We start from the raw sequence: 115,343 nt of genomic DNA, 5'->3' as shown, positions 1-115,343 counted from the left end.
CCGGCAGCGGCAGCAACGGATTGCACGTGGGAATTTATGATAAAGACGATCAGTTTATTCACGCATCCACCAGCCAGGGCGTTATTCGTTCATCGCTGGATAACGTTTACTGGAAACGAGCGTACTGGCAGGCTCGCCGTATCTGATTTCCTCCTTTCATGACATGGAGCCGCTTATGTCTTCTCTACGCTTATTACTCTCTGATTCCTTCGATCCCTGGTTTAATCTGGCGGTTGAAGAGTGCATTTTTCGTCAAATGCCGCCGACACAGCGCGTGCTGTTTCTCTGGCGTAACGCCGAAACGGTGGTTATAGGCCGTGCGCAGAATCCATGGAAAGAGTGTAATACGCGTCGGATGGAAGAAGACGGCATTAAGCTGGCACGGCGCAGCAGCGGCGGTGGCGCGGTGTTCCATGATTTGGGAAACACCTGTTTCACCTTTATGGCGGGCAAACCCGAATATGATAAAAGCGTTTCGACCCGCATTATTCTCAACGCGTTGTCAGCGCTTGGCGTAAAGGCCAGTGCTTCTGGTCGCAACGATCTGGTGGTGGAAACGACGGAAGGGAGTCGGAAAATCTCCGGTTCTGCCTACCGTGAAACCAAAGATCGCGGCTTTCATCATGGAACGTTACTGCTAAATGCAAATTTAAGTCGTCTGGCGGATTACTTAAATCCCGATATTAAAAAATTACAGGCTAAGGGAATTACATCCGTCCGTTCGCGGGTGGCGAATCTGGTTGAACTCTTGCCCGCTATCGATCACCACGGCGTGTGTCAGGCGATTATTCAGGCTTTTTTTGACTATTACGGCGAACGTTGTGCGCCTGAAATCATTTCCCCGGCGGCATTTCCCGATTTACCCGGTTTCAGTGAGCAGTTTGCCCGCCAAAGCAGTTGGGAATGGAATTTTGGGCAAGCGCCAGATTTCTCTCATTTATTAGATAACCGTTTTCCCTGGGGCGGTGTGGAATTACATTTTGACGTCGCGCGCGGTGTTATTAATCGGGCTCAGGTTTATACCGACAGTTTGAATCCGACGCCGCTTGAAACGCTGGCGGTTGAATTACCCGGCACGCTATACCGGCCAGAAAATATGGCTGAGATATGCCAGCAATTGATAAAAAAATTTCCTGAACAAGGTGAGGAATTGCAGCAACTGTCGGCGTGGATAGTAACAAGCATTCGCTAATCTCCCTTTTTCTCGTCTGGTTAAGCGGTTCAGAAACGGATAGGGGAAAGGTCAGGGTGGATAAGGTACTTTTTTTAATCTATAACTTAGTAATGATTTGTTTTAATATCGAGCTACTGGCCGGTTTTTTTATCACTGGCATGATGACTGAGCTTAAAAACGTTATTTATCGTTATCTACGGTTTCTATTTTCAGCTGATGGTCACAAGTCGTGATAGTTATCAATAAACTGGAACAACACCACTACTATTTTACTTTAAAAATACCTTATGCTTGTTCGGTTAGAAGTAGATTATGTCAGTGATTATGTTTTCTGGCCTATTTATAGCCTGGAAGGCAGGCTGGTTGCTGTCGAAATGATAAGTAGATTTAATAGTTCTTCAGGTAATCTGAGTATGCCGTCAGATATTCTGTTTACCCTATTAAATAGCATGCAACGCTATGATTTCATTAATGAACAAATTTCATTTATTCAGGGTAAAGCCAGTTGGTTTATTGATAATGATATCCTTTTAGTGCTTCGGGTTGATCACGCAGTCGTGGATCTATTTATGCAATCCGAGACGCTATGCCATTCTCTGCGGCGTTTTACCTTCATCCAGTTGGAAATTAATGAGTATTTCCCCGGTCTATCACAAGGGAAAGAAAACGCGGTGTTGGCCAAAATAAGCCAGGCGTTTTGTCTTTGGCTGGACAACTTCGGCGCCGGGAAAAGTAATCTGAAGCCTTTGCATGATGGGTTGCTGTGCGGGGTCAAATTGGATCAAAACTTTGTGGAGCATTTATTATCGCGTCCCCAAAATACGCTCATCATGGATCCCTTATTGAGAATAATTAAAAACTATTATCAAGATATCAACGTTATTGTTAAAGGTATCGGCACCGCCGAGTACTTTCATAAAGTTAAGAACTTAAATATTGATGCAGTACAAGGTGAGCTATGGCCTGCCGTTCATTTTGATGAACTAAGAAAAAAAATCGAACTCCCTTGAGGCTGCTTTTATCCGTTAATCTCTTCATTGTCACCAGGCGACAGCCCACAGGGTGACGGGCAGGATAGCCCGCCATAAAAAAACGCAGACGCGTTTTTCAAAACGAATATCCCTGTTTTCCCTCGGTGTTAATTCTCTTGCCGGCCATCTACACTTTCTTTTATAGGGGAGAAACTATGCCGAAAAGACCACAGTTCGTTAATCATTATTTTCAGCAGTTGCCGGGGTTTTACACTGCGCTTAAACCCACGCCGCTACAGGGGGCCCGTTTGCTCTATTACAGCGAGGGGCTGGCAAATGAACTGGGGCTCTCTCCTGAGTATTTTACTGCTGAGAAGAGCGCCATCTGGAGTGGCGAGATGCTGCTGCCGGGTATGGAGCCATTGGCTCAGGTTTATAGCGGACACCAGTTTGGTATGTGGGCCGGGCAGTTAGGTGATGGCCGCGGCATTCTGCTTGGTGAACAGCAACTGGCGGATGGGCGCACGCTGGACTGGCATCTTAAAGGGGCCGGCCTGACGCCTTATTCGCGTATGGGCGATGGCCGGGCGGTTTTACGCTCGGTCATCCGAGAGTTTCTGGCGTCTGAAGCGATGCACCATCTGGGTATTCCTACGACGCGCGCGCTAACCGTTGTCTCCAGTGAGCAGCTCGTACAGCGCGAACGGGAAGAACCGGGCGCGATGCTATTGCGCGTGGCGGAAAGCCATGTGCGCTTCGGCCATTTTGAGCATTTTTACTATCATCATGAACCAGATAAGGTCCGGCAGTTGGCGGATTACGTCATCGCGCGGCATTGGCCGCAGTGGCGGGATGACGCGCAACGTTACGCTTTATGGTTCGGTGACGTCGTCGAACGGACTGCGCGCCTGATGGCACAGTGGCAAGCGGTTGGTTTTGCCCATGGTGTAATGAATACGGACAATATGTCGATCCTTGGTTTGACGATAGACTACGGTCCATATGGTTTTCTGGATGACTATCAGCCCGATTATATCTGCAATCATTCCGACCATCAGGGCCGCTATGCCTTCGATAACCAGCCGGCTGTTGGACTATGGAATCTCCATCGTCTGGCTCAGGCGCTGTCAGGATTGATGAGTACCGAAGTGCTGGAGAAGGCGTTGGCGCGCTATGAGCCGGCGTTAATGCGGCAGTATGGTTCGCTGATGCGCGCCAAATTGGGACTGTTTACCGCCGACGCTCAGGATAATGACATTCTGGTAGGGTTACTGCGGTTGATGCAACAAGAGCGGCGCGATTATACCCGCACCTTCCGGCTATTGGCGGAGAGTGAGAAGCATGCGGCGCTTTCGCCTTTGCGGGATGAGTTTATCGATCGTCAGGCGTTTGACCAGTGGTTTAGCGCCTATCGCAAACGGCTGATGCAGGAAGAACAGAGTGATGCCGAGCGGCAACAAAGCATGAAATCGGCCAATCCAAAATATATTCTGCGCAACTATCTGGCTCAGAACGCCATTGACCGAGCGGAAAAAGAGGATATCAGCGTGCTGGCGCGTTTGCATCAGGCGCTGTGCCGTCCTTATGACGATATACCTGAGATGGACGATCTGGCGGCGTTACCGCCAGAGTGGGGCAAACATCTGGAAATATCCTGCTCCAGCTGAGGCTGAGTGCCGACGCCTACTGACGCAGGTAAACCTGCGGAATGGGATATTCAGGGTGTGGGCTGACGCTGAGATCGGCCTGATACCAATGGGTGAGCACATCGGCCCGCAGCACTTGCTCTGGTGTCCCTTGCGCAACCAGTTCACCTTCATGCAACAGCAGAATTCTGTCGGCATACAGCGCAGCCAGGTTAAGATCGTGCAGGACGCAGCACACGGCCAACGGCTGCTGGCGGGTCAGTTGTTTCAGCAACCGCAACAGATGCTGCTGATGATATAAATCCAATGCTGAAGTGGGTTCGTCCAAAAACAGCCAACCGGGCGTTGGCTGCGGGTGCCAGAGCTGCGCCAGCACGCGGGCCAACTGAACGCGCTGCTGTTCGCCGCCGGACAGATGGCGGTAATCCCGGGTTGCCAGCGTCAGACAGCCGGTTTGTTCCATCACCCGCCGGACCACCGTTTCGTTGTGCTGAGCACGTCCATGAGGCGCGCGTCCCATCGAGACAACATCCTGAACGCTGAAGGCAAATGCCATTCCACTGTGCTGCCGCATCACTGCGCGGGTTCTCGCCAGCGCATTGGGTTGCCATTGCGCAAAGTATTTTCCTGCCAACAGACACTCCCCCTGCTGAGGTGTCAAATAGCCGGTTAAGAGCCGCAGCAGCGTCGATTTTCCTGCCCCGTTGGGGCCGATAATCGCCACAATTTCACCACAGTTGACCTCAAGGGAAACATCCTTTGTCAGGTAGCGTTCACCGGTGTGAAAACTGAGGTGGCGCGCAATCATCGACGTTTCGGGAGTGGCGGGATTACTCATTTCCGCGTCCTTTATGCTGAACGATCAGCCATAAGAAGTAGGGGCCGCCAATCAGACTGCTTAACAAACCGACGGGCAATTCCGCCGGAGACAGTATCGTCCGGGCCAGCGTATCGGCGACCAGCAGCAGGCAGGCTCCGCCCAGCGCGGAACCCGGTATCAACCAGCGGTGATCGGCGCCCAAATGCATTCGGATCAGATGTGGAATAACCAATCCGATAAAGCTGATGACACCACTGACGGCAACGGCGACGCCGACCAACAGAGAGCTTAACAGCAGCAGCATGTGCTTGGTGCGCTTCACGTTGACGCCAAGATAATGCGCTTCCTCATCCCCCAGCTGTAACAGATTCAAAAGACGAGCCTGATACAACGTTATGATAATGGCTGGAATGACCAGCGTGCCGGCGACTAATAGCATCGGCCATTGCGCTTGCCCCAGGCTGCCCATCCCCCACAGAGAGAACTGGCGTAACTGCTGATCGGTACTGATGTAGGTCAGAACCCCGATGGATGCCATACATAACGCGTTAAGGGCGATACCTGCCAGTAACAGACGCGTGACGCCGCCCTGCCCGGAACGATTAAGGATGAAAATAATCGCGGTAATCGCCAGACTGCCGACAAAAGCGGCCAGCATGGGGCTATAAAGCGCCAGCAGCGGGGGCAAACCCAGCGGCAGCACGATGGTCAGCGCAACGCACAGCGCTGCGCCGCTGCTGATCCCCAGCAGGCCGGGATCGGCCAGTGGGTTACGAAACAGTCCCTGCATGATGGCCCCGGAACAGGCCAACGCACAGCCGACCAGCACGGCCAGCAACACGCGGGGAATACGGATATTCAGCCAGATATGCCAGAGCGGATCGTCAAATGGCGTCTGCCACAGTGTTTTAAATGACAGGGTCAGCGCGCCCAGATTCGACGCCCCGACCATCAGTATCAACAACAATAGCAGTAATGCAGTCAGCCAATAACGCGGATGAAACCGTTGTATCATTTGATTTTTTCTGCCGTCTGACGCAGCGTCGCCATCAGTGCCGGCGTTTCCAGCGTAAAGCCAAGCAGCGCCATGTCATCGACGACCAGCAGACGGTTGTTTTTACCCGCAGGAGTCAGGGCCAGTCCGGGTAATTTCCAGATCTGCGCTTCCCCGCCCAGACTTTTTAGTCCCTGGCTGGAGATCAGTATCAGGTCTGGCGCGCTGGCGATCACGCCTTCCTGCGAGAGCGGCTGATAGCGTTGTACGCCCTGCATGGCGTTTTTCAAGCCGACGCTACGGATGATGGTATCCGCAGGCGTATTCTGTCCGGCTGCCATGGCAGTCATACCGCCGTGGCTGAGAACAAACAGGACGTTAACCGGCAAGGGCGTTTTGGCGATGGCCGCCAGTTGTTGCTGGTACGCTTCTGCCAGCTTTTTGCCCTCGTCCTCTTTATGCAACGCTTGTGAAATGACACTGATTTTCTGCGGTACGGTTTCCAGTGCCGGCGTGGCCGGCACCTGAATAACCTGCGTGCCGCTTTCAGCAACCTGCTGTAACACCAGTGAAGGTTGGGATAGCTCGCTGGCAATCACCAGTGACGGTTTCATGGTCAGGATGCCTTCGGTATTGAGCTGGCGCATGTAGCCGACATCCGGTAATGCCGTAGCGGCATCGGGATGCAGGCTGGTGCTATCGCGGGCAACCAGATCTTTTTCCGCGCCCAGCGCATAAATAATCTCGGTGACATCACCGCCGATGGACACAAGACGTTCAGCGGCTGACGCACCCAGCGGCAGCGCGATTAGTAACGGGAATAGCCAGTTTTTCATGCGGCCAGCTCCTTGAGTGGTTTCAACGCGCTAATCTGGTCGCGCCACTGCTGTTGTTCCGGTGTTCCTTCGGTACGTTGTCCAAACAGTTGGGCAATCTGCGTGCCGTCAGCGGCATACAGTTCCAGACTGGTGACGATACCGTCAGCCGTCGGCTTGCGGGTGACCCAACTTTCGGCAATGGCGTTTTCAATCAGATGCAGGGTGAAATCCTGATTAAAGATATTAATCCATTCGGCGTGTTGTTCCATGCGTTCAACGCGTTCGATCTTGCCGGTAAAAATCTGCACACAGCCACGATTACCCACAAATACCATGATTTCGTTCTGATCTTCACGGGCGGTAAACAAAATTTGTGACAGCGCGTCGTTATCAACCCGGTAGGCCAAATCATCACTGACGGCGCGGAAAGCCTGCTGACGAGTGAGGTTATAGCGTTTCAACAGAATAAAGAATTGATGCACATCGGTCATTGCCCGCCAGTCCGCTTCAAACTGCGGATTCGCCTCTGCGGAGGCGCTGGCTGCCGGTTCGCCCGCCAGCGGACGAACCGGCAGTGCAGGGTTTTCTGCGTGGGCGAACTTATCGACAAACTGCTGCCAGGCTTGCATATCGGTGGTATCCGTGGTGTAGACCTTCAGGATGGCGTCACCCTGATGATCAAAGAACTGAATGCTTTGACGTTCACCGCGTGGCGTCGTTTCACGTAATGCGAAAGCGGAGGCCCATTGGTGCAGGAACAAACGCAAATCCAGTCCGCGTGGATTCAGAATCAGGCCGGCGTGACCATCCAGCGATTGATTCTGGTAATCACCAACATGCTCATGTACCGCATAATTGTTACGAGTGATCGACTTGGTATTACCAACCTGTTCCAGTGCGTTCAGCCAGCTTTTGGCATCACCTTGTAAGCGTTGGGCATCGTGTCCGACACGCGCGTGCGTCAGTTCTGCTTCACTGATGCCGAGCAGATCTGCCAGATCGCGGGCGTATTTACGTGGGTGGGCGATTTTAGCCTGGAGGTATTGCTGGTAAATTGAAGTCTGCATCTCGCTTCCTTATCCTTTATCTCGATACTGCTAGGGATTAATGAGAATCATTTTCATGTAACAAAAACGTTACATCAAGTGAAATTTTCTTAATACGCGTGCGCGGCGTGCAGCGATCGTGCGTTTTGCTACGACAATAATGCAGAAGAACGGCGGATGAGGGGGGCTACTGGAGCGTCGTCATGGAGCGGACGTATTTTTGCACAAGGACGTTCAGCATGAGAGTCATGCGCTGAACCGTTACGCCTGCGTACCGGGGGAAAAAGCGGTTCAAGCCCAACTGGTGAACACGCCCCATCAATGGCGTCTTGTCGGGCCTGCGGATGGGGCGCTGGGTTGCGCGGCGAGCGTTCGCTCAGACTGCGCGGAAGCGCGTATCGACGGCCTCTGCCAGCCGTTCGAGCATGGTCTCCGTATCCTGCCAACCCAGACAAGGATCGGTGATGGATTGCCCATAGGTCAGCGCTTGCGGCGTATTTATTGGCTGGTTGCCTTCGATCAGAAAGCTTTCTGCCATGATGCCGGCAATGGAGCGTGAACCGGAGCGGATTTGCTGACAAACATTGTCCGCAACCTCCATCTGGCGGCGATGCTGTTTCTGGCAGTTACCATGACTGAAATCGATGACCAAATGTTCAGGCAATGAAAACTCACGCAGGTGCGCACAGGCATCGGCAATATCGTCAGCGTGATAATTGGGCTTTTTGCCACCGCGCATAATCACGTGACCAAACGGATTGCCTTGCGTTTGGTAAACCGTCATCTGTCCCTGTTTGTCGGGCGAAAGGAACATATGCTGCGCCCGCGCCGCCCGAATGGCGTCAATCGCGATACGCGTATTGCCATCGGTGCCATTTTTAAAGCCGACGGGGCAGGACAGCGCGGAAGCCATTTCGCGGTGGATTTGGCTTTCCGTTGTTCGGGCGCCAATCGCTCCCCAGCTAATCAGATCGGAAATGTACTGGCCGGTCACCATATCCAGAAATTCGGTGGCCGTCGGCAGTTGCAGTGCGTTGACGTCCAGCAGCAAACGTCTGGCCCGTTCCAGTCCTTCATTCACCTGAAAGGAGCCATTTAGCGCCGGGTCTGCAATCATACCTTTCCAACCTACGACGGTTCGCGGTTTTTCAAAGTAAGTACGCATCACGATTTCCAGCCGATCCTGATAACGGACGCGCATTTCAGCCAGCCGATGGGCATAGTCCAGGGCGCTGGGAATGTCGTGAATAGAGCAGGGGCCAATAATAACCAGTAAACGGGGATCCTGGCCGGTAAGAATGTCTTCAATACTTTTTCGCGACAGCGTCACGGTTTCGGCAATGGCGGGCAAAAGGGGTAATTTGGTTATCAGCGCGAGTGGCGTAACCAAACTATCGATGCGCCTGCTTCGCAGTTCATCTGTTTGATACATATTGTGTCTCTAAGCATTTCAAGCCGAGAGCCTATCACCCGAGACGATGCCGTATGCCTGTGAACGCATTAGTTGTGTTCATAAAAGACAATAACGCGATAAAAATCATAACGTTATAAATGCAAAGCGAACGCTGCGAACAACGTTCAAAAACACATCAGGCGTTTTTGAACGCAGAAATAACCGGTGGCGCGGATGAAACGTTACGGTGACCGTTCGCCATTCGTCTCATCATGTATGCCTTCGTTGCTGTGTGTCGTCTTTGCCCAATGAGCATAAAGTCTATCGGGATAGGGATCTCGACTAAATTGGTTTCTTCTCAACGGCGAAATACCGGGAAGTGATGAGACTTACAATAAACTAAACGGCGTGCATTTCAACCGCGTGACGATAAAAAATCGCCTGGAGCGATTTTCAACGTCGCTTGCGACGGCCCGCAAGGGGGGCGGGCAGGGATAGCCAGCCATAAAAATATATTATGTACTAGTACATTCTTCGACTCATGCCCAGCGTGTCGATGATTTTGGCGGAGATTTCCTCAACAGAATAATTGGTCGTATTGATGTATTTAATCTGGTGTTTGCGATAAAGGGCTTCGACTTCGCTAAGCTCCATTCGACATTGACGTAAAGACGCATAGCGACTGTTTCCCCGGCGCTCTTCGCGGATCGCCGCCAGACGTTCGGCATCAATTGTCAGACCGAAAAGCTTGTGCTGGAAAGGTTTCAACGCGTCGGGTAAATGCAGGTTATCCATATCATCGGCGATAAACGGATAATTTGCGGCGCGAATACCGAATTGCATCGCCAGATAAAGGCTTGTCGGCGTTTTGCCACAGCGGGATACGCCGAGCAGAATAACCTGAGCCTGATCGAGATTGCGCAGTGAAATACCGTCATCATGGGCCAGCGTGTAGTCGATGGCGGCGATACGCGCTTCATATTTACCCAGATTGTTGGCGGTCAACCCATGGGTTCTGTTCGCCACATGCGTTGGCGAAATGTTTAACTCTTTTTGCAAAGGGGTAACCAGTGCTTGCACAATATCCTGACAAAATCCCTCGCTGCCGATAATAATGTCACGCACGGTGGGGGTGACAATGGAATAGAAAACCAGCGGGCGTAAGCCGCTCTGCCGGTAGGACAGATTGATCTGTTCACACACGGCTTTGGCGCGTGTTTCGTTTTCAACAAAGGGCAAAGTGTAGCTCACGGTATCCACCGGAAATTGTGATAGCACCGCATGACCAAGCACTTCCGCCGTGATCGCCGTACCGTCGGAGATATAAAACACGCTTCTTTCCACCTGAACTCCTTATTGCGTTTTCTTCAATAAAAACAAATCAACCTCGTCAAAAATTGCGTTTTCAGAATGCTTTTATTAAAACGCTATTTCATTATCCTTATGAAAAGGATACCAAACTTTTACGATATTGGATTTTTGCATCGTTAAGCAATACTTGGCGATGAAATCAGTTTTTTTTCGTAGGTTGATCGATTCACCTGTCCATGCTTTATAAAACGCTATGCTACCCTGATTAGGTTGAAACTCATTTTCAACCGAACTCTTTCATACCCTAACTGTATGCAGAAAGGATTATTTTCGATGTCCAATAACGGCCCTGATTTGCGTAATGTCCTCTGGTATAACCAGCTTGGTATGCACGACGTTGAGCGGGTGGGTGGCAAAAATGCCTCCCTGGGTGAGATGATCACCAACCTTTCAGAACTGGGCGTAGCCGTCCCGAATGGTTTTGCGACAACAGCACAGGCGTTTAATGATTTTCTTAATCAAAGCGGTATCAATCAGCGTATTTACGAATTGTTGGATCGCACGGATATTGACGATGTGAATCAACTGGCGAAAGCCGGTACGCAAATTCGTCAGTGGATTATTGATACGCCTTTCCAGCCGGCGCTTGAAGAGGCGATTCGTGATGCGTACCAGCAACTGGCCGACGGTGAGAAAGATGCGTCGTTTGCCGTGCGTTCTTCTGCAACCGCGGAGGATATGCCGGATGCGTCGTTTGCCGGGCAACAGGAAACTTTCCTGAACGTTCAGGGTATCGATGCGGTGATGATCGCGGTAAAGCATGTGTTTGCCTCTCTGTTTAACGATCGTGCCATTTCCTACCGTGTGCATCAGGGATATGACCATCGCGGCGTGGCGTTGTCGGCTGGCGTTCAGCGCATGGTGCGTTCCGATCTGGCGGCGGCCGGCGTCATGTTCACCATTGATACGGAGTCCGGTTTCGATCAGGTGGTATTCATTACCTCGGCCTATGGCTTGGGTGAGATGGTGGTGCAGGGCGCCGTTAACCCTGATGAGTTTTATGTGCATAAACCCACGCTACTCAATGACAAGCCCGCGATTGTCCGTCGCAACATGGGGTCGAAAAAAATTCGGATGGTGTACGCTGCCAGTCAGGAACATGGCAAGCAGGTGCGTATCGAAGATGTTCCCGATCAGCAACGTACACGCTTCAGTCTGACGGATGACGAAGTGCAGGCGTTGGCGCGTCAGGCGCTGTTGATCGAGAAGCACTACGGTCGTCCGATGGATATCGAATGGGCAAAGGATGGTCATACGGGCAAGCTGTACATTGTTCAGGCGCGTCCGGAAACCGTCCGCTCCAATGGTCAGGTGATGGAGCGTTATCATCTGCCAGCCAGTGGTGACGTGCTGGTAGAAGGACGCGCTATCGGCCACCGTATTGGCGCCGGTGAAGTTAAAGTGATTCAGAACATCAGCGAGATGCATCTGATCAATGCGGGCGATGTGCTGGTTACGGACATGACCGACCCGGACTGGGAGCCGATCATGAAAAAAGCGGCCGCCATTGTCACCAATCGTGGCGGGCGCACCTGTCATGCGGCCATTATTGCCCGTGAGCTGGGCATTCCTGCCGTTGTTGGGTGCGGCGATGCGACCGAACGGCTGCATAACGGACAGAAAGTGACCGTTTCCTGTGCCGAGGGCGATACCGGCTACGTTTATCATGACCTGCTGGATTTCACCGTGAAGAGTTCTCAGATCGATGAAATGCCGGATTTACCGCTGAAAATCATGATGAACGTCGGCAATCCCGATCGGGCGTTTGATTTCGCCTGTCTGCCGAACGATGGCGTCGGGCTGGCCCGACTGGAGTTCATCATCAACCGCATGATTGGCGTGCATCCGCGTGCGCTGTTGGAGTTCGATCAGCAAACGCCGGAGCTACAGCGTGAAATCAAGGCGCTGATGAATGGCTATGACGATCCGGTTGAGTTCTATGTCGGCCGTTTGACGGAAGGTATTGCAACGCTGGCCGCGGCGTTCTCGCCAAAACGGGTGATCGTGCGTTTATCCGATTTTAAATCGAACGAGTACGCCAACCTGCTGGGCGGCGAGCGTTATGAACCGGAAGAAGAAAACCCTATGCTGGGCTTCCGTGGCGCGGGTCGCTATGTATCCCCGGACTTCAAAGCGTGTTTTGCGCTGGAGTGTGCGGCGGTAAAACGCGTGCGTAATGATATGGGTTTGAAAAACGTGGAGATCATGATCCCGTTTGTTCGTACAGTCGCGCAGGCGGACGCGGTAATCGAAGAGCTGGCTCACCAGGGGTTACGCCGCGGCGAGGATGGCCTGAAAATTATCATGATGTGCGAGATCCCATCCAATGCGCTATTGGCGGAGGAATTCCTGCAACATTTCGATGGCTTCTCTATTGGCTCAAACGACATGACCCAGTTGGCGCTGGGGCTGGACCGGGACTCAGGCGTCGTCTCTGCGCTGTTTGATGAGCGCAATGATGCGGTTAAGGCACTGCTGTCAATGGCGATCACCGCGGCCAAAAAACAGGGGAAATACGTTGGCATCTGTGGTCAGGGGCCTTCGGATCATGAGGATTTCGCCATTTGGTTGATGGAGCAGGGGATTGATAGCCTGTCTCTGAACCCGGATACCGTGGTGCAAACCTGGCTGAATCTGGCTGAACATCAGTAATCATTCTCTCCCAACCTCCCTCTGGTAAGAGGGAGGACTCTTACTCCCTACTGGGTAATGAGAAAAGATTTGAACTGTGGCGTCATGATGGCGCTGAAGCCTTTATCTGTTCTGGTGATTAAATAAACCGCCAGTCCTTGTTGTTCCGCCAGTTTTAACGCTTTTTCCGTACCCAGAACCATCAACCCGGTATCCCAACCGTCAGCTTCCAGCGCCGTCGGCGCGATAACCGTGACGGAAACCAACTGGTGCGTAATGGGGCGACCCGTAGTAGGGTCGATAACATGGGAATAACGTTTGCCATCCTGCTCAAAGTAATTACGGTAGCTGCCGGAAGTACTGATAGAATAGCCCTGTAAATCCACGGCTGCCTGCATGGCGTTTTCCTGATCGGTCGGCTTCTGGATGGCCACTCGCCACGGTTTACCTTCCGAATTCACTCCGCGGCTGGAAATGGCGCCGCCCACTGAAACGAGATAGTTGGTAATACCTTTGCGCGCCATTAATTGCGCCAGCACATCCGCCCCGTAGCCCTCACCCAGCGTGGAGAGATCGACATATAAATCGGGCAGATCTTTTTGAATCCATTCCCCGCGTGAGTCGCTCAGTAACTTCAGGTGGCTCAATCCCACTTTTTGCTTCGCCAGATCAATTTGTTGCTGAGATGGGATTGTCACCGGTTGCTTTTGTGGACCGAATCCCCACAAATTTACCAGCGGACCAACGGTAATATTCATCGCTTCATCCGTTGCTCTGCCGATACGTTGCGCCGCCAAAATAATATCCGCCATGCCATTGCTGATGGGCTGGGGATCTGTGCCCCGATATTGATTGAACCGTGACAACGTTGAATGCTCACGGTAGGTAGAAATTTCATCATTGGCCTGCTCCAGCAGACGATCAATTTCCTGCTGCAATTGCGCTTTATCTTCTGTCAATTCTCCGCTGATTTTTACACTGTAGAAGGTGCCCATCGTTTTACCCTCAATGGTCAGCAGAGGACGTGGCGGGGTATGGGTTGCATTATCACAGGCGGTAAGCAGGCTGAACAGGCAGCCCAGAATTAATCCCTTAATGGCGAGCTTGGTCATGAAAAAACTCCCGGAAATGAAGCATGCGCGATAACCAATAGATTTCAATGTGCAGGAAAACGACGCCGCTGAAACTCGAATTATTCAGGGTATAACCAATAAAGCAAAGCGGCTGAAATGCAAATAGCAGATTAACAAAAACAGGATTAACCGCAATTTATGGTGAAAAATGTCCGGCGAAACGGTCATCAATAGTACACTTTGCGGGCATAGAGAAGAAAATGGATGTCTGTTCGCTGGATAAAAAAAAGCCCATCTCAGGGGATGGGCAAAGACTACACACAGCAATTCGTTACTAACTCTGACGAGGAGGAAACCTCATTGACAAACAGTAGGTTAAAAACTAGCTCCGATATTCATGCTAGGGATTATGCCCTATTTAGTCATTAAGAATCATCCTAATGGTTAATTATTTTTTAAGATTGCTCAATACACGGTGGGCTACAGTGAGTAAAATTGAAGTGATAATGGAGAAAATATCAATTTATTAGGAATAATCCCTAGTTTTGCGGGTAAAACATTAAATTTTTTTACTTATCAGCCTCGGCATGACATGGGTGGTTTGACCACCCATGTTGAGGCGAATTCCAGCGATCATCATCAATTTTTGTCAGGATCGATTGAAGGATCGGCGGTAATGATATTTTCGGGTTCGGGGATCTCATCCATCCAGGCAAACAGGAGTCGATAAGATACAGCCAGTACGACCGGACCAATGAACAAACCAATCATGCCAAAGGCCAGTAATCCGCCAATAACGCCGCACAGAATTAACAGCAGCGGAAGGTCGGCCCCTAAGCGAATTAACATCGGACGGATGAAGTTATCAATGGTACCGACTACGCAACTCACAATCAGCAGTACCGTCCCCCAGGTGGTATCCCCGCTCCAGTAAAGCCAGATAACCGCGGGGATCAATATGGGAAGCGGCCCCAACTGCACCAGACAGAACAGAAACATCAATACCGTCAGCAAGGTGGTATAGGGTATGCCGGAAATGAACAGACCGAAACCGCCCAGCAGCGACTGAACAATGGCGGTGACCACCACGCCCAGCGCCACGGCCCGGATGGACTGCGCCGCCAGAATGACCGCGGTATCCCCTCGTTCCTGTCCGAGACGGATAGCGAAGTGGCGCACCGCTTTGGCGACGGACTCTCCTTTGTAGTAAAGCAGCGCGCTGAATACCAGCATCAGGGCGCAGTGCATCAGAAAGCGGCCAACGTGCGCGGCCTGCGCCACCAGCCAGGTTGCGGTTTTGCCGGCATAAGGCTGAACTTTGGAAAAAAGGCCGCTGCCGCCGCTCTGCAACAGGGTTTGCCAGCTATTGAACAATTTGTCGCCAACCAGCGGAATGGACGTAAGCCACTCCAGTTTCGGCGGTGAGAAATTTTCCTGACTGGAGCCCCAGGCCATTAATGCCGAACTATTATCGATCGCGCTGCTGACCAGTAGGGCAATCGGCAATACGAACAACAGAATCAACAGTAACGTCATGGCGATAACGGCCAGAGAACGTCGGCCCCACAGTAGATGCTGAAGTTTAATTAACAGCGGCCAGGTGGCAATAACCACCATACAAGCCCAGGCAAGCCCCAGAATAAAAGGCTGTACAACCCAAAAGCAGGCAATGATCATAATGATGATAAACAGCAGGCTAAATAATGTCCTTGCCGCGTCGAAATGCTGTTGTCGATATTTTCTTATCAATGAATAGTACCTCTATAAATAGACGTAATGTCTGAAATCGACGCCGCTTTTGCAAGGCGATGAAAGCGACGACAATTTATCATGGGATATTTCCGGGCTTTTTGACAGCCTGTTGAACATTTTGTTGGTGAAACGGCGGAAACCCAACATGGTGTATGCTTTTACCGATCAAGCTGCGCATACTTCGTTGAAATGTGATATATCCTTCATCCTTCAAGTTGCAGGCACGTTGGCGACCTTCACTCGTTTTGCTCGTTTGTACCGTTGCCGCCATCCCATATCCTGGGAGCGATAAGGGTAAAAACGCGACAGGTCTGCCGAATGACGTTCGGTTAGCAGATTGAACGTCGACGCCTCGCAGACACTAATGACATAATTGGCAAACACTTTTTGTACAGACAGGGTCAAAAAATAATGATCCCACAGATCACTCAGTCACCCGGACTTGTTCAGTCGGTGCTTAATTTTTTGGAAGCGTTGAAACAAAATGGATTTACAGGCGATATGGCGACAGACTACGCCGATCGCCTGACGATGGCGACAGATAACAGTATCTATCAACTCTTACCCGATGCCGTTGTTTTCCCCCGTTCTACCGCTGATGTGGCCATTCTGGCCCGTTTGGCTGGCGAAACGCGTTTTCTCGGACTGACATTCACCCCTCGCGGTGGCGGGACCGGCACGAATGGTCAGGCGTTGAACCACGGCATTGTGGTGGATATGTCGCGCTACATGAACCGAATTCTGGAAATTAACCCTGAACAAGGGTGGGTTCGGGTCGAAGCGGGCGTGATCAAAGATCAGCTTAATCAATATCTCAAACCCTTCGGCTATTTCTTCGCGCCGGAGCTTTCTACCAGCAACCGCGCCACGCTGGGCGGCATGGTTAATACCGATGCATCGGGACAGGGATCGCTGGTTTACGGTAAAACCTCCGATCACGTTCTGGGGCTGCGTGCGTTGCTGTTGGGCGGCGATATACTGGATACCCAGGCGATGCCGGTGGAACTGGCCGAGCAGTTGGCTCAGGAAGCCTCACCTGTCGGGCGTATTTACCACACGGTGTTGCATCGCTGCCGTGAACAGCGACAGCTGATCCTCGATAAATTTCCTAAACTGAACCGTTTTCTGACCGGGTACGATTTGCGCCACGTCTTCAGTGATGATTTGAAAACGTTTGATCTGACGCGAATTCTGACCGGGGCTGAAGGCACGCTGGCATTTATTACCGAAGCGAAACTCGATATTACACCGATACCGAAGGTGCGGCGGCTGGTCAATATCAAATACGATTCCTTCAACTCAGCGTTGCGCAATGCGCCGTTCATGGTGGAGGCAAAAGCGCTGTCAGTCGAAACCGTCGATTCAAAAGTGTTGAATCTGGCGCGTGAAGATATTGTCTGGCACTCCGTCAGCGAACTGATCGCCGATGTTCCGGATCAGGAGATGCTGGGGCTGAATATTGTTGAATTTGCGGGTGATGATGAAGCGTTGATCAACGGACAGGTGGAAACGCTGTGTAAACGCCTTGATGAATTGCTGGCCGCGGGGGAAGCCGGGGTGATCGGCTATCAGACCTGTAACGATTTGGTGGGTATTGAGCGTATTTATGGTATGCGCAAGAAAGCGGTGGGGCTGCTGGGCAACAGCAAAGGGCTGGCGAAACCTATTCCCTTTGCCGAAGATACCTGCGTACCGCCGCAGCATCTGGCCGACTATATCGAAGAATTTCGTCAGCTTCTGGACAGCCATAACCTGACCTACGGTATGTTTGGCCATGTGGACGCCGGGGTCCTGCATGTCCGACCGGCGCTGGATATGTGCGATCCGCAGCAGGAAATGCTGATGAAGCAGCTTTCCGATCGAATTGTCGCCCTGACGGCCAAATACGGTGGTTTGCTGTGGGGGGAACACGGTAAAGGATTCCGCGCCGAATACAGCCCTGAATTTTTTGGTGCGGAATTGTATGCTGAATTGCGTCGTATCAAGTCTGCATTCGATCCTGATAATCGCCTCAATCCTGGAAAAATCTGTGCTCCGCTGGATGTTGATGCGCCGATGATGAAAGTCGATGCGGTCAAGCGCGGAACTTACGATCGGACCATCCCGCTGGCGGTGCGGACCTCATTCCGTGGCGCGATGGAGTGTAATGGCAACGGACTCTGCTTCAATTTTGATGCCCGAAGCCCGATGTGTCCTTCCATGAAGATTACGGGGAACCGTATTCATTCGCCGAAAGGGCGGGCGACGCTGGTGCGTGAATGGCTGCGATTGCTGGCCGATCAGGGGGTTGATCCGCTGGCGCTGGAAAAAACACTGCCTCAACAGAGGCTCAGCCTGCGAACATTCATTCAGAAAACCCGGAACACCTGGCAGGCGCGTCAGGGCGATTATGATTTCTCCCACGAGGTGAAAGAGGCCATGTCAGGCTGTCTGGCCTGTAAAGCCTGTTCGACACAGTGTCCGATTAAAATTGATGTTCCCAGCTTCCGTTCCCGTTTTCTGCAACTGTATCACACCCGCTATTTACGCCCGGTACGCGATTATCTGGTCGCCGGTGTTGAAAGTTATGCGCCCCTGATGGCGCGCAGTCCCAAAACATTCAATTTCTTTCTCAAAATGCCGTGGGTTAATACCTTAAGCCGTCGGCAGATTGGCATGGTGGATTTGCCGTTGCTTTCCTCGCCGTCGCTGCGTCAGCAATTTGCGGGCCACGGTGCGATACGAACCACGCTGGAGCAACTGGAGACCTTGTCCGATACAGAACGGCAGCAATATGTGCTGATCGTGCAGGACCCGTTCACCAGTTACTACGATGCGCAGGTGGTGGCCGATTTTGTGCGTCTGGTGGAAAAACTGAAATTGAAGCCAGTGCTGCTGCCGTTCTCGCCAAATGGTAAAGCGCAGCACATAAAGGGGTTCCTGCAACGCTTTGCGAAAACCGCGGCTAAAACGTCAGATTTCCTTAACCGGGCGGCAAAGCTTGGTATACCCATGGTGGGCGTCGATCCTGCGCTGGTACTCTGCTATCGCGATGAATATCGCGAAATCCTGGGTGATAAGCGCGGCGATTTCCAGGTAAAACTGGTGCATGAATGGTTGATCAGCGCGTTGACGGACAGCGCGCCGCAGACCGCGGCAGGTGAATCCTGGTATCTGTTTGGTCACTGTACGGAAACGACGGCGTTGCCTGCCAGTACCCAACAGTGGTCTGATATTTTCTCGCGGTTTGGCGCGAAACTGGAAAATGTCAGCGTAGGCTGCTGCGGTATGGCGGGCACCTATGGTCATGAAAGCAAAAATCTGGTGAACTCTCAGGGAATTTATTCGCTATCCTGGCAGCAGGCATTGCAGAAATTGCCGCAGAAACGCTGTCTGACGACGGGATATTCCTGCCGTAGTCAGGTCAAACGGATGGAGGGTAGCGGGTTACGCCACCCATTACAGGCCTTGCTGGAGATTATTTAATGCAGTGGAAGCGAAAGGTCACCCTTGAGCAACTGAATGAGCAGAGTCAGGGATGCATGATAGACTATCTGGGGATTCGCTATACCCGGATTGCCGACGATCATCTTGAAGCGGTTATGCCCGTCGATCCCCGAACCCGGCAGCCGTTGGGGTTATTGCACGGCGGGGCGTCTGTCGTTTTGGCTGAATCGCTGGGGTCTGTTGCCGGTTATCTCTGTACCGAAGGGACGCAGACCGTTGTCGGGATGGAAATCAATGCCAATCACCTGCGTTCGGTACGCGATGGCGAAGTGCGCGGCGTGTGCCGTGCGCTGCATATCGGACGACGCAATCAGGTATGGCAGATTGATATTTTTGATAGCCAGAACCGACTGTGCTGTACCTCTCGTCTGACTACGGCGGTTATCTAGCGATATAACGCCAGGCTGACGCCGTTTGTGCATACTACGACAGCGTCAGCAACGCGGGATTTTCGAATTCCGCGCGCTTTCAGGGCAGGAAAGGCACCCGCTTGACGAAATCGGTCTGGAAAGCCGTTGCTTTATCCCAGGAACCCTGCATGCTTAGTTGATGGCAAATCAACTTGAGCGTGTTACGCGCGAAATAGTAACTCTGTACCCGGAAGAGGTGGCAGCGCTTTTCGTTATTTATCTCTTTAATCAGCCGGTTATGCAATTTTACCAAGGCATGCAAATAGCTGTCGTCATCCCCATTCCGCAGACACAAATCGACCATATCCATACAGGCGTTGTGATAGCGCCGCAGATGATCAATATTGCTTTCCGGGCGATTCAGACGCGCCTCAGCCATATAGAAATCGACGGTGGCATCCCGGATTTGAAATTTATATTCGTCGATCTGATGCTGTAGCCAGGCATTCATCGAAAGCATGGTTATCAATCCTGAATATTAAATGATAATCATTATCATATTTATAAAAATAGTCGGGATCAATGGGGAAAATGTGCTTTTCCATTCAAAATGTACAAGCGGTGAGATGAAATCTTCATTTACTTTTCCTGTTTTATAAATAGGCATTCGCTATGAATGTTATACTAATGATAATGAATTGATGATTTTCTTGCGCGGCGAGAAGGGGCGTCAAGAAGATTTAATACTGATTTATCATGGTGTTAAACCTATGTGCGGGGTGTTTTTTTCGCCTTGTAATCATGATGAACGAGCCTCGTCGCCGTCATCAAAAAACAAATGTTACGAATAGCCCTGCGAAACAAGAGGTTGAAGCAAGTTTCATTATCACTAACATTAGAGGAAACCAGCCTGAAACTGGTACGACACGTCATGAGGTATTCGTTATGCAAACGGAAAGTGTAGGGACCTTTTCACTGGATGAAAACGTCTGGAAAGGATTGACACTGACAGATAGCGCCGTGGGACAAATCAAGCATTTGATACAGCAGGATGCTGCGGTGAAAGGTTTACGGCTTGGCGTTAAACAATCCGGCTGCGCTGGGTTTGGTTATGTGTTGGATCTGGTTCGTGAATCCGAAACGGATGACTTACTGTTCGAACGCGACGGCGCAAAGCTGTATGTGCCGCTAAAAGCGATGCCTTTTATTGATGGCACCGAACTCGATTTTGTCCGTGAGGGACTGAATCAGGTGTTTAAGTTTAATAATCCCAACGCTCAGCATGCCTGTGGATGTGGCGAGAGCTTCGGCATTTAAGTGATGACAAATTATGGCACGTAGCACAGTAGATGTACCTGATGATGTCCAGATCTGGATGGGTGATGGACGCTATAAAGAAGGCTTTTTTACCGAGCTGGCAACCGATCAATTGGCGCGCGGCATCAATGAGGATGTCGTGCGGGCCATTTCAGCAAAACGCAATGAACCTGAATGGATGCTGGAATTCCGCCTGAATGCCTACCGGGCGTGGTTGGAAATGGAAGAGCCGCATTGGCTGAAAGCGCATTACGATAAGCTCGACTACCAGGACTATAGCTATTATTCCGCACCGTCCTGCGGCAATTGCGATGACAATTGCGACTCGCAGCCGGGCGCGACCCAGCAATCCAGCATTGCGGAAGTGAATAACTACCTGACCAGTGAAGTCGAGAATGCTTTCAATCAGCTCGGCGTCCCGGTGCGTGAAGGAAAAGCGGTGGCGGTTGACGCCATTTTCGACTCCGTCTCCGTCGCCACCACCTACCGACATGAGCTGGCGGAGCAGGGCATTATTTTCTGTTCATTCAGCGAAGCCATTCAGGAGCACCCTGATTTGGTGCGCCAGTATCTCGGTACGGTCGTGCCCTCGAATGACAACTTCTTTGCTGCGCTGAATGCGGCGGTCGCGTCTGATGGTACGTTTGTCTATGTACCGAAAGGCGTGCGTTGTCCGATGGAGTTATCCACCTATTTCCGCATTAACGCGGCTAAAACCGGCCAGTTTGAGCGCACGATCCTGATTGCGGATGATGACAGCTACGTCAGTTATATTGAGGGTTGTTCCGCGCCGGTACGTGACACCTATCAGCTGCATGCGGCGGTAGTTGAAGTCATCATCAATAAAAACGCGGAAGTAAAATATTCCACGGTGCAGAACTGGTTCTCCGGTAAAGACGCCGAAGGCGGCATTCTGAACTTTGTCACCAAACGCGCGCTGTGCGCGGGCGAATATTCTAAAATGTCCTGGACGCAATCGGAAACCGGCTCGGCCATTACCTGGAAATACCCAAGCGTCGTGCTACGCGGCGACAACTCGGTCGGCGAATTTTTCTCTGTTGCACTGACCAATGGTCGTCAACAAGCCGATACCGGGACCAAAATGATTCATATCGGTAAAAACACCCGCTCAACCATTATCTCCAAAGGGATTTCCGCCGGACACAGTGAGAACACCTATCGCGGTCTGGTGAAGATCATGCCGAGCGCCACCAACGCGCGTAACTTTACGCAGTGTGACTCGATGTTGATTGGTAGCGACTGCGGCGCGCACACGTTCCCGTATGTGGAAGCGCGCAATAACACGGCGCAACTGGAGCATGAGGCGACAACCTCGAAGATTGGCGACGATCAACTGTTCTACTGCCTGCAACGCGGCATCAGTGAAGATGATGCGATCTCCATGATCGTTAACGGATTCTGTAAAGATGTCTTCTCTGAACTACCGCTGGAATTTGCGGTAGAGGCGCAGAAGTTACTGGCGATTAGTCTGGAACACAGCGTAGGTTGATTGGCGATTACCGGGATTTTTATTGATAGAAAATCATCGGTTACAAAAATGATGAGCGTCGCAAGATATCCGACGCCTGGAAGGATAGAGCATGTTAAGCATTGAAAATTTAAAAGTCAGCGTAGAAGGCAAAGAGATTATTAAGGGGCTGAATCTCACGGTTAAGCCGGGAGAAGTCCATGCGATCATGGGGCCGAATGGCTCAGGGAAAAGTACGCTCTCCGCTACGCTGGCCGGACGTGAAGAATATGAAGTCACCGACGGCGCCGTCAGCTTCAAAGGCAAGGATTTACTGGAACTGGATCCTGAAGACCGCGCGGGTGAGGGCATCTTTATGGCATTTCAGTATCCGGTGGAGATCCCCGGCGTCAGTAATCAGTTCTTTTTGCAAACGGCCGTGAATGCCGTGCGCAAATACCGTGAACAGGAACCGCTGGATCGCTTTGATTTTGCCGATTTTATCGAAGATAAAATCAAACTGTTGAAAATGCCGGAAGATTTGCTGACCCGTTCCGTCAACGTCGGCTTTTCCGGCGGCGAGAAAAAGCGGAATGATATTCTGCAAATGGCGGCGCTTGAGCCGGATTTGTGCATTCTTGATGAAACCGACTCCGGTCTGGACATCGATGCGTTGAAAATTGTCGCCAACGGGGTGAATGCCCTGCGTAACGAACAGCGTTCTTTTATTATCGTCACGCACTACCAGCGTATTCTTGATTACATCAAACCAGACCATGTACACGTTCTTTCTCAGGGACGCATTGTGAAATCTGGCGATTTTTCTCTGGTGAAACAGTTGGAGGAGCAAGGCTATGGCTGGCTTACCGACCAACAATAAAACGAGCGCCAAAGCAGGCATCGAGCAAAAGCAGGAAAAAGCCCTGCAACAGTGGCACAGCCTGTTTGACCGCGCGAATACTCAGCGTTCATCGGATGCGTACCAACATTGGCAGGAAGTGCTGCGTCTGGGATTGCCGCACCGTAAGCACGAGCATTGGAAATATACCCCGCTGGACGGACTGTTGGCGCACGAATTCGTTGCGCCGCAGGTATCGTCCGTCGCGCAGGATACGCTGGATGCGCTGGCGTTGCCCATTGATGCCTGGCGTCTGGTCTTTATTGATGGCGTATTCAATGCGTCGCTCAGCGACACGCAGTGGGGACCCTATCAGGTGGATATCAAGGTCGCTCGTGCGCACGGTGAATTTCCTCCGGCAGTTCAGCCGGAAGTGTTCCTGCATCTGACGGAAAGTCTGGCCGCGCAAAGCACATTGATTCGTCTGGCCGCTAATCAACAGGCTGAAAAACCCTTGTACTTACTGCATATCAGCAGCAGCCAGGGCGCGGCGTTGAATACCGTCCATCATCGCCATCACTTGCAGGTTGAACGCGGCGCCAGCGCGCAGATCATTGAGCATTACGTCAGTCTGGACCAGTACGCGCACTTTACTGGCGCCCGCCTGACGGTCAGTGCGGGAGAAAACAGCCGCGTCAGCCACTATAAACTGGCTTTCGAAGCCGCGGCCAGCTACCACTTTTCGCATAACGATCTGGTGCTGTCGCGTGACGCGCAGGTTCGTAGCCACAGTTTCCTGCTGGGCGCGGGGTTGACCCGTAATAACACCAGCGCGCAACTGAATGGCGAAGGAACCAATTTGGTCATCAACAGCCTTATTCTGCCTATCGGCAGCGAGGTGTGCGATACCCGGACTTATCTGGAACATAATCAGGGATTCGGTGAAAGTCGGCAGTTGCATAAAACCATCGTTAACGACCGCGCTAAAGCGGTGTTCAACGGTATGATCAAAGTGGCACCTCATGCTCTGAAAACCGATGGACAGATGACGAACAACAATCTGTTGTTGGGGCGATTGGCTGAAGTCGATACCAAACCGCAGCTCGAAATCTATGCGGATGATGTTAAGTGCAGCCACGGCGCGACGATAGGACGCATGGACGAAGAACAGCTGTTTTATCTGCGTTCACGCGGCATCACGCAGCAGGACGCGCAACAGATGATTATTTTTGCCTTTGCCGCAGAATTGACGGAAGCGATTGAAGATGAGTCGCTGCGAAGTGTGATATTGAAACGCATCGCACTGCGTTTGCCTAACGCATTGGCTGAGTCGGAAAAGGCGGCGTTATGAATTATCCCATCGAACAAGTTCGTGCTGACTTTCCTTTATTGACGAGAGAAGTCAACGGACAACAATTGGCCTATCTGGACAGCGCCGCGAGCGCGCAAAAGCCGCAGGCGGTCATTGCGCGGGAAATGGCCTTCTATCAGCATGAGTATGCCGCTGTACATCGCGGTATTCATACGTTGAGCGCGCAGGCCACCACGGCGATGGAAGCGGTGCGTGAGCAGGTTGCGACCTTTATCAATGCGGCCTCGGCAGAAGAGATCGTCTTTGTGCGGGGAACCACGGAAGCCATTAATCTGGTGGCCAACAGTTACGGGCATACGTTCCTGCAAGCGGGCGATAATCTGATCATTACGGAGATGGAACATCACGCCAATATTGTTCCCTGGCAAATGCTGGCTGAAGCGCGAGGTGTGGAAATTCGCGTTATTCCGTTGGCAGCGGATGGAACGCTGGATCTGTCGCATCTGCCCGAATTGCTTGATGAACGGACCCGCTTGTTGGCGGTAACGCACATCTCCAACGTACTTGGCACATTAAATCCGGTCAAAGAGATCATTGCTCAGGCGAAAGCCGCAGGGGCGGTCGTTCTGGTGGATGGCGCCCAGTCGATTATGCATCAGCCGATCGATGTACAGGATCTGGATTGTGATTTCTTTGTTTTTTCGGGACATAAGATTTACGGTCCTTCCGGTATCGGCGTGTTGTATGGCAAACAGGCGCTGTTGGCGTCAATGCCGCCGTGGGAAGGCGGAGGCGCGATGATCCGTCAGGTGAGCCTGCATACCGGAACCACCTATGCGGATGTGCCGTGGCGCTTTGAGGCCGGTTCTCCCAATACTGCCGGGATCATGGGGCTGGGCGCGGCGCTGAGCTATGTAACCGCGTTGGGGCGTGATGCCATTGCGCGCTATGAATCTTCCCTGATGCGCTATGCGTTGGAAGCGTTGGCTCAGGTACCGGATTTAACGCTGTACGGCCCGGCAGAACGGCATGGAGTCATTGCGTTCAATCTGGGGCAACACCATGCCTACGATGTGGGCAGTTTCCTCGATCAGTATGGAATTGCGATCCGCACCGGCCACCACTGCGCGATGCCATTGATGGAACACTATGCCGTTTCCAGTATGTGCCGCGCCTCGCTTGCCGTTTATACTACTCGCGAAGAAATCGACCGGCTGGTCGCCGGGTTGCAACGTATCCATCGATTGCTGGGCAACTGAGCCTCGCGCCACGTTGCCTGGGGAGGAAAAAATGGCAAGTCTGCCGGATCCGCAGAAATTAGTACGTAATTTTTCGCGCTGTCATAACTGGGAAGAGAAGTATCTTTATATTATTGAGCTGGGGGCGCGGCTTGAACCGCTGCCGGAAGTCTGGCGTCGGGCCGAAAATCTGATTTCCGGCTGCCAGAGTCAGGTCTGGATTGTGATGCAACGTGACGAGCAGGGCCGGATAACCCTGCACGGCGACAGTGATGCCGCCATCGTGAAGGGATTGATTGCCGTGGTGTTTAGTCTTTATCAAGGGTTGACCGCACAAGATATCGTTAAGCTGGATGTTCGCCCTTTCTTTGAGGAGCTGGCGCTGAATCAACATTTAACGCCATCTCGTTCGCAGGGGTTGGAAGCGATGCTGCGGGCGATTCGCGCGCGCGCCGCGCTGCATATTCAGTAAATTCAATATCCGGCAGCAAAAATGTACCGGCAGCGTGAAGAATAACAGGGATAAATAACATTATCCCAATCGGTTCATTTCGTAAGAAAGCGCCAGCGTATCAAGTCTGGCGCTTTTTGCTTTTCATCAAGGCGTTACGCGCTGATATTTCAGAATGAGTCCATAGATTTATCAGGACATGGATTTTATTCTACGACTGCTTTTTGTAAAGAATTGCATATCAATGCGTTGATTTTTAAATAAAATATAATTTTATTTCGATAATGCTACTATAACAGGATACTGGTTGCAGGAAATAGGACCAGGCATCGTTGATTAACCGACCACTTGGGCCTTGATGTAGGAATTTAGTATGAAACGCGCATTTACTTTACTTGGTATGGTCTTGGCGACATATCTGGCAGGCAGTAGCGTTGCCAGTGCGACGGAGTATCCATTACCACCGCCTGATAGCCGTCTTATCGGTGAGAATATCGCTTATACCGTTCCGGACGATGGGCGTCCGCTGGAAGCTATTGCTGCTGACTTCAAGATTGGACTGTTGGGGATGTTGGAGGCGAACCCGGGCACCGATCCCTATCTGCCGAAAGCGGGTTCCACGCTGACGATCCCTACCCAAATGTTGCTGCCTGATACGCCGCGCGAAGGGATTGTCGTCAACCTCGCAGAGCTGCGTCTGTACTATTATCCCAAAGGCAAAAACACCGTGATTGTTTATCCTATCGGCATCGGTCAACTGGGACGTAACACGCCATTGATGACCACCACCATCCGTGAGAAGCGAGAAAACCCGACCTGGACGCCGACAGCCAATATTCGTAAACACTATCTTGAAGAGCAGGGGATCACGCTGCCCGCAGTGGTACCGGCCGGGCCGGATAATCCGATGGGATTGCATGCCTTACGTCTGGCGGCGCATGGCGGCGTTTACCTGTTGCATGGCACCAATGCCAATTTCGGTATCGGCATGCGCGTCAGCTCAGGGTGTATCCGCTTGCGGCCTGAGGATATCCAGGCGTTGTTCGATGACGTGCCTGTCGGAACCCGCGTACAGATCGTTAACGACGCCATCAAGACCTCGGTTGAGCCAGACGGTAAACGTTATGTGGAAGTGCACCAGCCGTTGTCTAAAACCGATAAAGATGATCCGCAAACCATGCCGATCAACATTAATGCCAAAAACAAGAAATTTATTGATGCGGATGATACCGATGCCAGGGCCGTCGCTGATGCTATCGTGCGTCGTTCAGGGATGCCGATTCTGGTGAACGTGGGACAAGACATCAATACTTACGAGGAAGCGCCGGTGCAATTCGCCGCAGATGACGCTGAAACGCATCAGGCGGCCCCCATTACCGCAATCAGTGCATCGGCTCAATAATATGAGTCAACCGCGCTGGCTCTGCGTTCAGTCCATCTGCGCGGGGGAATGGCAGAATGTGACGGCGGCGTCCTGCTGACGAAAAGGGGAACGCGGAATACCGCGCTCCCCTGTGAAAAGAAGGCAAAAAAAATGGCGCACAATGTGCGCCATTTTCACTACTTAACCAGTTCGATTACTTTTTGTAAGTACGAACTTGGTTGTCAAGACGCTGGTTAGCACGAGCTGCATCGTCTTTAGCAGCCTGTACGTCAGAGCGGATTGCGTTCACGTCGTTGCTCAGTTGATCAACTTTAGCGTTCAGAGTCTGAACGTCAGAAGACAGTTGGTCAATTTTAGCATTGCTGGAGCAACCTGCCAGCAGAGTAGAACCCAGAATTACCGCGCCCAGTACCAGTTTAGTACGATTCATTATTAATACCCTCTAGATTGAGTTAATCTCCATGTAGCGTTACAAGTATTACACAAACTTTTTTCTAATGAGAATAAATTTTTGATGAGAACATGCTTAATTTTGATCGTTCGCTCAAAGAAGCAGCGGGTTTTACAGAATCATTAAAAAAGTAAGGAAAACAGCATTATTTTTATCGGACAAGTCTGAGGTTTTGGCAATTAGAATTATGTGTTAACCAGAGGCGTTAATTTGGTTGCCAATGCGTGTTTGATAACAACAAAATATAAAAAAGCGCCATTCAAGGCGCTTTTTTAATAAATGTGTAAGCCAGCCGGTTTTAGAGGCGGTGTACGGATGCCGTATTGGTGGTGCCGCTGGAAACCAGCGCGCCTGAAACCATCACAACAACATCACCTTCTTGCGCATAGCCGCTGTTTAACGCGGCTGCTTTACCGAGGCGATAGAAATCATCCGTAGAGGCGATTTCTTTGACCAGCAGCGTGTCGACGCCTTTGCTCAGCAACAGTTGACGAGCCGTGACTTCGTTGGTGGTCAGCGCCAGAATTCGTGCGTTCGGGAAGTACTTCCGGATAGATTTCGCGGATTTGCCGCCGCTGGTTGCTACAACGATCAACGGCGCATCCAGTTTCTCCGCGGTTTCTACCGCACCACGGCACACCGCTTCGGTAATACGCAGTTTGCCCGGGGACTTGATGGTATCCAGACGCGATTTCATCACGGTGTCGGTACGCTGGCAGATGGTTGCCATAATCGTCACCGATTCCAGCGGATATTTCCCTTTCGCGCTTTCACCAGACAGCATGACCGCGTCGGTGCCATCAATGATGGCGTTAGCGACGTCGCCCGCTTCGGCACGGGTTGGACGCGGGTTTTTGATCATGGAATCCAGCATTTGCGTCGCGGTGATAACGACTTTGCGCGCCAAATTGCATTTTTCGATCATCATTTTCTGCGCGAAAATGACTTCTTCAACCGGAATTTCGACGCCCAGATCGCCACGGGCGACCATGATGCCGTCAGAGGCTTCCAGAATTTCGTCGAAATTGTTCAGGCCTTCCTGGTTTTCGATTTTGGAAATGATCTGAATGTGCTCGCCGCCGTGCGCTTTCAGATGAGCCCGAATCTCTTCAACGTCAGAGCGTTTGCGGATGAAGGATGCCGCAACAAAATCGACGCCTTGTTCACAACCAAAAATCAGATCACGTTTGTCTTTTTCAGCCAAAGCGGGCAACTGGATGGAAACGCCTGGCAGGTTAACGCCTTTGTTTTCCCCCAGGTCGCCGTTGTTCAGGACTTTACAAACCACTTCATTGCCGCCGATCGCGGTAACTTGCATACCGATCAGACCATCATCAACCAGTACGGTGTTACCGACGCTCAGGTCTTCGGTGAAACCGGCATAAGTCACCGCAACGCGGTCTTTGTTACCAACGACGTTTTGATCGGTGGTGAACGTGAATGTCTGGCCGGCAGTCAGAGACACATCTGCGCCGTTTTCCAGCTTCATGGTACGGATTTCAGGGCCTTTGGTATCCAACAGGATCGCGGCTTGTTTACCGGTTTTCGCTATAACAGAACGCAGATTTTTGATGCGTTGACCGTGTTCGGCGTAATCCCCGTGAGAGAAGTTCAGGCGCATAACATTCATACCGGCAGTCAGCATGTTGGTCAGCATCTCTTCAGATTCTGTTTTTGGCCCGATGGTACAAACAATCTTTGTCTTTTTCATACGTTAGGTTCTACAAGTTGTGATGGATAAAAAAACGTGGGATCCGGCGGTGCGAGAGAAAACAACCTACGGAAAAAATGCGTTTGGGAACAATCTGGATGAAACCGGTTCTTAAAGGGATAAGTATAGATGATTACAGCGAACAGATGATAAAAGCGTAACCGATCGTCGCGTATTATTAGCGGGAAAAAGGTAGGCGATGCCATTGATAATAGTAGTGTTATTGATAGCGGCACGTTGGTTAGCTGAAACCATTCAATTGAAACGACGTTTCGTATTATAGTTATTAAGCCATGAGAAACAAGGTGGTAAAATGCAACAAAGTGAATATTTTGTCGTGTTCACGCAAAAAACCGAACGATTTGTTATTTTTACCTACCTTTGTTGCGCAACTGCACAGGAAAACGCTACGCAAACAGGAAACGCCGGTGGCAACATGCTGTCCAGGATGCGATTTTTCATGTTATTTATGAAATAAATAAAAAGAAGATGTAAATAAAATGTTTTTTCTATCGATCTGCATCACGTTTCTGCGTCATTGCTGTTGAGAAGATAACAGCAAGTGATAGTTTATTTGACATTATGGATTGTTACTGCACAAGCAGGCAAAACCAGACACTCGTTTATAATGAGCGAATGTCTGGTTTTTTTGTTTCCAGGGTTTGAATAATGAAGATTGCCAAGATACTCAACAACAACGTCGTGACCGTGATTGACGAAAACAATAATGAGTCGGTTGTCATGGGCCGGGGATTGGGGTTCAAAAAGCATACTGGCGATCGGCTGGATGAGTCGTTGATTGAACGTGTGTTTGTGATGAAAAGCGGTGAGTTGACGTCGCGGCTGCAAGAGCTGCTATCTGAAATCCCGCTGGAAGTGATAACAACGGCGGATAAAATCATCCTGCTGGCGAAAGCGCGTCTGCCGGGAAAACTGCAAAACAGCATCTACATCTCTTTGACCGACCACTGTCATTTTGCGATAGAACGTCACAAGCAAGGGGTAAATATTCGTAACGTGTTGCAGTGGGAGATTAAGCGGCTTTATCCGAAAGAATTTGCGGTTGGTATGGAAGCGCTGGATATTATTGAGCAGCGTCTGTTCGTTCGCTTGCCGGAAGATGAAGCGGGTTTCATTGCATTACATTTAGTCAATGCCCAGCTTGATAGTGAAATGCCAGAGGTTATTCAGATTACCAAGATCATGCAGGAGATACTGAATATTGTTAAATACCAGTTAAATCTGGATTATGACGAGCAGGCGCTAAGCTATCATCGGTTTGTCACTCATTTGAAATTCTTTGCGCAACGACTCATTGGGAAAAGCACCGTTTTTAGCGATGATGAATCGCTACACGATGTGGTTAAAGAAAAATATTCGTTGTCCTACCATTGCGCAGAAAAAATACAGACGCATATCTGTCAGCAATATTGTTATGCCTTGACCAAAGAAGAATTGATGTTTTTGACTATTCATATTGAACGTGTCAGGACGGAGAGTTGCCTGAAAAAAATGAATTAACATTAGTAAAAATAAATTTGCTTTGCATCACATAATTCTTATTTGTTTTCCATAAACTACTTGCAATGTTTTCGGGTTAGGTAATAGGATTTAATCAGGTTAATTAAAAAAAACAGGATTGTAACTGTCAGCAAGTGAAACTTGTTTTCAGGCAAAACCTAAATCATTTTGTTCCCCGGTTATTGACGGCGAGGAAAATGATTTGGGTTTTTTTTTATCTCAAAAATAGCATTGGATGAGCGTAACATCCTGATTTATATGTGTAGTTATCAGTGTTAAGGATAGGCAATGAAATATAAGACATTAGCCAGTGAGATACTTGAAGGCGTGGGTGGACGCGATAATGTAAATAGCGTAATACATTGTGCGACACGGTTACGTTTTAAATTAAAAAATAACAAGAAGGCGGATGCGGTTGCCCTTAAAAATAACCCCGGCGTTATTATGGTGGTTGAAAGTGGAGGTCAGTTTCAGGTTGTTGTGGGTAATCATGTCAGCGAGGTTTATCAGGATCTGCTCGATGTTTCCGGTATTGGCGAAGGGGAGGCAAATACGCCGGGAGACGGTGAGAAGGAGAATATTTTCTCGCGTCTCATCGATATTATTGCTGGTATATTCACGCCACTGATGGGCGTTATGGCCGCATCCGGGATCCTGAAAGGATTTTTGGCGTTGAGCCTGGCCTGTGGCTGGATGGTGGAAAGTAGCGGCACCTATAAGTTGTTATTTTCCACCAGTGATGCACTGTTTTATTTCTTCCCAATAATATTAGGTTATACCGCCGGTAAAAAATTTGGCGGCAATCCTTTTGTGACGATGGCGATTGGCGGCGCGCTGGTGCATCCGACCATGATTGCTGAATTTAATGCTATGTCGGCGGCGGATTATCAGCCATTACATTTTCTCGGCATTCCCATTACGTTTATCAATTATGCTTCATCGGTTATTCCGATTATTTTTGCCGCGTGGGTTTCCTGCAAACTGGAAAAACCACTGAACGCTTTCCTGCACGCCAATATCCGTAACTTCCTGACGCCGGCCCTGTGTTTGCTGATTACCGTACCGCTGACGTTTTTAGCCATCGGTCCGGTGACCACTTGGCTAAGCTATCAGCTGGCGCATGGCTATCAGTTGATCTATGGCGCAAATCAAACCATTGCCGGCGGCTTTATGGGCGGTCTGTGGCAGATCTTCGTCATGTTCGGTCTGCACTGGGGATTCGTGCCGCTGATGATCAACAACCTGAGCGCATTGGGGCATGACACGCTGATCGCCGTATTAACGCCGGCGGTATTGGCGCAGGCAGGCGCGGCGCTGGGCGTCTCTCTGCGCACCAAGGACGCAAAGTTGAAAGGCATTGCGGGTTCGGCATTTCCGGCCGGGATTTTCGGTATCACCGAACCGGCTATCTATGGCGTCAACCTTCCTTTGCGTCGTCCGTTTATCTTCGGCTGCATCGGCGGGGCGCTCGGCGGCGCGATTGCCGGCTATTTCGGCACCACACAGTACTCTTTCGGCCTGCCCAGTATCTTCGCCTTTACGCAAATCATCCCGCCGACTGGAATGGATATCACCGTGTGGGGGGGAATCATCGGCTCGGCTGTCTCCTTTGTATTCTCTGCGGTGGCCAGCTACCTGTTTGGGATAAAAAAAGAACCCGTAGCGGCTCCGTCGGTTGAAGCCGTACGGGAGGAACGCGCCGCGCCAGTACGTCAGCAATCCATCGGCAGTCCGATCGAAGGCGCAACCCATCCATTGGAACAGGTCAGCGATCAGACGTTTGCCAGCGGACTGATGGGAAAAGGCGTTGCTATCAAGCCGCAGAGCGGGCGAGTGGTTTCACCGGTCAATGGCGTTGTCGCATCGTTGTTTAAAACCAATCATGCGATTGGCCTGGAGTCCGATCAAGGCGCCGAAATATTGATTCACATCGGGATTGATACCGTAAAACTGAACGGACAGTATTTTACTGCCCACGTTAAAACCGGGGATGTGGTCAAGCAGGGCGATCTCCTGGTGGAGTTTGACTATCAGGCCATTGAAGCGGCGGGATATGACACGATCACGCCGGTCATTATTACCAACAGCGATGATTACATCGATGTATTACCTGTAGCGGGTGATTCCGTAGCGGAACAGTCCCCGTTGTTAACCTTGATTATTTGATTGTTAAACAGTTACTACCCGAATTGGGGAGGAGATTAAAAATGAGCCACCGTTTTCCTGACGATTTTTTATGGGGCGGCGCGATCGCGGCCAATCAGGTAGAAGGCGCTTACTTAACGGACGGTAAAGGGTTATCCACCTCCGATTTGCAACCGCAGGGTGTTTTTGGCGAGATTGTGGAGAGAACCGAGGGCGATAGCGGCATAAAGGACGTGGCGATCGATTTCTATCACCGCTATCCGGAAGATATCGCGTTATTTGCCGAAATGGGCTTCAAGTGTCTGCGTACCTCGATCGCCTGGACGCGCATTTTCCCGCAAGGCGATGAAGAGACGCCAAACGAAGCCGGACTGGCATTCTACGATCGCCTGTTTGACGAAATGGCCAAACATCATATTCAGCCATTAGTGACGTTGTCACATTACGAAATGCCCTATGGTCTGGTGAAAAACCATGGCGGCTGGGGCAATCGTCAGGTGATTGCATTCTTTGAACGCTATGCGCGCACGGTATTTCAGCGTTTTCAGCATAAGGTTAAATACTGGCTGACGTTTAACGAGATTAATATGTCGCTGCATGCGCCGTTCACCGGCGTTGGTCTGCCGGAAGGCAGCGATAAGGCGGCGATTTATCAGGCGATCCACCATCAACTGGTGGCCAGCGCGAAAGCGGTAAAAGCCTGTCATGAAATTATTCCCGACGCCAAAATCGGCAACATGTTGCTGGGCGGTCTGCTTTACCCGCTGACCTGTAAACCGGCTGATGTACTGGAAACGCTGCGGCAGAACCGCGAATGGATGTTCTTTGGCGATGTTCAGGCACGCGGCAGTTACCCCTCCTATATGAAGCGTTTCTTTAAACAAAATGCTATCGAGCTACAGATAACGGATGATGACCGGGATTCGCTCAAGGAAACCGTCGATTTCATCTCCTTTAGCTATTACATGAGCGGTTGCGTCACCACCGATGAAGAACTCAATCAAAAGGCACGCGCTAATATCCTGAATATGGTGCCCAATCCTCATCTGGAAAGTTCGGAATGGGGTTGGCAGATCGATCCTGAAGGGCTGCGCATCCTGTTGAATGTGTTGTATGACCGTTATCAGAAGCCGCTGTTTATTGTGGAGAACGGGTTAGGCGCCAAAGACCGGATTGAAAGCGATGGCAGCATCAATGATGACTACCGTATTCAGTACCTTAACGATCACCTGGTTCAGGTTGGCGAGGCGCTGGAAGATGGTGTCGAGGTGCTGGGGTACACCAGTTGGGGGCCTATCGATTTGGTCAGCGCGTCGAAAGCGGAAATGTCGAAACGCTACGGTTTTATTTATGTCGATCGTGACGACCAGGGTAATGGCACGCTGGAGCGTAAACGGAAGAAAAGTTTTTACTGGTATCGCGATGTGATTAACAGCCATGGTGACGCGCTGAAATAGGTTTAATGCCCCCTGAATCGTCGGCAGACCAGATCGCTTACCGTGCCGGCCGACGATTTATGGTTTTATCGCTGCGGATCGGATATTGACATGAATAGACGAGAATTATTGATAAAAGCTGCCGTGGTTGCTTCGTGCATCAAAGCATGGCCGGTGCAGAACGCACAGGCGAAAGCGGGTTCATCGGTACGGACGGGAACCGCTGCCGCGGCTACGACTCCGGCGCAGCGCTATCTGCAACTGGCTGACGCTTTGACGCCGGCGTTGCCGGAGGTTGCCTATCCGGCGCTATCGGTGGTGGAGCCGAAAGCGGATAAAAGCCACCTGCTGGGGTATGTCATGGAGAACACCGCCGGCGTGGAAACGTTGGCGCAACGCACGTTTAAAACCGGAGACAGCGTGATTGTCGATTTCGGCGATCATTACACGGGATTTCTGACCTTCCTGTTAGGCTGGAAAGGGGTTTCCTGTGATTCGCCGGCACGTTTACGCTTGACCTTTGGGGAAGTGGTCACTGATGTCGCGGAATCCCTTTATCCCTATAACGGCTGGATTAGCGCCGCCTGGCTGCCGGAAGAGATCATCAATGTCGATTTTCTTCCTGCGCCGGTAAGAATCGACCGCCGGCACGCTTTTCGCTATGTGAAAATTGATGTGATTGCGACCTCATCCAACTTCAGCGTCACATTCGATGATCTCCAGGTTCAGGCGGTGTCATCGGCAGGTGAGGACAAACAACGTCCCGAACGGTATGACAGTCCCCTGTGGCGGGATATCGATAAAGCCAGTATCAGGACGCTGCGTGAATGTATGCAAACGGTCTTTGAAGATGGCCCGAAACGAGATCGGCGGCTATGGTTGGGAGACCTGCGCCTACAGGCATTGGCTAACTATGTCAGCTTCAATAATACGGATTTAGTGCGCCGCTGCCTTTATCTCTTTGCGGGTCTGCAACGTGATGATGGTTATGTTACCGCATGCGTTTATGAAAAGCCGACGCCCAGAATAGGGGAAGTGGTGCTGCTTGATTATGCCGCGCTGTTTGGCTGTGTCCTGCTGGATTATTTTCGTGCCAGTCAGGATAAAGCGACCGCTGTTGAACTGTGGCCGATAGCGAAAAAACAAATTGAGTTGCTGCTGCAACATGTGAATCAGGACGGTCTCTTCATTATACCGGAAAAAGATTATGTTTTTATTGACTGGAACAGCGGGGAAGATCAGGACGCCGCAATACAAGGAATAGACAAACAGACGGCGATGCAGGGAGTATTGATTTATAGCTGTCAGCGCTTAATTGAATTAGGAAAAACTATTCTCCCCACAGAGAATATGGATGCGGTCGCCGAAAAAATGACGAAAATGACGGCCGCAGCCAGAGAAGCATTTTATGATCCGGCATTGCAATTATTTATTAGCGGGAAAAATCGGCAAATATCCTGGGCGTCGCAAATATGGATGGCATTAGCTAATGTATTACCCCAGAAAGAACGCGCTATTTCTTTACAGAAAGTGATGAAAACCTCTGAGGCAATTCGACCGCTGACCCCTTATTTATATCATCATATGGTTGACGCGCTGGTGCAGGGTGGATTAACAATGGAAGCCAAAAAACTGGTCGAAAATTATTGGGGAGGAATGATAAAAGCGGGAGCGGATACCTTTTGGGAAGCCTTTGATCCTGATAATCCTCAGGCTTCGCCGTATGGCAGCAAGCAAATTAATAGCTATTGTCATGCGTGGAGTTGTACGCCAGGCTATTTTATTCGTACCCAATTTAGGAAATAGAAAAATACTGATATTACATAAGTGAGCTAACGCTCAGCAAATTTTTATTAAAAATCACGAACAGATACTGACGATAGTATCGAGTATTCCTTTGTTTTTATTTTAACTATGTATTCTATCTGGAAAATATTATGCGTAAAAAACACTACTCTCTAAAACTCATTGTATTATTAATATCATCAGCTATTTTATCTAATAGTGCGATGGCGGCGGCGTTAACGATAGAAGAAAGGCTGGCATTGCTGGAAAAGGAATTAGCGGAAAATAAACAAGAATTACAATCAACGAAACAAGAATTACGTGAATACAAATCGATCGTTGAACACAAACAGCAGGTGGCAACCAGCAGTATTGAGAAACCAACCGGCCAGGAGCGTATTGTTACTGAAGTGGTAGCGCCCCAGCAGGCAGGCACGCAGCAAACGGCCGCCGCCACAGAGCAGAAATCACTGACGCTGCATGAGCTTAGCAAATTCATCAAGGATGATATTGGTTTCAGCTATCGTGGATACTTCCGGTCAGGGTGGGCCACCGGTACGCGCGGCGCGCCGAAGTCTTATGCTATCGGTTCCGTGGGGCGCTTCGGTAACGAAAACGGCGCCTGGTTCGATCTGGAACTGGCGCAGAAAGTGTACGACCAGGACGGCAAGGTAGCTAAAGCGGTGGTCATGCTGGATGGCAATGTGGGTTTGCAGTACAGCGGGGGCTGGTTTGACAAGGATTCGGAAAATGTGCTCGCATTTTCAGATATTTATTTAACTACCAAGGGATTCCTTCCCTTCGCGCCGGAAGCGGATTTCTGGGTGGGCAAACACAATATGCCGGTCTATGAAATTCAGATGCTGGACTGGAAGAGTCACCGCACCAACGCTGGCGCGGGCGTCGGTATTGAAAACTGGCAGCTCGGCCCCGGCAAGCTGAATGTGTCGCTGACCCGTCAGGATCTGGACGCGCACGCGGTGGATTATGAAACCTCGGGCAATACGCAGCAGGTAAATAGCAATTCCATTGACCTGCGCTATAAAGATCTTCCATTGTGGGATAAAGCCACGCTGGAAGTTTTCGGCCGGTATGCGATGGCGAACCGCAATGACACCAATAGAAGTAATGAAAATGACGGCAGTTACTATAGCGTGAAAGATTCCTGGCACGCCGGCGTTATTTTGCGACAGAATTTTACCGGCGGCGGCTTTAATGAGTTTACTCTGCAAGGGGCGGATAATTCTATCGCCAGCGGCTTTGCGCTTATTTCCGATGCCAACCCGTCCTATGGCTATAATGACGATTATTATGGCGAACACAGCTATGGCAAGGCGTTCCGTTTAATTTCACAAGGGGAAATGTATTTACATCCCAACGTGATTATGGCTAATGCTCTGGTCTATTCCCGCGGCAGTGATATATACAGCTATGATACCGGCGCGCATACCGATTTTGAAAGTGTTCGCGCGGTTATTCGTCCGGCTTATATCTGGGATAATAACAACCAGACTGGCGTGGAACTGGGATGGTTTGATCAGAAGAATAAAGCCGGAGGCGCGGAATATCATGAGTCGGGTTATAAAACCACGCTGTTCCATACCATTAAAGTGGACACCAGCATGCTGACATCCCGTCCTGAAATACGTTTCTACGGTACCTATCTGAAGGCATTGGATAATGAAATCAGCCAATTCCAATTTGCGGATAGTAAAAGCGATCAGTTCACCGTGGGGGTACAGGCGGAAGTGTGGTGGTAATAACGACCCGCTAGCGTAAGGGGTTAAATATGGATTATGGCGGCATGAAATTCAGCGCCGGATTTCATGCCGTACCTAATCGAGTTTGTGCAAAAGTTATTCAATTAATTCAACCTCATTGGAATAAGAGAATGAAGGATACTTATGGCTATTAACTGTGAAGTTGTAAAACACGTCACCCAAACCGGTAAATGGTTGGCTGTCGTGGTCATCGCGCTTTGCGCTTTTTCTACCGTCGCGAAGGGGCTGCCGTTCGACGTGGCGGACGGTAAACATGTCCGGGTGATGATCAGCAGCGATGCCAAGAACGAGGCGGATGATGATTTTGCTGTGGCGCATGCGCTGCTGACGCCGACGTTTCAGGTTAAAGGCATCATTGCCGCTCACTATGCCCGCACCGCGCCGTTAATGAAAAGCGATCCCGGCGCCAGCATGGAAAATAGTTATCAGGAATTAAAACATCTGCTGACGCTTATGGAGAAAACCGATGTGCCGGTGTATCGCGGCGCGGTGGACGCGCTCAAAAAGGGGGAAACGTCGCCAGCGTTGAGTGAAGGGACAAAAGCGCTGATTAAAGAGGCGATGAAGGAGGATAATACTCCGCTGTTTGTGCTGGTCATGGGGTCGCTGACGGATGTCTCCGCCGCTTTGCTGGCCGAACCGCGAATTGCGCAGAAAATGACGGTAGTCTGGATTGGCGGCATGCCATATCCGAAAGGCGGCTGGGAATACAATATGTTTAATGACCCGGTTGCCGCGAATGAAGTGTTTAAATCGCAGGTTGCGCTGTGGCAAGTACCGCACAATGTCTATATGTCCGTTCGCGTATCGCTGGCGGAACTGGCCGCCCGAGTCAAACCACAAGGTCAGGTTGGGGAGTATTTGTGGCAGCAGATGATTGATTTCAATAAGAAGATTTCCGCCATTATCAAAGATGTACCCTGGCCGAAAAGTGAAGTGTGGGTGCTGGGGGATAATCCTTCCGTTTCTCTGTTGCTCGACGATCATGAATACAACTACACCCTGCGTGATGCGCCACTGCTGAATGATGATCTTACTTATGCTCCTCAACCTGGCGCGCGTCAGATTCGCGTATATCACGCCGTTGACTCCCGGTTTACGCTGGAGGATTTCTACGCCAAGTTAGCGCTGGCCTATGGAGATAACAAATGAAACGGCCCTTGCGGGCATGCCGCCATCGCTGAGCAGAGAGGAGAATCGACCTGTCGGCGATCGGTTACTTTATGGGGTGGCTTATTACGATGAGTACCTGCCCTATGATCGTCTTGATGAGGACATCAGAATGGTGAACGCGGTGGATATCAATGTGGTAGGCATCGCGGAATCCATCTGGGCTCACTGGAAGTAATACGAAACAACCATAACGATTTATTTGGCTATTCTGTTCGTTATGCTGTTGTTCGTCCCGGGGTGGGGCGCCAATGATAACGCCTGCCAGCAAGAGAACCTCAACAGCGCATGTCTTGTGCCAGCTTAATGGTGGCCGCGATGTTGCGCGCCGTGAGGCGAACATTCTCTGCCGCATCCTTCAACGCTTCTTCCAACGAACAGATATGGTAGAGCACGCTGAACACCGCATCCAGCCCATGTTCATGCACCACGCCGACATCCGCCGTCAGGCTACCCGCAATCCCCACCACCGGCTTGTTATAGCGTTTCGCTACGCGCGCCACGCCAATCGGCACCTTGCCGTGGATCGTTTGGCTGTCGATACGTCCTTCTCCGGTAATGACCAGCGACGCATCCCGCACCAGTTCGTCCAATCCCAGCGCTTCCGTCACAATCTCAATCCCCTGACGCAACTCCGCCCCGCAAAACGCCTGTAGCGCCGCGCCGATGCCTCCACCCGCGCCTGCGCCCGGCACCTGTTCGACATCTATAGCCATATCGCGCCGGATCACCTCGGCGTAATGCTTCAACGCGGCGTCCAATTGCCTAACCATGGCTTCCGTCGCCCCTTTCTGCGGGCCGAATATCGCAGAGGCCCCCAGTTTCCCGGTTAATGGGTTGGTGACATCGCAGGCCACCTCAATGCGACACTGTTTGATGCGCGCATCCAGTTTGCTGATATCTATATGAGCCAGATTTTCCAGCGCGCCGCCGCCAAAGCCAATCTGCCCGCCATTTTTATCGATCAGATTGGCCCCCAGCGCCTGCGCCATACCCGCGCCGCCGTCATTGGTCGCGCTGCCGCCGATGCCAATAATGCAGTGGCGCACCCCGAGGTCCAGCGCGTGGCGGATCAGTTCTCCCGTACCATAGCTGGTCGTCAGCAGCGGATTACGCTGCGCCATCGGTACCTGCTCCAAACCGCTGGCGGCGGCCATTTCGATAAACGCCGTTTTTTTATCACCCGACAGGCCGAAAAACGCATCTATTTCCTCTCCCAGCGGACCGGTTACCGAAACCTTGACAATCCGGCCTCCGGTCGCGGCAACCATCGCATCCACCGTGCCTTCGCCGCCGTCCGCCAGCGGAAGTTTAACGTAACAGGCATCAGGAAATATCTCCCGGAAACCGGCTTCAATCTGCGTCGCTACGTCTTGGGCTGATAAACTTTCTTTATAAGAATCCGGTGCGATAACGATTTTCATAAACGATCCGATTTTATAAATGCGCCGTTTGCATTACGCTGCTGCGATGAGCCGACGCCGATCAAAAGCCGGGCCGATACAAAAAAGGTAACGTCCCGGCTTGTTGCATCAGTGTGTTACTTCGACCTTCGCCAGCTTCTCGTAGTAGCGGATCAGAACGCTATGGTCCGCCGAACCGAGATCGTCGGCTTTCAGCGCTTGCATCATTTCCATCACCGCCGCGGTCAGCGGCAGCTGCGCGCCAACGCCGTGCGAGGTATCCAGCGCATTGGCCAGATCCTTGATATGCAGATCGATGCGGAAGCCCGGTTTGAAATTGCGATCCAGCACCATCGGCGCCTTGGTATCCAGCACGGTACTGCCGGCCAGACCGCCGCGGATCGCCTGGTACACCAGCTCAGGGTTAACGCCCGCTTTGGTCGCCAGCGTCAGCGCTTCCGACATCGCGGCAATGTTCAGCGCCACGATCACCTGATTCGCCAGTTTGGTCACGTTGCCCGCCCCGATATCACCGGTATGCACCACCGAACCGGCCATGGCTTTCAGTACATCATGACAGCGATCGAACAGCGCCTTGTCGCCGCCCACCATGACCGACAGCGTACCGTCAATGGCTTTCGGTTCACCCCCGCTGACCGGCGCATCCAGCATGGCGATGCCTTTTTCCGCCAGCACGGCGGCGATTTCACGGCTGGCGATCGGCGCGATGGAGCTCATATCAACCACCACGGTTTCCCGGCGCGCCCCTTCGATGACGCCGTTTTCCCCCAGCACTACCTCTTTGACGTGCGGCGAGTTCGGCAACATGGTAATGACGATGTCGCTCTGTTCCGCCACCGCTTTTGGCGTATCGGCAGCGACGGCTCCGGCTGCGACGACATCGGCAACGGCTTCTCTATTCCGGTCCATCACGATCAACGAGTAACCCGCCTTAATCAGGTTTTTACTCATTGGTTTTCCCATGATACCCAGTCCAATAAAACCAATTTTCATGACGATAGCCTTTATTGTCCGATCTTAAATGATGGGTTAGGTTTACGGCCTGAAAGGCCGTGGTTGCGTGAATTACTTTTTAAACTTGTCGCACAGCGCTTGCGTTGCGCCGCGGAACACGCCCAGATCGCTGCCGACGGCGACAAAGCGGGCTCCCCATTCCAGATAGCGCCGGGCGTCCGCCTCTACCGGCGCCAGAATACCGCTCGGTTTGCCGTGCGCCGCCGCGCGTTCCAGGATATGCCGGATCACTTTCTGCACTTCGGCATGATTCGGTTGCCCCAGATAACCCAACGCGGCGGAGAGATCGCCCGGTCCGACGAAAATGCCGTCAACCCCGTCCACGGCGGCGATAGCATCCAGATTGTCCACGCCTGCCGGACTTTCGATCTGTACCAGAACGGTGATGTTGTCGTTAATCGTGGCGAAGTAGTTGGGTTCCGTGCCGAACGCATTGCTGCGATGTCCCACTGACACGCCGCGGATACCGGCGGGCGGATAACGCGTCGACGCTACGGCGCGCACGGCTTCTTCTTCCGTTTCCACAAACGGGATCAGAAAATTGTAAAAACCGATATCCAGCAACCGTTTGATAATTACCGGTTCATTGCAGGGCGGGCGCACTACCGGCGCGCTGTGGCTGCCTTTCAGCGCCATCAGTTGCGGAATAAACGACAGTACATCGTTTGGCGAATGTTCGCCGTCCAGCACCAGCCAGTCGAATCCGGCCAGTCCCAGTATTTCGGTGGTGGTCGGATTTCCCAGCCCGCACCAGCAGCCGATAAGCGTTTTTTGTTGCTGCAAATCCTGACGGAAGCGGTTAGGTAAGAGCGGCGTTTTCATTTTTCATCCTCAGTGATTAGCGGCTTTAAAAAACAAAGCCGCTTGTGGTGTTGCTATTTTGCCGTCGGCATGGCGAATTCCGGGCCTTGCGCAATGCTGTCCGGCCAACGCTGCATAATGCTCTTGTAACGGGTGTAGAAACGGATAGCCTCTTCGCCGTAGGCGTGATGTTCACCGAACAGCGAGCGTTTCCATCCGCCAAAGGAGTGCCAGGCCATAGGCACGGGAATGGGAACATTGATGCCCACCATGCCGGCTTTGACGGTGCGCGCGAACGTACGGGCGATACCGCCGTCACGCGTAAAGCAGACGGCGCCGTTGCCGAACTCATGGTCATTGGCCAGTTCAACCGCTTCTGCAAATGTCGGCACCCGCACGATAGAGAGCACCGGGCCGAAGATCTCCTCGCGATAGATGGTCATTTCCGGCGTGACGTCGTCAAACAGCGTTGCGCCGACGAAATAGCCGTTTTCCGCTCCCGGCGCGCGGAAATTCCGTCCGTCCGCCAGCAGTCTGGCGCCTTCTTCCACCCCTTTATCAATGTACCCGGTAACGCGCGCCTGGTGTTCGGCGGTCACCAACGGCCCCATCTCGGCCTCGCTATCCGTGCCGTTGCGCACTCGCAGTTTCTCAATACGCGGCAGCAGCTTCTCTACCAGCTCATCGCCGACGGAACCTACCGCCACGGCGACCGAACAGGCCATGCAGCGTTCTCCTGCCGCGCCATATGCCGCGCCAATCAGCGCATCGGCCACCTGATCAAGATCGGCGTCAGGCATAACAATAATATGGTTCTTGGCGCCGCCGAGCGCCTGTACGCGTTTACCCTGCTGGCTGGCCTGCTGATGAATGTATTCGGCGACCGGCGTTGAGCCGACAAAGGAAACGGCTTCCACTTTTGGATGCGTCAACAGGCGATCCACGGCTTCTTTGCCGCCTTGCACCACATTGAAAACGCCGTCCGGCAATCCGGCTTCCTTAAGCAGGCGGGCCAGCATCAGGCTGACGGACGGATCGCGTTCAGACGGTTTCAGCACGAACGTATTGCCGGTCGCCAACGCCATCGGGATCATCCACAGCGGCACCATGATCGGGAAATTGAACGGCGTGATGCCGACGCATACGCCAAGCGCCTGACGCAGGTTCCAGTTATCGATATTGCCGCCGATATTGTCGGAAAATGAGCTTTGCAGCAGGCTGGGCGCGCCGCAGGCAAATTCCACCACTTCGATACCGCGAGTGATTTCGCCCATCGCGTCGGACAGCACTTTGCCGTGTTCACGGGTGATGATTTGCGCCATCTCTTCACTATGTTTTTCCAGCAATTCTTTGAAACGAAACAGAACTCTGGCGCGGCGCAGCGGGGACTGAGACGACCAACCGTCAAACGCGGCGGCGGCGGCTTCGACGGCGAGATCAACGGTTGCCGGACGCGCCAACGCCACCTGAGCCACGACTTCGCCGAGCGCAGGGTTGTATACCGGCTGTTGTCCGTCCTGTTCGCCTTCCACCTCTTTCCCATTGATAAAATGTCGGATTCTTTCCATTACAGCATTTCCTCACTCTTTCGGTTCATGGAGAAATAAATAACGCGGATTAAAACGGCGGTTTTTTCACCACCGCGTCTTTTCTTGCCTTGACGCCTGGCGGTATTCAGGCGTCAACATCGGTTGGGCGATTACTGAATCGGCGGTTCAGGAATCAAGCCTTGTTCACCCGGCACGGTTTGTAGGAAATCAAAATCGCAGCCATCGTCCGCCTGACTGACGTGTTCGGCGAATAACCGGCCATAGCCGCGCGGATAATAAGGCTGGGGTGGCGTCCACGCCTGACGGCGCTGCTCCATTTCTTCTTCGGGGATCAGTAAATTAAGCTGGCGTTTTGACACGCTTAACTCAATGTCGTCGCCATCGCGCACCAGCGCGAGCGGTCCGCCGACGAAAGATTCAGGCGCGATATGCACCACGCAGGAGCCGAAACTGGTGCCGCTCATGCGCGCATCGGACAGGCGCACCATATCGCGGATCCCCCGTTCCAGCAGTTTTTTAGGGATCGGGATTTGTCCCCATTCAGGAAAGCCGGGAGCGCCCAATGGTCCGGCGTTCTTCAGAACCAGTACGGAATTCTCATCCACGTCAAGATCCGGGTCGTCAATGCGTTTTTGCAGATCTTCCACGTTGTTGAAGACAACCGCCCGGCCGACATGCTCATGCAGCCGTGGATCGGCAGCGTGAATTTTCAATACCGCACTGTTGGGCGCCAGATTGCCGCGCAGGATCACCAGACTGCCCAGTTCCCCCAGCGGCTTATCCAGCGGCAGGATCACATCGTCGTTGTACACTTCCGCATCGGCGAAATTTTCCCCCAGCGTTTTGCCGTTCACCGTCATCGGCGATCCGTCAATCAGCGTCCCCAGCCGGTTGAGCATGGCCCGCAGGCCGCCGGCGTAATAGAAATCTTCCATCAGGTATTTCCCGGCGGGGCGAATATTGGCCAGGTGGGGCACTTTCTGCGACAGCTCATCGAAACGATCCACGGTGAGGGGGATACCGGCCCGGCGCGCCATGGCGATCACATGAATCACGGCATTGGTGGAGCCGCCGAGCGCCAACGCGGTGGTAATGGCATTATCGAAGGAAGCGGGGCACAGGAAATCCGAGGGTTTGAGATCTTCCCAGACCATTTCAACGATGCGGCGCCCGGTGCGTTCGGCCATGATGGCATGGCGCGAATCCGGCGCCACAATGGATGACGCGCCGGTAAAACAGAAGCCCAGTGCGTCGGCGATGCTCATCATGGTTGGCGCGGTGCCCATGGTCATACAGGTCCCGGCCGAACGGGAGATGCCGTTTTCCACCTCTTCCAATTGCTCTTCGCTATATTCTCCGGCTTTATATTTGTACCAGGAGGCGAACAGGTCGGTGCCCGAACCGAGAAATTTCCCTTTATTGTCGCCGCGCAGCGACGGCCCGGCCGGTAAATAAATAGCGGGAATATTCATGGAAATGGCGCCCATGATCAGGCCGGGCGTGGTTTTGTCACAGCCGCCCATCAGTACCGCGCCGTCAATGGGATGGGAACGCAGCAGTTCCTCGGTTTCGATTGCCAGCAGATTACGATAGAGCATGGCCGCAGGCCTGACATAAGGCTCGCCCAGCGACATGGCCGGTAGTTCAATAGGAAAGCCGCCGGCCTGAAGAATGCCGCGCTTGACTTGCTCAGCGCGTTCTTTGAAATGCGTGTGACAGGGATTGATCTCGCTCCAGGTGTTGACAATCGCAATCACGGGTTTCCCCATGTAATCTTCACGGGCGTAACCTTGCTGGGCCATACGGGCGCGATGTCCCAGTGAGCGGAATACCGGCGCGCCATACCAGCGATAACTTCTCAGTGTTTCAGGCGTTTTTTTGATGTGTGCGCACATGGTTGCCTCCAGTTATTATTAAAAAAATAAGTTTTATTACCTTGTTACTTGACCGAAAACTCTACGCGCTTGATCTCTCCCACCAGGAACACATAACAGAAGATAGCCAGAGCGGCGAAGAGGGAGACATACAAAAGGGCGCCGCCGAACGAACCGCTTGTCGCCACGATGTAGCCAATGACGATCGGCGTCACGATACCGGCGATATTCCCGATGGTGTTGAACACCCCGCCGCTCAGGCCGATAGCTTCTTTCGGCGAGGTATCGGCAACGACTGCCCAACCCAGCGCACCGACGCCTTTGCCGAAGAACGAGAAGGACATCAGGAAAATCACCAGTCCGATAGAGTCGGTGTAGTTACACAACACCATGGACATGGAGCAGATCATGCCCAGAATAATCGGCGTCTTGCGGGCGAGAGACAGCGAGTAGCCGCGTTTCAACAGCGCGTCGGACAGTACTCCGCCTAAAATCCCGCCAAGGAAACCGCAAATTGCCGGCAATGAGGCCGCGAAACCGGCGTTAAGCACGGTCAGGCCGCGTTCTTTCACCAGATAGATGGGGAACCAGGAGATGAAGAACCAGGTCAATGTCGAGATACAGTACTGCCCCAGATAGACACCGACCAGCAAACGCTGCGACAGCAGCATGCCAATCGTGACTTTCGGTGCGTCCGGCGTCAGCTTGGGCGCCTTATCGATGGTGCCGGATACCGTTTCCTGTTTTGAATCCAACTCGACCAGCGCCCCGCCTTCGCGCATGTAGTCCAGTTCTTCTTTGCTAATCCGGGGATGATGCACCGGCGGATAAATCACCCGCAGCCACACCAGGCTGATGATAATGCCAAGCACGCCCATGAAGATGAACGGGCTATGCCAGTCCATGGTGTGAACCAGCCATCCCATAATCGGCGCGAAAAACGCGGTAGCGAAATATTGCGCGGAATTAAAGATAGCCGACGCCGTGGCGCGTTCTTTTTGTGGAAACCAGGCGGAAACGATTTTACTGTTGCCGGGGAACGCCGGGCATTCCGCCAGGCCGACAATAAAGCGCAGTGTGAAGAGTAGAACGATCGCTAACGACATGCCACCGAACACCGTGATGCCATGGAACAGAAAAATAAATCCTTGCAACAGGGTAAAGAGCGACCAGAAAAAGATACTGGCGAAATAAACGCGTTTGGCGCCATAGCGGTCCAATAACCAGCCGCCCGGTATTTGCCCTATGACATACGCCCATGCAAAGGCGGAAAAAATGTACCCCATGGTGATTGAGTCAATATTTAATGCATCGGCCATCGGCGAACCGGCAATGGCCAGCACCGCACGATCGCCATAGTTAATCGCAGTCACGATAAATAGCATCAGAATGATGTGATATCGTACGTGTTTGCTCTTTTTTATGTTTTCCTGCTGTTGAGCTAAGTGTGTCATTATTTACTCCAGCATCGAATAAAATCAGTTTGTAGGGATATGAAGATACTAAGCTGAATGCATCAGACACGGATATTCCATCTGTCTCTAATCCAGCGCACCAGCAGTAATAGGCGATATGCAACTTCCTGTTGTAAATAAAAAGCCTGTATTAATAGATTTATTAGGCAACAGGAGGTTAAGCGACTCACGTTGATTAGTTTAGGGAGAGGTGTACATGCTGACCAGATACAGTTTTATTGCATAAAAATAAACTGTATTGTTTTAAAAACAATACAGTTATTAAAATAAAAACCCCATAAAAACAATTGATTATATATAATTCAGCCAGACTAATGTTTTAATTAATTAACTGTATAGGTCACAGTGGAATATTTTAGTGACGACATAGACATTTTATTGTCTCCTCAGAATGCAGTGGGCAAAAATAAGGGAAAATGCATAAAAAGGAGATGTTTTCGAAATATTTTATCTGATTTTGTTTATAATGAAATTTATATTTTCATTTCATTTTATTTTCATCCAGAAAATGAAGAAATTCATTTTGGTAACGTTGTAAAAAAGCCACGTTAAAGCGAATCCACGGACTGGCGCAGCGATGAGGATGAAATAATGTTCCCGGCGCTAAAAACAATTTATGTTGTCGTGCGATTTCCGCCAGCTTCAGGGCGTCCGTGGCGTTTTTCGTCGGACAGGCATACAGATAAAAACCATTGACGGCCTGGGTATGAAGTTGCCAGCCGATAGTCTGAAAAAACTGGCCGGCGCTGGTTTGCGCCTGGGCCAAACGCGTTCGTAACCGGGTACGGTATTTATGATATTGCCCATCTTGTAATACGGACAGGATAACGCGCTCGGTCAGTTCTGAACTGGTCAGCCCGGACATCATTTTAAACACGATTAATCTTTCAATCAGCTCCGTATTGCCAATCACGTATCCGACCCGCAGGGTCGGGGAGAGGGTTTTGGAAAAACTGCGAATTTGCGTAACGCGCTTCATTCCGCCCATTGACAGTAACGACACTGCGTCTTGCGGCATCAGCTCTCCCGAGACGTTGTCTTCTACCACATGGATGTCGTATTGCTCCATTAAAGATAATATCTTGTGGGCCATGCCAAGCGACAGGCAGGCACCGGTCGGATTCTGAAACCAGGGGTTCGTGATATACAGCCGTGGCTTTTCCCGGCGCAGCACTTCCGCCATATGATCCATATCCGGTCCCTGAGAGGTCCAGGGAATGCCGATAGGACGGATACCGCGCAACATAAGCGACGTGAGGAAGTTACAATAGGCCGGCTCATCCACCAATACGCTGTCGCCACGGTTCAGTAAGGCCATGGAAACAATGTCCAGTGCTTTACTGGCGCCCTGTGTTAGCAGGATATTTTCGGGGCTGACGGGTTGAATATTTTCCGGTAGCGTGACAGCCAGATGCTGGCGTAGCGGGAGATATCCCCAGGATTCACCATAGCCTGAATCGCTCAGATTCTGGCGCGACACGGTCCTCAGTGCTTTCGCTAGGATGTCCTGTTGATACCAATCGTCCGGTAACCATCCGCAGCTCAGTTGGCGATATTCAGGCGAGGAAACATAGATGCTGGACAATAACCAGTAATCATTAACGGGGTTTATGGCATAGTTTTCATTGGTCGTGACCACCCGGGTTTCGCTTATTCCGGATTCGGCGACGTAAAAGCCCGAACCAGGACGCGCCGTTATCCAACCTTCAGCAACCAACTGTTCATAGGCTTGCACCATTGTGGAGTTACTAACGGAAAATAAGCTGGCGCCACGGCGCACTGACGGCAACCGCTGTCCGCCAGGCAGTTGCTTGCTGACGATGGCGGTGCGCAAGGTGTTGACGACTTGCATGACTAAAGGCAAAGGGAGCGTTTTGTTAACTGGGGGAAAAAGCTGACTCACAAGCATCCTCACATAAGTAATGATTACAAAGCGTTTCCAATCCAAATCGTTCAATCCGGCTTCAAGGTGAACCCGAATTTACTCTTGTCATCATGGGCAATATTCGCATTCAGATTTATCGCTCGTTTCGACAATCAATCTATTTTCATACCGATGCTTCATTCTCCTATGCATGATGGGGTTATATCCTATCAGAGTGTATGCTCTATACTTTGACTTTGTATAGCGCATCCGCGAGTGACAGGGGTCCGTTCCCATTCAGGCAACAAGGCTGGAGTCGTTCGTTATTGAGGGGGCTGGCGTGTTGTCCGCCGGTTTATCGGCGGGGGGATTGAGGAATGTCACGTTGAATTCCCCGTGAACACTCCCGCATGCTGAAATATCAAGCGTTCGCGATGACGACGGTGTTAGCCACCTTCATCGCTCGCGTCAGTTCATCGTGACGCATATTAATCTGTCGTGCTATTACAATGCGCCAGTCAAATATTGTGCCTCGCCATTAGCGAAGCTCCAGTCGCCTTTATGGTTGGTGATAAAGGTAATCATCAGATCGCTGCCGTCGATTCCGCAATGCGTATTTAATTCATGCGCCAGCGTTTTCATAAAAAACTGCTTCTGTTCGTCACTACGCGGGCTGGTGTAAACCCGAACCATGACCAGCTTGTCCGTGCGCGTAAAGCCCAGTCCTGTGTCCTGAAAAACCATATGGTGAGGTTTGTTTTCGTGAACAATCTGATAGCGGTCGCGTTCCGGAACCTGGAAGGCTTGCAACACGACACGGTGCGCGGTGTCCAGAAGGGTTTTTATTTCGGTCGTGGAACGTCCTTCAATAACATCAAATTGCAGTAATGGCATAATGTGTCTCCGTCGATGTGTGGGATTAAGTATTGCTCTGGGGAATATTCTGGCTTTTTGATGCGGAGAGAAAAAGCGCTATAGTTGAAAAGATTATTTTCTATTTTGAACAATTAGCATGAAAAACATTAAAACCAACGCACTATGGATGCATCTGTATTGGCTGACGGTATTGGCCGAACAGCGGAGTTTTACCCGTGCCGCTGAACGATTGGAAGTGAGTAAGGCCGCAATGAGCCAAAAGATCAAAGAGTTGGAAACGCTGGCCGGTGTCGCTCTGGTTCAGCGTACCACCCGCAGTGTGCGTTTGACCCGCGCGGGAGAAAAGCTGGTGGCGGAGTTACAGGAACCATTCGCTCAGATTGAACAGAGCTTTTTTGCCGTGCGCGATGACAGCGGCCCGGTGCGCGGACTGATTCGCATTACCTCGCCGGTGGCCTTTGCGCGTCAACAACTGGTGCCAAATATCAGTGTGTTTTTGCAGGCGTATCCGCAGGTACGCATCCAGCTTGAGGTATCAGACAGGATAGTGTCGCTAACCAGCGAAGGATTTGATCTCGCTATCCGTCACAGCAACCATTTGCCTGAAACGCATGTCGCGTTGCCGCTGTGCGAGACGCGGGCATTGCTGGTTGCATCGCCAGAATACCTTGACGCGCGGGGTGTCCCCGCTCATCCGCTGGAACTGACGGCGTATGATTGTCTGTATTATCCGCGCGGCACCGAACTGCCGCGCTGGCGTTTTGTGCATCGCCTGACAGGCGGCGAGGCGCTAACCGTGGATGTGAAAGGTCCCTTTGCCACGAATAACAGTGAATCTATCCGGGATGCGGCATTGAGCGGCCTGGGCATTGCCATGCTGCCGGATTTCAGCGCACACACGGCTATTGCGGCAGGCACGCTGCGAGAAGTATTGCCAGACTGGCAAATCGTCGAGGCATTCGCCGACAAAATATGGATCGTGCGTCCTTACGCCGCGCAGGTGCCGCGTGCCGTCAGCGTTTTTACGCATTGGCTGAGATCGCGGTTTACACGCTGATGACAGATACGAAGTAGACGATTATCGCTGGATGGATGTCACTGGAAAACGAGAGGATAGAGGTTTTCACCTCATTTTCAAAGATCGACAGACGTTAGGGATATCTGCGGAATTTGAATTGGTACGACCGAGTGGACTCGAACCACCGACCCCCACCATGTCAAGGTGGTGCTCTAACCAACTGAGCTACGGTCGTACAGGGTATGTCAGTTCTGGCAATAGATCACTTATGAACTAACATTTTGATTTTAAATCACTTCTTTCATTCCAGCATCTGGAATGGGCATCATTATGGCCTCGCTCGACGGTTATGACAAGCCCTTTATCGAGATTCTCTTGCTAAGTGGTGAATGTTTGGCCGAATACGGTGATTTCAGCTTATATCCCGGTGACGCCGCCGTATACTAAGATCGGTGCGGCAGGCGAGGCAGCTCGCGACGGAACCCCAGCCCAATAATGCGGCCCGTTAAACGCGGTAGCCAGGGCTGGCGGATCAGCCACATCACTAATGCGGGTGGACACCGTTTGGCCGCGCGTGACGTATCTTTTCCTTTGCCGGTCATCATAATTTGCAGACGTTGGGTGGCGCGGGTAGGAAATTCACGGCGACGCTGTACACGATTCAGGATATTCAGGCTGACGGGGCCACGCGCCAGGGGCGTGGCCAGAATATTGGCGGCGGCTACAGCATCCTGAATCGCCAGATTGACGCCTACTCCGCCGATGGGGGATATGGCGTGAGCCGCGTCACCGATGCACAACACGCCTGCGGCGGCCCAGCGATCCAACCGGTCGATACGAATATCCAGCAGTTTGACATGCTCCCAATCGGGTACTGCCGCCGATAGCCGTTCGACACCGATAGGTAACACCGCTGAAATCTGTTGCAGCAGCGCGGGTAAACCCTGTTGTTTAAGATGGGGAAGGGTGCCTTTCGTCATGCTGTAGCCGCATTGCCAGTAATCGCCCCGATCCAGCATGATAACGTTGTTTTTGGGGCCGCCGTGGCCGCTGGTCCAGTTGCCGTCGCCGACCGCTTTGGGCAATTTCATCCACAACACATCCCGGGGCATACCAAAACTTTGACCGGTCAAGCCAGCGGCCTGGCGTACGACCGATTGCCGACCATCGGTACCTACCACCAGTCCGGTACGAATCAGCAGCCTGTCGCCCTTGGCATCCCGTGCTTCCACGCCATTCACGCGCCCATTTTCCTGGCGCAAGCCCACGGCCTGAGTGGATCGCAACAGTTGGAATCCCGGTAGCGTTTGCCCCTGTTCGGCAAGAAAATTGAGGAAGTCCCACTGCGGCATCAGCGCCATAAACCGACAGCGGCACCGTAGATGCCGGAAGTCCGCCATCGTGATCTTCTTGCCATTAAATTCCCCGACCAGCGTTTCTACCTGCTGGTGCGGCAGACGCAGAAAAGACGCCAGAAGCCCAAGATGCTCTATGATTTCCAACGTTGAGGGATGGATGGTATCGCCACGAAAATCACGCAAAAAATCGGCGTGTTTCTCTATCACCACGACGGAGATGCCGGCCCGAGCCAGCAGGTAGCCGAGCATCAGCCCGGCCGGGCCACCGCCGACGATACAACAGGGCGTTTCCAGGATTTTCTCGGTCATAGGCAGTCTCACCATCGCAGTCGTGCAGATCTCTATGATAGAAGCCCGTGGCTGACTTGCAAATAATAATCATTACCGTTTGCTATGATTGAGATGTCGCCATACCCATTTCTGATCTGTTGCCGGCGTTTAGTCGCATCAGCGGTACTCCTGCCGCCAGAGCGTCGTCGAACTAAGAAATTTATGGAGAAGAACAAAAGAAATACCTCCCTGATTCATTGCCGTTTTCAGGGCAACGTAAATGTAAAATATTCTTATTAAGAATGAAAAGAAGTGCCTTTAATGTGTATCTGGTTCAGCCAGTACGTAGAAATCTATCAATGAGTCGATATTTGCAACGCGTGTACCTTATTCATTCGGCAGAGGGCAAATTGAAGGGCGTTGTCTGACCCGGAATTATAACCGGCGTTTCCAGAGAACGACGGTTTTTCTGATAGTGATATTGAGTGGCGAAAAACGCTGTCAGTATTAAAATATGGACTATTATTTTTGTGTAATACGATTATTGCATTGTCTGTTTTTAACACGAATATCAATACGCAGGAATATTGCTCATGAAAATATGGAATAAAGTCCTTCTGGCTTCGCTGCTCGGATTAGCCATCGCCGGCTGTGACGATTCGTCTAAAGTAGATGCACAATTGGACAAAGCGAAAGATAACGCGCAGCAAATCAAAGCCGCCGCCGATAGCAAAGCTGAGCAAATTACCGATTCGGCCCAGCAAAAAGCCGATGAATTGAAAAAAGAAGCCTCAGAGCAAATCGACCAACTGAAATCGCAGGCAGATGCGATTAAAAATGATACGGCCCAGCGCGCAGATGCCATTACTGACGAAGCCAAAGCGCAGGCCGAGAGCATCAAAAGCCAGGCAGAGGAAAAAAGCGGTCAGATTGTGGAGCAGGCAAAGGATATAAAAGACACGGCCATTAGCGACGCACACGCGCTTTCGGCAGACGCGCAAGCGCAAACGCAGGCGATTAAGGAGAGTATCAAGCAGGAAACGCCAGCGCAGAGCGACCCGGCTCCGATAACCGAAGCGGAAGGAACCCCAGCCGCGCAAAGCGGTAAGTAACCCATTTTTGCAGTCCACTTCCTGTCGGTGGACTGCAATATACCAGCCGTCGTACTCCCAGAATAGAATAATGAAAACGGCTATGGCATCGTGATTATTCGCCATTATAGGTTACCTGCTGGCGGAAACGGCCGCACGCTCTTTTTATATCCAGAAAATATCTTTATCCTGATGGTTTAAATGAAATTGCCGAATGGTTTTTTTACCTGTTTTTCTGCGCTAATCCTTGTGGAATCCACACCTTACTTTAATACACCTGATATTTTATCTTTTAGGACTGTTTTACAGTAGTTATATTATGTGATTATATTGTTGTTACCATATATCGATGGTGATCATCTTTTCTTGTCGATAAAAAGGTAAACTCAACGGTGAATATGCCGATTAATGGGTGTCATGGAGCTGATTGTTTAACTAAGGCAGGGAGCTAGCAGCAATGAAATCGATTAGCAGAACAGCAAAAGTTATCATGGTTTTTAATATCGCGCTCGGCGCGCTGGGTATGTTACTGCTCTGCCAGTTTGTGATAGCAAAAATCGATCAAGGCAAACTGCGCGATTATTCTGACTCGCTCATGCTGCGTGCAAATAACGTAGCGATGCAGTCCGAACGGGCGATGAGTGAGGTCAGGCATCTCTCATCTGCCCCCTGTACTGATGAAGATCTGTTTCAACTTAGCTTTCTGGTCTACAAATATAGTTACCTGTTGGATATTGGCCGCCTTCATGATGACAAACTGGTTTGCTCTGCCGGACGCGGGCGCCTGACTTCTGCTGTAGCGCTACCGGCTCCGGATCTCGTGGGAAAAAACGAAACCCGGCTTTGGCGAGCGGTGAAAGGATTGCTTGACGCCAGAATCGCAACGGATATCGCCAGCCAGAACGATATTATCGTATTCACGTCCCCCGATGCTTTTCACAGCGTTTCACTTTCTATTCCCGGCTATAGCGCTTTGCTTACCACGGCAGACGATCGTCACATTTATCAGTCATTTGGCGTAAAAGGGGAATATTCCCGACAGAGCAGTGCATGGTACAAACAGTACCGATTGGGGTATCAGTGCAGTAAACTTTATAACATCTGCGCCTATGTCCGTCTTCATTCATCAGGGCTCTTTTCTCTGCCGTTTTATGTTGGCTTGGCCATTGCGCTGTTGGGGGGATTATTGAGCGGGGCCTTATCTCTGACGGCGATTTTGCTTATCGAGCAGAACAAATCGTTCAACAAACAGCTTCATAGCGCGGTACGTGATAAACAGTTACACGTTAAATATCAACCGCTGGTTTGTTTGCGTGATAATAAAATGGTCGGTGCCGAAGTTCTGGTCAGATGGATAAATCGAAAAGGGGAGGAGATTCCGCCGGATGTGTTTATACCGGTAGCGGAAAAGCTGGGCATTATCGGGCAAATTACCCGTCAGGTAACTCGTATGGCGTTGGAAGAGCTTCGGGATGTCCTGACCAGGAACAAAACCTTTTATCTCAGCATTAACCTTGATATTAGCGATGTATTGGATCCTGATTTTCAACCCTATCTTGCTGAACTCCTACAGCGGTTCGGCATTGCCAGAGAACAGATTATGCTGGAAATAACGGAGCGTTCGACGGCAAATCATACCCTGATGTCCGAAAGGCTCACCGCCTTGCATGATGCCGGGTACCGGGTGGCGCTGGATGATTTCGGAACCGGTTATTCCAATTTGTCCTATCTTGCCGTAATGCCTTTCGATGTGATTAAGATAGACCGGATGTTTACAGAGGCGATTGGCACGGATTCTGTGAATGCGCAGATGGTTGATCACCTCTTTGACATGATGGCGATGTTTAATGCCACGGTGGTGGTTGAAGGTATCGAGACCCGTGAACAGGCGGTCTATGTTGGCGAGCATTGTACGGATGCGATTGGGCAAGGCTGGTATTTTGGTAAACCGATGAGCGGGACGGATCTCAAGGATCAGTACTTTATGGATGCCAGATAGCTGTCCGCCATACCGCTACACGTTGGTTGTTCCCTGCGTTGCTTTGAGAAAAGGGTTGACCGTCTTCATAAAATGACATGAACCCTTTTTCTCTATCCGCCTGACCGAATAACCGATGATCAAACGGTCGGCATTGGGCGGCGGAGGCGTAATAACCTGACGTCTGGTCAGGGGAAAAATCAGTCAATCTGAGCAATTTCCGCAGCGGCGTTATCGACGATGCCGATGATCTTCTTCAGCGTTTCTTCATTGATACCTTCACGGTTTACCTTGATGTCCAGCACCGATTTGATGTTATCCAACGCTCGCTTCATCTCCGGGTGTTTACGCAGTTCCATACCGGCGGTGTGCGCTTTGATGCGTTCAAGGATCTGCTGCAACTCCTCGCGGCGTTGTTCAAGATAGAGCTGGCCCTCATCGGTGATTTCGAAGCTTTTCCGGCCATTAAGTTCGTCCGTAATGACGATCAGGTTCTGCTCCTGCAAGAAATCGAGCGTCGGGTAGAGTACGCCGGGACTGGGGGCGTAATGACCATCCGTCAGGGATTCAATGGCTTTGATCAACTCATAACCGTGGCTGGGATTTTGCGCCAGCAGATCCAGCGCCACCAGACGAAGATCGCCGTGGGCAAAGAGGCGCTGGCGTCGGTGATGCATAGCGTGATGCCCCTCTTCACCGTGTCCGCGCCGACCGTGGCCACGGCCTTGTCTCTGACCTCGTTCGGATTCCTGTTCCCGGTGTTCTGCCCGGCCTTTTCCTCTGCCTTCCGCCCGGCTACCCCGGCCTTTCATTTCTTCTTTCTGGTCTTGTCCGTCTTGATGGTGATGTTTGCGCATAGTGATTTCCTCACGCTGTTTTAGATATATCTATTTATATCTAAACAAATGGTGTTGTCAATATTTCTGTGAGGATTTATGGATGATAAAATAAATTATATTTTAACATATTGATATTAATGATTTTGATTTTGTATTTTTATAAGAGAGTCGCCGGAGAACATCGGCGTAGTCGGGTGAACGTTCATTGAATTAGATATAGTTGGCCGTCCGTTGGCTGGAATGAAATGGATAACTGGCAGTCCTGCCGGGCGTGTCTTTGCTCATCGAGCGCCTCCGGCACCGTAGCTTATCGTTAATGACCCGCTTCCAGAGCCGGTCGCTCGTTTGATTCTGGATGCGGCCGATATTCACAGGGTCGTTATACTTGCGCCCAACATTTATCTGGTTTTATCGGAGATGGCGGGGACGGAAATTTTGGATATTTAAAATATCAGCAATCTCTGATGGGGAGTATTTTCCCTCTGGGTTATTTTCAATTAAAGTCATAATCACCAGCCGTTATTATGTATTGGTTTGCCAAATGGTATTCCGGATATTGATGGCGCCAAAATGCAAACCCAGGGTAAAAAATGAACGACAATAATTTACTTACCAATGACGCTGGTATTCATCACCCGGCGTTTATTGCTACGGCGCGAAGAAACAGTGGATTTTAACGTGGCATTCTGGTTATCCCGCCGCAGGTATTTCTATTTTCTTGATAAAATTCAACCAAAAACCGTAAATATCATCATTAGGGGAATAATTATCATATAGGTAATTATTGGCTATAAAGCATTCCCCATCGATGCCGATACCACTCAGTGCCATATCATTAATTATTATGTCTCGAAAATATCCTGAATAACCCTGGCAGGCTGAAGAAAATAATCACGGCACCAGGATTTCCCTTATTTACGCGAGGGAAGTCCTATGATCGCCGTGCGGCTGGCCGTCTCATTTATGTGCGACACATTTAAGAGAAATACGATGAAATTACAGACTCGAATTATACTGTTGTGCGGCGCAATGCTGTTGGGATTATTGGTGCTTTCCGCTGTGGCATTGAATACTTTGTATTCGTCGATGATGAAGGAGCGCGTCGGACAACTCACCGCGCTGGTGGAATTGGCTCATGCCTCCGCGCAAAAAACCTATGAGCGGGAGAAATCCGGTCAGCTTTCGCATGAGGATGCGCTAAACGAAGCCAAGCGCGCCATCGGCAGCTTTCATCAAGGCAACCGCTATTTCTTCGTGCTGGGCTACAGCGACGATGTGAACTACGTACACCCCGATCCCAAGCGCGTTGGCATCGTTGATGCTAATGGCGGCCGGGAATCGGGGATCCGCAACCGTGCGGCTCTGGAGGGGAAGACCATCGCGATGACTGAGGGCAAGGGCATGCGCCCCGGAACCCAGGAACTGGTCGATAAACTCTATTCTATCACCCGGTTCGAACCCTATGACTGGATCATCGGCACCGGTGACTACATTGATGATATCCAACAAACGTTCTGGCATAACGCACTCACTCTGCTGGCCATTGTCGCGGCGCTGCTGCTGGTGATTTCTCTGCTGGCATGGAACATGTTGCGTACGCTTTTGCGCCAATTGGGCGGTGAACCGCAGTACGCTGTGGATGTGGTGCGTCAGATTGCCGATGGCAATCTGGTGGTGGACGTGCAGACCCGGGCTGGCGATCGGACCAGCATTTTGTACGCCATTCGTGCCATGCGCGATAATCTCTCCCATCTGGTGAGCCAGGTGCGCAGCAGCACCAACTCCATCACGACTGCATCGGTGCAGATCGCTTCAGGCAACGAAGATCTGTCGGCTCGCACCGAGTCGCAGGCCAGCGCACTGGAACAGACCGCCGCGGCGATGGAGCAGTTGACCTCCACCGTGCAAAACAACGCGGATAATGCGCGCCATGCCAATGAGCTGGCGCAGTCGGCGTCCAGCGTGGCTGAACGCGGCGGTTCGGTCGTCAGACAGGTGGTGGATACCATGGATTCGATCAACGCCTCTTCACGTAAAGTGGTGGATATCATCGCGGTGATCGACAGTATTGCCTTCCAGACCAACATTCTGGCGCTCAACGCCGCGGTAGAAGCTGCGCGCGCCGGGGAGCAAGGACGCGGCTTTGCCGTGGTGGCAAGCGAGGTGCGCACGCTGGCGCAGCGCTCCGCCTCCGCTGCCAAAGAGATCAAGGGCCTGATAGATGACTCGGTGTCCAAAGTTATCGAAGGAACCGATCTGGTGAAGCATGCCGGTTCCACCATGAGCGAAATCGTCGAGAGCGTACAGCGTGTCACCGCGATGGTGGCGGAGATCAGTGCGGCGAGCACGGAGCAGAGCTCTGGCATCAAACAGGTTAATCTGGCGGTGTCCCAGATGGATCAGAGTACAGAGCAGAACGCGGCGCTGGTGCAGGAAGCCCTGGCGGCGGCAAAATCGCTTAGCGATCAGGCGCAGCAGCTATCGCGCACGGTTGATCGGTTCCGTGCCGACGAATCTGCTGATTATTTGCCTGAATTGGCGCATCAAGCCTGATGTATTGATTTTATTACGGTATCGCTAAAAAGGGGCGATCCGAAACGCCCCTTTGGCGATGAACCGGACGTCGCGGATCGGTGGTTTTACAGGACGGATAACGTCGTCCCGCGGCGCCGCAAACGCGGGTTAAGGGCGGTATGCAACGCGTCGCTCAACAGATTAAGCGCCATGACCGTCAACATAATGGCCACGCCAGGGAGGGCGGTCATATACCATCCGGTCCGCAGCGCATCCCGCCCGGTGCCAATCATCGATCCCCAGCTCACCACGTTGGGATCGCCCAGACCGAGGAAAGATAAACCGGCTTCGGACAGGATCGCGTTGGCAATCAGCAGGGCGGTGGAAACCACTACCGGAGTCCAGGCGTTGGGGAGTATTTCACGAAAAATCAGATGCATATCGCTAGCTCCCAGAGAAATACTGGCGCGGACGAATTCCCGTTCGCGCAACGCCAGAAATTCAGACCGTACCAGTCTGGCGATGCTGGTCCAGGAGGTGATGCCGAGAGCGAAAATGATGGTCGTGATGGATGGCTGCAAGACCGCCACCAGAATGATAGCCAGCAGAAATGCCGGAATAGTCTGGAACAGCATGGTGATCCCGGTCAGCACGCTATCCACCCGCCCGCGGTAAAAACCGGATGCGATGCCGACGGCAATGCCGATGACTAAGGCAATTACCGTTGAGGCGATGCCAACCAGCAGCGATACGCGGGCGCCGTGAAACAGACCGGCCAGAATATCCCTGCCCATCAGGTCGGTGCCGAGCGGAAACTGGGCATCCTGTCCCGGCCACAGATAGGGGACGCCCACCATATTCATGGGGTCGTCGGGGAAAAGCCATGTCGCCATCCCGGCCGTCGCCAGTACGGCCAGCAGTATCGTGAGGCCTATCATGGCCGATGGCTGTAATAACCAGCGCATTCTACCTCCAGTTTATATTGCCGGCGTTCAACGCCCGCGATTAACGATACGTACCCGAGGATCGAGCCAGGCATGCACAATATCTACCACCAGATTCGATAACACCACCAGCACGCTGCTGAACAGCAATACCCCCAGCAATACGGGAATATCCCGGCTGCGGATGGCATCAAACGACAGCTGCCCCAGTCCCGGCCAGGCGAAGACGGTTTCCACCACGATCGACCCTCCCAGCAGGGCGCTGCTCTGTACCCCCAACATGGTGATCACCGGCAGTAACGCATGACGCAGCGCATGGGCGAAAATCACCCGCTTCTCACGCGCGCCCTTGGCCCACGCGGTGCGGATAAAATCTTCGGACAGCGTTTCAATCATGGATGCGCGGGACAGCCGGGCATAGACCGCCATATAGTAAATCGCCAGCGTTAGCACCGGCAGCACCAGATGGGCCGCAATATCCCGCAGTTGGCGCCATCCCGTATATCCGGCATTGATATCTTGCCAGCCGCTGGCCGGCAGCCATGACAGCTTGACGGCAAACAGAATGATCAGCATCAGGGCAACCCAAAACATGGGAGCCGAATAGCCGATGGTGGAGAGCATGGAAATCGTGGTGTCGGCTGCACCGTGAGGCCGCCGTGCCGAAGCGACGCCCAGCAGGACGCCGCCAGTCACCGACAGGATCAGGGCGACGCCAACCAGCAGGATGGTGGCTGGCATTCTGTCGAGGATCAGATCCAGCACCGGCTCGCCGAAGCGAAAGGAAAACCCCAGATTTCCCCGCGTCAGTTCCCCCAGATAGGCGATGAGCTGCGCAAACAGATTTCGATCCAGCCCATACAGCTCACGCAGATGCTGGATGAGTTCTGGCGTGGCGCTACCGCTTTCACTGGCGATAACATCCACCAGATCTCCCGGGAGCGCCTTCAGCAAGAAGAAGTTAAGCGTCGCCACGCCGACTATCACGCCCGCCAGTTGAAGCAATCTGAAAAGAACCCGTTTTGTCATGGCGTCATTTTCCTGCTATCGATCCTCATTTTTTATCAAACCACACATGAGCAAAATTATTCTGACTGTGGTTGAACGTGTCTGTCACATTGCGCAGATTCCTGGTCCAGATACCAAACCACTTGAATTCAAAAATATTAATCTGCGGGAGATCGCGCTGCACAATTCGCTGCAATTCATGGTAAAGCGCCAAACGTTTTTGCGGATCCACTTCGACCTGCGCCACTTCGATAATTTGGTCGGCCTCAGGGCTGGCGTATCCCGATGCGTTGGTCCAGGGCGTACCTTTGCTTTCCGCCTTTGACCAGTACAACTGTTCGACGCCCAACTGGGGATCGGTCCAGTTTACCCCCCAGGAGCTGGCCAACTGATAGTCATAATCCTTGAAGACATTTTTCGTCCAGGTGGCCAGATCGAGCGCGCGCAGCGTCACGTCGATGCCAATGGCGCGCAACGCCTGACGAACGAACTCGCCGGTTCGACGGTAGTCGTCGCCAAATGGAATAAAGTCATGATTCAGTTTAAAACGCCAGCCATCCGCTTTTTTGGTATAGCCCGCCTCATCCAGCAGCATCTGCGCTTTTTTAGGATCGAAAGGGTATTGCTGGGTATCGTCGGTATAAAAGGTGCTTAGCTGGGATGAGACCGGGCCGGTGGCCGGTTTGGCGTAACCGCCCCACACGGTTTTAACCAGCAGATCTTTATTGACGGCGTGCGCAATGGCCTGACGAACCTTCAGATTACCCAGAATCGGGTCGCGCAGATTGGGCAACAGCCAGAATGAAGTGGCGAAACCGTTGTAACCCGCGGTATCCAGCGTCAGATTGGGCAGTTTTGCCAGTCGGTCCGCATCGGCGAAGGTAACGGGATTGCGCTCGCCGTATTGGATTGCGCCTGTTTCAAATGCGGTGGCGCGACCGGAAACATCAGGAATGATTTTGAATAACAGCTTGTCCAGGAAGGGACGGTCGGGTTGCCAGTATTTATCGAACCGCTCCAGCGAAATATGGCTGCCGCGCTGCCACTCTTTGAAAACGAAAGGACCGGTGCCGACAGGCTTATTGTTATACGGGTTATTGGGAATATCGGTGCCTTCATACAGGTGTTTGGGCAGAATCGGCGTGGCGACCACATCAAGCGCGTTGAGCACCACCGGCGTTGGCTTGGATAGCGTCAGAATCACGGTATGGTCGTCGGGCGTTTCCGTAGCGGTCAGATACTGGAATACCCGGCGTGCGAAAGGTGAGTACTGTAGCCAGACATTTTCCGCTGAGAACTTCACATCCGCGGAGGTAAACGGCTGACCATCGTGCCAGAAGACATTTTTGCGTAAAAAGATCGTCACCTTCAGGCCATCATCCGAAAGCGCCACCTTTTCCGCCAGCTGTGGGCGAGGGGACAGATCGGGAGCATAGTCGAATAAACCGTCGAAAATTTTGCTGACGACCGTACGGCCGGGTGTGGAGGTATTGATAAAGAAAGCCAGCGTTGGCGGTTCCGGGTGCACCACTGCTTCCAACGTGCCGCCCCGCACCGCGCCGGTTAGGGTATTTGGCAGGCTGCCGACCTCGGCAACGCTGTCATTTGGCCATATCCCGCCAAAAACGCCTGAAACCAGGATGGCGCCGGAGATGCCGAGAAATTTTCGACGATTGAGTTCGTATTCGATAACCGCATCCACGGTGCTGTCAGAGGGACGCTGCTGGTCGGTTGGATGATTTGTCATAATGTGTTTTCCCCAGATCTTATTATTCATCAGTTATATGACCGCTTCAGCAATAGCCGGCCATGATGGTGAAACGTATAACCGTCGGCGGTGGATAAGAAAACTACCGAAGGCTGCTTGAAACTACGGACGCTGAAGGAAGCACGCCTCGCGCTGCGTTTCCTTCGTCTTTCTTACCTTTGTCGGCACCGAATCGTGTTTCGGGCTGTCGATGGTTTGTATTGCCAGGCACGGCATTCAGCAGCGTACGGGTATAAGGATGTTGAGGTTGGTGCCAGATACGCTGGTGATCGCCTTCTTCCACAATGCGCCCGTCGTTCATGACCAGGACGCGATCGGCGATATAACGGACTACCGCCAAATCGTGAGAAATAAACAGATAGGTCAGGCCCAGTTCTGTCTTTAAATCCACCAGTAAATTAAGAACCTGAGCCTGAATTGAGACATCAAGTGCGGAAACCGGCTCGTCGCAGATCACTAATTGCGGACGTAATACCAGCGCCCGGGCGATGCCGATACGCTGGCGCTGGCCGCCGGAAAATTCGTGCGCATACCGGCTTCGTGCCGTGCTGGGTAAGCCGACGTCATCCAGAATACGCACGATGCGGCGCTCCCGTTCCTGTCTATCTTTGATGCCATGAATAGAGAGTGCGTAACCCAAAATTTCATCAACGCGCTGACGCGGATTAAGCGAACTGTACGGATCCTGAAAAATCATCTGTATCTGTTTTCGCCAGGGCAGCAACGCCTTGCGGGATAATGACGACAAATTCTGCCCGTTAAACAGCACCTTCCCGTTTTGCACGGGCTCCAGTTGCATAATGGCGCGCGACAGCGTCGATTTACCACAGCCGGATTCTCCCACCAGCCCCAGCGTTTCACCGGCCTGGATGTGCAGTGAAACATCGTTGACCGCCGTCACGCCATCCCGATCGTTGTCGTAGGTCACCGTGAGATTTTCAACCGACAGTATGGGCGAGTCATCTGGTTGAGCGGCAGCACGATGGGAGGCGCGCAGCGGGGGATGTGAGAGCGTAAACCCGGTTTTATCGCTAAAACGAATTTCCGCCAGACTGGACTGACGATAATGTTGTCCCTGATCCATATGCAGGGAAGCGCGCAACAGGCCTTGCGTGTAAGTGTGCTGAGGATTATTCAGCACGGCCTCAACGACGCCTTCTTCCAGCTTGCGTCCGTTATGCATGACGGCAACCCGATCGGCCCATTGGGCGACGATGCCCAAATCATGGGTGATTAGCAGTACCGCCATATTTAATTCCCGGCGTAATTCGTCAAGTAACGCGAGGATTTGAGCTTGAATCGTCACGTCCAGCGCGGTTGTCGGTTCATCGGCGATCAGCAGACGCGGCTGGCAGGCAATGGCGATGGCAATCATCACCCGCTGACGCTGACCGCCAGACAAGCTATGGGGGTAGTCGTTGAAGCGGCGGGAGGAATTGGGAAGTTTGACCAGGTCCAACAGTTCAATGGCGCGTTCCCGCGCCTGTGTCCGGCTTAACGGTTTATGCAGGAGCAGCGCCTCGGCAACCTGCTGACCAATAGTTAATACCGGGTTTAACGAGGTCATCGGTTCCTGAAAAATCATCGAGATATCATTGCCTCGCATCGCGGCGAGCTGTTTTTCACTCTGATGCAGAACCGATGTTCCGTCCAACAGGATCGAACCGCTGATTGTTGCCTGTTTGGGTAACAATCGCATGATGCTCAATGCCGTGGTGGACTTGCCGCAGCCCGATTCTCCAACCAGCGCCAGCATTTCTCCCGCCGTTATTTGCAGGTCCAGATTATCCACCGCACTCTGTTCGCGGAAATGCACGCTCAGTCCCTTTATATCCAGTAATACCGTCATACCAATACCTTAGCCACCTGCGGTGTTTATCTCAGCGCATATTTATTTTGACGAGCTCGATCGTGGCGACCTCGTCTATTGGCATGAGGCGCTGCATAGGGCCGCCTTTTCATCTTTTAGATTGCAAGCGTCATGATTCTCGTGACTCCTCATGTTTCATTACTTTAATCGCATTGGTCTCATGTTCTTTAGGACAGTTTGGCATTAGTTATATTGAGTGATTATATGATGGCTAGCCGAAACACAGGGGCAGGTCCCGCTGGACTTATGCAGTAAATCCCTATATGTGGGACGATCTCCCACATTATAGAATTTCGCGAAACGCGTCACAAAAGCACCGTTCCCACCTGTGCTAAAAATGTCTGCAATTCATATTTATTCACAGGGGAAACACGATGAAATCGGAGAACGCTGCGGGGGCCAGCGGTGTGCAGACTCTGTTTAGAGGGTTATCGGTTATCGATGCCGTAGCCGCCGGTCATCGCGATTTGAAATCCATCGGCGAATATGTGGGCACCTCGCGCAGTACAACGCATCGCCTGGTCAACGCACTGGTCAGCAAGAACTTGTTAAGGTTTGTGGATAAGGATGGCTATTATCTCGGCCCGAAATTAATCGAGCTCGGCACCAGTTCCCTTAACGCCTACCCATTGAGGATCGCGGCCAAGCACACCCTGGAGGATCTGGCGAAGCTGACCCAAGATACGGTGCATCTCGCCATCAGGGAAGGCAACGACGTGCTATACATCGATAAGATCCCCGGTACGCGCGGGCTGGAGATGCGTTCCCGCGTCGGGCAGCGCATGCCGCTGTCATCCACCGGCATTGGCAAAGCGCTTATCCTCGACGAGGATGCCGATGAATGGAAAGCCATTTTCCTGGCGAATCAGCCGCAACGCGACGCAGAGACGTTTATTCAGACGATGTCCAAATATGCTCAGGGCGGGTATTCATTTGATCTGGAGGAAAATGAATTCACCATCCGCTGCGTCGCCGCACCGGTGCGAGACGCCTCCAACCGAATTATTGCCGCTATTTCTGTCGCGAGCATTACCCCTTATATGCCCGACAGCCGCATGAGTGAACTTATCGACATCGTTAAAGGCTATGCCGACGCCATTTCCAATGAAATGGGGTGGAGCCGGACATTGTTTAATCTGCGTCGCAGAGCGCTGGCAGGGAAAAAATAACAAGGTGAATATGATGACAACGCTAATTGCCCTGGACTGGGGAACCTCCATGCTACGTGCCTGCCGCCTGGGAAAAGACGGCTCGGTTCTGGAAAAAAGAACGCTGCCCTATGGCGTGACGAAACTCCCATCATCGGCGGCCAATCGGGAAGAGGCCTTCCTTCAGGTCTATACCGAGGCGTGTGGCGACTGGCTGCGGGAAACACCGGCGTGTCCGGTGATCGCCTGCGGCATGATTGGCAGCGCTCAGGGCTGGCGTCAGGCGCCCTATATCGAGGCGCCCTGCGATATCCGGCAGTTGGCCCAGCAGTTAACCCGCGTTGAGACCGGACACGGCCAGTATTTTTCCATCGTGTCCGGCGTATGGAAAGACGGCGACCTGCCTGAAGTGATGCGTGGCGAGGAAACCCAGATAGCCGGCGCGTTACAGCATGATGAACGGCTGCGTTCGACCATGGCGCGGCAGGGAAAAGCGCTGATCGCGCTGCCCGGGACACATGCCAAGTGGGTTGAAGTGGCGCAAAACCGGATCGCGCACATCCAGACATTTATGACCGGCGATCTTTACGATGCGCTGGCGCATCACACCATTCTGGCCACCACGATACGGCCCTCCGGGCAGCCGGACTGGGAGGCGTTTGCTCAAGGGGTGGCGGTCGCTCAGCGTTACCAAGAATCCGTCGGTTTGCTCGGCACGCTGTTTTCCGTGCGCAGCCGCCTGCTATGCAAACACATCACCGCGCAGCAGCAGGCCGACTATCTTTCCGGGTTGGTGCTGGGCAGCGAATTATTGGCGGTGTTGTCCAGACTGACGCCGGAGCCAGACCAGGAGATTCCGATCACGTTCATCGGGTCTGAAGCGCTGTGTCAGCGCTATATTCGCGCGCTGACCTATCTGGAGTGTCCTTATCCGGTTCATATTTCTGACGGTGCGACAGAGCGGGGGCTATGGTACATCGCCCACCTGGCAGGTCTGCTCGACTGACGCCGTTTTTTGCCAACAGCAGGGGATTTAACCATGGATTTCTTAACAACATTACGGCAAACGGGACTGATTGCCATCCTGCGGGGAATTACTCCCGACGAGGTCGAAGATATCGGACGTCAACTATATCAGGCGGGATTCCGCATCATCGAAATACCGTTGAACTCACCCGAGCCGTTGCGCAGTATCGCCCGTCTGCGGCAGGCTCTGCCGCAGGATTGCTGGGTGGGCGCCGGTACGGTCATGTCGGTTAACGATGTGCGTGCGGTAAAGCAGAATCAAGGTGAAATCATCATCTCGCCGCATACCGATCCGGCCGTCATTCAGGAAACCAGAAAACTGGGTTTGATCAGTCTGCCCGGCGCGGCCACGCCAAGCGAGGCCTTCAGCGCGTTGTCCAATGGCGCGCACGGCGTCAAGATTTTCCCTGCCGAAGCCGTTTCTCCGCAGACGCTGAAGGCATGGCGCGCCGTCATACCCGCGGAGATCCCGCTGCTGCCCGTCGGCGGGATCACGGCTGAATCCCTATCCGGCTGGCTGGCAGCCGACGCCAGTGGTTTTGGCATTGGCGGCATGCTCTATAAGCCCGGCATGTCGCCTGAGAGCGTCGGGAAGAACGCCGCCGCCTTTGTGCGAGCCTGGCGAACATCCCACGCATAATTAACTATAAAACTATATCTCTGTACTGGAGTGCTTTATGAAAACTCGTAATATTCTGCCTCACGCTCTGGCCGGGTTACTGGCCGCCTCATCGCTCCTGTCCGCCGTACCTGCGCTGGCCGCCGACTATCCGGTTCGGCAGATAGAAATGATTGTTCCCTACAGCGCAGGCGGCGGCACCGATCTGGTCGCCCGTTCGTTTGCCGACGTAGCGAAAGAATATCTGCCCAAAGCAATCGGTATCGTCAATAAGCCCGGCGGCGGTGGCGCAGTAGGCTTCTCCGAACTGGTTGCGGCGCGTCCGGACGGCTATAAAATCGGCCTCGGCACCGCGGAGATCACCATGCTGCCGCACATGGGGCTGGTCAACTTCAATGCCGACGACTTCGCCGCCATCGCGTTGCTGAACGCCGATCCGGGCGCCATCACGGTGAAAATCGATGCGCCATGGAATACCTTTGCGGAATTCATGGAATACGCCAAAGCCAATCCGGGCAAAATCCGCATCGGTAACTCCGGTTCCGGCGCTATCTGGCATCTGGCCGCGGAAGCTCTCGGCGATAAAACCGGCACGAAGTTCAACAACATTCCTTACGATGGCGCCGCGCCAGCCATTACTGCGCTTCTGGGCGGGCATATTGAGGCGGTGAGCGTCAGCGCTGCGGAAGTCTCCACGCACGTGGCGGCGGGAACCGTGAAAATCCTCGGCGTCATGGCCGATGAACGACTGGCCGCTTTCAAAGATGTCCCCACGCTGAAGGAAAATGGCGTCGATCTGTCCATTGGCACCTGGCGCGGCATTCTCGTTCCGAAGAAAACGCCGCAGGACGTTCAGGACGTGCTGGCGGAAACCGCGCGCAAAGTGGCGGAGAATCCCAGATTCGCCGAATCCCTGAGCCGCATCAATCTGAACTTTGATTACCGTAACGCCGAGGAGTTCCAGCAGTTGATCGAGCGCGATAACCGTTATTTCAAAGAGTTAATGACTAAAGTCGGTCTGGCGCAGTAGTACGGTTGACAATAAACGACAGCTGAACGTTAACCAGGCATAAAGCCTTTTTCAATCGGGTCCGCGATACGATATCCGGGCCCCAGGCCGCCGCAGAAACCTTTTAGCATCAGAGAAAATTAATATGGCTCATGAACCGAAAGATCCGGATATCCCCGTACCGGATAACGCACGTAAAATCGAAATCGCCATCGGTGTGGTTCTGATCCTGGTGTCGCTGGCCGCTATCGTTGCCGCACAGAAATTTCCGGCTTCGCGTCTGGCGACCGATATCGGACCCTCGCGCTTTCCCGTATTTTATTCCGTGGTGCTGATACTGCTCGCGTTATTATTAATTTTTAATAACCTGTCCATTATCAAGCGCAATAAACGCGCCGGCATTACGATCGACGCTCCGCCGTCGCCCGACGATGTGGATATCCGACACGGAAAAACCGTTCTGGGCATACTGGCATCCTTTGCCTGTTTCTTCGGTATGTATTATTTCGGGTACATCGTTTCTATGATCCCCTATCTCATCTTCCTGATGTGGCTCATGGCGTTCAAACACAAAATATGGAATCCCGTTATCGCCATTGCCATTACGGGATTGACCTACGTGATTTTCTATCTTGGTCTCAATGTGGCCGTCCCCGTTGGTCTGCTGTTCGAATAAACGGCAAGACATCGTAAAGAGGTAAAAATATGCAAGAACTATCCATGCTTGCAGATGGCTTCATCGCATTGTTCAATCACCCTACGGCGCTGCTGTTATCGGTATTCGGCGTGTTTCTGGGCATTATGGTGGGGGCGCTGCCCGGTCTTACCGCCACCATGGGGGTGGCTATTCTGCTGCCGTTTACCTTTGGCATGGATCCGGTGACCGGTCTGCTGATGATTAGCGGGGTATTTTTCGGCGGCGTGTACGGCGGTTCCATCATCGCCATTCTGCTGAGGATCCCTGGCACGCCCGCCGCGGCGGCCACGGCGATTGACGGCTATGAGCTGACCAAACGGGGAGAAGGCGGCAGCGCGTTGGGGATCGCTATCATTTCCTCCACTATCGGCGGCACCATCAGCGTTTTGGTGTTGGTGTTCCTGGCGCCAATGCTTGCCCGCATCGCCCTGAAATTCAGCGCCGCGGAAAATTTCGCGCTGGCGATATTCGGCTTGAGCATCATTTCCAGCATTGCCGGCAAGTCGATGATTAAAGGGATTATCGCCGGTTTCATCGGCTTGCTCATCGCCACCGTCGGGCTCGATCCCATGACCGGGTTCCCCCGTTTCACCGGCGGATTTCCCGAGCTGATGAACGTTCCCTTTATTCCGGTGATGATTGGCCTGTTCGCCGCATCCGAAGCGTTTAAAGGGATGGCGGAAACCGATCTGGTCAAGAAAAGCGCCGTCGCGATTGGCAGTGTGATCCCCACCAAGGCCACGATCAAGCGTTGTCTGGCGACCATTCTGCGTTCGTCGGGCATCGGCGTTTTCATCGGCACCATCCCCGGCGTCGGCGCGGAGATCGGGGCTTTCGTCGCCTATAACGAGGCCAAGCGCTTCAGCAAAACCCCGGAAAACTTCGGTAAAGGCGAAATCACCGCCGTCGCCGCCTGCGAAGCCGGCGCAAACGGCTGTACCGGCGGCGCTATGCTGCCGATGATGACGCTGGGGATCCCCGGCGACGCCGTCACCGCGATCATGCTGGGCGCCATGACGCTACAGGGACTACAGCCGGGGCCGATGCTGTTCAAGGAACACGGCGATATGGTGTTCACCATTTTCGCCGGTATGCTGTTCTGTTACGCCGTCATGCTGATCATGGGGCTGGGGTCGCTGAAGCTGATTGTGAAAATGCTGCAAATCCCGAAACCCATTCTTACGCCGCTCATCATGGCGCTGTCCATCATCGGCACTTACGCCATCAACAACAGCATCTTCGATATCGGCATCATGCTGGTGGCCGGCGTCGTGGGCTACGTGATGGCCAAGTTCGAATTTCCCCCCTCGCCAGTGGTACTGGCGCTCATTCTGGGGCCGATGGCGGAAAGCAACTTCCGCCGGGCGATGTCGATATCCAACGGCAGCATGGATTTCATCTATACCCATCCGATCACCGCGGTCCTGCTGGGCCTGGCGGCGTTCACCCTGTTGTATCCTATTATCCGCAGCGTAATCAGGCATTTTAAAACCTCCGCCAGCCGCGCTGCCAGGTAAACGTCGGCGCGCCCTGTATAGGGCGCGCCGCAAATCTACCGTCTGGATGTTCGGTTGTGTTCCCACGGCGCATCCATCGCCGCGGAGAATGGGTCCCGGCATGGTTTACTGGAGAGAGAAGGGGGGTATCTGTAGCGGTTAACGTGGCACCTGTAACCCATGCTCGAGGCCGCGGGTAAAGACCACTTGCCATAATTGAATGTCTCTGGCCCGAAATGCGCCGGCGCAGGCGTTAAGATAATAAACAAACATTCTTTTGAAGCGTTCGGAATAATTCTCTTTCAGCTGAGGCCACTCCGCGAGGAAATTCTCATGCCAGGCCATCAGCGTTTTATCGTAATCCGAACCGAAGTTATGCCAGTCTTCCATGACAAAGTATTTTTCACTCGCGCTGGCAATCTGTTTTACCGAGGGAAGACATCCATTGGGAAAAATATATTTATTAATCCACGGATCGACGTTATGAGCCGTTTGATTGGCGCCGATGGTATGAAGAAGAAAAATACCGTCCGGTTTCAGGCAACGGTTGGCGACCTCAAAATAAGTGGCGTAATTTTTCGGGCCGACATGCTCAAACATGCCCACGGACACGATGCGGTCATACTGCTGGTGTAAATCACGGTAGTCCTGCAACAGAATATGGATGTCCGGATTAGCGTAGTGCTTTTCCGCAAAGGCTTGCTGTTCAGCGGAAATGGTCACGCCATGAACGGTGACGCCATAGTGCTGCGCCGCATAAGCCGCCAGCCCGCCCCAGCCGCAGCCGATGTCCAGCAGCGTCATGCCCGGTTGGAGTTGCAATTTATTACAAATCATATCCAGCTTATCCCGCTGGGCATCGCATAGGTTATCGGCTTGCTTCCAGTACCCGCAGGAATATTGCATGTAGGGATCAAGCAGGCGACAGAACAGGTCATTGCCCAGATCATAATGCTCTTTCCCCACGATCCAGGCGCGTTTCCTTGACTGGAGATTGGTTAGCCGGGCGATGGCAATGCGCAGGATGTCATTAACGCGGGACGGCATTTTTTCATCGAGATGGGCGCGCAGTATTCGGTGAAAGAAGATATCCAGCCTGTCGCAATCCCACCAGCCGTCCATATAGCTTTCTCCCAGCCCGATAGAACCTTGTTGTAATACTCGTTTGAAAAACAAAGAATGGTTAACATGAATATCCCAGGGTTCCGAACCATTGATGGTTATGCCGGATTGGGTGAGCATATCGTCTGCGATACGAAGCCATTCGTTCTTATCATCGCAGCTATTGACCGCGCATACATTACTCATAGTCTCTTCCTGGTTTAACAGTGAATCGCGTTGTTATCCGCTAACAGTAATAGATCAACATTGCCTGGCATAAAAGCAGCGTTGCTGCCCTCCGCCGGGTTCAGGTCATTGCGTACTGATTGTGGGGTAAGGAAAATTAATGATCCTGGATATAAGCGGGGTGCATAACCAACTCCCTGTTCTTTTTGAAATCTCAAATAGAGATGATTTATTATCAGGTAATTGTACCGGCCTGTATTATCATGAAAGGACAATTTATGTCGATTAGCGGCCATACCATACACTTCCCGTTTCCCACTTTATGAGGACGCGATGATTCAGCTTGTTGCGGCTCCTGAGCGGCTGACGCTGCCTCGTTCCGTCTATTTCCGCACCTGCCGGTGGGGAAAAGGCGTACTCGTCGAGCAGCATCAACACCCGTTTGTCGAATTTCTGTACGCGCGCGAAGGGGGGATGCGGGTAGAAATCGAGGGAAGGACGCTAATTGTGCCGGTTTTCTACGGCATATGGATCCCGGCGAACGTGCCGCATCGCGTTCTGACCACCAGCGATGTGCTGTTGGAAAGCCTGTATATCGAACAGGATTTCGCGGCGATCAATCACAATAGTTGCCGGGTGGTACAGATCAGCAGCTTCGTCAGAGAATTCATTCACTATGCGACCGAGCATGTACCGGAACAGTACGACAGCGCCGGGGATGACGGCATGCTGGTCAACGTGCTGATCGCGCAGATCCAGAAACTGCCGGATGCCGGTTTTTCACTGCCCTGGCCCAGTTCTCTGACATTGATGCGGGTATGCCGGGAAATTCAGGAAACTCCGGATGAAGGGCACAGTATTGAGCAGTGGGCGGCCAACGTCGGGATGTCGGTACGCACCTTTTCGCGCCGTTTCAAAAAAGAAACGGGCGTAGCCTTCAGCGAATGGAAAAAACGCATGCGGCTGTTGGAGTCCGTGATCATGCTGAAAAATAATTGCAGCGTAACCCAGGTGGCTTTGGATCTTGGCTACTCCGGCACCGCATCTTTTTCCTATGCCTTCCGGAAGATGTTCGGCGTCCCGCCGACCCGTTATTAGACCTGACCAGCCTTTCTGGCCGCGCGGAATACCGCCGATGCATGCCGTATTCCGCCGCGTCCCGCCTCATTCAGTCATCTCTGCCTTCGATGCTGCTAAGCGGCGCTATCATTCTGGAACGGGTTTTTGTTCTGCCGAAAGATCCATTCACGGATCGGCTCAATCGTGTACGCGATGCGCCAGGTGTTCCGGTGCCCGCTGGCGCCTTCCGCTGACTGATTTTCCGGGATGACGGTGCCCTCGCGGAAGGTCACGTAATTGATCGGACTGCCCTCGGCGTCTATTTTCTCGAAGGCGGCGCGGAATTGCTCCGGCGTCCAGGTCCCATCCCAGACGGCGCGGCTGATTTTCGCCCCGTCTTTCTCCAGCGCGGCCGTGATGACGTTCTGCCCGGGATAAGCCTTATTGTCATCCTGTGAGACCAGGATCCAGAGCTTTTGCCGGGCGAGCGGTTTCACCAACGCGGGATCCCATTGGCCTGCCACCAGGAATGACGCGGCGAAGAACGTCGGGTACTTGATGTCCATTGCGATCGACATCATACAGCCGCCCGATTGGCCGGTGGTGTAGAGTCGGTTACGGTCGATGCGGTATTGCTCCGCCAGCGTATTGATGAGATTGATGGTGGTGTCCAGCATATCGGACGTTTGCGAATCGTCATCAGCGATGATTTCGGCATATTGGGGCGCCAGAACGAAGCATGGCCGTTTGGCCTGATCTTCAGGGCTTGCCCAGACTACCGCGCCCAGCCCTTGGTATAGCGTGGTTGGCGTCACGTCGCTGGTGGCTCCGGCATCGTGCATGAACAGCACCAGCGGATAGGATTTTCCTGCATCATAATCTTTCGGCACGAACAGGTTGTAGCGAAGTTTCTTGTCTGTCTTCGGGTCGTGAAATTCCAACTGCTGGAAATCGTCAACGATCAGGTTCTCGACTTTGGTCGTTTCCAATCCCTCGGTACTGGCGGGAATGGTATGACCGTCGCTCATCGTGACTGGCCCGGACTGAACGACTCTGGCGGCGGCAGTTTTGTAGACAGTGTCATAGACCGGAATATCGCCGGCCTTTCCGGGGCCCATGCCGCCAGAGGATTGCTTGCGATCTCCATTCTGCGACTGCACTTTCTCAGCAAGAAGGGCATTTTTATCCTCGGGCGACAGCGTAATAATGACGAAACGGCCTTCCGCTGCCCGGCCGGCAAGATCGGCGGAGGTGCTGGCAAACACGCCGGTGATGACTCGTCCCTCAACGCTGAAGCTTGCGGCAGACAGTTCCGCGCTATTGACTGGCGCATCGTACTCCACGGCGATCCCGGTCAAGCGGATTCCATCGCCGGATACCTGCGTAATGGCTGTCGCCCCCTTTGCATACCGGGTGCCGTTTCGTGCAAAAACAGGCGCATTAATCGCAATCAGCGCTCCGGCGCATACGCCCATGATCAGGAAGTCTCGACGTGATGGCATTTTTAGTCCTCTTCAGTTTTTGATGTTGTCCATTTGCTTCAGTTTGCTGATTATTGCAGCGGCCGCAGCCTCAGCCGCACCTTTTGCATACGGTGAGCTCCGTGCTTCGTAAGTGAATCGGTCGTAGCTTTGTGAATCGGGCATATACTTGGCTGCGCCATCGACCATGGTTGCCACCATCGTTTGCCTGTACGGCGAGTTAGCCCGGATTTGCGCGCCGATGCTTGCGGCAAGTTCAGGCTGCATACCGACCAGCGCCATGTCGCCGATACGTATCAATACGACCGGAACGGTCTGCTTCTCACCAATTTTGTAGTCGAAGGCGATGACGGGACCGACTGGCTTGTCGCCCGGCGAAAAGTCTTGTGAGGTTACTTCTATACTCTCACGTCGTATGTCCAGCGTCGTTGCAGGTTCCATCACGATGTGCCGGGCGATGCGAACGACATCCGCACCGAGGCGCTCGCCGAGCAGATCCACCAGTATGAAGCCCGCCTCGTGGAGGTCAATTTGACCGACGCTGCCGTCTTCGTTAACGACATGCCGATTTGCCTGAAGATAAGGCGCCTGATCGCCTGCCGCGCCGACGAGGAATAACGCGACAGCGTCTGAACCATAGTGCGTCTCGACATAACGCGCAGCAGCCCCGGCCAGATCGGCGGAAATCAGCCTTCCGCCGGTTTCGCGCTGTGAGCCGTCGGTGATCGAGGATTGCACCGAAAAGTTCATCAGGATCGCCAGAGGCTTGCCGTCGAGGCTATTGACGCGTAGCACGCCGAGGAAGGGATCGGTGAAACCCGCTTCGTTAGCCCCCAACCACCATCCGTGCGATGTGGGCGCGTCGCGGTTGATATTCACCCGACTCGTGCCGGAACCGAAGCCCAGGCGCGCTGGCTGCAAGGTGGCGATGGCTTGCATCGCCGCGACGCGCAGCGCGGTCTCGAAAGCGCCGCGCATGGCATCGTTGCGTGCGGTGTCCGTACCAGCCGGAGCCTCTCCGGCCGAAAAGACGTGTGGCGTCGAGAAGGTGTGACTGGCGCAAATGATGGCATTCTCAGCCGGAACGCCGGTGACGGCGGTAAGAAGCGACTTCATGGCGGTAATGATTTCTTCCGGGATCGACGTCAGGTCAATGACAGTGACGCACATCCGCTTACTGCCGTCATCCAGTAGGAGAACGCGGGCGGCAAGCGGATCGTGTTCGCCGACAAATCCGTCCAGAGGATAAAGATCGTCGGAAAACACGATATTAGCCCGACCGGCACCGGCTCTGAGTTTCGCCATATTCGTTGTGCCGGCACTTGTCGCGATAGGCCGGAGCAGCGCCGAAATGCCTATGCCAAGGCCGGTTATCAGGAATTCTCGTCGTGATTGCATATTGGCTCTCATTTCATCTTATGCGCTGGCCTGGGGCTATTGTTCAACACAGAACTCCCATGCGGTATAGCGATGGATTAGTTTACCCTGATTGAAGGGAATGAAAATATGTACGGTGAAGAAGGGGACGTTTCCGGCGTGAGACAGCCGATAACCGGTGTGATATTGTTGATTTTTATGGCGCGGGTTCACCGTGCTAATCCGTGCCCCCTTTAAAGCCGGGGAATAATTCATCCGGTCAATGGAGAAATTGATATGAAACAACACCAATACCGCATTACCATTGAGCATCTTGCTGATAAAAATGGCGTTCCTCCCGTTGAAGACAAGCAACTTCAATTCGAGGTGGGGAATCATGATGATATCTTCGCTATTGTGGAACGAATGCGCCAACGCAGCGATTTTGACGAAGCCGCGGCAACGGCGTTTGCTGTTGGATTGAAACTGTTTGGCGAGGTTATGATGACCCATCGCAATCATCCATTATTTGCCGAATTCTCCCCGCATTTTCGTGATTTCATGCAGGCCCTTAAAAAATAATACGCCGCTAAGGACCTCTGAATCTCTACAATTATTGCCGTTTAACCCTGCTGAAAAATTGGCGATTTCAAATAGATATCCAGCCTTCTTCTCTATCAGCGATCATACTTACACCGGTAGATAGATCAAAAGAGGAGCAAAAATGGGCTTTCTTGGCTGGACTGCCGTAACCGGTGGTTTATTACTGCTGATGTCGCTGGCGTCGGGTTGGATCAAGCGTGGTCCGATAACGGTGTTTGCGATTTACCTGGCGGCGGGGGTGTTATGCGGGCCGTGGGTGTTAAATCTGCTGCGAGTGGATATTGCCGCTCATGCGGAGCTGACAAAAAATATCACTGAAATCGCCATGGCCGCGTCGTTGTTTATTACCGGTCTCAAGCTGAGGCTGCCGCTAAAAAGCCAGGGGTGGCGCATCGGTCTGCGGCTCGCGTTTCCCGGCATGCTGTTGACGGTAGCGGGCGCGGCCCTTGCGGTGCACTATTTTGCCGGGCTCTCCTGGCCGATCTCACTGGCGTTTGGCGCGATTGTGGCGCCTACCGACCCGGTACTGGCCAGCTTAATCTCGGTTAACGATGCCAGCGATAATGATAACCTGCGCGTCTCGCTTTCCAGCGAGGCGGGAATGAATGACGGCAGCGCTCTGCCGTTGCTGATGCTGGCGGTCATGCTGCTGACCACGCCGGGCGGCGTATCGCTGGCTGCGTTCGGCCAGTGGGCGCTGGTGGACGTGCTGTGGGCCATTACCGCCGGGGTGGGAATCGGTTTTGCCATGGGCCGCTTTGTCGGCCAGTACGCCACACATTTGCGCCATACCCATCAGGACGTTGCGCCGAACGATTTTCTGGCGCTGGCGCTGATTGCCCTGAGCTATGCCGCCGCACAGGCGCTGGATGCGTCAGGATTTCTTGCGGCTTTTGCCGCCGGCGTCGGACTGCGCCGGGCAGAAATGCGCGTCGTCAATCGTCAGCCTGCCGATGAATTTTCCGACAGCGATAACCGCCCTCCCGCAGAGGTGATGGTCAATCCCCATATTCGTCACGAACCGGGCGAAACCAATCCCACCAGTTCGGTTGGGTTGGTGGTGGGGGATGCCCTGTCGTTCGGCGATATGGTGGAAAGACTGTTTGCCGCGGGGATCATTATCGTGCTGGGCATCACGCTGGCTCAACACTGGGAGCCGGCCGGTCTGCTGATGGCCGCTTTGCTGTTTCTGATCATCCGGCCGCTGTCGGTATGGATTGCCACTATCGGTATGCAGGCGCCGCGTGCGCAGCGGCTGGTTCTGGGATGGCTGGGAATTCGGGGGATCGGCAGCATTAACTACATTGCCTGGGCCTATACCCACGGACTGGCCGGTGACGAGGTAACAAGAATGGCCGATATGGCCTTTACGCTGATCGTCGCCAGCGTGGTGGTGCATGGCATGTCGGTGACGCCGTTGCTCAACTGGCGGCAGAGCAAAATCGCCGCCCGGAAGCGCGATAAAGACTGATCGGCAACGATCCGCTGCATTTTCCCTTCGTCTCCTTCATCAAACAACAGCCTCACCGCCGGGCAGGCGTAGGCGTTATGGCCAGAGTGGATTGAATGACGGCGTGGCTCAAAGCAGGCTGATAATCCACATCCACAGCGGGAGAGTGACCATCGACAGCAGCGTAGAAAGGCAAATAGCCGAGCTGGCGACCTGGCTGTTTTCCAGCGAGCGCGCAAAGCCCAGCACGTTGACGCCGGAGGGGTTGGCGGCCATCAGCACCAGTACACTGCGCGGCATGCCGCTGATGTTCAGCAGCATGCAGGTCAGCAGCACCAGCAAGGGCATGGCGGCCAGCTTGGCGACCGTGATGCCGACCACAAGCGCGCTGGGACGCAGCCGATAGCCGGAGAGATTGGCGCCGAGCACGATAAGCGCGCAGGGCAGCGCCGCCTGAGCCAGCCAGGTCGCCAGTTTCATGCTCCAGCCCGGCAGCGTCAGATTCGACAGATTGACCGCCGTTCCCAACAGCAGACCGACGATCATCGGATTGGCGAGGCTAGCGACCAGAATGCCGGGTTTGAACGGTTCGCTGCCAGCGAAGCTGTCGTAGAAGCTTTGAGCGCTGAACAGCAGCAGGCTGTGCACGGCGAGTACGGTGAACAGCAGTATCAGGCCATCGTTGCCGAACAGCCCCGCCACCATCGCCAGACCGATCAGGGCGTTGTTGGCGAAGGATGCGGTCAGGCCGAACGGGGTGGGATATCCCAGACGGCGATGGGCGAACAGGTTGACCGCGGCGAAAATGAATAACGCCGGAACGAAATACGCGGCCAGGATCTTGATGTTCAGGCCGTCATGCAGCGGCGCGTTGATCATCCCGGTGAACAGCACCATCGGCATGAATAGTTTGAAGGCAAGGCCGCCCAGCGCCTTGTTGGCGTGGGGATCAAGCGCGCCACGGCGGGCCAGAACATAGCCCAGCATGATTAGCAGGAAGACAGGCAGGATCGTTTGTGGAATGGCCACGGCGGTAGACTCCTCAATAAGTGGGCAAATCATATTATTACCGGGTCATTTCCCTGCTGTCAGCGCAACATTCGGCTTGTTTATGTCATTGGCATACTAATTGCTATGGTCATATAACCTATTGTTAAGCGTTCGGCGCTAGGCGGACGCCATCAATTTCACCGAGGTATGTCGAATGCAGTCGCTCAATCTGCGTCAGATCGAAGTCTTTCGGGCGGTTATGATCACCGGTTCGATCAACGGTGCCGCGCAACTTCTGTATGTTTCTCAGCCGGCTGTCAGCCGGATGCTCTCCCACACCGAGGCGCGTATAGGCTTTCAACTGTTCGAACGGGTTAAGGGGCGATTGTATCCTTCGCCGGAGGCGAGATGTCTCTTCACTGATGTTGAATCAGTCTATCGTGATATTCAGCGGGTCAACACCACTTTGCACAATCTGGTTCAGCAGCGTCATGGCGTGCTGCGCATCGCCAGTAGCCCCAGTCTGGGGCATCAGCTGGTGCCAGATGCCATCGCTGCTTTCCGACGGTGCAACGAAGACATCCTCGTCAGCCTGGAATGTCTGCGCCATTCCTTGTTGCGCGATCGTCTGCTCGACCGGCAGGCCGACTTCGGGATTTCCCTGTTTCCTATCGATCACCCCAATCTGCGCGCCATCCCTCTAAGCTACATCCGGGTGCTGGTGGTATGTCCGGAGGATCACCCGCTGACCCGCATTTCGGCAAACGAGCTGCCCGAGGCGCTGGCGGATACCGCGTTCATCGGCTATGCCTCGGATACCCCGTTTCACAGTTTTATGAATCAGGCTTTCGAGCGCGTGGGCCTGCCATATCGGCCCAGCATTGATGTCGATTCTCCCCACCACGCCTGCGCGCTGGTTAAAAACGGCACCGGGTTTTCCGTCGTCGATGAAGTTTCCTACCGGGCGTCGGGTTCGGAGCGTATGGCGGTGCTGCCGATCCTCAACGAAGAACGCCTGACCATCAGCCTTGTGCACCTGCGGCGTGAACCTCTGGCGCAATTTGCGCAGGTGTTCGTCGAACATCTGCGCAGCACGCTGAAGGACGGCGGCTTTCACCTGTTCAATCTGGATTAACATCAGGTTAATCCAGACCGACATATTGGCATACGACATATAAGGTCGAACCTTCCACAATGAACCCTACGCACTGCAAAGGTTTGCCGACACCGAGTCGGTCTTGTGGAGGATATGGCATGCGCGAAATCGTTATCGGCGGCGCCCAACTGGGGGCGATCCAAAAAAGCGACTCAAGAGAAAGTGTGGTCCAGCGCATGCTGGCGTTACTGGAACAGGCCCGGCGGCAGGCGTGTGAACTCGTCGTATTTCCCGAACTGGCCCTGACCACCTTCTTTCCGCGCTGGTATATGGAAGATCAGCGGGAAGTCGATAGCTGGTTCGAGCGTGAAATGCCGAATGACGTGACGCGTCCGCTGTTCGATTTTTCCCGCGAACACGGCATCGCCATTACGTTCGGTTACGCCGAACTGACCCCCGACGGCCACCATTACAACACCTCGATCCTGACCGATCGTCAAGGCAATATCGTCGGCAAGTACCGCAAGGTGCACCTGCCGGGGCATGTCGAGTTCGATATCCATCGGGACTTTCAACATCTGGAAAAACGCTATTTCGAACCGGGCGACCTCGGTTTTCCGACCTGGGAAACCCAGGGCACCGTGATGGGCATGTGCATCTGCAATGACCGCCGCTGGCCGGAGACTTATCGCGTCATGGGATTGCAGGGGGTGGAACTGATCACGCTGGGATACAACACGCCGTCGGTGAACGCGCAGAATCGCGGCGAAGGCGAAGCGCAGCGGCTGTTCCATTCCGAACTGTGCATGCAGGCCGGCGCGTACCAGAATGCCACCTGGGTGGTCGGCGTCGCGAAGGCCGGGGTCGAAGACGGCTTTCCGCTGATGGGCGGCAGCGTGATCGTCGATCCCAACGGTTTTGTGGTCGCCAGAGCCAAGGGGCAGGAGGATGAGCTGATTGTCCATCGCTGCGATATGGATCTGAGCCATTTCGGCAAGAGCACCATCTTCGATTTCGCGCGTCACCGACGTATCGAACATTACGGCATCATCACCCGCCAGACCGGCGTTAAACGTCCCTGATCCGGAGGGAGAGCATGAGCTGGCCGTGGTTGCCTGAAGGTTATGGCTCGGGCGCCCGGCGTTGTCTCATGGCGTAGCACCACACAGCAAGTCCCGACACCACACATTGCTATTTTGAAGGAGTGTTGAGAATGAAAAAATATCCATCCCGTTCCCTGATCGCCTGTCTGCTGTTGCCGTTCAGCCTGAGCGCTGCCCTGTACGCCACATCCGCGTCAGCCGCGGAGAAAACCCTGCATGCGGTGATGTCCTCATCCCTGCGTGTGCTCGATCCGATCGCGACCACCGCGCAGATCACCCGCAATCACGGCTACATGATTTACGATACCCTGATCGGCATGGACGAGAATTTTGTGCCCAAGCCGCAAATGGCCGACTGGACCGTTTCGCCAGACGGCCTGACCTACACTTTTACGCTGCGTGACGGCCTGCTCTGGCATGACGGCAAGCCCGTCACCGCCGCGGACTGCGTCGCCTCCCTCAATCGCTGGGCGCGGTATGACGTCGGCGGGCAGTTGATGATGAAGTACACCGCCAGCATTACCGCCACCGACGACAAAACCATCACCCTGACGCTGGCCAAACCTTTTGGCTACGTTCTGCAACTGTTGGCTAAGCCTTCGTCCGTGGCGGCATTCATGATGCCGGAGCGGGTAGCCAACACGCCTGACGGTAAAATGATTACCGACTACACCGGTTCCGGCCCGTATAAATTTGTCGCCGGCGAGTTCGATCCCGGCAATCTCGTGGTCTACGAGAAATTCCAGCAATACGTACCGCGCCAGGAGCCGGCGAGCGGCACCGCGGGCGGCAAAGTGGTCAACGTCGATCGCGTGGAATGGATCAACATGCCGGACCGTATGACGGCAATCAACGCGCTGTCCTCCGGCGATATCGATTTCATCGAACAGTTGCCGATCGATTTGCTGCCGATGGTGCAGGCCAATCCTGACCTCAAGTCCGGGATACTAAGCAAATTGGGCGCGATGACCGGTGGGCGGATGAACTTCCTTTATCCGCCATTCGATAATCCGGACATCCGCCGCGCCGCACTGCTGGCGATGAACCAGAAAGACGTGCTCGACGCATTGGTGGGCAATCCGGAGTACTTCAAGCAGTGCGCCTCGGTGTTCGGCTGCGGCACGGTTCTGGAAACGGAAGCGGGCGGCGAGTCGCTGCTCAACGGCGGCGATCTGGACGCGGCCAAAGCGCTGTTGAAGAAGGCCGGCTATGACGGCACGCCGGTGGTGATCATGCAGCCGACCGACGTGCCGAGTCAGGCGCCGCAGCCGGTGGTGGTGGCGCAGGCTCTGCGCAACGCGGGCTTCAAGGTCGATCTGCAACCGATGGACTGGCAGACGCTGGTGTCGCGCCGGGCCAATCAGAACCCGCCGTCGCAGGGCGGCTGGAACCTGTTCTTCACCTACTGGAATGCGGAAACCATCTGGAACCCGGTGGTCAATCCGATGCTCGACGGCGGGGGACAGAAAGGCGCCTGGTTTGGCTGGCCGACCGATCCGAAGATGAACGAACTGCGGGTGGATTTCGCTACTGCAACCGACCCGGCCAAACAGAAAGCGATTGCGGAGGAGATCCAGAAACGCGCGATGGATCAGGTCAGCTATATTCCGCTGGGCCAGTTCTACGATGTGGCGGTCTGGAGCAGCCGTATCAGTCACCTGATGACCGGACCATCCACGGTGTTCTGGAACGTCGAGAAAAGCGACTGATTACTGTGTGATGAATGTCTGCGGAGGTTCCTAATGCTTGGTTACTTCATTCGCCGCGTGCTGGCGGCGATCCCGGTGATGCTGGTGGTGGCGCTGTTTGTCTTTCTGTTACTGCGGCTGTCACCGGGCGACCCGGCGGCGATTATCGCCGGCGACATGGCGACTCCGCAGCAACTGGAGGCGATTCGCGAAAGTCTGGGCCTGAACCAGCCGCTGTATCAGCAGTTTTTCGTGTGGATCTCGCAGCTGTTGCAAGGGGACTTCAGCACGTCCCTGATGGCCAACACGCCGGTGCTGACCATGATTGGTCAGCGTCTGGAGCCGACCCTGAGTCTGGCGCTGGTGGCGATTGCCTTCACCATTCTGATTTCCGTGCCGCTGGGCGTGCTGGCGGCCTGGAAGCACGGCAGTTGGATCGACAACCTGGTGATGTCTTTGTCGGTGCTGGGTTTCTCAGTGCCGGTGTTCGTGATCGGCTATGTGCTGATCACCGTGTTTTCCCTCGAACTGCGATGGTTGCCGGTACAGGGATTTAGCAGCATCACTAACGGCGTGTGGCCGTTCGCCCAGCGCATCGTGCTGCCGGCATTGACGCTATCGTCGGTGTATATCGCGCTGGTGGCCCGAATGACCCGCGCCAGCGTGATCGAAGTGCTGGGGGAAGATTACATCCGTACCGCCCGCGCCAAGGGGCTGGCAGAGATTCACGTACTGTTCCGGCACGCGCTGCGCAATGCGATGATCCCGATTCTGACGGTGATCGGCACCGGTTTCGCGCTGATGATTTCCGGGGTCGTGGTGACTGAAAGCGTGTTTAACATTCCCGGGTTGGGACGCCTGATTGTGGACGCCGTGCTGGCCAGGGACTACCCGGTGATTCAGGGGATGATCCTGCTGACCAGCGGGGTGTATGTCATCATTAATTTGCTGATCGATTTGTCGTATGCGATTAGCGATCCGCGTATTCGTTACTGAGGGCATGGGCATGAGTAAACCGGTTTCTCTGACCTTGCCAGCGCCCCGGCGCCGTCGAATCGTACTGGCGCGCGTGCCGCTGACGGCGGTCGTCTCGCTGATCGTACTGGCGCTGATCGTGGCCATGGCGATTTTCGCGCCCTGGATCGCCAATCACGATCCGGTGGCGCTGTCTCCGGCGTTTCGTCTGAAACCGCCCAGCGCCGAATTTTGGCTCGGCACCGACGCTTACGGGCGCGATCTGTTTTCGCGCATCGTCTACGGCGCGCGTATCTCGCTGATTGTGGGGCTGGGGGTGACGGTGATGAGCGTGCTTATCGGCCTGCCGCTGGGTTTGCTGGCGGGCTATTTCCGGGGTATCGATGCATTGCTGATGCGGGTGATGGACGGCCTGATGGCGATCCCCGGCATCCTGCTGGCGATCGCCATCGTTTCGCTGAGCAGCGCCGGCATCTGGACCGTCATGGTCGCCATCATGGTGCCGGAGATCCCGCAGGTGGTGCGCCTGGTGCGCTCTCGGGTACTGTCGGCCCGCGAAGAGCCGTTTGTGGAGGCCGCGGTGCTGATGGGCACCTCCAGCTTCAGGGTTCTCACCCGGCACCTGATGCCCAATACGCTGGCGCCGCTGATTGTGCAGAGCACCTATATCTGCGCATCGGCGATTCTGACCGAAGCGATTTTGTCGTTTCTCGGCGCCGGCATCGGCACGGAAATTCCGACCTGGGGCAACATCATCGCCGAGGGGCGCGTGTACTTCCAGCTTAAGCCTTCGCTGGTGCTGTGGGCGGGGCTGGCTCTGTCGCTGTGTATTTTGTCGATCAATCTGTTGGGCGACGCGGTGAGCGATGCGCTTGACCCGCGCCTGAAGAAAAGGGGGGCCGCATGAGCGAACGCCAGAACGACATCCTGTGCGTGGACCGCTTATGCGTGAACACCGCACAAGGCGTGCCGATCCTGCGGGATATCTCATTCGAGATCCATGCCGGGGAGACGGTATGCCTGGTGGGCGAGAGCGGCTCGGGTAAGTCGGTCACGTCGCTGACTACCCTCGGTCTGCTGCCGAAAGATGCGCTCGCTGCGGTGAGCGGACGCATCCTGCTGGACGGAGAAGATGTCCTACAGGTCAGCAACGGGCGGCTCAAGGCGTTGCGCGGCAGCCGCATGGCAATGATCTTCCAGGAGCCCATGACGGCTCTCAACCCGGTGCTTACGGTAGGGCGGCAAATTGACGAAGTGCTGCAAACCCATACCGAACTGAGCGCCCCGGCGCGCCGTGAGCGGGTGATGAATGCGTTGGCGCAGGTGCATCTGCCGGATATCGAACGCGTTCATGACGCCTACCCGCATCAGCTCAGCGGCGGTCAGCGCCAGCGCATCATGATCGCGATGGCGCTGGTGCTTGAACCTCGCCTGCTGATCGCCGATGAACCGACCACGGCGCTCGACGTGACGACTCAGCAACAGATCCTCAAACTGATCCGCGAACTCCAGCAAAAGCACGGCACTGCCGTGCTGTTCATCACCCACGACATGGGGGTGGTGGTGGACATCGCCGACCGCGTTTGCGTGATGCGTCAGGGACACATTGTTGAATCCGGCACTGTGCAGCAGGTGCTGTCTCAGCCGCGGGAGGATTACACCAAGGCGCTGCTGGCCGCGGTTCCCAGTCTCGCGCCCAGAATAGCGCGTCGTGAGGCGGCCAGCGCGCAGGTGGTGCTCGATGTCGTTGAGCTGGGCAAAACCTATCCGGCCTCCGGTGGCGCATGGCTCGGATTCCGCAAACGACGTGAGGGCACGCGTGCGGTACATGACGTGACCTTCATGCTCAAACGCGGCCGAACGCTGGGTATCGTCGGTGAAAGCGGTTCCGGCAAGTCAACGTTGGCCCGCTGCGTGATGCGTTTGCTGACGCCGACCGATGGTGCGGTGCGGATTACCGGCAAGGATATTTCCGAACTGACGACGGCCGGGCTAAAACCCCACCGCAAACGCATCCAGATGATCTTTCAGGACCCCAACCGGTCGCTCAATCCGCGAATGACTATTGGCAAGAGCCTAGTGGAAGGCCCCATGAACTACGGCGTGTCGCTCGCTCAGGCCTGGGCCCGCGGTCAGGAACTGCTGGAACTGGTCGGGCTGCCGGCTGACGCCATCGACCGTTATCCGCATCAGTTTTCCGGCGGGCAGCGGCAACGTATTGCGATTGCCCGCGCGTTGGCGATGGAGCCGGACGTGATCGTCGCCGACGAAGCCGTGTCGGCGCTTGATGTCTCGGTGCAGGCGCAGGTGCTGCAACTGCTGGACGATATTCAACAGCGCATGCAGGTCGCCATTTTATTCATTACCCACGATCTGCGGGTAGCGGCGCAGGTCTGCGACGACGTGCTGGTGATGCAGCACGGTCAGGTTATTGAGTATGGTCCGGCGGGCGATGTGCTGGCTAATCCACAACAGCCTTACACTCAACAATTGATGGACGCGGTTCCCGGCAAGGGCTGGGACTTCACCGCGGGCCGGAGGATGTGATTATGGCATTTGACCTACTGTTTCGCGGCGTCACCGTGGTCGATGGCACCGGCGCCGAGCCGTATACCGCCGACGTCGCGATCGTCGGCGAGCGGATTGCCGCTATCGGCAGTCTCTCCGGGCACACGGCGCGGCGGGTTATTGCGGGTGCCGGGCGTTGTCTGATGCCGGGCTTTATTGACGTACATACTCACGACGACACCAATGTTATTGGTACTCCGGACATGCTGGCCAAGATTTCTCAGGGCGTGACCACGGTGATCGTCGGCAACTGCGGGATCAGCGCCGCGCCGGTGACCCTGACGGGCGCGCCGCCGGATCCGATGAACCTGTTGGGCGGTCAGGATGCCTTTATTTATCCGACCTTCGGGGAGTATGCCGACGCGGTTGAGCGCGCCTGCCCGAGCGTCAACGTCGCGGCGCTGATCGGCCACACGGCGCTGCGGGCCAACGTGATGACGCAATTCGATCGTCCGGCGACGGCGCAGGAGCTGGAACAGATGTGCGAAACGCTGGAAGGCGCACTTAACGCCGGCGCTATCGGCCTTAGCTCCGGGCTGGCCTACACCAACGCCAAACAGGCCCCGGCGGAGGAAATGCAGCGTCTGGTGGACATCGTCGGCGCTCATGGCGCGCTGTATACCACGCACATGCGCAACGAACATGACGGCCTGCTGGATTCGCTGCAAGAGTCGTTCAGTACGGCTCGTCGCGCCGGCGCGGACCTGGTGATCTCTCATCTCAAGTGCGCTGGCGCGGGCAACTGGGGACGTGCGCCGCTGGCGCTGGCCGCGCTGGAAAAAGCCGCCCGCGAGCAGCCGTGCAACTGCGATTGCTATCCCTATGCGGCCAGTTCGACGACGCTGGACGCCTGGCGCGTCGATGGCAAGATGGAAATCTTTATTACCTGGTCCGATCCGCATCCGGAAATGGCCAGACAGACATTGAAAGAAATTGCCGAACAGTGGGGCGTCGATCAATGGCAGGCCACCGAGCGCCTGCGTCCGGCCGGGGCGATCTACCACATGATGAGCGAAGACGATGTGCGCAAGATTTTGGCGCATCCGCTCTCGATGGTGGGTTCCGACGGTTTACCCAACGATCCCAATCCTCACCCGCGGCTCTGGGGCACTTTCCCGCGCGTGCTGGCTCACTACTGCCGCGATTTGCAACTGTTCGATCTGGCCGAGGCGGTGCGCAAGATGACGGGGCTGTCGGCCGCACGTTTTCGTTTGCAGGATCGGGGCGTGGTGCGCGAAGGGGCGTTCGCCGATGTGAATCTGATCGACATGACGAAGATTCAGGACGTTGCCACCTACAGCGATCCCTGCCGGCAAGCGCCGGGCATTGATCTGGTGGTGGTCAACGGCGTGGTGAGTTACGAAGACGGGCGCGTGCCAGGACGTCAGGGACGTTTGCTGAAGCGCCAGCCCGCCTCTGGCGCGGTGTAAGGCCGCGGGAAATCACTAACGAGCCGCCCGCGTCAGAATCTGCACGGCCGGCTGGCGCTGAAGCCAACGAATGCGTATCACCATCATGATCGCGGCGGCGGTTAATCCAATAATAAATCCACACCAGAAACCAGCGGGCCCCATACGGGGAACCACATGGTCAGTTAACGCCAGCAGATAGCCGCTCGGCAACCCCAGCACCCAATAGGCGGTAAAGGTAATATAAAAGATTGACCGGGTATCTTTATATCCGCGTAACACGCCGCTGCCGATAACCTGTATGGCGTCAGAGATTTGATAGATTGCCGCCAGCAACATCAGGTATGACGCCATGGCGACGACGTCGGGGTCCTGATTGTAGAGCAGGGCGATAGGTTCACGTAGCAGCGTGGTGAATATTGCCGTGCAGGAAGCCATGACCACGCCTGTCATGAGCCCGGTATGTGCTGCGATACGGGCGAGTTCGGTGGAACCTTCTCCTAGTCTATGGCCGACGCGAATTGTTGTGGCGACGCCAATAGATAAAGGAAGAACGAACATCAATGAGCTGAAGTTCAGCGCGATCTGGTGGCCGGCGACATCCACGACCCCTAGCGGAAGCACCAGCAGTGCAACCACGGCAAAGAGCGTGACTTCAAAGAGCATCGCCAGCGCAATGGGCAAACCGAGGGAGAACAGCCGTTGCAGCGCCCGCCAGTCTGGTCTGAATCGCGATTGTTGCAGCTTAATATCGCGTAACCAGGCAGCTTGCCGGGTATAAGCCATCATCAACAGCATCATGATCCAATAGACTGACGCCGTGGCCACCCCGCAGCCAACGCCACCCAATTCAGGCATGCCGAATTTACCGTGGATAAAAATGTAGTTGATGGGAATGTTGATTAAAAGTCCGATAAAACCAATGACCATACCCGGTTTGGTTTTTGATAATCCTTCGCACTGGCTGCGTAGAACCTGATAGAACAGGTAGCCCGGCACTCCCCACAACAGCGCGTGCAGGTAACCGATCGCTTTTTCCGCCAGTTCCGGCGATCCGTCATTCATCAGGTTAATGGCATATTCGCCTTGATACAGCACCACCATGATAAGCAATGAAATGAGCAGCGCCAGAAAGAAAGACTGTTGAACCTGATGCGCAATGCGCTCCCTGCGGCCAGACCCATTCAACTGCGCAACAACCGGCGTCAGGGCCAGTAATAATCCATGACCGAAAAGAATGGCGGGCAGCCAGATGGAAGTACCGACGGCAACGGCAGCCATATCCGTAGCGCTGTAGGAACCCGCCATAATGGTATCAACCACACCCATGGATGTCTGAGACACTTGCGCAATAATGACAGGAATCGCGAGCGCCAATAAATTGCGCGCCTCTGACAGATACTTCTGCACGGACACCTTCCTCGAATCGACTAACAGATAGCGGGATAATTAAACGTGGATGAACATAATCATGTCGCTGACAGGACAAGGGCGTTATTGTAACGACTTGTCAAAAGTAAACCAGAGTGGAAAGAGGTAAATTCACAAATGCATAATGATCCTCAATATGTCCACTAATTATTGGGGATGAGGTTTGGTTTTCATCTGAATATCATGCACACTGCTCGACAGGCATTGATACGTTCCATATTTTAAACTACAGGTGTGCTGGTGTTTCTTTCCCGCTACTGTTCGGTATTTTATTTACATCATTTTTTAAGAGGCAAGCCGTATGTTTACCGGTATTGTTCAAGGCACCGCGCCGGTGGTGTCCATTGATGAAAAATCAAATTTTCGTACGCACGTGATCAAACTCCCTCCTGAACTGCTGCCGGGGCTGGTGCCGGGAGCCTCCGTGGCGCACAACGGTTGCTGCCTGACGGTGACAGCGGTAAAGGGGGATTGCGCCAGTTTCGATTTAATGAAAGAAACATTGCGATTGACCAACCTCGGCGAAGTGAAGGAAGGTGACCGCGTCAACGTTGAACGGGCAGCCAAAGTGGGAGATGAAATCGGCGGTCATGTCATGTCTGGCCATATTATCTGCACAGCGGAAGTGGTGAAAATTCTGGTATCGGAAAATAACCACCAGATTTGGTTCCGCCTGGCCGACGAAGCGTTGATGAAATATGTGCTGCACAAAGGTTTTATCGGTATCGATGGAATCAGCCTGACGATTGGTGAAGTCACCCGCAGCCGTTTCTGCGTGCATTTGATTCCGGAAACGCTCAACCGTACCACGCTGGGGCAGAAGCGTCTGGGACATCGCGTGAACATTGAAATTGATCCGCAAACTCAGGCTGTGGTGGATACCGTAGAACGCGTATTAGCCAGCCAGCAGAAGAACGAACCCGTTAGTGAAGAATAACAAGTCGCTTCGCGGAGCAAGCCGTTCGGGAATCGTTTCCCGGCGGCTTGCTTTCAGCAGATTTTGACTAGCGCGGAACGCGTAACCCGCCTTCAATGCCGCTCGGACTGAAAAGCACCTGCCAGAGTTGGATATTCCGCGCACGGAAGGCGCCGGCGCAGGCATTCAGATAGTAACCGAACATACGACGGAAGCGGGCGGAATAGCGTTCGGAAAGCTGAGGCCAGCTTTGCTGAAAACGCTCATGCCAGGCCATTAATGTACGGTCATAATCCGCGCCGAAGTTGTGCCAGTCTTCCATCACCATGTAAGGTTCGCTGGCCTGGGCAATATGACGCACAGAAGGCAGACAGCCATTGGGGAAAATATATTTATCCGTCCAGGGATCGAGCTGTGAGTCGGTTTGATTCGCGCCGATAGTGTGTAACAGAAACAGACCGTCAGGTTTAAGATTCTGGCTGATGACGCGGAAATAGGCGTCGTAGTTACGCGGACCGACATGCTCAAACATACCGACGGAAACTACCCGATCGAACTCACCGGCAAGGTCGCGATAATCCTGCAACAGAATGGTGACGTCCAGATCCTGGCAGCGCTGCTGCGCCAGTTTCTGCTGTTCGCGAGAAATCGTCACGCCGCATACGGATACGCCATAACGGCGTGCGGCAAACTCCGCTAACCCGCCCCAGCCGCAGCCGATATCCAGCAGTGTCATTCCCGGTCTGAGCTGTAGCTTCTCACAGATCATCTCCAGTTTGTCTTCCTGCGCCTGCTCCAGCGTTTCGGCTTTTTTCCAGTAAGCGCAGGAATACTGCATGTAGGGATCGAGCATCAGTGAAAACAGGTCGTTTCCCAAATCATAATGTTCTTTGCCGACAATCCACGCCCGCCTTTTCGATTGCAGGTTCATCAGGCGGGATACGGCAATGCGCAGGATATCTTTCAGATGGCGCGGCAGCTTCTCATCCAGTCTGGCGTGCAAAACGCGGTGGAAAAACATATCCAGCCGTTCACACTCCCACCAGCCATCCATATAACTTTCACCCAGTCCTAATGAGCCTTCACGCAATACGCGTTTAAAGAAATCCGGGTTTTTCACGGCGATATCAAACGGACGGGAACCATTAATTTTGATATCGGCCATACTCAGCATTTCATGCACAATATGGAACCAGGACAGGTTATGGCTATCCAGTTCCTCTATATACGATGAACTCATAACTTCTCCCTACCTTGCTGTTAATCATGCGCAGCAAGGAAAACATAGACAATTTTTACCCGTAGTCGATATCGGTGGAATTTTCCCATCGTCTAGTCTCTGAATGGTCAGAGGAAAATGCAGAAGAAAAGCAAAAGCCGGTACGCAAAAAATACGTAGGGGCACTCATCCTTAAGGTCAATCCGTGCCGTCCGCTGGTACGCAAAATTTAAGGATAGTGAAGAAAAACAAAAAATTCAGTTTATGTAATAACCGCATTTAGTTTATGACTGCTTCAGCCGGGGGACAAGTATAAATTGGCTGAAGCAGTATCAGAGAGCACGCGATAGCCGCGTGGCATAAGAAAGTCGTCTGTTATCAGGAATAGCGGCGATAATCGCGGAAAGGACCATCCGCCACGGAACGGCGTTCAATCAGCGTCGGGTAGACTTCGATAACCTGCGCATCTTCGCGTTTGCTGGTGATACGGTCCAGCAACATAGCGAACGCGGATTGTCCCAGACGTTCTTTGGGCTGATGAATGGTGGTGAGCGCCGGAGTGAAAAAGCGGGCATGGCGGACGTTATCGTAGCCAATGACTGAAATATCCTGTGGAACACGCAGTCCCAACTCATCGGCCGCACAAATCGCGCCCATCGCCATGATATCGCCGCCGCAGAAAACGGCGGTTGGTCGGTGTTTCTGTGACAGAATCTGGTGCATGGCCTTATAGCCGGATTCCGGCTCGAAATCGCCTTGTACGATCCACTCATCGCGTACTTTGATGTCCGCTTCGTTCAAGGCTTTCAAAAAGCCCAGGTAGCGGCCGCTCCCGGTGTTACGTTCCTGAATGCCGGGAATCGCACCAATATCCCGGTGACCGCGTTCGATCAGATACCGGCCTGCCATATAGCCGCCTTCAAAGGCGTTATCGATAATGGTATCGGTAAAATCGCTGTGCGCCTGTCCCCAGTCCATGACCACCATCGGAATGCTGCGGTAGTCTTTCAACATGGCGAGTAAGTCTGGCGGATACTCCGCACACATGACCAGTAAGCCGTCCACGCGTTTTTGAGCCAGCATGGAAAGGTAGGCTCGCTGTTTGTCGATGTTGTTGTGCGAGTTACATAAGATCAGCGTGTAGCCTTTCGCGTAGCAGCTGTTTTCAACGGCTTCGATAATCTCGGCAAAGTAGGGTGCTTCACTTGATGTTGCCAACAGCCCGATGGATTTGGTGTGGTTGACTTTTAGACTGCGGGCGACGGCGCTGGGTGAATAATGTAACTCTTTAATCGCCGCCCTCACGGCAGCTTTGGTCTCTTCGGCGACGAAACGTGTTTTATTAATCACGTGCGATACGGTTGTGGTCGAAACGCCAGCACGTTTTGCCACATCTTTGATCGTTGCCATCTAAAAATGACTCCTGGACTTACCTGTTACAGTCGTAAGTATATTGTTAATCGTTTGCCTGCGCGTAAAGTTCTTCTCCCTGGCGAAAAAACAGGATGTCAGAAGGAGAATGCCGAATGTTATACCTGAGGGGACAAGGTTGACGTTTTTCGACCAGGACGCAGCGCTATCATAAACAGCGGATTTTGTCCGATTTGCCACGAAAGTGGAAGCGGTAATTTATACTATTAGTGCGGCATTGGTACGAGATTTTTCATTTAAATTATGGAAGAATCAAAACAACCATATAATTTGTAGTTTTAAACCACCGTCCGGTTTTGAATCCCAAATGATGGTCGCGCATTTATTCTCATAATTTGGTGCCATACAAAAGGAGAGACTTATGGATACAGACCTGAAGATGTCATTACTGACAACGGCTGGCGCGCTGGCGATGATTATCGTATTCAGTTTTGTCGCGGTACTGAACTGATTGGCGCCCGGCCTCCCGTTTGTTTAGTCAATCCATCCGTTCAGACCGGTTATTGCACTTAAACCGTGTCTGAACGGGTGACAGTCCGGGGTACGGTATTTGCTCCGGGGGCGAGTTAAAAAGGCGTAAAACTAGCGAATCGTTTGTGGCGTAACAACTCTGCGCGCGCCGACGTAGTGATCCTGCCAATAATCTTCACTTAGCTTACTGATGCGTATATCCGATCCTGTACGTGGCGACTGAATGAATTTGCCATTCCCCAGATAAACTCCAACGTGATCCGCAGCACCGCGATTATTGATACGGAAGAAAACCAAATCGCCGCTTTCCAGTTCGTTTTTCTTGATAGGGGCGGCATCCCGCAAGTGGTACATTTCGTTAGCGGTGCGGGGAATCTGAATTTTAACTACGTCTTTATAGGCGTAATAGACCAGTCCACTACAGTCAAAACCGGTAAAAGGAGAGGTGCCTCCCCAGTGATACGGTTTTCCTACCTGACTCATCAACTTATTCATCGCGGTTAATTTGGCATGCTGGTAACGTTTTTTATGGGTGGCGCTCAAGGCCAGTCCTTTATCCAGCTTCTCTTTTTTACCCGTTTCCGCTTTGTCTTTCAGACCTGATTTACGTTTGGAATGGGTGGAAGCCAGTTTCACCTTACTGTCGGTGTTTGACTTTTTGCGCTCTTTTTTGACCGGCGCCGGCGTGGCATTTTGGGTTTTTGACGAGGATTTTTCCGATAAATGCTTTGCCGTGCTCGTTGTTGTCTGGGGGGTAGCGTTTCCGGTATTGGCGGCATCCGGCTTTTTGCTTTTTATTGGCGTTGGTGCTTTTTTGTCGCTTTTCGTCGGCTTGCTTTTCTTGTGGTCGCCTTCAATGACACGCGTCATGCTGGTTTTACGCGGCGCTGAATCGGGGGCATTGGGAGTAGCCTGAGCCAGGTTCAGGAATAGATTACTGAAGAACAATATAAAAAGCGTAATAAATAAGCGCATGATAAAAATGACCGAATATAATCCTTAAATCGCTCAATCAACCCGCACAGTATTCCCGAAAACGGCAGGATAAAAAAGTGGGAATGACTGCTTTATTCATACAGAATAGTGAAAAAACGTTAACAATTGTTTTTTCGGTGGATTTATCATCGTTTTCTGCTTCAGATTTCATCAGCGCGATGTATCTCTGCGAGCCTCGCAATCAATGACAGCCGTGTCGGTTGCCTCAATTCTGACCAGGGCGGATCTGGTATTTGGCGATTCAGACTGAAGCCTGAAATCTGCTGAGTCGTGCGGCGAAAATAAAACCCTACAAAAAATGGCGTTTTTTTGTGGCTATGGCCCTCGGTACAATATAATTGAGTAGATAGCGCTGTAATGGCACATCTGACAGAAGCTCGTGGTTAATGCATATGATGTTAGCCATCCTATAAGGTTTAAGGAAGCAAGAGAATGACGACGACAACAATTGAAAAAATTCAGCGTCAGATCGCTGAAAACCCGATTCTACTGTATATGAAAGGTTCACCTAAGTTGCCGAGCTGCGGCTTCTCCGCTCAGGCAGTACAGGCGTTGTCAGCTTGTGGCGAACGTTTTGCCTATGTCGATATTTTACAGAATCCGGATATTCGCGCTGAGTTGCCCAACTACGCCAACTGGCCGACTTTTCCGCAACTGTGGGTTGATGGTGAACTGGTCGGCGGTTGCGACATCGTGATTGAAATGTATCAGCGCGGCGAGTTACAGCAGCTGATTAAAGAAACCGCTGAAAAACACAAGTCCCAACCGGAAGATCAGGCATAATTAAACTACCACGGGTGCATCACGCACCCGTTACTTTTTATGGCGGGCGTCCTGCTCGCCACCCTTCGGGGCGTCGCCAGCGACGTTGAAAAATGCGCCTGCGTTTTTTGCTTAACTTGCCTCAGACTCGGTTTCTGACGAGTCCTCATTCAGAGCAACAGGCCATCCTCCCAGACGTTTCCAGCGATTCACCAACTCGCAAAACAGCAGTGCGGTCTGATTGGTATCATAGAGCGCTGAATGGGCCTGGCTTGAGTCAAACGCGATACCGGCGGTAAGACAGGCTTTCGCCAGGACCGTCTGTCCCAGCACCAATCCGCTCAGTGCCGCGGTATCAAAGGTGGCGAAAGGGTGGAAAGGGTTGCGCTTCAGGCTACAGCGCTCGGCCGCGGCCATCATAAAACTATGATCGAATGTTGCATTGTGTGCGACGATAATCGCCCGGTTACAGCCTTGATCTTTTATCCCTTTACGGACCATTTTGAAAATTTCATGCAAAGCTTCATATTCGCTGACCGCACCGCGTAAGGGGTTGGAGGGATCGATGCCATTAAAAGCCAGCGCGGCGGGTTCCAGAATAGCGCCTTCAAAAGGTTCTACATGGAAATGCAACGTTTCATCCGGCTGTAACCAACCATCCGTGTCCATTTTTAATGTTACCGCAGCGATTTCCAGTAATGCATCGGTTTTAGCATTAAATCCGGCAGTTTCAACATCAATCACTACCGGATAAAACCCACGGAAACGACCGTTCAGGGCGTTCAGGTCATTTTTATCAGCCATTAGTCTCTTATCTTTAGCAAAATGCAGCGCGCATTATGGCAAATTTTGGCGAGAGATGCAGTATACCCTGCTTATTTGACGCGGCAACGGCGGGTAATATGCGGCAAGGAAGGCAGGTGTCAGTCGGACACCTGCGGTTATCTTCGTGGGTTAGCGACCAATGCCCTGACCGGAGTGGGAATTTTCAATCAGTTCGATTTTGTAGCCATCCGGATCTTCAACAAAGGCAATAATCGTGGTGCCGCCTTTTACCGGACCTGCTTCACGGGTGACATTGCCGCCAGCCTGACGAATGCGCTCGCACGTTGCGGCGACATCATCGACGCCGAGTGCAACGTGACCAAAGGCACTCCCCAGATCGTAGCTATCAACGCCCCAATTGTAGGTTAATTCAATGACCGCCCCTTCGCTTTCTTCGGTATAACCGACAAAAGCCAGCGTATATTTGTATTCGGTATTTTCACTGGTGCGCAGCAGGCGCATACCCAGAACCTTGGTGTAAAAATCGATAGAGCGTTGTAAATCGCCAACACGCAGCATGGTATGAAGTAAGCGCATAATTTCCTCGATTGGCTACTGTAGTTAACCGCAACATGGCGGATAGGAAAGTCGACAGAAAGGAAGTATAGCGTTGCCGGTATGCTGAGTCCAAATCATTGGCAGGAAAGGTATCGGCAGTTGATACCGGGCCATTTCAGACTTCATGGCGCAGACCAGGCGTGGGATATTCAACCGGCCATACAACGGGTTTTATGCCGTTATTGAGTAGCCGAACGCGTTAAAAAGGGGAGAACAAACGATGGGAAAGGGCGTTCAGGCGCTATCGCCGTGAAGAAAAATCGTCAGAAATAACAATGCTTACCTAATTATTTTTATGGTTACCGATAGTGGGGACTTGCCAGAGGGAGAGAACAAGGCTTCAATAAATAGAGTTGTAGAAGGAGGTTCGGTGCCAGAGCAACTTGAACTTTTTGTCGTCCCCAATCCTTGTCGTGGCGTTTGTCAGTCTGATGAGCGCGGGTATTGTCGCGGTTGCTTTCGTAGCCGCAACGAACGGTTTAGCTGGGGCCAAATGAGTGATGTGCAAAAACAGGACGTGTTGCGTCTTTGCCGGCAGAGAATGAAACGTCTGCAACGTACAGAGAAAGTTGTATTACCAGTAGAACCGCAGCAGCAATCTTTATTTTAAATTGCCAGCTAACGTTCACTTAATAAAATAAGTTCGAGATCATTTTTAAAAAGCTTTTGTTTGGTAGTATTCCTTTTACTACAACGATAAATGCTGTTTTCCATTTTTATAAATCAGAATTGATTGCAATCCAGGGATATAACTTAGCACGCTAATTATAAGGAGATGTGATGGAATTGCCATTAGGATCTGATTTAGCTCGTCTGGTGCGCGTTTGGCGGGCGCTGGTCGATCATCGATTAAAACCGCTGGAATTGACCCAAACGCATTGGGTGACGCTGCATAACATATATCACCTGCCGCCTGGTCAATCACAGATTCAACTGGCTAAAGCGATAGGAATTGAACAGCCGTCATTAGTCAGGACATTAGATCAACTGGAAGATAAGGGATTGATTACCAGACACGTGTGTTCACATGATAGACGCGCTAAACGTATTATGCTTACCGAAGCCGCCGAGCCGATTATTCAGGCGGTCAATGACGTAATTAGCCATACCCGTAACGAAGTATTATTCGGCATCACGCCTGAACAGGTGGATGAATTAGCCTTGCTGATTGCACGGCTGGAACAAAATATATTGGCCCTGCATGAAAATCAGGCTTAGCGAAATTTGACTTAGGTATCAGGAAGTAAATCCCGGAAACATCATCGAAATTATTATTGATCGTTTTTACCGGAATTGGGTTATTGACGGTAATCGCCACAGCAAAAGTGGCGATTACCGTTATGTATTAGCGGGGAGAGACAGTAATGCTGCGGCCGTTGCTTGCCATGGCAACGCGCTGGCCGGCGCTGAATTTCGTGTCACCCTGTTTTTGAACGACCATAATGGTGCTACCGTCGTCCTTACGGATTTCCAACTCGATACCTTGAGTCCGGTTCATGGCGCCTGTTGCGCTTTGACCTGCTACGCCGCCGGCCACTGCGCCTGCTGCGGTTGCCAGACTACGGCCGGAACCCCCGCCGATGGTATTCCCCAGAAAACCACCCAGAACTGCGCCGCCAAGCGCACCGATGACGTTGGAATCTTCACCTGCCTGAATTTGTACCGGGCGCGTTGAGACAATGGTACCGTACGTGACCGTCTGCACCTGTTTGGCTTCGGAGGCGCTGTAGACATCTCCTGAAAGCGTACTGGTATTGGCGCAGCCAGCCAGTGTGATACCAGCCAGAGTAACCACAAGTAAACGCTTCATCATAATAAAGACTCCTGTAATGGCAAATATGTCGGGAAGGCACGGCCTTGGCCGACGAATGTTATACCGATAAATTATGGTCTGGCTCAACATCCCATTCCACTCTTTTTACGCTTTTTTGCAGACTATGCTAGCGCACTTCAATTTGAGGTAAACAGAGAGCGAAATTTTGTTAAATCGGTTTTTTGTAGCAAATATTATCAATCCGTTGTTTTTCAACAAAAATGCAACAGGGATAGCAAAAACACAAAAAATTTTAATAATTCAGCCTGTTACCATGCTATTTTTGTTACCGCTATATTTCCAATCGCCATTCTTCTTTGCCCCTATGGGGAAAAGGTCATGAAATGAGATCAGGCAGATACATTGGTGTAATGTCAGGTACCAGCCTTGACGGCGTTGACGTCGTGTTGGCGGCTATCGACGAGCACACGGTTGCGCAACAGGCCAGCTATTGCCATCCGATACCACAGGATATCAAAAAAGCCATTCTGGGCATGTGTCAGGGGCAGCGGGTGACGCTCTCCGAATTGGGACAGCTGGATACCCGTTTGGGAATACTCTTTGCCGAGGCGGTGCTGGCCTTGCTCAAAGAAACCGGACTGAACCCGCAGGATATTACGGCCATTGGTTGCCACGGGCAGACCGTCTGGCATGAGCCGAACGGTGAAGCGCCTTGTACGTTGCAGATTGGCGATAATAACCGTGTCGCCGCGATGACCGGGATCACCACCGTAGGGGATTTTCGCCGTCGCGATCTGGCCTATGGCGGGCAGGGGGCGCCGCTGGTGCCGGCGTTCCATCATGCGTTGCTGCAACATCCCGTGGAACGTCGTATCGTTCTGAATATTGGCGGTATCGCGAATATATCGTTGCTGGTGCCGGGGCTTGCCGTTCGAGGCTATGACACCGGACCGGGTAATATGCTGTTGGACGCCTGGATCTGGCGTCATTGTGCCCAGCCTTACGATAAAGACGCGCGGTGGGCCATATCAGGGCAGGTTAATCCATTGCTGTTGCAACGCATGATGTCCGATCCCTATTTTTCTCAGCGCGCACCAAAGAGCACGGGGCGTGAATATTTTAATATGGGTTGGCTGGAACGAAAACTGGCCGGTTTACCCCCGCTATCCCCGCAGGATGTTCAGGCCACATTAGCTGAGCTGACCGCTGTGAGCGTGGCAGAACAGGTGCTGTTAACCGGCGGTGGCGAACGCCTGCTGGTGTGCGGCGGCGGTGCCAGAAATCCTCTGATTATGTCCCGGCTGTCTGCTTTGTTACCGGGTATTGAAGTCAGTACCACCGATGAATTCGGCGTGAGTGGCGATGACATGGAAGCGCTGGCGTTCGCCTGGCTCGCCTCGCGAACGTTATCCGGGTTGCCCGGCAATTTGCCATCGGTTACCGGAGCCAGTCAGGAAACGCTGCTTGGCGCGATTTATCCGGTCATGATGGATTAATCGGATTTTGCTGAGATCTCAGTCGATCGCCTATTGTTAAACTGGTGTCAGAAAATGGGATATTACCGCGTGGTATGACATTTTTCTGACGCCAAAAAACGGGCTAATGCCAAAAACAATGGGAGATAAAGAGTGAAACGAGTGTTGACGGGGATGGCGCTGGTTCTGTTAAGCGGATGTAGCTACTTCACACCTGAAAAGACGGAGGAAACGCTGCACTATCAGTGCGGTACGATGCCGTTGACGGTCACGATGCAAACCGGAGAACAATCGTCGTCGCAGGTGAGTTTCCTGCTGGATGGCGAGCGCCATATTTTACCACTGGCGGTATCCGCTTCAGGAGCACGATACAGCGACGGAACATACACATTCTGGAGCAAAGGCAACCATGCCTTTATTCAACGGGGTGACCGCGTCATTGTTGATGACTGTATATTGAATTAACCGCCAATCGTCATCGTGTTCTGCTGTAACACCTTCCGTATCGATATCAAATCCGGTTGTTGCGCGCATTGAGTTTGTCATTGGAGGCGTGCGCTGCTGATTGAGATTTCTTGGACGTGGGCGCAAAATGATATTTACTACCCGCTTCCGAATCCGATATTGCTACAGCAGGACATTATGACTCAGGAAAGTACGCCTTCCGGTAAAACACCCCTTGTTCAGGACGCTGATATCGCCGACTTGCGCCGTGAATATACGCGTGGCGGACTGCGCCGCAGCGATCTGACCGATAACCCGATGGATTTGTTCGAACGCTGGCTGAGACAGGCCTGCGAAGCAAGGCTGGCAGATCCAACGGCGATGTCGGTTGCTACTGTTGACGAACATGGCCAACCCTACCAGCGTATTGTGTTATTAAAGCATTACGATGAAAAAGGCATGGTGTTTTACACCAATCTAGGCAGTCGCAAAGCGCTTCATCTTGCGCACAACCCTCAAGTCAGTCTGCTTTTCCCCTGGCATATGCTGGAACGGCAGGTGATGGTGTTGGGGCGAGCCGAAAAACTGCCGCCTCTGGACGTACTGCGCTATTTCCACAGCCGTCCCAAAGACAGCCAGATTGGCGCCTGGGTTTCCAGACAGTCCAGCCGAATTTCGACTCGGGGTGTGCTGGAGAGTAAATTCCTTGAGCTCAAGCAGAAATTCCAAAATGGTGAAGTCCCGTTGCCAAGCTTCTGGGGCGGCTTCCGTGTCACTATTGACTCAATAGAATTCTGGCAGGGTGGCGAACATCGTCTGCATGATCGATTTTTCTATCAACGGCAGGGTGAGCGCTGGCAAGTTGATCGTTTAGCGCCCTGATCTTGAAATATCCTCGTTTAATTCTGGCGCTCCTGTCGAGAGCGCTTTATCCTATGAAGTTTCGCACTATTAACGTTAGAAGAGCCTGATGAATAGGCACCTGCAAGTCGTCATGCCTTGCATATCACACTATATTTTTGCATAAAAATGGAGTTATCGATGGCGAGTAGTAACCTGATTAAACAATTGCAAGAGCGGGGCTTGATTGCCCAGGTGACGGATGAGGATGCGTTAGCAGAGCGACTGGCGCAAGGGCCAATTGCGCTGTATTGCGGCTTCGATCCTACCGCTGACAGCTTGCATTTGGGGCATCTGGTGCCGCTGCTTTGCCTGAAACGTTTCCAGTTGGCAGGGCACAAACCCGTTGCGTTGGTAGGCGGAGCGACGGGATTGATTGGCGATCCGAGCTTTAAGGCGACAGAACGTAAGCTGAATACGGCGGACACCGTCAGTGAATGGGTTGAGAAAATCCGCCATCAGGTCTCTCCGTTCCTGGATTTTGATTGCGGTGAAAATAGCGCGATTGCAGCCAACAACTATGATTGGTTCGGCAACATGAACGTGCTCGATTTCCTGCGCGATATCGGCAAACATTTCTCTGTTAACCAGATGATTAATAAAGAAGCCGTCAAACAGCGTCTGAACCGTGACGATGTGGGGATCTCGTTTACCGAATTTTCTTACAATCTGCTTCAGGGGTATGACTTTGCCAGCCTGAACAAGCAGTATCAGGTTGAACTGCAAATTGGTGGTTCCGACCAGTGGGGCAATATTACGTCGGGTATTGATTTGACCCGCCGCATGAACCAGAAGCAGGTCTATGGCATGACCGTGCCGCTGATCACCAAATCCGATGGCACCAAGTTCGGCAAAACGGAAGGCGGCGCAATCTGGCTGGATGCCAGCAAAACCAGCCCTTACAAATTCTACCAATTCTGGATTAATACCGCTGATGCGGATGTGTATCGCTTCCTGAAATTCTTCACGTTCATGAGTCTGGAAGAAATCAATGCGCTGGAAGAAGAAGACAAGAACAGCGGTAAGGCGCCGCGCGCGCAGTACGTGCTGGCCGAAGAAGTGACCCGTATGGTTCATGGCGAAACCGGACTGGCCGCCGCGCGCCGTATCACGCAGAGTCTGTTCTCTGGTTCACTGCAAGATATGACGCAGGATGACTTCGCGCAGTTGGCGCAGGATGGCATGCCGATTACTGAACTGGAACGTGATGCCGATTTACAACAGGCGCTGGTCAGCGCAGATCTGGTGCCGTCACGCGGTCAGGCCCGTACGATGATTTCCTCCAATGCCGTAACCATTAACGGCGAAAAACAGGCCAATCCTGAATATACTTTCAGTGAATCCGATCGTTTGTTTGATCGCTACACGCTACTGCGCCGGGGCAAGAAACACTATTGTCTGATCTGCTGGAAAGCATAAGAAAAACCAATAAAGGGAGCGTTAGCTCCCTTTATTCTGTTCGTCCGTTCTCAAGGCGCAATTGCGCAGGCAAGGATTTAAGTCGTTTCTAATGAAAAACATACTTTCTATTCAATCACACGTTGTTTTTGGACACGCGGGGAATAGTGCCGCCGAATTTCCTATGCGTCGGATGGGAGCAAACGTTTGGCCGCTAAATACGGTGCAATTTTCTAACCATACGCAATATGGGCACTGGACGGGTTGCGTCATGCCCGCCAGCCATTTAACGGAGATTGTTCAAGGGATTGAGGATATTGATCGTCTGAAAGATTGTGATGCGGTGCTGAGTGGCTACATTGGTTCTGCGGAACAGGGGGAGCATATTTTAGGCATTGTGCGTCGCGTAAAGGCGGCCAATCCTGATGCGTTGTACTTCTGTGATCCGGTGATGGGAACGCCCGAAAAAGGGTGCATCGTCGCGCCAGGCGTGTCGGAATTCCATTGCCGCCAATCGTTGCAGGCTGCCGATATGATTGCCCCGAACCTGCCAGAGCTGGAGCTGCTCAGCGGCCACACCGTGCATAATGTGGAAGAGGCGGTGGAAACGGCGCGGGCGTTGTGCAGGCAGGGGCCGAAAATTGTGCTGGTTAAGCACCTCAGCCGTGCCGCTTATCGTGAGGACAGCTTTGAAATGCTGCTGGTCACGCCTGATGATGCCTGGCATATCAGCCGTCCTCTGGTGGAGTTTGAACGGCAGCCGGTGGGTGTGGGTGACCTGACCAGCGGATTATTGCTGGTGAATTTACTGAAAGGCGTCGCGCTGGACAAAGCGTTGGAACATACCACCGCCGCAGTTTATGAAGTGATGCTCATGACAAAAGAAATGGGTGAATATGAATTGCAACTGGTAGCCGCACAGGATGGCATAGCCAATCCTCGTCACCATTTTCAGGCTGTGCGTTTATAACGACATCCATTGCCTCAGGGAGGAGGCAATGGATTCTGAACAGGCAACAACAACGTTGCCAACGTTTTAGCCTTTCAACCGTTCGATTTTAAGCGCCATGGCGACAGACGGACGTTCGGCCATATGATCGAGATAGGCTGCCAGCGCGGGGTAACGGAACATATCCAGTTTTAATGACTGCGCCCAGCGCATGACGGTAAACAGATAGGCATCCGCAATACTGAAGCGGTTGGCGACCAGGTAATTCTGTTCACTCAATACCAGATTGATATAGCGGAATTTTACCTGCAGATATTCAATTAACAGTTCTTTGTAGGTTTCGGGTGTACCGCGCCGGAAGATAGGGGCAAAACTTTTGTGTAACTCGGTGGCGATATAATTCAGCCACTCAATGGTATGGTAACGCGCCATACTGCCCACCGGCGCAATCAGATTACAGTGCGGCACCAAATCTGCCACGTATTGGGCGATGGCAACGCCTTCGGTCAGTACGGAGCCGTCGTCAAGCTGTAGAGCAGGGACAAGGCCTTTTGGATTAATCTGCAGATAATCGGTGCCGCGCTCGGTTTTTTTGGTGCGGAGATCCACTTTTTCAAGTTTGAACTCTAATTTGGATTCCAGCAGAACAATATGCGTAAAAAGAGAACCGCTTTCGGGTTTGTAAAACAGTTTCATGAAAACCCCTTGATATTATTATTTTTCCATCAAATGATGTGAAATTATTGTTAAATAAACGGATTTCGTATTTTTACTACAAACAGCGACATCAGGTTGTGAGGCGCCTTGCAAAACAGCTTTGATGTATTAGTCATGAAACATTGAGCATTACACCCGCTGTTTTTCTCGTCGCAGGTAGCCGGCTATTACTCGTTCCTCCCTGGGTCCCGCACCTTAAAATTGATTGGATATAGCGTTACGTATATCGTCAAAATTGACATTATCTTTACTTAATTTATCGGTTACGAAAGTTTTTTTCCATTTTTATAACCCACCTCGCAATAGCATTTTTCAATAGTAAATGGCTATCGTTGCATTCATATCGTCTTGTTGCGAAAACGTTATATTTTGTTTGTGTTATCTTTAAATAAGACCGTATGTTCAAGCTGGGTATTAAATGACCGGTTGACACAGAATAACAATTCGCTAAGTCACTTTGGGAGGAAGCATGTCAGCTCATTTTCGCGATACTTGTCTGGCTGCTCTGACAGTTCGGCAGCAAACCTACCATTATTACAGCTTACCTTTGGCCGCTCAGCGGCTCGGCTCACTGGATAATCTACCCAAATCGTTAAAGGTTTTACTGGAAAATCTGTTACGCCATCTGGATGACGATACCGTCCGGCAGGAGGATTTGCAGGCCGTGGTTTCCTGGTTGAAAACCGGGCATATCGATCGGGAAATCGCCTATCGTCCAGCGCGTGTGCTGATGCAGGATTTTACCGGCGTGCCTGCCGTGGTCGATTTGGCCGCAATGCGCGCCGCGGTTCATCGTCTGGGGGGCGACGTGAAAAAGGTCAATCCGCTATCGCCCGTGGATCTGGTCATTGACCACTCGGTGACGGTTGATCACTTTGGCGATGAGCAGTCGATGGCGGATAACACGCAACTGGAAATGGAACGTAATTACGAGCGCTATCAGTTTCTGCGCTGGGGACAAGACGCCTTTAGTCATTTCCGGGTCGTACCGCCCGGCACGGGGATCTGTCATCAGGTGAATCTGGAATATCTGGCAAAGACGGTCTGGTATGAAACACAGAACGATAAAACGATCGCCTATCCCGATACGCTGGTCGGGACTGACTCACACACCACCATGATTAACGGCCTTGGCGTGTTGGGCTGGGGCGTCGGCGGTATTGAGGCGGAAGCGGCTATGCTGGGCCAGCCGATATCCATGCTGGTGCCTGACGTGGTAGGCGTCAAACTGACGGGTAAAATGCGCGAAGGCATCACGGCGACCGACCTTGTACTGACGATAACGCAAATGCTGCGTAAACACGGAGTGGTTGGCAAGTTCGTTGAATTCTATGGCGACGGTCTGGATTATTTACCGCTGGCCGATCGTGCCACCATCGCCAATATGGCGCCGGAATACGGCGCGACCTGCGGCTTCTTTCCGGTTGACTCCATCACGCTGGAGTATATGCGGTTAACCAATCGGAGCGAGGAACAGATTGCGCTGGTGGAAGCCTACAGTAAGCAGCAGGGACTATGGCGTAATCCGGGGGATGAACCCGTCTTTACCAGTCAACTGGCGTTGGATTTGGGGAATGTGGAAACCAGTCTTGCCGGCCCGAAACGGCCTCAGGATCGCGTGGCGCTGGCGGATGTGCCGAAAGCGTTTAAAGCGAGCAAAGAGCTGGACGTGAATACGGTGAAAGATCGTCCGGACTATGAAACATTTTCCCTGGATGGCGAAACACACCGTTTGTATCAGGGGGCGGTGGTCATCGCGGCGATCACTTCTTGTACGAATACCTCCAATCCCAGCGTGTTGATGACCGCTGGCTTGCTGGCGAAGAATGCCGTTAAACGCGGGCTGAAGAAAAAACCGTGGGTGAAAACCTCACTGGCTCCCGGTTCGCGTGTGGTAACGGATTATTATGACAAAGCCGGGCTGACGGCATACCTTGATGCGCTGGGGTTTAATCTGGTGGGGTATGGCTGCACCACCTGTATCGGTAATTCCGGTCCGTTGCCTGACGCCATCGAAACGGCGATCAAGAAAGGGGATTTAACGGTTGGCGCGGTGCTATCGGGAAACCGTAACTTCGAGGGACGTATTCACCCGCTGGTAAAAACCAACTGGCTGGCGTCGCCGCCGCTGGTGGTCGCCTACGCGCTGGCCGGAAATATGAATATCGATCTCGCCACGGAACCACTGGGTGAAGATCCGCAGGGGAATCCGGTCTATATGCGCGATATCTGGCCTTCCGCGCAAGAGGTGGCGAAGGCGGTATTGAATGTCAGCGCTGATATGTTCCACAAGCAATATTCAGCCGTATTTGAAGGCACGCAGGAATGGAAAGATATCGAGGTGGACAACAACCCGACCTATCAATGGCCGCCGGATTCGACCTACATCCGCCAGACGCCTTTTTTCCTTGAGATGGGAAAAGAGCCGGAGCCGATAAAAGATATTCATGACGCGCGCATTTTGGCGATGCTGGGTGATTCTGTGACGACCGACCATATCTCTCCGGCCGGGAATATTAAACGCGATAGCCCTGCCGGGCGTTATCTGCTGGAGCGTGGCGTTGAGACCAGTGAATTCAACTCGTATGGTTCGCGCCGCGGGAATCATGAAGTGATGATGCGGGGGACGTTTGCCAATATCCGTATCCGTAACGAAATGGTGCCCGGTAAAGAAGGAGGATATACCCGTCATGTGCCTTCCCACAACGAGATGACCATTTACGATGCGGCGATGCGTTATCAGGAAGAAAACGTACCGTTGGCGCTTATCGCCGGCAAGGAGTATGGCTCAGGCTCCAGCCGTGACTGGGCCGCCAAAGGACCTCGTTTGTTGGGGGTGCGAGTGGTGATTGCCGAGTCTTTTGAACGTATTCACCGTTCGAACCTGATCGGAATGGGGATCCTGCCGCTGGAGTTTGCGGACGGCGTAACGCGTAAAACGCTGCAACTGACCGGAGATGAGCAGATATCCATTACCGGATTAAATCAGTTGACGCCCGGCGCCACGGTCGATGTGGCGATTAAGGATAGTGCGGGGAATCGTTCGGTGATTAAAACCCATTGTCGTATTGATACGCGCAACGAACTTACCTATTACCAGAACGACGGCATTCTGCACTATGTGATTCGTAACATGCTATAACCCCGCCTCGCTGACGCAGGTTTCCGCCTGCGTCAGGTTTTCTCGTTTCCCGCATTAAATTATCGTTGCCGGACGTCGATTCTGGTTATTCTGTGGAATAAGCGGGCGATAAACCCCATTCACCCAACGATAACAGGAGGTTATATGTCCGATGCCGTAAGAAAACATATCAGAAAATCGTTGCTGTTTGCCTCGTTGGCAATGGGCGCCGTTGCGCCGGCAGCGAGCGGGCTTGCTGCAACTATTCCAGCCGGTGTGGTATTGGCGGAAAAGCAGGAGCTGGTGCGTGCCAACGGTACGGAACCGGCGTCGCTCGATCCGCAAAAAGTGGAAAGTGATGTCGAAGCGAATCTCATTCATGACTTTTTTGAAAAACTGGTTTCGTTGCGTGATGACGGGGCCGTTTCCGGCGGGCTGGCCGATAAGTGGGAACAACAGGGCCATCAGGTCTGGACATTCCATTTGCGTCCGGATCTGAAGTGGTCCGATGGCAGTCCGCTTACCGCCGATGATGTGGTCTTCAGTTGGCGGCGTCTCGCCGATCCGAAAACTCTCTCCCCTTATCAGTCCTATATCACCAGCATGTATGTGCGGAACGCTGACGACATTGTGGCAGGGAAAAAACCTTCCAGCACGTTGGGCATCAAGGCGCTGGATCAGCAAACGGTGCAGATCGAGCTCGATCGCCCTTTGTCCTATTTCCTGTCAATGACCGAGCATTTTTCGATCGTGACGTTGCCGCAAGCGGCGATTGAAAAATATGGCGATAAGTGGACGCAACCCGGCAATTTCGTTAGCAGCGGTCCTTTTACACTTGGCGAGTGGGTGGTTAATGAACGGATTGTTGGAAAACGGAACGCATATTATTGGGATAACGCGCATACGGTGCTGAACAAAGTGACCTATCTGCCCATTGTGTCAAACACGGCGGAGGTTAATCGTTACAAAGCGGGCGAGGTGGACGTGACGTTCACGCTGCCGCCGCACCTGTTCAAATCGCTAAAGACGGCGTTACCCGATCAGGTTAAGGTGACCCCACAGTTGTCAACTTACTACTATAAATTCAATACGCAAAAGCCGCCATTTAACGATCCCCGCGTCAGACGGGCGTTGGATCTGGCGCTGGACAAAACCGTGATTGCCGAAAAAGTGCTGGGCATGGGGCAGGTGCCTGCTTATAACCCGCTGCCTCCCGGTATGGCGGGATATACCAGCGAGCCGCCTGAATGGGCGGCCTGGACACAGCAGCAAAGAAACGCCGAGGCGAAAAAACTGCTGTCCGAGGCGGGATTTACCGCGGAGCGGCCATTAAAGTTCAACCTTCTGTACAATACGTCGGAGTCACATCAACGGATTGCAGTTGCCGCCAGTTCCATGTGGAAGCAGGCGCTGAGCGTTGAGGCAACGCTGAAGAATCAGGAATGGAAAACCATGCTGGACACGATGCGCATCGGTGATTTTGAGGTGGTCAGATCGTCCTGGGCGGCGGATTATAATGAGCCTTCCACCTATTTTGATATCTTGCGTACTGGGAACAGCAACAATCAGGGTAAATTCACCCATGCAGAATACGATGCCCTGCTGGATCACGCGGTCAGCGCGGACACGTTAGCGGCACGCAATAGCGACTATCATCAGGCGGAAAAAATTCTACAGCAGCAGGCTCCGCTGCTCCCTGTCTATTATTATGTGCGCGCGCAGCTGGTAAAACCCTATACCGGCGGATTTAAGCCCGACCAGAGGGCGGATATATACAGCAAGGATATTTATATCATCAAACATTAAGACAGGATGAATGCCGGGATTAGCCTGGCATTCACGCTGATTTACGTATTACTTCGTATCCAGCAGATGACCCATCTTGGCGGCTTTGGTCGCCAGATAGCGCTCGTTTTTCGGATTACGGCCAACCTGCAACGGCACACGCTCAACGATATTAATGCCCGCTTCATCCAGGATTTTGACCTTCTGCGGGTTATTGGTCAGTAAACGAATTTCGTCTACGCCCAGCAGCTTGAACATGTCCGCGCACAGGGTGAAATCGCGCTCGTCGGCGGCAAACCCCAACTGATGATTGGCTTCTACCGTGTCAGCCCCCAGATCCTGTAAGGCATAGGCCCGGATTTTATTCAGCAAACCAATGTTGCGTCCCTCCTGACGGTGGTACAGCAATACGCCACGACCTTCTTCTGCAATATGGCTCAATGCGGCCTCAAGCTGGAATCCGCAATCACAACGCAGACTAAACAGCGCATCGCCCGTCAGGCACTCGGAATGCACCCGGGCCAGCACCGGGGTCGGCCCGGAAATATCACCATAAACCAATGCGAGATGATCGTGTCCTGTGGCAATTTCTTCAAATCCTACCATCAGGAAATCGCCCCAAGGGGTGGGTAATTTGGCATCTGCCACCCGTTTTAGCTGCATGTTATTCTCCAAAAAAGCAAAAATGCTGACGCGCATCCTACTGCCGGATGGGGGGATTGACCAGCAGGAAATTGTGGGGCAATCACTCGCACATTGACAGAACTGATAGCTATTTTACGCCATACTGACGGTTCATGCCGATTTTTCTGATAGTATCGGGAAAAATTATTTTTCGGCATCATACTGAATTATAGGAAGAAATGATGTACGACATCACCAAAAGAACCACTATTGGTGCAGCATTGCTGCTCATCATGCCGATCATGATTTGGATAAGCGGATGGCAGTGGCAGCCGGGATATGGCGGTTTGTGGTTAAAGATTCTGTTTTGGACAACCGAAACGGTCACGTCGCCGTGGGGCGCACTGACCAGCGTGGTGCTAAGCGCCTGGTTTTTATGGTGTCTGCGTTTTCGGCTGAAGCCTGCGCTTGGGCTACTGGTTATTATGTTGATTACGGTGCTCATCGGGCAGGGGGTAAAATCCGGTATTAAGGAATGGGTGCAGGAGTCGCGGCCTTTCGTGGTCTGGCTGGAAAAAAATCACCAGATTGACGACCGCTATTTCTACTCTTTAGCGCGTAAAGCGCGCGCCGAACTGGTCAAATCCCAGTTGAAAAATGAACCACAGATCCCCAAATGGTTGCGTCATCACTGGCAGTCTGAAACCGGGTTTGCTTTTCCGTCCGGCCATACTATGTTTTCTGCAACCTGGGCGCTGTTGGCCGTTGGGTTATTGTGGGCCCGTCGGCATTACAAAACCGTGATGGTACTCATGGTGTGGGCCAGCGCGGTGATGGGAAGCCGTCTGGTTTTAGGCATGCACTGGCCGCGCGATCTGATTGTGGCAATCCTCATCAGCTGGCTTCTGGTGGTGGTCGCCTGCTGGCTGGCTCAGCGCTGGTGTGGCCCGCTGTCGCTACAGCGGGAAGAAATCAGGGAACAGCGCGCCGAGGATGCAGCCAACAACTAACTTTCCCTGTCAGGGGGGGAAATGGTAATTTAATGGGGTTTATCGCCAAAATTTGGCATAATTCATCCGGTTAATGGGATATCACAGGAAAGAGAACGTGAAATATTTGCTGATTTTTTTACTCGTGCTGGCGATATTCATCATTTCTGTCACACTGGGCGCGCACAACGATCAGGTAGTTACGTTTAATTATCTGCTGGCGCAAGGGGATTACCGCGTATCAACGCTGCTTGCCACGCTGTTCGCGCTGGGTTTTGTTCTTGGCTGGGTAATCTGCGGTCTGTTTTATCTGCGTCAGCGCATTGCGTTGGGTCGTGCGCAACGTAAAATCAAGCGTCTGGAGCAGCAGCTTTCTGCCTCGAACGAGGAAAATGTGACGCCAGCACAGCCCGTCACCCACTAAGGAATCATTCTCTATGCTAGAACTGCTGTTTCTGTTGCTGCCTGTGGCCGCCGCTTACGGCTGGTACATGGGTCGCAGAAGTGCGCAGCAGGATAAAGATCAGGAATCTAACCGTCTGTCGCGTGAGTATGTGACAGGGGTGAACTTTCTGCTCTCTAATCAGCAGGACAAGGCTGTCGAGCTTTTTCTGGATATGCTTAAAGACGACAGCAATACCTTCGAAGCTCACCTGACTCTGGGTAATCTGTTCCGTTCTCGCGGTGAAGTTGACCGTGCTATCCGCATTCATCAGGCGCTGACTGAAAGCGCTTCCCTCACGTTTGAGCAGCGTCTGCTGGCAGTGCAACAGCTTGGGCGTGATTACGTGGCGGCGGGGCTGTATGACCGTGCCGAAGAGATTTTCAATCAGTTGGTCGATGAAGACGATTTCCGGCGTAGCGCCTTGCAGCAGCTATTGCAGATTCACCAATCCACCAGTGACTGGCTCAATGCTATCGAAACGGCCGAAAAACTGGTGAAAATGGGTAAAGATGAACTCCGGGTGGAGATCGCGCATTTTTATTGTGAACTGGCGCTGCTTGCCATGGGCAGCGACGATCTGGACAAGGCGCTGGCGCTACTGAAAAAGGGAGCGGCGGCGGACGCCCAGTGCGCGCGAGTTTCCATCATGATGGGGCGTATTTATATGGCCCGGCAGGAATATGGACGTGCGATCGATTCGCTACAGCAGGTTCTCGATCAGGATAAAGAACTGGTTAGCGAAACCTTGCCGATGCTACAGGAGTGTTATCAGCACCTGCGGGAATCCCAAAACTGGTCCGATTTTCTCAAACGCTGTGTCGAAGAGAATACGGGCGCGACTGCCGAACTGATGCTGGCCGATATTCTTGAGCAAGAGCAGGGAGCGGAAGTGGCGCAGGTTTATATCAACCGCCAGCTGCAACGCCACCCCACGATGCGCGTATTTCACCGACTGATGGATTTCCATTTGCACGAAGCCGAGGACGGCAGGGCGAAAGAGAGTCTGGTGGTCTTGCGTGATATGGTTGGCGAGCAGATCCGCACCAAGCCGCGTTATAGCTGCCGGAAATGTGGTTTTACCTCTCAGTCATTATATTGGCACTGTCCTTCCTGCCGCGCCTGGGCAAGCATCAAACCTATTCGTGGATTGGACGGCCAATAAATATCGCCGTTCCATCATCCTTCCGCCATTGCGTATGTCATTCGTGACGTGTTTTATTTCATTAGTTACAACATACTAATTGCTATAACAGATCGCCGTTCCAGACGCCTACGGTGTTCATCTCAGCTAAGCAGGAAATTTCGGCATTTCGGTCAGCAAGAGCGCATTGTGTATAAATGCGCCCTGGCGGCGCGGAAGCGAAGCGCAGAAATCAACAACGTTGAGCGTTAAAGTCGATAGGCTTAAACAGGCGGCTGGGATTTCAACCGCGGGGCATGTAGAATGCGGCGGGAATTTTGGGACGCGATTAATGGTTTTGCTAAATCAAGAGGTGACATGTGACACACAAAAGTCCGCAAGAAAATAGCCTGGCTTCTCCGATTATTGTGGCGCTGGATTATGCCGATCGGCAGGCGGCATTGTCATTTGTTGATCGCATCGATCCTCAGGATTGTCGTTTAAAAGTGGGCAAAGAGATGTTTACGCTGTTTGGCCCACAGTTTGTTCAGTCGCTTCAACAGCGCGGTTTCGATGTTTTCCTCGATTTGAAATTCCACGATATTCCAAATACGGTCGCGCATGCGGTTGCGGCGGCGGCCGACCTGGGCGTGTGGATGGTGAATGTTCATGCCAGCGGCGGTACGCGCATGATGATGGCGGCGAAAGATGCCTTATTGCCATTCGGTGATGATGCGCCGCTGTTGATTGCCGTTACGGTGCTGACCAGCCTGGAAGCAGAAGATCTGCGCGACCTGGGCATCATGACCAGCCCGGCGGAACAGGCGGAAAGACTGGCGCTGCTGACGTATCACTGCGGTCTTGATGGCGTGGTCTGTTCCGCACATGAAGCGGAGCGTCTGAGACAGGCGTGTGGAGAGGGTTTTAAACTGGTTACGCCGGGAATCCGCCCTGCTGGCAGCGATACCGGCGATCAACGCCGCATCATGACGCCGGTTCAGGCCCAGCTTGCGGGCGTGGATTATATGGTGATTGGTCGTCCGATTACCCAATCCGCCGATCCGGCTCAAACGCTGCGCGATATCCGGGCTTCACTGCTCGCCGGGGAGGCATAATGAGTAACGGCGATAACAGTCGTCTGGTGTATTCCACGGAAACCGGACGTATCAAACCGGAAGAAGAGAAGGTGGTTCGCCCGCCAGGTGATGGCATTGTTCGCATCCAGCGTCAGACCAGCGGACGTAAAGGGAAAGGCGTGTGCGTCATCAGCGGTATCGATCTTGATGACGCCGCATTGGATAAGCTGGCCGCCGAATTAAAGAAAAAATGTGGCTGTGGTGGTTCAGTCAAGGAGGGCGTTATTGAGATTCAAGGCGATAAACGCGATTTGTTGAAACAGCTACTTGAAGCGAAAGGGATGAAAGTCAAACTGGCTGGCGGATAAGCGCCGTTTGGCTTGATGAGTGACAGCAGACTCGGAGGAATTAGGTAAGTCTGCTGTCAGAAAATTCGTTAGTCTATCTGACGGCCAATCAGGCCGCCGATGGCTGCGCCGCCCAACGTACCTAATGTTCCGCCATCGGTTAAGACGGCCCCGCCTACGGCGCCAGCGCCGGCGCCAATCGCAGTGTTGCGATCGCGTTTAGACATGTTTGAACAGCCCGCCAGAGTAACCGCCAATGTAATGGCTAATGCGGCGGTAGCAAAACGTTTGTTTAATTTCATGTTTTTCCCCTTTTAACTCTCGGCCTCACGCTATTAAGTGAGGAAAATATCGTATAACAGATTTTTTACGGTATTAAATAATCATACCGCGCCTTCCGTTGCTTACCGGCTAGTATAATCATCGGTAAAAACCGCAACAGGTAAAAACTCTTAATTCCCACACGTTCACTTAACGATAGCAACAATTGGTAAAATAGGTGATTTTTTGTCCATGTGTGCCGGGCTGTAAATTTTGCGTTGCAGCAGAACACCACCGGATCTTTAGCGATTTAGCCCATAGCGGCGCATGAGGGGGACCGCGAGAATGGCGTAATGGCAATGTCGCTGGGGGAGAGTCGATCATGTTGGAAGCGCTAAAAAAGCAGGTGTTGGACGCCAATCTGGCATTACCGCAGCATCATTTGGTGACATTTACCTGGGGCAATGTTAGTGCGGTAGATCGTCAGCAGGGCCTGATGGTGATTAAGCCATCGGGTGTGGAATATGCCGTGATGACGGTTGACGATATGGTGGTGGTGGAACTGGAGAGCGGCAAGGTCGTGGAAGGGACGAAAAAGCCGTCTTCGGATACGGATACTCACCGTGTGCTGTATCTGGCGTTTGCCGATATTGGCGGTATTGTCCATACCCATTCTCGTCATGCCACGATTTGGGCGCAGGCTGGAAAAGATATTCCCGCCTGGGGAACGACACATGCGGATTATTTCTATGGCGGTATTCCCTGTACGCGGTTGATGACGGACGAAGAGATCAACGGGCGCTATGAGTGGGAAACCGGCAACGTGATTGTTGAAACCTTCCAAACCCGCGGGCTTTCCCCCGTGGATGTCCCTGCGGTCTTGGTCAATTCTCATGGTCCGTTTGCGTGGGGAAAAGATGCGGATAACGCGGTGCATAATGCAGTGGTGTTGGAAGAGATTGCCTACATGGGGATTTTTTCGCGCCAATTGACGCCTGAACTGGGCGATATGCAACAAACTTTACTGGATAAACACTACCTGCGTAAGCACGGTAAAAACGCTTATTACGGACAGTAGTCATTCATGCGCCATTCACCAGATAAAAAATCCCTCCAGCGGAGTAATGCCAGTCAGTTAAGGATCGGTTGACCGATCCAGTGGCTGTGTAAGAATCCGGAA

98 protein-coding genes, 1 tRNA gene and 1 other RNA gene (1 of these 100 running past the window's edge) are annotated in these 115,343 nt (G+C 52.8%); 59 read left to right on the top strand and 41 right to left on the bottom strand.

Features of this window, described 5'->3' with window-relative positions; all coding sequences use genetic code 11:
• From B4923_RS04420 to B4923_RS04405, 4 genes are all read left to right on the top strand, one after another.
• Nucleotides 1–146 carry the end of a C40 family peptidase gene (locus B4923_RS04420; RefSeq protein ID WP_109053163.1) on the top strand. Its footprint begins 325 nt before the window's first position, so 146 of the gene's 471 nt are visible here — the last part of the coding sequence; its start codon lies off the left edge, out of view; its stop codon occupies nucleotides 144–146.
• 29 nt (nucleotides 147–175) lie between these two features.
• Nucleotides 176–1,192, top strand: coding sequence for a lipoate--protein ligase (lplA, locus tag B4923_RS04415; RefSeq protein WP_109053162.1), 1,017 nt, complete (start codon nucleotides 176–178; stop codon nucleotides 1,190–1,192).
• A gap of 269 nt (nucleotides 1,193–1,461) precedes the next feature.
• Nucleotides 1,462–2,184 (top strand): EAL domain-containing protein, encoded by a 723-nt coding sequence (locus B4923_RS04410; RefSeq protein WP_109053161.1) that lies wholly within the window; start codon nucleotides 1,462–1,464, stop codon nucleotides 2,182–2,184.
• A 176-nt stretch (nucleotides 2,185–2,360) separates the two neighbouring features.
• On the top strand, nucleotides 2,361–3,812 hold the full coding sequence (locus B4923_RS04405) for a protein adenylyltransferase SelO (protein ID WP_109053160.1): 1,452 nt from the start codon (nucleotides 2,361–2,363) through the stop codon (nucleotides 3,810–3,812).
• Nucleotides 3,813–3,828: 16 nt separating this feature from the next.
• Here B4923_RS04405 and B4923_RS04400 read toward each other — a convergent pair whose 3' ends face one another.
• From B4923_RS04400 to ppsR, 6 genes are all read right to left on the bottom strand, one after another.
• The gene (locus B4923_RS04400; protein WP_109053159.1) at nucleotides 3,829–4,629 is read right to left on the bottom strand and encodes a heme ABC transporter ATP-binding protein; all 801 of its coding nucleotides are present in this window, start codon (nucleotides 4,627–4,629) and stop codon (nucleotides 3,829–3,831) included.
• The gene (locus tag B4923_RS04395; protein WP_109053158.1) at nucleotides 4,622–5,626 is read right to left on the bottom strand and encodes a FecCD family ABC transporter permease; all 1,005 of its coding nucleotides are present in this window, start codon (nucleotides 5,624–5,626) and stop codon (nucleotides 4,622–4,624) included. The genes B4923_RS04400 and B4923_RS04395 overlap by 8 nt, the downstream gene beginning before the upstream one ends.
• A complete protein-coding gene (locus tag B4923_RS04390; protein WP_109053157.1) occupies nucleotides 5,623–6,441 on the bottom strand; it encodes a heme/hemin ABC transporter substrate-binding protein in 819 nt (272 codons plus the stop codon). The genes B4923_RS04395 and B4923_RS04390 overlap by 4 nt, the downstream gene beginning before the upstream one ends.
• Nucleotides 6,438–7,490, bottom strand: a complete 1,053-nt coding sequence (locus B4923_RS04385) for a hemin-degrading factor (RefSeq protein ID WP_109053156.1) — start codon at nucleotides 7,488–7,490, stop codon at nucleotides 6,438–6,440. The genes B4923_RS04390 and B4923_RS04385 overlap by 4 nt, the downstream gene beginning before the upstream one ends.
• A 355-nt stretch (nucleotides 7,491–7,845) precedes the next feature.
• Nucleotides 7,846–8,901, bottom strand: coding sequence for a 3-deoxy-7-phosphoheptulonate synthase (locus B4923_RS04375; protein WP_109053155.1), 1,056 nt, complete (start codon nucleotides 8,899–8,901; stop codon nucleotides 7,846–7,848).
• A 483-nt stretch (nucleotides 8,902–9,384) separates the two neighbouring features.
• Nucleotides 9,385–10,206 carry a posphoenolpyruvate synthetase regulatory kinase/phosphorylase PpsR gene (gene ppsR / locus B4923_RS04370; protein WP_109053154.1) on the bottom strand — a complete coding sequence of 274 codons (822 nt, stop codon included), beginning with the start codon at nucleotides 10,204–10,206 and terminating at the stop codon, nucleotides 9,385–9,387.
• Nucleotides 10,207–10,506: 300 nt separating this feature from the next.
• On the opposite strand from ppsR, the gene ppsA reads away from it, so the two are divergent.
• Entirely contained in the window at nucleotides 10,507–12,885 is a 2,379-nt protein-coding gene (ppsA, locus tag B4923_RS04365; RefSeq protein ID WP_109053153.1) for a phosphoenolpyruvate synthase, read from the top strand.
• Between the two features lie 47 nt (nucleotides 12,886–12,932).
• Here the strand turns inward: ppsA and apbE are convergent, their stop codons facing one another.
• The 3 genes from apbE to ydiK form a co-directional block, all read right to left on the bottom strand.
• Nucleotides 12,933–13,976 carry an FAD:protein FMN transferase ApbE gene (gene apbE / locus B4923_RS04360; RefSeq protein WP_109053152.1) on the bottom strand — a complete coding sequence of 348 codons (1,044 nt, stop codon included), beginning with the start codon at nucleotides 13,974–13,976 and terminating at the stop codon, nucleotides 12,933–12,935.
• 240 nt (nucleotides 13,977–14,216) lie between these two features.
• Nucleotides 14,217–14,329: antisense sRNA RprA (gene rprA, locus B4923_RS04355), an RNA gene on the bottom strand.
• 247 nt (nucleotides 14,330–14,576) lie between these two features.
• Nucleotides 14,577–15,683 carry an AI-2E family transporter YdiK gene (gene ydiK / locus B4923_RS04350; protein WP_425428589.1) on the bottom strand — a complete coding sequence of 369 codons (1,107 nt, stop codon included), beginning with the start codon at nucleotides 15,681–15,683 and terminating at the stop codon, nucleotides 14,577–14,579.
• A gap of 417 nt (nucleotides 15,684–16,100) precedes the next feature.
• Here ydiK and ydiJ point away from each other — a divergent pair, with 417 nt between their 5' ends.
• Both ydiJ and menI read left to right on the top strand, forming a co-directional pair.
• Nucleotides 16,101–19,154, top strand: coding sequence for a D-2-hydroxyglutarate dehydrogenase YdiJ (gene ydiJ / locus B4923_RS04340; protein WP_109053149.1), 3,054 nt, complete (start codon nucleotides 16,101–16,103; stop codon nucleotides 19,152–19,154).
• Nucleotides 19,154–19,564: a 1,4-dihydroxy-2-naphthoyl-CoA hydrolase gene (gene menI / locus B4923_RS04335; RefSeq protein WP_109053148.1), complete on the top strand. Its 411-nt coding sequence runs from the start codon at nucleotides 19,154–19,156 to the stop codon at nucleotides 19,562–19,564. Before ydiJ ends, menI begins: the two co-directional genes overlap by 1 nt.
• Before the next feature lie 79 nt (nucleotides 19,565–19,643).
• Here menI and B4923_RS04330 read toward each other — a convergent pair whose 3' ends face one another.
• The gene (locus B4923_RS04330; protein WP_109053147.1) at nucleotides 19,644–20,045 is read right to left on the bottom strand and encodes a hypothetical protein; all 402 of its coding nucleotides are present in this window, start codon (nucleotides 20,043–20,045) and stop codon (nucleotides 19,644–19,646) included.
• A 425-nt stretch (nucleotides 20,046–20,470) separates the two neighbouring features.
• On the opposite strand from B4923_RS04330, the gene sufA reads away from it, so the two are divergent.
• The 7 genes from sufA (at nucleotide 20,471) to B4923_RS04295 (ending at nucleotide 27,551) form a co-directional block, all read left to right on the top strand.
• The gene (gene sufA, locus B4923_RS04325) at nucleotides 20,471–20,842 is read left to right on the top strand and encodes a Fe-S cluster assembly scaffold SufA (RefSeq protein WP_109053146.1); all 372 of its coding nucleotides are present in this window, start codon (nucleotides 20,471–20,473) and stop codon (nucleotides 20,840–20,842) included.
• Between the two features lie 13 nt (nucleotides 20,843–20,855).
• On the top strand, nucleotides 20,856–22,352 hold the full coding sequence (sufB, locus tag B4923_RS04320) for a Fe-S cluster assembly protein SufB (protein WP_109053145.1): 1,497 nt from the start codon (nucleotides 20,856–20,858) through the stop codon (nucleotides 22,350–22,352).
• A 91-nt stretch (nucleotides 22,353–22,443) separates the two neighbouring features.
• Complete coding sequence (gene sufC, locus B4923_RS04315) at nucleotides 22,444–23,190, top strand: Fe-S cluster assembly ATPase SufC (RefSeq protein WP_109053144.1); 747 nt, start codon at nucleotides 22,444–22,446, stop codon at nucleotides 23,188–23,190.
• Complete coding sequence (sufD, locus tag B4923_RS04310) at nucleotides 23,165–24,499, top strand: Fe-S cluster assembly protein SufD (RefSeq protein WP_109053143.1); 1,335 nt, start codon at nucleotides 23,165–23,167, stop codon at nucleotides 24,497–24,499. The genes sufC and sufD overlap by 26 nt, the downstream gene beginning before the upstream one ends.
• Nucleotides 24,496–25,719, top strand: coding sequence for a cysteine desulfurase SufS (sufS, locus tag B4923_RS04305; RefSeq protein WP_109053142.1), 1,224 nt, complete (start codon nucleotides 24,496–24,498; stop codon nucleotides 25,717–25,719). Before sufD ends, sufS begins: the two co-directional genes overlap by 4 nt.
• A gap of 31 nt (nucleotides 25,720–25,750) precedes the next feature.
• Nucleotides 25,751–26,170 carry a cysteine desulfuration protein SufE gene (gene sufE, locus B4923_RS04300; RefSeq protein ID WP_109053141.1) on the top strand — a complete coding sequence of 140 codons (420 nt, stop codon included), beginning with the start codon at nucleotides 25,751–25,753 and terminating at the stop codon, nucleotides 26,168–26,170.
• 352 nt (nucleotides 26,171–26,522) lie between these two features.
• Nucleotides 26,523–27,551 carry a L,D-transpeptidase family protein gene (locus B4923_RS04295; protein WP_109053140.1) on the top strand — a complete coding sequence of 343 codons (1,029 nt, stop codon included), beginning with the start codon at nucleotides 26,523–26,525 and terminating at the stop codon, nucleotides 27,549–27,551.
• Between the two features lie 175 nt (nucleotides 27,552–27,726).
• Here the strand turns inward: B4923_RS04295 and B4923_RS04290 are convergent, their stop codons facing one another.
• Entirely contained in the window at nucleotides 27,727–27,963 is a 237-nt protein-coding gene (locus B4923_RS04290; protein ID WP_005970385.1) for a major outer membrane lipoprotein, read from the bottom strand.
• Between the two features lie 319 nt (nucleotides 27,964–28,282).
• On the bottom strand, nucleotides 28,283–29,695 hold the full coding sequence (gene pykF / locus B4923_RS04285; RefSeq protein ID WP_109053139.1) for a pyruvate kinase PykF: 1,413 nt from the start codon (nucleotides 29,693–29,695) through the stop codon (nucleotides 28,283–28,285).
• A 669-nt stretch (nucleotides 29,696–30,364) separates the two neighbouring features.
• Between pykF and licT the strand changes: the two genes are divergently transcribed.
• The 7 genes from licT (at nucleotide 30,365) to B4923_RS04250 (ending at nucleotide 39,711) form a co-directional block, all read left to right on the top strand.
• Entirely contained in the window at nucleotides 30,365–31,216 is an 852-nt protein-coding gene (licT, locus tag B4923_RS04280; RefSeq protein WP_109053138.1) for a BglG family transcription antiterminator LicT, read from the top strand.
• Nucleotides 31,217–31,504: 288 nt separating this feature from the next.
• Nucleotides 31,505–33,382: a PTS beta-glucoside transporter subunit IIABC gene (gene bglF / locus B4923_RS04275; protein ID WP_109053137.1), complete on the top strand. Its 1,878-nt coding sequence runs from the start codon at nucleotides 31,505–31,507 to the stop codon at nucleotides 33,380–33,382.
• A 41-nt stretch (nucleotides 33,383–33,423) separates the two neighbouring features.
• On the top strand, nucleotides 33,424–34,818 hold the full coding sequence (locus B4923_RS04270; protein ID WP_109053136.1) for a glycoside hydrolase family 1 protein: 1,395 nt from the start codon (nucleotides 33,424–33,426) through the stop codon (nucleotides 34,816–34,818).
• Nucleotides 34,819–34,908: 90 nt separating this feature from the next.
• A complete protein-coding gene (locus tag B4923_RS04265) occupies nucleotides 34,909–36,603 on the top strand; it encodes an alpha-L-rhamnosidase-related protein (RefSeq protein ID WP_211313922.1) in 1,695 nt (564 codons plus the stop codon).
• Nucleotides 36,604–36,734: 131 nt separating this feature from the next.
• Nucleotides 36,735–38,342, top strand: coding sequence for a carbohydrate porin (locus tag B4923_RS04260; protein WP_109053135.1), 1,608 nt, complete (start codon nucleotides 36,735–36,737; stop codon nucleotides 38,340–38,342).
• 144 nt (nucleotides 38,343–38,486) lie between these two features.
• Entirely contained in the window at nucleotides 38,487–39,515 is a 1,029-nt protein-coding gene (locus B4923_RS04255) for a nucleoside hydrolase (protein ID WP_109053134.1), read from the top strand.
• Entirely contained in the window at nucleotides 39,499–39,711 is a 213-nt protein-coding gene (locus tag B4923_RS04250) for a hypothetical protein (RefSeq protein ID WP_109053133.1), read from the top strand. The genes B4923_RS04255 and B4923_RS04250 overlap by 17 nt, the downstream gene beginning before the upstream one ends.
• Nucleotides 39,712–39,811: 100 nt before the next feature.
• Here B4923_RS04250 and B4923_RS04245 read toward each other — a convergent pair whose 3' ends face one another.
• The 8 genes from B4923_RS04245 to B4923_RS04210 form a co-directional block, all read right to left on the bottom strand.
• Nucleotides 39,812–40,957 carry a glycerate kinase gene (locus tag B4923_RS04245; RefSeq protein ID WP_109053132.1) on the bottom strand — a complete coding sequence of 382 codons (1,146 nt, stop codon included), beginning with the start codon at nucleotides 40,955–40,957 and terminating at the stop codon, nucleotides 39,812–39,814.
• Between the two features lie 108 nt (nucleotides 40,958–41,065).
• Nucleotides 41,066–41,956 (bottom strand): 2-hydroxy-3-oxopropionate reductase, encoded by an 891-nt coding sequence (garR, locus tag B4923_RS04240; RefSeq protein ID WP_109053131.1) that lies wholly within the window; start codon nucleotides 41,954–41,956, stop codon nucleotides 41,066–41,068.
• 66 nt (nucleotides 41,957–42,022) lie between these two features.
• Nucleotides 42,023–42,793 (bottom strand): 2-dehydro-3-deoxyglucarate aldolase, encoded by a 771-nt coding sequence (garL, locus tag B4923_RS04235; protein ID WP_109053130.1) that lies wholly within the window; start codon nucleotides 42,791–42,793, stop codon nucleotides 42,023–42,025.
• A gap of 53 nt (nucleotides 42,794–42,846) precedes the next feature.
• Nucleotides 42,847–44,340 (bottom strand): CoA-acylating methylmalonate-semialdehyde dehydrogenase, encoded by a 1,494-nt coding sequence (locus tag B4923_RS04230; protein ID WP_109053129.1) that lies wholly within the window; start codon nucleotides 44,338–44,340, stop codon nucleotides 42,847–42,849.
• Between the two features lie 131 nt (nucleotides 44,341–44,471).
• Nucleotides 44,472–46,217, bottom strand: a complete 1,746-nt coding sequence (araD, locus tag B4923_RS04225) for an L-arabinonate dehydratase (protein WP_109053128.1) — start codon at nucleotides 46,215–46,217, stop codon at nucleotides 44,472–44,474.
• 44 nt (nucleotides 46,218–46,261) lie between these two features.
• The gene (locus B4923_RS04220) at nucleotides 46,262–47,650 is read right to left on the bottom strand and encodes an MFS transporter (RefSeq protein ID WP_109053127.1); all 1,389 of its coding nucleotides are present in this window, start codon (nucleotides 47,648–47,650) and stop codon (nucleotides 46,262–46,264) included.
• Nucleotides 47,651–48,152: 502 nt separating this feature from the next.
• A complete protein-coding gene (locus B4923_RS04215; protein WP_170116005.1) occupies nucleotides 48,153–49,574 on the bottom strand; it encodes an aminotransferase-like domain-containing protein in 1,422 nt (473 codons plus the stop codon).
• Nucleotides 49,575–50,039: 465 nt separating this feature from the next.
• Nucleotides 50,040–50,429, bottom strand: coding sequence for a tautomerase family protein (locus tag B4923_RS04210; protein ID WP_109053125.1), 390 nt, complete (start codon nucleotides 50,427–50,429; stop codon nucleotides 50,040–50,042).
• Nucleotides 50,430–50,547: 118 nt separating this feature from the next.
• Here B4923_RS04210 and B4923_RS04205 point away from each other — a divergent pair, with 118 nt between their 5' ends.
• Nucleotides 50,548–51,468 carry a LysR family transcriptional regulator gene (locus tag B4923_RS04205; RefSeq protein WP_109053124.1) on the top strand — a complete coding sequence of 307 codons (921 nt, stop codon included), beginning with the start codon at nucleotides 50,548–50,550 and terminating at the stop codon, nucleotides 51,466–51,468.
• 119 nt (nucleotides 51,469–51,587) lie between these two features.
• Here B4923_RS04205 and B4923_RS04200 read toward each other — a convergent pair.
• Nucleotides 51,588–51,664, bottom strand: a tRNA-Val gene (locus B4923_RS04200).
• 208 nt (nucleotides 51,665–51,872) lie between these two features.
• A complete protein-coding gene (locus B4923_RS04195; protein WP_109053123.1) occupies nucleotides 51,873–53,096 on the bottom strand; it encodes an FAD-dependent oxidoreductase in 1,224 nt (407 codons plus the stop codon).
• A gap of 554 nt (nucleotides 53,097–53,650) precedes the next feature.
• Here B4923_RS04195 and B4923_RS04190 point away from each other — a divergent pair.
• Nucleotides 53,651–54,169: an E3 ubiquitin--protein ligase gene (locus tag B4923_RS04190; RefSeq protein WP_109053122.1), complete on the top strand. Its 519-nt coding sequence runs from the start codon at nucleotides 53,651–53,653 to the stop codon at nucleotides 54,167–54,169.
• A 436-nt stretch (nucleotides 54,170–54,605) separates the two neighbouring features.
• Entirely contained in the window at nucleotides 54,606–56,147 is a 1,542-nt protein-coding gene (locus tag B4923_RS04185; RefSeq protein ID WP_109053121.1) for an EAL domain-containing protein, read from the top strand.
• Nucleotides 56,148–56,326: 179 nt separating this feature from the next.
• On the opposite strand, the gene B4923_RS04180 is transcribed toward B4923_RS04185, so the two are convergent.
• Nucleotides 56,327–56,983: a PadR family transcriptional regulator gene (locus tag B4923_RS04180; RefSeq protein ID WP_109053120.1), complete on the bottom strand. Its 657-nt coding sequence runs from the start codon at nucleotides 56,981–56,983 to the stop codon at nucleotides 56,327–56,329.
• A 972-nt stretch (nucleotides 56,984–57,955) separates the two neighbouring features.
• Here B4923_RS04180 and B4923_RS04175 point away from each other — a divergent pair.
• Nucleotides 57,956–59,518 carry a methyl-accepting chemotaxis protein gene (locus B4923_RS04175; protein WP_109053431.1) on the top strand — a complete coding sequence of 521 codons (1,563 nt, stop codon included), beginning with the start codon at nucleotides 57,956–57,958 and terminating at the stop codon, nucleotides 59,516–59,518.
• An 86-nt stretch (nucleotides 59,519–59,604) separates the two neighbouring features.
• On the opposite strand, the gene B4923_RS04170 is transcribed toward B4923_RS04175, so the two are convergent.
• From B4923_RS04170 to B4923_RS04155, 4 genes are all read right to left on the bottom strand, one after another.
• Entirely contained in the window at nucleotides 59,605–60,444 is an 840-nt protein-coding gene (locus B4923_RS04170) for an ABC transporter permease (protein WP_109053119.1), read from the bottom strand.
• A gap of 27 nt (nucleotides 60,445–60,471) precedes the next feature.
• Nucleotides 60,472–61,452, bottom strand: a complete 981-nt coding sequence (locus tag B4923_RS04165; RefSeq protein WP_109053118.1) for an ABC transporter permease — start codon at nucleotides 61,450–61,452, stop codon at nucleotides 60,472–60,474.
• A gap of 25 nt (nucleotides 61,453–61,477) precedes the next feature.
• On the bottom strand, nucleotides 61,478–63,178 hold the full coding sequence (locus B4923_RS04160; RefSeq protein WP_109053430.1) for an ABC transporter substrate-binding protein: 1,701 nt from the start codon (nucleotides 63,176–63,178) through the stop codon (nucleotides 61,478–61,480).
• A gap of 103 nt (nucleotides 63,179–63,281) precedes the next feature.
• Nucleotides 63,282–65,048: an ABC transporter ATP-binding protein gene (locus B4923_RS04155; RefSeq protein WP_109053117.1), complete on the bottom strand. Its 1,767-nt coding sequence runs from the start codon at nucleotides 65,046–65,048 to the stop codon at nucleotides 63,282–63,284.
• A 395-nt stretch (nucleotides 65,049–65,443) separates the two neighbouring features.
• Here B4923_RS04155 and B4923_RS04150 point away from each other — a divergent pair, with 395 nt between their 5' ends.
• The 6 genes from B4923_RS04150 (at nucleotide 65,444) to B4923_RS04125 (ending at nucleotide 71,085) form a co-directional block, all read left to right on the top strand.
• A complete protein-coding gene (locus B4923_RS04150) occupies nucleotides 65,444–66,238 on the top strand; it encodes an IclR family transcriptional regulator (RefSeq protein ID WP_109053116.1) in 795 nt (264 codons plus the stop codon).
• A 10-nt stretch (nucleotides 66,239–66,248) separates the two neighbouring features.
• The gene (locus B4923_RS04145; RefSeq protein ID WP_109053115.1) at nucleotides 66,249–67,223 is read left to right on the top strand and encodes a 2-dehydro-3-deoxygalactonokinase; all 975 of its coding nucleotides are present in this window, start codon (nucleotides 66,249–66,251) and stop codon (nucleotides 67,221–67,223) included.
• A gap of 33 nt (nucleotides 67,224–67,256) precedes the next feature.
• Nucleotides 67,257–67,883, top strand: a complete 627-nt coding sequence (locus B4923_RS04140; protein WP_109053114.1) for a 2-dehydro-3-deoxy-6-phosphogalactonate aldolase — start codon at nucleotides 67,257–67,259, stop codon at nucleotides 67,881–67,883.
• Between the two features lie 37 nt (nucleotides 67,884–67,920).
• Nucleotides 67,921–68,892 carry a tripartite tricarboxylate transporter substrate binding protein gene (locus B4923_RS04135; protein WP_109053113.1) on the top strand — a complete coding sequence of 324 codons (972 nt, stop codon included), beginning with the start codon at nucleotides 67,921–67,923 and terminating at the stop codon, nucleotides 68,890–68,892.
• Between the two features lie 124 nt (nucleotides 68,893–69,016).
• Nucleotides 69,017–69,547: a tripartite tricarboxylate transporter TctB family protein gene (locus B4923_RS04130; RefSeq protein WP_109053112.1), complete on the top strand. Its 531-nt coding sequence runs from the start codon at nucleotides 69,017–69,019 to the stop codon at nucleotides 69,545–69,547.
• Between the two features lie 29 nt (nucleotides 69,548–69,576).
• Entirely contained in the window at nucleotides 69,577–71,085 is a 1,509-nt protein-coding gene (locus tag B4923_RS04125) for a tripartite tricarboxylate transporter permease (protein WP_109053111.1), read from the top strand.
• A 138-nt stretch (nucleotides 71,086–71,223) separates the two neighbouring features.
• On the opposite strand, the gene cfa (B4923_RS04120) is transcribed toward B4923_RS04125, so the two are convergent.
• Nucleotides 71,224–72,372 (bottom strand): cyclopropane fatty acyl phospholipid synthase, encoded by a 1,149-nt coding sequence (gene cfa, locus B4923_RS04120; protein WP_109053110.1) that lies wholly within the window; start codon nucleotides 72,370–72,372, stop codon nucleotides 71,224–71,226.
• 312 nt (nucleotides 72,373–72,684) lie between these two features.
• Here cfa (B4923_RS04120) and B4923_RS04115 point away from each other — a divergent pair, with 312 nt between their 5' ends.
• Nucleotides 72,685–73,449 carry a helix-turn-helix domain-containing protein gene (locus B4923_RS04115; protein ID WP_109053109.1) on the top strand — a complete coding sequence of 255 codons (765 nt, stop codon included), beginning with the start codon at nucleotides 72,685–72,687 and terminating at the stop codon, nucleotides 73,447–73,449.
• Nucleotides 73,450–73,544: 95 nt separating this feature from the next.
• Here the strand turns inward: B4923_RS04115 and B4923_RS04110 are convergent, their stop codons facing one another.
• A complete protein-coding gene (locus B4923_RS04110) occupies nucleotides 73,545–74,912 on the bottom strand; it encodes a carboxylesterase family protein (protein WP_109053108.1) in 1,368 nt (455 codons plus the stop codon).
• Between the two features lie 12 nt (nucleotides 74,913–74,924).
• Nucleotides 74,925–76,289, bottom strand: coding sequence for a hypothetical protein (locus B4923_RS04105; protein ID WP_109053107.1), 1,365 nt, complete (start codon nucleotides 76,287–76,289; stop codon nucleotides 74,925–74,927).
• Nucleotides 76,290–76,544: 255 nt separating this feature from the next.
• Here B4923_RS04105 and B4923_RS04100 point away from each other — a divergent pair, with 255 nt between their 5' ends.
• Both B4923_RS04100 and B4923_RS04095 read left to right on the top strand, forming a co-directional pair.
• Nucleotides 76,545–76,829, top strand: a complete 285-nt coding sequence (locus tag B4923_RS04100; protein ID WP_109053106.1) for a DUF3861 domain-containing protein — start codon at nucleotides 76,545–76,547, stop codon at nucleotides 76,827–76,829.
• A 142-nt stretch (nucleotides 76,830–76,971) separates the two neighbouring features.
• Nucleotides 76,972–78,321 carry a cation:proton antiporter gene (locus B4923_RS04095; protein WP_109053105.1) on the top strand — a complete coding sequence of 450 codons (1,350 nt, stop codon included), beginning with the start codon at nucleotides 76,972–76,974 and terminating at the stop codon, nucleotides 78,319–78,321.
• 108 nt (nucleotides 78,322–78,429) lie between these two features.
• Here the strand turns inward: B4923_RS04095 and B4923_RS04090 are convergent, their stop codons facing one another.
• Nucleotides 78,430–79,329, bottom strand: a complete 900-nt coding sequence (locus B4923_RS04090; RefSeq protein WP_109053104.1) for an AEC family transporter — start codon at nucleotides 79,327–79,329, stop codon at nucleotides 78,430–78,432.
• A 175-nt stretch (nucleotides 79,330–79,504) separates the two neighbouring features.
• Between B4923_RS04090 and B4923_RS04085 the strand changes: the two genes are divergently transcribed.
• The 7 genes from B4923_RS04085 to B4923_RS04055 all read left to right on the top strand — a co-directional run bounded on the left by B4923_RS04085 (nucleotide 79,505) and on the right by B4923_RS04055 (nucleotide 88,150).
• On the top strand, nucleotides 79,505–80,425 hold the full coding sequence (locus B4923_RS04085; RefSeq protein ID WP_109053103.1) for a LysR family transcriptional regulator: 921 nt from the start codon (nucleotides 79,505–79,507) through the stop codon (nucleotides 80,423–80,425).
• Nucleotides 80,426–80,544: 119 nt separating this feature from the next.
• Entirely contained in the window at nucleotides 80,545–81,468 is a 924-nt protein-coding gene (locus B4923_RS04080) for an N-carbamoyl-D-amino-acid hydrolase (protein ID WP_109053102.1), read from the top strand.
• Nucleotides 81,469–81,599: 131 nt separating this feature from the next.
• The gene (locus tag B4923_RS04075; RefSeq protein WP_109053101.1) at nucleotides 81,600–83,198 is read left to right on the top strand and encodes an ABC transporter substrate-binding protein; all 1,599 of its coding nucleotides are present in this window, start codon (nucleotides 81,600–81,602) and stop codon (nucleotides 83,196–83,198) included.
• A gap of 33 nt (nucleotides 83,199–83,231) precedes the next feature.
• Nucleotides 83,232–84,173, top strand: a complete 942-nt coding sequence (locus tag B4923_RS04070) for an ABC transporter permease (protein WP_109053100.1) — start codon at nucleotides 83,232–83,234, stop codon at nucleotides 84,171–84,173.
• A gap of 10 nt (nucleotides 84,174–84,183) precedes the next feature.
• The gene (locus B4923_RS04065) at nucleotides 84,184–85,059 is read left to right on the top strand and encodes an ABC transporter permease (RefSeq protein ID WP_109053099.1); all 876 of its coding nucleotides are present in this window, start codon (nucleotides 84,184–84,186) and stop codon (nucleotides 85,057–85,059) included.
• Nucleotides 85,056–86,699, top strand: a complete 1,644-nt coding sequence (locus B4923_RS04060) for an ABC transporter ATP-binding protein (RefSeq protein ID WP_109053098.1) — start codon at nucleotides 85,056–85,058, stop codon at nucleotides 86,697–86,699. Before B4923_RS04065 ends, B4923_RS04060 begins: the two co-directional genes overlap by 4 nt.
• 2 nt (nucleotides 86,700–86,701) lie before the next feature.
• Nucleotides 86,702–88,150: an N-acyl-D-amino-acid deacylase family protein gene (locus B4923_RS04055; protein WP_109053097.1), complete on the top strand. Its 1,449-nt coding sequence runs from the start codon at nucleotides 86,702–86,704 to the stop codon at nucleotides 88,148–88,150.
• 15 nt (nucleotides 88,151–88,165) lie between these two features.
• Here B4923_RS04055 and B4923_RS04050 read toward each other — a convergent pair whose 3' ends face one another.
• The gene (locus B4923_RS04050) at nucleotides 88,166–89,539 is read right to left on the bottom strand and encodes an MATE family efflux transporter (protein WP_109053096.1); all 1,374 of its coding nucleotides are present in this window, start codon (nucleotides 89,537–89,539) and stop codon (nucleotides 88,166–88,168) included.
• A gap of 322 nt (nucleotides 89,540–89,861) precedes the next feature.
• Here B4923_RS04050 and B4923_RS04045 point away from each other — a divergent pair, with 322 nt between their 5' ends.
• Complete coding sequence (locus tag B4923_RS04045) at nucleotides 89,862–90,497, top strand: riboflavin synthase subunit alpha (RefSeq protein ID WP_109053095.1); 636 nt, start codon at nucleotides 89,862–89,864, stop codon at nucleotides 90,495–90,497.
• A gap of 67 nt (nucleotides 90,498–90,564) precedes the next feature.
• Here B4923_RS04045 and cfa (B4923_RS04040) read toward each other — a convergent pair whose 3' ends face one another.
• The gene (gene cfa, locus B4923_RS04040) at nucleotides 90,565–91,716 is read right to left on the bottom strand and encodes a cyclopropane fatty acyl phospholipid synthase (protein WP_109053094.1); all 1,152 of its coding nucleotides are present in this window, start codon (nucleotides 91,714–91,716) and stop codon (nucleotides 90,565–90,567) included.
• Nucleotides 91,717–92,073: 357 nt separating this feature from the next.
• On the bottom strand, nucleotides 92,074–93,105 hold the full coding sequence (gene purR / locus B4923_RS04035) for an HTH-type transcriptional repressor PurR (RefSeq protein WP_109053093.1): 1,032 nt from the start codon (nucleotides 93,103–93,105) through the stop codon (nucleotides 92,074–92,076).
• Between the two features lie 382 nt (nucleotides 93,106–93,487).
• Between purR and cydH the strand changes: the two genes are divergently transcribed.
• Nucleotides 93,488–93,577 (top strand): cytochrome bd-I oxidase subunit CydH, encoded by a 90-nt coding sequence (cydH, locus tag B4923_RS04030; RefSeq protein WP_109053092.1) that lies wholly within the window; start codon nucleotides 93,488–93,490, stop codon nucleotides 93,575–93,577.
• 131 nt (nucleotides 93,578–93,708) lie between these two features.
• Here cydH and B4923_RS04025 read toward each other — a convergent pair whose 3' ends face one another.
• The gene (locus B4923_RS04025) at nucleotides 93,709–94,572 is read right to left on the bottom strand and encodes a C40 family peptidase (RefSeq protein WP_109053091.1); all 864 of its coding nucleotides are present in this window, start codon (nucleotides 94,570–94,572) and stop codon (nucleotides 93,709–93,711) included.
• 453 nt (nucleotides 94,573–95,025) lie between these two features.
• On the opposite strand from B4923_RS04025, the gene B4923_RS04020 reads away from it, so the two are divergent.
• Nucleotides 95,026–95,376, top strand: a complete 351-nt coding sequence (locus B4923_RS04020; RefSeq protein ID WP_109053090.1) for a Grx4 family monothiol glutaredoxin — start codon at nucleotides 95,026–95,028, stop codon at nucleotides 95,374–95,376.
• Nucleotides 95,377–95,487: 111 nt separating this feature from the next.
• Here the strand turns inward: B4923_RS04020 and rnt are convergent, their stop codons facing one another.
• Together rnt and gloA are read right to left on the bottom strand one after the other, a co-directional pair.
• On the bottom strand, nucleotides 95,488–96,159 hold the full coding sequence (rnt, locus tag B4923_RS04015; protein WP_109053089.1) for a ribonuclease T: 672 nt from the start codon (nucleotides 96,157–96,159) through the stop codon (nucleotides 95,488–95,490).
• A gap of 150 nt (nucleotides 96,160–96,309) precedes the next feature.
• Nucleotides 96,310–96,717: a lactoylglutathione lyase gene (gene gloA, locus B4923_RS04010; RefSeq protein ID WP_109053088.1), complete on the bottom strand. Its 408-nt coding sequence runs from the start codon at nucleotides 96,715–96,717 to the stop codon at nucleotides 96,310–96,312.
• A gap of 391 nt (nucleotides 96,718–97,108) precedes the next feature.
• Here gloA and B4923_RS04005 point away from each other — a divergent pair, with 391 nt between their 5' ends.
• Together B4923_RS04005 and slyA are read left to right on the top strand one after the other, a co-directional pair.
• The gene (locus B4923_RS04005) at nucleotides 97,109–97,348 is read left to right on the top strand and encodes a DUF1289 domain-containing protein (protein WP_109053087.1); all 240 of its coding nucleotides are present in this window, start codon (nucleotides 97,109–97,111) and stop codon (nucleotides 97,346–97,348) included.
• A gap of 170 nt (nucleotides 97,349–97,518) precedes the next feature.
• Entirely contained in the window at nucleotides 97,519–97,956 is a 438-nt protein-coding gene (gene slyA, locus B4923_RS04000; protein ID WP_109053086.1) for a transcriptional regulator SlyA, read from the top strand.
• 127 nt (nucleotides 97,957–98,083) lie between these two features.
• Here slyA and B4923_RS03995 read toward each other — a convergent pair whose 3' ends face one another.
• Nucleotides 98,084–98,551 (bottom strand): outer membrane lipoprotein, encoded by a 468-nt coding sequence (locus B4923_RS03995; RefSeq protein ID WP_109053085.1) that lies wholly within the window; start codon nucleotides 98,549–98,551, stop codon nucleotides 98,084–98,086.
• Between the two features lie 344 nt (nucleotides 98,552–98,895).
• On the opposite strand from B4923_RS03995, the gene anmK reads away from it, so the two are divergent.
• The 5 genes from anmK to pdxY all read left to right on the top strand — a co-directional run bounded on the left by anmK (nucleotide 98,896) and on the right by pdxY (nucleotide 103,699).
• A complete protein-coding gene (anmK, locus tag B4923_RS03990) occupies nucleotides 98,896–100,008 on the top strand; it encodes an anhydro-N-acetylmuramic acid kinase (RefSeq protein WP_109053084.1) in 1,113 nt (370 codons plus the stop codon).
• A 132-nt stretch (nucleotides 100,009–100,140) separates the two neighbouring features.
• Nucleotides 100,141–100,452, top strand: a complete 312-nt coding sequence (locus tag B4923_RS03985; protein WP_109053083.1) for an MliC family protein — start codon at nucleotides 100,141–100,143, stop codon at nucleotides 100,450–100,452.
• 177 nt (nucleotides 100,453–100,629) lie between these two features.
• A complete protein-coding gene (gene pdxH / locus B4923_RS03980; protein ID WP_109053082.1) occupies nucleotides 100,630–101,313 on the top strand; it encodes a pyridoxamine 5'-phosphate oxidase in 684 nt (227 codons plus the stop codon).
• A gap of 159 nt (nucleotides 101,314–101,472) precedes the next feature.
• Nucleotides 101,473–102,750: a tyrosine--tRNA ligase gene (tyrS, locus tag B4923_RS03975; protein ID WP_109053081.1), complete on the top strand. Its 1,278-nt coding sequence runs from the start codon at nucleotides 101,473–101,475 to the stop codon at nucleotides 102,748–102,750.
• Between the two features lie 91 nt (nucleotides 102,751–102,841).
• A complete protein-coding gene (pdxY, locus tag B4923_RS03970; RefSeq protein ID WP_109053080.1) occupies nucleotides 102,842–103,699 on the top strand; it encodes a pyridoxal kinase PdxY in 858 nt (285 codons plus the stop codon).
• Between the two features lie 66 nt (nucleotides 103,700–103,765).
• On the opposite strand, the gene gstA is transcribed toward pdxY, so the two are convergent.
• Nucleotides 103,766–104,374, bottom strand: a complete 609-nt coding sequence (gene gstA / locus B4923_RS03965) for a glutathione transferase GstA (protein WP_109053079.1) — start codon at nucleotides 104,372–104,374, stop codon at nucleotides 103,766–103,768.
• Nucleotides 104,375–104,864: 490 nt separating this feature from the next.
• Here gstA and acnA point away from each other — a divergent pair, with 490 nt between their 5' ends.
• Nucleotides 104,865–107,537 (top strand): aconitate hydratase AcnA, encoded by a 2,673-nt coding sequence (gene acnA / locus B4923_RS03960; protein WP_109053078.1) that lies wholly within the window; start codon nucleotides 104,865–104,867, stop codon nucleotides 107,535–107,537.
• A 144-nt stretch (nucleotides 107,538–107,681) separates the two neighbouring features.
• Complete coding sequence (locus B4923_RS03955; RefSeq protein WP_109053077.1) at nucleotides 107,682–109,322, top strand: ABC transporter substrate-binding protein; 1,641 nt, start codon at nucleotides 107,682–107,684, stop codon at nucleotides 109,320–109,322.
• A gap of 48 nt (nucleotides 109,323–109,370) precedes the next feature.
• Here B4923_RS03955 and ribA read toward each other — a convergent pair whose 3' ends face one another.
• Complete coding sequence (gene ribA / locus B4923_RS03950; RefSeq protein WP_109053429.1) at nucleotides 109,371–109,964, bottom strand: GTP cyclohydrolase II; 594 nt, start codon at nucleotides 109,962–109,964, stop codon at nucleotides 109,371–109,373.
• A 203-nt stretch (nucleotides 109,965–110,167) separates the two neighbouring features.
• Between ribA and pgpB the strand changes: the two genes are divergently transcribed.
• The 5 genes from pgpB (at nucleotide 110,168) to yciH (ending at nucleotide 113,923) form a co-directional block, all read left to right on the top strand.
• Nucleotides 110,168–110,935, top strand: coding sequence for a phosphatidylglycerophosphatase B (gene pgpB / locus B4923_RS03945; protein WP_109053076.1), 768 nt, complete (start codon nucleotides 110,168–110,170; stop codon nucleotides 110,933–110,935).
• A 97-nt stretch (nucleotides 110,936–111,032) separates the two neighbouring features.
• A complete protein-coding gene (locus tag B4923_RS03940) occupies nucleotides 111,033–111,338 on the top strand; it encodes a LapA family protein (RefSeq protein WP_109053075.1) in 306 nt (101 codons plus the stop codon).
• Between the two features lie 13 nt (nucleotides 111,339–111,351).
• On the top strand, nucleotides 111,352–112,521 hold the full coding sequence (gene lapB / locus B4923_RS03935; RefSeq protein WP_109053074.1) for a lipopolysaccharide assembly protein LapB: 1,170 nt from the start codon (nucleotides 111,352–111,354) through the stop codon (nucleotides 112,519–112,521).
• A 338-nt stretch (nucleotides 112,522–112,859) separates the two neighbouring features.
• Nucleotides 112,860–113,594: an orotidine-5'-phosphate decarboxylase gene (gene pyrF, locus B4923_RS03930; RefSeq protein WP_109053073.1), complete on the top strand. Its 735-nt coding sequence runs from the start codon at nucleotides 112,860–112,862 to the stop codon at nucleotides 113,592–113,594.
• Nucleotides 113,594–113,923 (top strand): stress response translation initiation inhibitor YciH, encoded by a 330-nt coding sequence (yciH, locus tag B4923_RS03925; RefSeq protein WP_109053072.1) that lies wholly within the window; start codon nucleotides 113,594–113,596, stop codon nucleotides 113,921–113,923. The genes pyrF and yciH overlap by 1 nt, the downstream gene beginning before the upstream one ends.
• A 68-nt stretch (nucleotides 113,924–113,991) precedes the next feature.
• Here yciH and osmB read toward each other — a convergent pair whose 3' ends face one another.
• On the bottom strand, nucleotides 113,992–114,204 hold the full coding sequence (gene osmB / locus B4923_RS03920; protein WP_109053071.1) for an osmotically-inducible lipoprotein OsmB: 213 nt from the start codon (nucleotides 114,202–114,204) through the stop codon (nucleotides 113,992–113,994).
• Between the two features lie 341 nt (nucleotides 114,205–114,545).
• Here osmB and araD (B4923_RS03915) point away from each other — a divergent pair, with 341 nt between their 5' ends.
• Nucleotides 114,546–115,241, top strand: coding sequence for an L-ribulose-5-phosphate 4-epimerase (gene araD, locus B4923_RS03915; protein ID WP_109053070.1), 696 nt, complete (start codon nucleotides 114,546–114,548; stop codon nucleotides 115,239–115,241).
• Nucleotides 115,242–115,343: the final 102 nt, after the last annotated feature.

This window comes from Brenneria roseae subsp. americana (assembly GCF_003115815.1).
GTDB lineage: Bacteria > Pseudomonadota > Gammaproteobacteria > Enterobacterales > Enterobacteriaceae > Brenneria > Brenneria roseae.
The sequence above is the reverse complement of the archived record's forward strand: the minus strand, read 5'-3'. Positions and strand labels throughout refer to the sequence as shown.

Coding starts and splice junctions, on each gene's coding strand:
- lplA (WP_109053162.1), top strand. CDS start 176: ATGTCTTCTCTACGCTTATTACTCTCTGATTCCTTCGATCCCTGGTTT.
- B4923_RS04410 (WP_109053161.1), top strand. CDS start 1,462: ATGCTTGTTCGGTTAGAAGTAGATTATGTCAGTGATTATGTTTTCTGG.
- B4923_RS04405 (WP_109053160.1), top strand. CDS start 2,361: ATGCCGAAAAGACCACAGTTCGTTAATCATTATTTTCAGCAGTTGCCG.
- B4923_RS04400 (WP_109053159.1), bottom strand. CDS start 4,629: ATGAGTAATCCCGCCACTCCCGAAACGTCGATGATTGCGCGCCACCTC.
- B4923_RS04395 (WP_109053158.1), bottom strand. CDS start 5,626: ATGATACAACGGTTTCATCCGCGTTATTGGCTGACTGCATTACTGCTA.
- B4923_RS04390 (WP_109053157.1), bottom strand. CDS start 6,441: ATGAAAAACTGGCTATTCCCGTTACTAATCGCGCTGCCGCTGGGTGCG.
- B4923_RS04385 (WP_109053156.1), bottom strand. CDS start 7,490: ATGCAGACTTCAATTTACCAGCAATACCTCCAGGCTAAAATCGCCCAC.
- B4923_RS04375 (WP_109053155.1), bottom strand. CDS start 8,901: ATGTATCAAACAGATGAACTGCGAAGCAGGCGCATCGATAGTTTGGTT.
- ppsA (WP_109053153.1), top strand. CDS start 10,507: ATGTCCAATAACGGCCCTGATTTGCGTAATGTCCTCTGGTATAACCAG.
- apbE (WP_109053152.1), bottom strand. CDS start 13,976: ATGACCAAGCTCGCCATTAAGGGATTAATTCTGGGCTGCCTGTTCAGC.
- ydiJ (WP_109053149.1), top strand. CDS start 16,101: ATGATCCCACAGATCACTCAGTCACCCGGACTTGTTCAGTCGGTGCTT.
- menI (WP_109053148.1), top strand. CDS start 19,154: ATGCAGTGGAAGCGAAAGGTCACCCTTGAGCAACTGAATGAGCAGAGT.
- B4923_RS04330 (WP_109053147.1), bottom strand. CDS start 20,045: ATGCTTTCGATGAATGCCTGGCTACAGCATCAGATCGACGAATATAAA.
- sufA (WP_109053146.1), top strand. CDS start 20,471: ATGCAAACGGAAAGTGTAGGGACCTTTTCACTGGATGAAAACGTCTGG.
- sufB (WP_109053145.1), top strand. CDS start 20,856: ATGGCACGTAGCACAGTAGATGTACCTGATGATGTCCAGATCTGGATG.
- sufC (WP_109053144.1), top strand. CDS start 22,444: ATGTTAAGCATTGAAAATTTAAAAGTCAGCGTAGAAGGCAAAGAGATT.
- sufD (WP_109053143.1), top strand. CDS start 23,165: ATGGCTGGCTTACCGACCAACAATAAAACGAGCGCCAAAGCAGGCATC.
- sufS (WP_109053142.1), top strand. CDS start 24,496: ATGAATTATCCCATCGAACAAGTTCGTGCTGACTTTCCTTTATTGACG.
- sufE (WP_109053141.1), top strand. CDS start 25,751: ATGGCAAGTCTGCCGGATCCGCAGAAATTAGTACGTAATTTTTCGCGC.
- B4923_RS04295 (WP_109053140.1), top strand. CDS start 26,523: ATGAAACGCGCATTTACTTTACTTGGTATGGTCTTGGCGACATATCTG.
- B4923_RS04290 (WP_005970385.1), bottom strand. CDS start 27,963: ATGAATCGTACTAAACTGGTACTGGGCGCGGTAATTCTGGGTTCTACT.
- pykF (WP_109053139.1), bottom strand. CDS start 29,695: ATGAAAAAGACAAAGATTGTTTGTACCATCGGGCCAAAAACAGAATCT.
- licT (WP_109053138.1), top strand. CDS start 30,365: ATGAAGATTGCCAAGATACTCAACAACAACGTCGTGACCGTGATTGAC.
- bglF (WP_109053137.1), top strand. CDS start 31,505: ATGAAATATAAGACATTAGCCAGTGAGATACTTGAAGGCGTGGGTGGA.
- B4923_RS04270 (WP_109053136.1), top strand. CDS start 33,424: ATGAGCCACCGTTTTCCTGACGATTTTTTATGGGGCGGCGCGATCGCG.
- B4923_RS04265 (WP_211313922.1), top strand. CDS start 34,909: ATGAATAGACGAGAATTATTGATAAAAGCTGCCGTGGTTGCTTCGTGC.
- B4923_RS04260 (WP_109053135.1), top strand. CDS start 36,735: ATGCGTAAAAAACACTACTCTCTAAAACTCATTGTATTATTAATATCA.
- B4923_RS04255 (WP_109053134.1), top strand. CDS start 38,487: ATGGCTATTAACTGTGAAGTTGTAAAACACGTCACCCAAACCGGTAAA.
- B4923_RS04250 (WP_109053133.1), top strand. CDS start 39,499: ATGGAGATAACAAATGAAACGGCCCTTGCGGGCATGCCGCCATCGCTG.
- B4923_RS04245 (WP_109053132.1), bottom strand. CDS start 40,957: ATGAAAATCGTTATCGCACCGGATTCTTATAAAGAAAGTTTATCAGCC.
- garL (WP_109053130.1), bottom strand. CDS start 42,793: ATGAAAACGCCGCTCTTACCTAACCGCTTCCGTCAGGATTTGCAGCAA.
- B4923_RS04230 (WP_109053129.1), bottom strand. CDS start 44,340: ATGGAAAGAATCCGACATTTTATCAATGGGAAAGAGGTGGAAGGCGAA.
- araD (WP_109053128.1), bottom strand. CDS start 46,217: ATGTGCGCACACATCAAAAAAACGCCTGAAACACTGAGAAGTTATCGC.
- B4923_RS04220 (WP_109053127.1), bottom strand. CDS start 47,650: ATGACACACTTAGCTCAACAGCAGGAAAACATAAAAAAGAGCAAACAC.
- B4923_RS04210 (WP_109053125.1), bottom strand. CDS start 50,429: ATGCCATTACTGCAATTTGATGTTATTGAAGGACGTTCCACGACCGAA.
- B4923_RS04205 (WP_109053124.1), top strand. CDS start 50,548: ATGAAAAACATTAAAACCAACGCACTATGGATGCATCTGTATTGGCTG.
- B4923_RS04195 (WP_109053123.1), bottom strand. CDS start 53,096: ATGACCGAGAAAATCCTGGAAACGCCCTGTTGTATCGTCGGCGGTGGC.
- B4923_RS04190 (WP_109053122.1), top strand. CDS start 53,651: ATGAAAATATGGAATAAAGTCCTTCTGGCTTCGCTGCTCGGATTAGCC.
- B4923_RS04185 (WP_109053121.1), top strand. CDS start 54,606: ATGAAATCGATTAGCAGAACAGCAAAAGTTATCATGGTTTTTAATATC.
- B4923_RS04180 (WP_109053120.1), bottom strand. CDS start 56,983: ATGCGCAAACATCACCATCAAGACGGACAAGACCAGAAAGAAGAAATG.
- B4923_RS04175 (WP_109053431.1), top strand. CDS start 57,956: ATGAAATTACAGACTCGAATTATACTGTTGTGCGGCGCAATGCTGTTG.
- B4923_RS04170 (WP_109053119.1), bottom strand. CDS start 60,444: ATGCGCTGGTTATTACAGCCATCGGCCATGATAGGCCTCACGATACTG.
- B4923_RS04165 (WP_109053118.1), bottom strand. CDS start 61,452: ATGACAAAACGGGTTCTTTTCAGATTGCTTCAACTGGCGGGCGTGATA.
- B4923_RS04160 (WP_109053430.1), bottom strand. CDS start 63,178: ATGACAAATCATCCAACCGACCAGCAGCGTCCCTCTGACAGCACCGTG.
- B4923_RS04155 (WP_109053117.1), bottom strand. CDS start 65,048: ATGACGGTATTACTGGATATAAAGGGACTGAGCGTGCATTTCCGCGAA.
- B4923_RS04150 (WP_109053116.1), top strand. CDS start 65,444: ATGAAATCGGAGAACGCTGCGGGGGCCAGCGGTGTGCAGACTCTGTTT.
- B4923_RS04145 (WP_109053115.1), top strand. CDS start 66,249: ATGATGACAACGCTAATTGCCCTGGACTGGGGAACCTCCATGCTACGT.
- B4923_RS04140 (WP_109053114.1), top strand. CDS start 67,257: ATGGATTTCTTAACAACATTACGGCAAACGGGACTGATTGCCATCCTG.
- B4923_RS04135 (WP_109053113.1), top strand. CDS start 67,921: ATGAAAACTCGTAATATTCTGCCTCACGCTCTGGCCGGGTTACTGGCC.
- B4923_RS04130 (WP_109053112.1), top strand. CDS start 69,017: ATGGCTCATGAACCGAAAGATCCGGATATCCCCGTACCGGATAACGCA.
- B4923_RS04125 (WP_109053111.1), top strand. CDS start 69,577: ATGCAAGAACTATCCATGCTTGCAGATGGCTTCATCGCATTGTTCAAT.
- cfa (WP_109053110.1), bottom strand. CDS start 72,372: ATGAGTAATGTATGCGCGGTCAATAGCTGCGATGATAAGAACGAATGG.
- B4923_RS04115 (WP_109053109.1), top strand. CDS start 72,685: ATGATTCAGCTTGTTGCGGCTCCTGAGCGGCTGACGCTGCCTCGTTCC.
- B4923_RS04110 (WP_109053108.1), bottom strand. CDS start 74,912: ATGCCATCACGTCGAGACTTCCTGATCATGGGCGTATGCGCCGGAGCG.
- B4923_RS04105 (WP_109053107.1), bottom strand. CDS start 76,289: ATGCAATCACGACGAGAATTCCTGATAACCGGCCTTGGCATAGGCATT.
- B4923_RS04100 (WP_109053106.1), top strand. CDS start 76,545: ATGAAACAACACCAATACCGCATTACCATTGAGCATCTTGCTGATAAA.
- B4923_RS04095 (WP_109053105.1), top strand. CDS start 76,972: ATGGGCTTTCTTGGCTGGACTGCCGTAACCGGTGGTTTATTACTGCTG.
- B4923_RS04085 (WP_109053103.1), top strand. CDS start 79,505: ATGCAGTCGCTCAATCTGCGTCAGATCGAAGTCTTTCGGGCGGTTATG.
- B4923_RS04080 (WP_109053102.1), top strand. CDS start 80,545: ATGCGCGAAATCGTTATCGGCGGCGCCCAACTGGGGGCGATCCAAAAA.
- B4923_RS04075 (WP_109053101.1), top strand. CDS start 81,600: ATGAAAAAATATCCATCCCGTTCCCTGATCGCCTGTCTGCTGTTGCCG.
- B4923_RS04070 (WP_109053100.1), top strand. CDS start 83,232: ATGCTTGGTTACTTCATTCGCCGCGTGCTGGCGGCGATCCCGGTGATG.
- B4923_RS04065 (WP_109053099.1), top strand. CDS start 84,184: ATGAGTAAACCGGTTTCTCTGACCTTGCCAGCGCCCCGGCGCCGTCGA.
- B4923_RS04060 (WP_109053098.1), top strand. CDS start 85,056: ATGAGCGAACGCCAGAACGACATCCTGTGCGTGGACCGCTTATGCGTG.
- B4923_RS04055 (WP_109053097.1), top strand. CDS start 86,702: ATGGCATTTGACCTACTGTTTCGCGGCGTCACCGTGGTCGATGGCACC.
- B4923_RS04045 (WP_109053095.1), top strand. CDS start 89,862: ATGTTTACCGGTATTGTTCAAGGCACCGCGCCGGTGGTGTCCATTGAT.
- cfa (WP_109053094.1), bottom strand. CDS start 91,716: ATGAGTTCATCGTATATAGAGGAACTGGATAGCCATAACCTGTCCTGG.
- purR (WP_109053093.1), bottom strand. CDS start 93,105: ATGGCAACGATCAAAGATGTGGCAAAACGTGCTGGCGTTTCGACCACA.
- cydH (WP_109053092.1), top strand. CDS start 93,488: ATGGATACAGACCTGAAGATGTCATTACTGACAACGGCTGGCGCGCTG.
- B4923_RS04025 (WP_109053091.1), bottom strand. CDS start 94,572: ATGCGCTTATTTATTACGCTTTTTATATTGTTCTTCAGTAATCTATTC.
- B4923_RS04020 (WP_109053090.1), top strand. CDS start 95,026: ATGACGACGACAACAATTGAAAAAATTCAGCGTCAGATCGCTGAAAAC.
- rnt (WP_109053089.1), bottom strand. CDS start 96,159: ATGGCTGATAAAAATGACCTGAACGCCCTGAACGGTCGTTTCCGTGGG.
- gloA (WP_109053088.1), bottom strand. CDS start 96,717: ATGCGCTTACTTCATACCATGCTGCGTGTTGGCGATTTACAACGCTCT.
- slyA (WP_109053086.1), top strand. CDS start 97,519: ATGGAATTGCCATTAGGATCTGATTTAGCTCGTCTGGTGCGCGTTTGG.
- B4923_RS03995 (WP_109053085.1), bottom strand. CDS start 98,551: ATGATGAAGCGTTTACTTGTGGTTACTCTGGCTGGTATCACACTGGCT.
- anmK (WP_109053084.1), top strand. CDS start 98,896: ATGAGATCAGGCAGATACATTGGTGTAATGTCAGGTACCAGCCTTGAC.
- pdxH (WP_109053082.1), top strand. CDS start 100,630: ATGACTCAGGAAAGTACGCCTTCCGGTAAAACACCCCTTGTTCAGGAC.
- tyrS (WP_109053081.1), top strand. CDS start 101,473: ATGGCGAGTAGTAACCTGATTAAACAATTGCAAGAGCGGGGCTTGATT.
- pdxY (WP_109053080.1), top strand. CDS start 102,842: ATGAAAAACATACTTTCTATTCAATCACACGTTGTTTTTGGACACGCG.
- gstA (WP_109053079.1), bottom strand. CDS start 104,374: ATGAAACTGTTTTACAAACCCGAAAGCGGTTCTCTTTTTACGCATATT.
- acnA (WP_109053078.1), top strand. CDS start 104,865: ATGTCAGCTCATTTTCGCGATACTTGTCTGGCTGCTCTGACAGTTCGG.
- B4923_RS03955 (WP_109053077.1), top strand. CDS start 107,682: ATGTCCGATGCCGTAAGAAAACATATCAGAAAATCGTTGCTGTTTGCC.
- ribA (WP_109053429.1), bottom strand. CDS start 109,964: ATGCAGCTAAAACGGGTGGCAGATGCCAAATTACCCACCCCTTGGGGC.
- pgpB (WP_109053076.1), top strand. CDS start 110,168: ATGTACGACATCACCAAAAGAACCACTATTGGTGCAGCATTGCTGCTC.
- lapB (WP_109053074.1), top strand. CDS start 111,352: ATGCTAGAACTGCTGTTTCTGTTGCTGCCTGTGGCCGCCGCTTACGGC.
- yciH (WP_109053072.1), top strand. CDS start 113,594: ATGAGTAACGGCGATAACAGTCGTCTGGTGTATTCCACGGAAACCGGA.
- osmB (WP_109053071.1), bottom strand. CDS start 114,204: ATGAAATTAAACAAACGTTTTGCTACCGCCGCATTAGCCATTACATTG.
- araD (WP_109053070.1), top strand. CDS start 114,546: ATGTTGGAAGCGCTAAAAAAGCAGGTGTTGGACGCCAATCTGGCATTA.